The sequence below is a fragment of the Marinovum sp. E3 genome (genome assembly GCF_055755275.1).
Genome location: NZ_JBVTQV010000006.1, coordinates 1 through 113,944, shown reverse-complemented (window position 1 = coordinate 113,944; position 113,944 = coordinate 1). Strand labels below are relative to the sequence as shown.

General features: G+C 67.0%; 102 protein-coding genes (1 of these 102 cut by a window edge). 60 read left to right on the top strand and 42 right to left on the bottom strand.

What is annotated here, in order from left to right:
• From AC0J5K_RS21940 to preA, 8 genes are all read left to right on the top strand, one after another.
• On the top strand, positions 1-2,577 hold the 3' portion of the coding sequence (locus tag AC0J5K_RS21940) for a formate dehydrogenase subunit alpha (RefSeq protein WP_048535592.1). 528 nt of this gene lie to the left of the window's left edge; the window shows 2,577 of its 3,105 coding nt (coding positions 529-3,105); its start codon lies beyond the left edge, outside the window; the stop codon is at positions 2,575-2,577.
• A gap of 12 nt (positions 2,578-2,589) precedes the next feature.
• Positions 2,590-3,183 carry a formate dehydrogenase FDH3 subunit beta gene (fdh3B, locus tag AC0J5K_RS21935; protein ID WP_048535591.1) on the top strand — a complete coding sequence of 198 codons (594 nt, stop codon included), beginning with the start codon at positions 2,590-2,592 and terminating at the stop codon, positions 3,181-3,183.
• Positions 3,184-3,352: 169 nt separating this feature from the next.
• Complete coding sequence (locus AC0J5K_RS21930; RefSeq protein WP_074838032.1) at positions 3,353-4,582, top strand: formate dehydrogenase subunit gamma; 1,230 nt, start codon at positions 3,353-3,355, stop codon at positions 4,580-4,582.
• A gap of 2 nt (positions 4,583-4,584) precedes the next feature.
• Positions 4,585-5,934, top strand: a complete 1,350-nt coding sequence (locus AC0J5K_RS21925) for a c-type cytochrome (RefSeq protein WP_074838035.1) — start codon at positions 4,585-4,587, stop codon at positions 5,932-5,934.
• Entirely contained in the window at positions 5,931-6,056 is a 126-nt protein-coding gene (locus AC0J5K_RS21920; protein WP_274563795.1) for a hypothetical protein, read from the top strand. Before AC0J5K_RS21925 ends, AC0J5K_RS21920 begins: the two co-directional genes overlap by 4 nt.
• Positions 6,057-6,069: 13 nt before the next feature.
• Positions 6,070-7,404 carry a sigma-54-dependent transcriptional regulator gene (locus AC0J5K_RS21915; RefSeq protein ID WP_274563796.1) on the top strand — a complete coding sequence of 445 codons (1,335 nt, stop codon included), beginning with the start codon at positions 6,070-6,072 and terminating at the stop codon, positions 7,402-7,404.
• 432 nt (positions 7,405-7,836) lie between these two features.
• Complete coding sequence (locus AC0J5K_RS21910) at positions 7,837-9,147, top strand: NAD(P)-dependent oxidoreductase (RefSeq protein ID WP_274563798.1); 1,311 nt, start codon at positions 7,837-7,839, stop codon at positions 9,145-9,147.
• A 171-nt stretch (positions 9,148-9,318) separates the two neighbouring features.
• The gene (preA, locus tag AC0J5K_RS21905) at positions 9,319-10,626 is read left to right on the top strand and encodes an NAD-dependent dihydropyrimidine dehydrogenase subunit PreA (RefSeq protein ID WP_274563800.1); all 1,308 of its coding nucleotides are present in this window, start codon (positions 9,319-9,321) and stop codon (positions 10,624-10,626) included.
• A gap of 10 nt (positions 10,627-10,636) precedes the next feature.
• Here preA and AC0J5K_RS21900 read toward each other — a convergent pair whose 3' ends face one another.
• A complete protein-coding gene (locus tag AC0J5K_RS21900; RefSeq protein ID WP_074838042.1) occupies positions 10,637-11,290 on the bottom strand; it encodes a TetR family transcriptional regulator C-terminal domain-containing protein in 654 nt (217 codons plus the stop codon).
• Positions 11,291-11,438: 148 nt separating this feature from the next.
• Here AC0J5K_RS21900 and AC0J5K_RS21895 point away from each other — a divergent pair, with 148 nt between their 5' ends.
• From AC0J5K_RS21895 to AC0J5K_RS21865, 7 genes are all read left to right on the top strand, one after another.
• Positions 11,439-12,689 carry a Zn-dependent hydrolase gene (locus AC0J5K_RS21895; protein ID WP_420398581.1) on the top strand — a complete coding sequence of 417 codons (1,251 nt, stop codon included), beginning with the start codon at positions 11,439-11,441 and terminating at the stop codon, positions 12,687-12,689.
• Between the two features lie 336 nt (positions 12,690-13,025).
• Positions 13,026-13,310 carry a GIY-YIG nuclease family protein gene (locus AC0J5K_RS21890; RefSeq protein WP_048535581.1) on the top strand — a complete coding sequence of 95 codons (285 nt, stop codon included), beginning with the start codon at positions 13,026-13,028 and terminating at the stop codon, positions 13,308-13,310.
• 55 nt (positions 13,311-13,365) lie between these two features.
• On the top strand, positions 13,366-14,820 hold the full coding sequence (gene hydA / locus AC0J5K_RS21885) for a dihydropyrimidinase (RefSeq protein ID WP_274563808.1): 1,455 nt from the start codon (positions 13,366-13,368) through the stop codon (positions 14,818-14,820).
• Between the two features lie 197 nt (positions 14,821-15,017).
• Positions 15,018-15,815, top strand: coding sequence for an ABC transporter ATP-binding protein (locus AC0J5K_RS21880; RefSeq protein ID WP_048535578.1), 798 nt, complete (start codon positions 15,018-15,020; stop codon positions 15,813-15,815).
• Between the two features lie 141 nt (positions 15,816-15,956).
• Positions 15,957-16,952: an ABC transporter permease gene (locus AC0J5K_RS21875; RefSeq protein ID WP_420398580.1), complete on the top strand. Its 996-nt coding sequence runs from the start codon at positions 15,957-15,959 to the stop codon at positions 16,950-16,952.
• Positions 16,949-17,794: an ABC transporter permease gene (locus tag AC0J5K_RS21870; RefSeq protein WP_274563812.1), complete on the top strand. Its 846-nt coding sequence runs from the start codon at positions 16,949-16,951 to the stop codon at positions 17,792-17,794. The genes AC0J5K_RS21875 and AC0J5K_RS21870 overlap by 4 nt, the downstream gene beginning before the upstream one ends.
• Before the next feature lie 40 nt (positions 17,795-17,834).
• Entirely contained in the window at positions 17,835-18,827 is a 993-nt protein-coding gene (locus tag AC0J5K_RS21865) for an ABC transporter substrate-binding protein (protein ID WP_074838053.1), read from the top strand.
• Positions 18,828-18,873: 46 nt separating this feature from the next.
• Here AC0J5K_RS21865 and AC0J5K_RS21860 read toward each other — a convergent pair whose 3' ends face one another.
• The 3 genes from AC0J5K_RS21860 to AC0J5K_RS21850 all read right to left on the bottom strand — a co-directional run bounded on the left by AC0J5K_RS21860 (position 18,874) and on the right by AC0J5K_RS21850 (position 22,408).
• Positions 18,874-19,674, bottom strand: a complete 801-nt coding sequence (locus tag AC0J5K_RS21860; protein ID WP_083416119.1) for a copper chaperone — start codon at positions 19,672-19,674, stop codon at positions 18,874-18,876.
• Positions 19,671-21,239 carry a tyrosinase family protein gene (locus AC0J5K_RS21855; RefSeq protein WP_274563813.1) on the bottom strand — a complete coding sequence of 523 codons (1,569 nt, stop codon included), beginning with the start codon at positions 21,237-21,239 and terminating at the stop codon, positions 19,671-19,673. The genes AC0J5K_RS21860 and AC0J5K_RS21855 overlap by 4 nt, the downstream gene beginning before the upstream one ends.
• 167 nt (positions 21,240-21,406) lie before the next feature.
• Positions 21,407-22,408 carry a class 1 fructose-bisphosphatase gene (locus AC0J5K_RS21850; protein ID WP_053083416.1) on the bottom strand — a complete coding sequence of 334 codons (1,002 nt, stop codon included), beginning with the start codon at positions 22,406-22,408 and terminating at the stop codon, positions 21,407-21,409.
• Between the two features lie 191 nt (positions 22,409-22,599).
• Between AC0J5K_RS21850 and AC0J5K_RS21845 the strand changes: the two genes are divergently transcribed.
• Both AC0J5K_RS21845 and AC0J5K_RS21840 read left to right on the top strand, forming a co-directional pair.
• Positions 22,600-22,857, top strand: coding sequence for a type II toxin-antitoxin system ParD family antitoxin (locus AC0J5K_RS21845; RefSeq protein ID WP_048535571.1), 258 nt, complete (start codon positions 22,600-22,602; stop codon positions 22,855-22,857).
• The gene (locus AC0J5K_RS21840) at positions 22,847-23,200 is read left to right on the top strand and encodes a type II toxin-antitoxin system RelE/ParE family toxin (RefSeq protein WP_048535570.1); all 354 of its coding nucleotides are present in this window, start codon (positions 22,847-22,849) and stop codon (positions 23,198-23,200) included. Before AC0J5K_RS21845 ends, AC0J5K_RS21840 begins: the two co-directional genes overlap by 11 nt.
• Positions 23,201-23,202: 2 nt before the next feature.
• Here AC0J5K_RS21840 and AC0J5K_RS21835 read toward each other — a convergent pair whose 3' ends face one another.
• Complete coding sequence (locus AC0J5K_RS21835; protein WP_274563815.1) at positions 23,203-24,426, bottom strand: GNAT family N-acetyltransferase; 1,224 nt, start codon at positions 24,424-24,426, stop codon at positions 23,203-23,205.
• The gene (locus AC0J5K_RS21830) at positions 24,423-25,463 is read right to left on the bottom strand and encodes a phosphotransferase family protein (RefSeq protein WP_074838063.1); all 1,041 of its coding nucleotides are present in this window, start codon (positions 25,461-25,463) and stop codon (positions 24,423-24,425) included. Before AC0J5K_RS21830 ends, AC0J5K_RS21835 begins: the two co-directional genes overlap by 4 nt.
• A gap of 378 nt (positions 25,464-25,841) precedes the next feature.
• Between AC0J5K_RS21830 and AC0J5K_RS21825 the strand changes: the two genes are divergently transcribed.
• Positions 25,842-27,599, top strand: coding sequence for a hypothetical protein (locus tag AC0J5K_RS21825; RefSeq protein ID WP_420398579.1), 1,758 nt, complete (start codon positions 25,842-25,844; stop codon positions 27,597-27,599).
• A gap of 81 nt (positions 27,600-27,680) precedes the next feature.
• Here AC0J5K_RS21825 and manD read toward each other — a convergent pair whose 3' ends face one another.
• Positions 27,681-28,904 (bottom strand): D-mannonate dehydratase ManD, encoded by a 1,224-nt coding sequence (gene manD / locus AC0J5K_RS21820; RefSeq protein WP_274564152.1) that lies wholly within the window; start codon positions 28,902-28,904, stop codon positions 27,681-27,683.
• Positions 28,905-28,975: 71 nt separating this feature from the next.
• On the bottom strand, positions 28,976-30,115 hold the full coding sequence (locus AC0J5K_RS21815; RefSeq protein WP_074837929.1) for a Gfo/Idh/MocA family protein: 1,140 nt from the start codon (positions 30,113-30,115) through the stop codon (positions 28,976-28,978).
• A gap of 171 nt (positions 30,116-30,286) precedes the next feature.
• Between AC0J5K_RS21815 and AC0J5K_RS21810 the strand changes: the two genes are divergently transcribed.
• Complete coding sequence (locus AC0J5K_RS21810) at positions 30,287-31,486, top strand: AGE family epimerase/isomerase (RefSeq protein ID WP_274564150.1); 1,200 nt, start codon at positions 30,287-30,289, stop codon at positions 31,484-31,486.
• On the opposite strand, the gene AC0J5K_RS21805 is transcribed toward AC0J5K_RS21810, so the two are convergent.
• From AC0J5K_RS21805 to AC0J5K_RS21765, 9 genes are all read right to left on the bottom strand, one after another.
• Positions 31,483-32,547: an ABC transporter ATP-binding protein gene (locus AC0J5K_RS21805; RefSeq protein ID WP_048535697.1), complete on the bottom strand. Its 1,065-nt coding sequence runs from the start codon at positions 32,545-32,547 to the stop codon at positions 31,483-31,485. The genes AC0J5K_RS21810 and AC0J5K_RS21805 overlap by 4 nt on opposite strands.
• Positions 32,548-32,590: 43 nt before the next feature.
• Complete coding sequence (locus tag AC0J5K_RS21800; protein ID WP_048535696.1) at positions 32,591-33,427, bottom strand: carbohydrate ABC transporter permease; 837 nt, start codon at positions 33,425-33,427, stop codon at positions 32,591-32,593.
• 2 nt (positions 33,428-33,429) lie between these two features.
• Positions 33,430-34,317, bottom strand: a complete 888-nt coding sequence (locus tag AC0J5K_RS21795) for a carbohydrate ABC transporter permease (protein WP_048535729.1) — start codon at positions 34,315-34,317, stop codon at positions 33,430-33,432.
• Positions 34,318-34,380: 63 nt separating this feature from the next.
• A complete protein-coding gene (locus AC0J5K_RS21790; protein WP_274564143.1) occupies positions 34,381-35,676 on the bottom strand; it encodes an ABC transporter substrate-binding protein in 1,296 nt (431 codons plus the stop codon).
• Positions 35,660-36,970, bottom strand: a complete 1,311-nt coding sequence (locus AC0J5K_RS21785; RefSeq protein WP_274564142.1) for a neutral/alkaline non-lysosomal ceramidase N-terminal domain-containing protein — start codon at positions 36,968-36,970, stop codon at positions 35,660-35,662. Before AC0J5K_RS21785 ends, AC0J5K_RS21790 begins: the two co-directional genes overlap by 17 nt.
• Positions 36,967-38,115, bottom strand: coding sequence for an N-acetylglucosamine-6-phosphate deacetylase (locus AC0J5K_RS21780; RefSeq protein WP_274564141.1), 1,149 nt, complete (start codon positions 38,113-38,115; stop codon positions 36,967-36,969). Before AC0J5K_RS21780 ends, AC0J5K_RS21785 begins: the two co-directional genes overlap by 4 nt.
• Positions 38,112-38,891, bottom strand: coding sequence for a sugar isomerase domain-containing protein (locus tag AC0J5K_RS21775; protein WP_274564139.1), 780 nt, complete (start codon positions 38,889-38,891; stop codon positions 38,112-38,114). Before AC0J5K_RS21775 ends, AC0J5K_RS21780 begins: the two co-directional genes overlap by 4 nt.
• Positions 38,884-39,678 (bottom strand): 6-phosphogluconolactonase, encoded by a 795-nt coding sequence (locus AC0J5K_RS21770; protein ID WP_274564137.1) that lies wholly within the window; start codon positions 39,676-39,678, stop codon positions 38,884-38,886. The genes AC0J5K_RS21775 and AC0J5K_RS21770 overlap by 8 nt, the downstream gene beginning before the upstream one ends.
• Positions 39,679-39,766: 88 nt before the next feature.
• A complete protein-coding gene (locus AC0J5K_RS21765) occupies positions 39,767-40,765 on the bottom strand; it encodes a LacI family DNA-binding transcriptional regulator (protein ID WP_074837945.1) in 999 nt (332 codons plus the stop codon).
• Positions 40,766-40,974: 209 nt separating this feature from the next.
• On the opposite strand from AC0J5K_RS21765, the gene AC0J5K_RS21760 reads away from it, so the two are divergent.
• From AC0J5K_RS21760 to AC0J5K_RS21750, 3 genes are all read left to right on the top strand, one after another.
• Positions 40,975-41,538: a carboxymuconolactone decarboxylase family protein gene (locus tag AC0J5K_RS21760; protein ID WP_048535686.1), complete on the top strand. Its 564-nt coding sequence runs from the start codon at positions 40,975-40,977 to the stop codon at positions 41,536-41,538.
• 114 nt (positions 41,539-41,652) lie between these two features.
• On the top strand, positions 41,653-42,300 hold the full coding sequence (locus tag AC0J5K_RS21755; RefSeq protein WP_048535685.1) for a DsbA family oxidoreductase: 648 nt from the start codon (positions 41,653-41,655) through the stop codon (positions 42,298-42,300).
• A gap of 3 nt (positions 42,301-42,303) precedes the next feature.
• Positions 42,304-42,903, top strand: coding sequence for a TetR/AcrR family transcriptional regulator (locus tag AC0J5K_RS21750; protein WP_274564132.1), 600 nt, complete (start codon positions 42,304-42,306; stop codon positions 42,901-42,903).
• Here AC0J5K_RS21750 and AC0J5K_RS21745 read toward each other — a convergent pair.
• From AC0J5K_RS21745 to AC0J5K_RS21735, 3 genes are all read right to left on the bottom strand, one after another.
• Positions 42,900-43,649 carry a hypothetical protein gene (locus tag AC0J5K_RS21745; protein WP_074837949.1) on the bottom strand — a complete coding sequence of 250 codons (750 nt, stop codon included), beginning with the start codon at positions 43,647-43,649 and terminating at the stop codon, positions 42,900-42,902. The two genes, AC0J5K_RS21750 and AC0J5K_RS21745, sit on opposite strands and share 4 nt — an antisense overlap.
• Positions 43,650-43,820: 171 nt before the next feature.
• Positions 43,821-45,434 (bottom strand): hypothetical protein, encoded by a 1,614-nt coding sequence (locus tag AC0J5K_RS21740; RefSeq protein ID WP_074837951.1) that lies wholly within the window; start codon positions 45,432-45,434, stop codon positions 43,821-43,823.
• A gap of 210 nt (positions 45,435-45,644) precedes the next feature.
• Positions 45,645-45,854 carry a hypothetical protein gene (locus tag AC0J5K_RS21735; protein WP_274564130.1) on the bottom strand — a complete coding sequence of 70 codons (210 nt, stop codon included), beginning with the start codon at positions 45,852-45,854 and terminating at the stop codon, positions 45,645-45,647.
• Between the two features lie 18 nt (positions 45,855-45,872).
• Between AC0J5K_RS21735 and AC0J5K_RS21730 the strand changes: the two genes are divergently transcribed.
• Both AC0J5K_RS21730 and AC0J5K_RS21725 read left to right on the top strand, forming a co-directional pair.
• Positions 45,873-46,739, top strand: a complete 867-nt coding sequence (locus AC0J5K_RS21730) for a phosphatase PAP2 family protein (RefSeq protein WP_274564128.1) — start codon at positions 45,873-45,875, stop codon at positions 46,737-46,739.
• Between the two features lies 1 nt (position 46,740).
• On the top strand, positions 46,741-48,921 hold the full coding sequence (locus AC0J5K_RS21725) for a S8/S53 family peptidase (RefSeq protein WP_274564126.1): 2,181 nt from the start codon (positions 46,741-46,743) through the stop codon (positions 48,919-48,921).
• 21 nt (positions 48,922-48,942) lie between these two features.
• On the opposite strand, the gene AC0J5K_RS21720 is transcribed toward AC0J5K_RS21725, so the two are convergent.
• Entirely contained in the window at positions 48,943-49,833 is an 891-nt protein-coding gene (locus tag AC0J5K_RS21720; RefSeq protein ID WP_074837956.1) for a LysR family transcriptional regulator, read from the bottom strand.
• A 159-nt stretch (positions 49,834-49,992) separates the two neighbouring features.
• On the opposite strand from AC0J5K_RS21720, the gene AC0J5K_RS21715 reads away from it, so the two are divergent.
• From AC0J5K_RS21715 to AC0J5K_RS21705, 3 genes are all read left to right on the top strand, one after another.
• Positions 49,993-51,558 (top strand): trimethylamine methyltransferase family protein, encoded by a 1,566-nt coding sequence (locus tag AC0J5K_RS21715; RefSeq protein ID WP_274564124.1) that lies wholly within the window; start codon positions 49,993-49,995, stop codon positions 51,556-51,558.
• A gap of 153 nt (positions 51,559-51,711) precedes the next feature.
• Entirely contained in the window at positions 51,712-51,894 is a 183-nt protein-coding gene (locus tag AC0J5K_RS21710; protein WP_048535666.1) for a hypothetical protein, read from the top strand.
• Positions 51,891-52,121: a hypothetical protein gene (locus AC0J5K_RS21705; RefSeq protein WP_074837959.1), complete on the top strand. Its 231-nt coding sequence runs from the start codon at positions 51,891-51,893 to the stop codon at positions 52,119-52,121. Before AC0J5K_RS21710 ends, AC0J5K_RS21705 begins: the two co-directional genes overlap by 4 nt.
• Before the next feature lie 223 nt (positions 52,122-52,344).
• Here the strand turns inward: AC0J5K_RS21705 and AC0J5K_RS21700 are convergent, their stop codons facing one another.
• Positions 52,345-52,821, bottom strand: a complete 477-nt coding sequence (locus tag AC0J5K_RS21700) for a MarR family winged helix-turn-helix transcriptional regulator (RefSeq protein WP_170850586.1) — start codon at positions 52,819-52,821, stop codon at positions 52,345-52,347.
• A 113-nt stretch (positions 52,822-52,934) separates the two neighbouring features.
• Between AC0J5K_RS21700 and AC0J5K_RS21695 the strand changes: the two genes are divergently transcribed.
• Positions 52,935-56,147 (top strand): reductive dehalogenase, encoded by a 3,213-nt coding sequence (locus tag AC0J5K_RS21695; protein WP_274564117.1) that lies wholly within the window; start codon positions 52,935-52,937, stop codon positions 56,145-56,147.
• A 165-nt stretch (positions 56,148-56,312) separates the two neighbouring features.
• Here AC0J5K_RS21695 and AC0J5K_RS21690 read toward each other — a convergent pair whose 3' ends face one another.
• The 7 genes from AC0J5K_RS21690 to AC0J5K_RS21660 form a co-directional block, all read right to left on the bottom strand.
• On the bottom strand, positions 56,313-58,007 hold the full coding sequence (locus tag AC0J5K_RS21690) for a thiamine pyrophosphate-requiring protein (protein WP_053083421.1): 1,695 nt from the start codon (positions 58,005-58,007) through the stop codon (positions 56,313-56,315).
• Between the two features lie 22 nt (positions 58,008-58,029).
• The gene (nrtS, locus tag AC0J5K_RS21685) at positions 58,030-58,284 is read right to left on the bottom strand and encodes a nitrate/nitrite transporter NrtS (RefSeq protein ID WP_274564113.1); all 255 of its coding nucleotides are present in this window, start codon (positions 58,282-58,284) and stop codon (positions 58,030-58,032) included.
• Positions 58,281-59,780 carry an aldehyde dehydrogenase family protein gene (locus tag AC0J5K_RS21680; protein WP_074837967.1) on the bottom strand — a complete coding sequence of 500 codons (1,500 nt, stop codon included), beginning with the start codon at positions 59,778-59,780 and terminating at the stop codon, positions 58,281-58,283. The genes nrtS and AC0J5K_RS21680 overlap by 4 nt, the downstream gene beginning before the upstream one ends.
• A 289-nt stretch (positions 59,781-60,069) precedes the next feature.
• A complete protein-coding gene (locus AC0J5K_RS21675) occupies positions 60,070-65,814 on the bottom strand; it encodes a hypothetical protein (RefSeq protein WP_274564111.1) in 5,745 nt (1,914 codons plus the stop codon).
• Between the two features lie 82 nt (positions 65,815-65,896).
• The gene (locus tag AC0J5K_RS21670) at positions 65,897-68,494 is read right to left on the bottom strand and encodes a hypothetical protein (RefSeq protein ID WP_274564109.1); all 2,598 of its coding nucleotides are present in this window, start codon (positions 68,492-68,494) and stop codon (positions 65,897-65,899) included.
• Between the two features lie 113 nt (positions 68,495-68,607).
• Positions 68,608-69,117, bottom strand: a complete 510-nt coding sequence (locus AC0J5K_RS21665; protein ID WP_074837971.1) for a hypothetical protein — start codon at positions 69,115-69,117, stop codon at positions 68,608-68,610.
• Between the two features lie 556 nt (positions 69,118-69,673).
• Positions 69,674-70,285 (bottom strand): response regulator transcription factor, encoded by a 612-nt coding sequence (locus AC0J5K_RS21660; protein ID WP_274564105.1) that lies wholly within the window; start codon positions 70,283-70,285, stop codon positions 69,674-69,676.
• A gap of 217 nt (positions 70,286-70,502) precedes the next feature.
• Here AC0J5K_RS21660 and AC0J5K_RS21655 point away from each other — a divergent pair.
• The 3 genes from AC0J5K_RS21655 to AC0J5K_RS21645 all read left to right on the top strand — a co-directional run bounded on the left by AC0J5K_RS21655 (position 70,503) and on the right by AC0J5K_RS21645 (position 74,564).
• Positions 70,503-71,260 (top strand): IS5 family transposase gene (locus tag AC0J5K_RS21655; protein ID WP_420398465.1). Its coding sequence is split into 2 segments (ribosomal slippage): positions 70,503-70,839 and positions 70,839-71,260, totalling 759 coding nucleotides; the frame shifts between segments, so codons are not numbered across the junction.
• 154 nt (positions 71,261-71,414) lie between these two features.
• Positions 71,415-71,939: a putative pterin-binding protein gene (locus AC0J5K_RS21650; RefSeq protein ID WP_244526547.1), complete on the top strand. Its 525-nt coding sequence runs from the start codon at positions 71,415-71,417 to the stop codon at positions 71,937-71,939.
• Between the two features lie 30 nt (positions 71,940-71,969).
• Positions 71,970-74,564 (top strand): hybrid sensor histidine kinase/response regulator, encoded by a 2,595-nt coding sequence (locus tag AC0J5K_RS21645; RefSeq protein WP_473009966.1) that lies wholly within the window; start codon positions 71,970-71,972, stop codon positions 74,562-74,564.
• Positions 74,565-74,577: 13 nt separating this feature from the next.
• Here the strand turns inward: AC0J5K_RS21645 and AC0J5K_RS21640 are convergent, their stop codons facing one another.
• The gene (locus AC0J5K_RS21640) at positions 74,578-75,204 is read right to left on the bottom strand and encodes a lytic transglycosylase domain-containing protein (RefSeq protein ID WP_244526548.1); all 627 of its coding nucleotides are present in this window, start codon (positions 75,202-75,204) and stop codon (positions 74,578-74,580) included.
• A gap of 409 nt (positions 75,205-75,613) precedes the next feature.
• Between AC0J5K_RS21640 and thiC the strand changes: the two genes are divergently transcribed.
• From thiC to AC0J5K_RS21610, 6 genes are read left to right on the top strand one after another with little or no spacing between them, the layout of a single operon-like run.
• Positions 75,614-77,410, top strand: coding sequence for a phosphomethylpyrimidine synthase ThiC (gene thiC / locus AC0J5K_RS21635; RefSeq protein ID WP_274563719.1), 1,797 nt, complete (start codon positions 75,614-75,616; stop codon positions 77,408-77,410).
• Positions 77,407-78,381, top strand: a complete 975-nt coding sequence (locus AC0J5K_RS21630; RefSeq protein WP_274563721.1) for an FAD-dependent oxidoreductase — start codon at positions 77,407-77,409, stop codon at positions 78,379-78,381. Before thiC ends, AC0J5K_RS21630 begins: the two co-directional genes overlap by 4 nt.
• Positions 78,350-78,547 carry a sulfur carrier protein ThiS gene (gene thiS / locus AC0J5K_RS21625; RefSeq protein WP_048535645.1) on the top strand — a complete coding sequence of 66 codons (198 nt, stop codon included), beginning with the start codon at positions 78,350-78,352 and terminating at the stop codon, positions 78,545-78,547. Before AC0J5K_RS21630 ends, thiS begins: the two co-directional genes overlap by 32 nt.
• Before the next feature lies 1 nt (position 78,548).
• Entirely contained in the window at positions 78,549-79,316 is a 768-nt protein-coding gene (locus tag AC0J5K_RS21620; protein WP_274563724.1) for a thiazole synthase, read from the top strand.
• Positions 79,316-79,906 (top strand): thiamine phosphate synthase, encoded by a 591-nt coding sequence (locus AC0J5K_RS21615; RefSeq protein WP_274563726.1) that lies wholly within the window; start codon positions 79,316-79,318, stop codon positions 79,904-79,906. Before AC0J5K_RS21620 ends, AC0J5K_RS21615 begins: the two co-directional genes overlap by 1 nt.
• Positions 79,903-80,868 carry a HesA/MoeB/ThiF family protein gene (locus AC0J5K_RS21610; protein WP_274563728.1) on the top strand — a complete coding sequence of 322 codons (966 nt, stop codon included), beginning with the start codon at positions 79,903-79,905 and terminating at the stop codon, positions 80,866-80,868. The genes AC0J5K_RS21615 and AC0J5K_RS21610 overlap by 4 nt, the downstream gene beginning before the upstream one ends.
• Before the next feature lie 27 nt (positions 80,869-80,895).
• Here the strand turns inward: AC0J5K_RS21610 and AC0J5K_RS21605 are convergent, their stop codons facing one another.
• Both AC0J5K_RS21605 and AC0J5K_RS21600 read right to left on the bottom strand, forming a co-directional pair.
• Positions 80,896-82,845 (bottom strand): sensor histidine kinase, encoded by a 1,950-nt coding sequence (locus AC0J5K_RS21605; RefSeq protein ID WP_048535639.1) that lies wholly within the window; start codon positions 82,843-82,845, stop codon positions 80,896-80,898.
• A gap of 52 nt (positions 82,846-82,897) precedes the next feature.
• Entirely contained in the window at positions 82,898-83,917 is a 1,020-nt protein-coding gene (locus AC0J5K_RS21600) for a replication initiation protein (protein WP_048535638.1), read from the bottom strand.
• 625 nt (positions 83,918-84,542) lie between these two features.
• Between AC0J5K_RS21600 and AC0J5K_RS21595 the strand changes: the two genes are divergently transcribed.
• From AC0J5K_RS21595 to AC0J5K_RS21575, 5 genes are all read left to right on the top strand, one after another.
• Positions 84,543-85,745 (top strand): AAA family ATPase, encoded by a 1,203-nt coding sequence (locus tag AC0J5K_RS21595; RefSeq protein WP_074837985.1) that lies wholly within the window; start codon positions 84,543-84,545, stop codon positions 85,743-85,745.
• Positions 85,742-86,734, top strand: a complete 993-nt coding sequence (locus tag AC0J5K_RS21590) for a ParB/RepB/Spo0J family partition protein (RefSeq protein WP_274563735.1) — start codon at positions 85,742-85,744, stop codon at positions 86,732-86,734. Before AC0J5K_RS21595 ends, AC0J5K_RS21590 begins: the two co-directional genes overlap by 4 nt.
• A 277-nt stretch (positions 86,735-87,011) precedes the next feature.
• Positions 87,012-87,716, top strand: coding sequence for an ABC transporter permease (locus AC0J5K_RS21585; RefSeq protein WP_048535635.1), 705 nt, complete (start codon positions 87,012-87,014; stop codon positions 87,714-87,716).
• Positions 87,713-88,426 carry an energy-coupling factor ABC transporter ATP-binding protein gene (locus AC0J5K_RS21580; RefSeq protein WP_274563739.1) on the top strand — a complete coding sequence of 238 codons (714 nt, stop codon included), beginning with the start codon at positions 87,713-87,715 and terminating at the stop codon, positions 88,424-88,426. Before AC0J5K_RS21585 ends, AC0J5K_RS21580 begins: the two co-directional genes overlap by 4 nt.
• Positions 88,423-89,232: an ABC transporter substrate-binding protein gene (locus AC0J5K_RS21575; RefSeq protein ID WP_274563741.1), complete on the top strand. Its 810-nt coding sequence runs from the start codon at positions 88,423-88,425 to the stop codon at positions 89,230-89,232. Before AC0J5K_RS21580 ends, AC0J5K_RS21575 begins: the two co-directional genes overlap by 4 nt.
• 250 nt (positions 89,233-89,482) lie before the next feature.
• Here the strand turns inward: AC0J5K_RS21575 and AC0J5K_RS21570 are convergent, their stop codons facing one another.
• Positions 89,483-90,262 (bottom strand): IclR family transcriptional regulator, encoded by a 780-nt coding sequence (locus tag AC0J5K_RS21570; RefSeq protein WP_274563743.1) that lies wholly within the window; start codon positions 90,260-90,262, stop codon positions 89,483-89,485.
• An 85-nt stretch (positions 90,263-90,347) separates the two neighbouring features.
• On the opposite strand from AC0J5K_RS21570, the gene AC0J5K_RS21565 reads away from it, so the two are divergent.
• The 16 genes from AC0J5K_RS21565 to AC0J5K_RS21490 all read left to right on the top strand — a co-directional run bounded on the left by AC0J5K_RS21565 (position 90,348) and on the right by AC0J5K_RS21490 (position 105,126).
• A complete protein-coding gene (locus tag AC0J5K_RS21565) occupies positions 90,348-91,292 on the top strand; it encodes a cupin domain-containing protein (RefSeq protein WP_048535628.1) in 945 nt (314 codons plus the stop codon).
• Between the two features lie 297 nt (positions 91,293-91,589).
• Positions 91,590-91,892 (top strand): recombinase-like helix-turn-helix domain-containing protein, encoded by a 303-nt coding sequence (locus AC0J5K_RS21560; protein WP_048535627.1) that lies wholly within the window; start codon positions 91,590-91,592, stop codon positions 91,890-91,892.
• A complete protein-coding gene (locus tag AC0J5K_RS21555) occupies positions 91,882-92,652 on the top strand; it encodes an ABC transporter ATP-binding protein (RefSeq protein WP_053083418.1) in 771 nt (256 codons plus the stop codon). Before AC0J5K_RS21560 ends, AC0J5K_RS21555 begins: the two co-directional genes overlap by 11 nt.
• A 29-nt stretch (positions 92,653-92,681) precedes the next feature.
• Positions 92,682-93,656: an ABC transporter substrate-binding protein gene (locus tag AC0J5K_RS21550; protein WP_074837998.1), complete on the top strand. Its 975-nt coding sequence runs from the start codon at positions 92,682-92,684 to the stop codon at positions 93,654-93,656.
• A gap of 74 nt (positions 93,657-93,730) precedes the next feature.
• The gene (locus AC0J5K_RS21545; protein WP_048535622.1) at positions 93,731-94,495 is read left to right on the top strand and encodes an ABC transporter permease; all 765 of its coding nucleotides are present in this window, start codon (positions 93,731-93,733) and stop codon (positions 94,493-94,495) included.
• Between the two features lie 61 nt (positions 94,496-94,556).
• Positions 94,557-95,603 (top strand): aromatic ring-hydroxylating oxygenase subunit alpha, encoded by a 1,047-nt coding sequence (locus AC0J5K_RS21540; protein WP_074838000.1) that lies wholly within the window; start codon positions 94,557-94,559, stop codon positions 95,601-95,603.
• Complete coding sequence (locus tag AC0J5K_RS21535; protein WP_074838002.1) at positions 95,600-96,340, top strand: SDR family oxidoreductase; 741 nt, start codon at positions 95,600-95,602, stop codon at positions 96,338-96,340. The genes AC0J5K_RS21540 and AC0J5K_RS21535 overlap by 4 nt, the downstream gene beginning before the upstream one ends.
• Positions 96,337-97,146: an alpha/beta fold hydrolase gene (locus AC0J5K_RS21530; RefSeq protein ID WP_074838004.1), complete on the top strand. Its 810-nt coding sequence runs from the start codon at positions 96,337-96,339 to the stop codon at positions 97,144-97,146. The genes AC0J5K_RS21535 and AC0J5K_RS21530 overlap by 4 nt, the downstream gene beginning before the upstream one ends.
• 18 nt (positions 97,147-97,164) lie before the next feature.
• Positions 97,165-98,094, top strand: a complete 930-nt coding sequence (locus tag AC0J5K_RS21525) for a VOC family protein (RefSeq protein WP_074838005.1) — start codon at positions 97,165-97,167, stop codon at positions 98,092-98,094.
• The gene (locus AC0J5K_RS21520; RefSeq protein ID WP_274563762.1) at positions 98,094-98,882 is read left to right on the top strand and encodes an SDR family oxidoreductase; all 789 of its coding nucleotides are present in this window, start codon (positions 98,094-98,096) and stop codon (positions 98,880-98,882) included. Before AC0J5K_RS21525 ends, AC0J5K_RS21520 begins: the two co-directional genes overlap by 1 nt.
• Positions 98,883-98,893: 11 nt before the next feature.
• Positions 98,894-100,567, top strand: coding sequence for a thiamine pyrophosphate-binding protein (locus AC0J5K_RS21515; protein ID WP_274563764.1), 1,674 nt, complete (start codon positions 98,894-98,896; stop codon positions 100,565-100,567).
• A 3-nt stretch (positions 100,568-100,570) separates the two neighbouring features.
• Entirely contained in the window at positions 100,571-101,350 is a 780-nt protein-coding gene (locus AC0J5K_RS21510) for an aspartate dehydrogenase (RefSeq protein WP_048535615.1), read from the top strand.
• A 5-nt stretch (positions 101,351-101,355) separates the two neighbouring features.
• A complete protein-coding gene (locus tag AC0J5K_RS21505; protein WP_074838069.1) occupies positions 101,356-102,849 on the top strand; it encodes an aldehyde dehydrogenase in 1,494 nt (497 codons plus the stop codon).
• Positions 102,846-104,063 carry an FAD-dependent oxidoreductase gene (locus tag AC0J5K_RS21500; RefSeq protein ID WP_274563769.1) on the top strand — a complete coding sequence of 406 codons (1,218 nt, stop codon included), beginning with the start codon at positions 102,846-102,848 and terminating at the stop codon, positions 104,061-104,063. Before AC0J5K_RS21505 ends, AC0J5K_RS21500 begins: the two co-directional genes overlap by 4 nt.
• Complete coding sequence (locus AC0J5K_RS21495; RefSeq protein WP_074838013.1) at positions 104,060-104,527, top strand: flavodoxin domain-containing protein; 468 nt, start codon at positions 104,060-104,062, stop codon at positions 104,525-104,527. The genes AC0J5K_RS21500 and AC0J5K_RS21495 overlap by 4 nt, the downstream gene beginning before the upstream one ends.
• Positions 104,524-105,126 carry a pentapeptide repeat-containing protein gene (locus AC0J5K_RS21490; RefSeq protein WP_048535610.1) on the top strand — a complete coding sequence of 201 codons (603 nt, stop codon included), beginning with the start codon at positions 104,524-104,526 and terminating at the stop codon, positions 105,124-105,126. The genes AC0J5K_RS21495 and AC0J5K_RS21490 overlap by 4 nt, the downstream gene beginning before the upstream one ends.
• Here AC0J5K_RS21490 and AC0J5K_RS21485 read toward each other — a convergent pair.
• The 4 genes from AC0J5K_RS21485 to AC0J5K_RS21470 form a co-directional block, all read right to left on the bottom strand.
• Positions 105,117-105,938, bottom strand: a complete 822-nt coding sequence (locus AC0J5K_RS21485) for an IclR family transcriptional regulator (protein WP_211568957.1) — start codon at positions 105,936-105,938, stop codon at positions 105,117-105,119. The two genes, AC0J5K_RS21490 and AC0J5K_RS21485, sit on opposite strands and share 10 nt — an antisense overlap.
• 79 nt (positions 105,939-106,017) lie before the next feature.
• Positions 106,018-107,427: a mercury(II) reductase gene (merA, locus tag AC0J5K_RS21480; protein WP_274563775.1), complete on the bottom strand. Its 1,410-nt coding sequence runs from the start codon at positions 107,425-107,427 to the stop codon at positions 106,018-106,020.
• Complete coding sequence (locus AC0J5K_RS21475) at positions 107,424-107,720, bottom strand: hypothetical protein (RefSeq protein WP_048535607.1); 297 nt, start codon at positions 107,718-107,720, stop codon at positions 107,424-107,426. Before AC0J5K_RS21475 ends, merA begins: the two co-directional genes overlap by 4 nt.
• 15 nt (positions 107,721-107,735) lie before the next feature.
• Entirely contained in the window at positions 107,736-108,125 is a 390-nt protein-coding gene (locus AC0J5K_RS21470) for a mercuric transporter MerT family protein (RefSeq protein WP_082154703.1), read from the bottom strand.
• Between the two features lie 76 nt (positions 108,126-108,201).
• Between AC0J5K_RS21470 and AC0J5K_RS21465 the strand changes: the two genes are divergently transcribed.
• Positions 108,202-108,627, top strand: coding sequence for a MerR family transcriptional regulator (locus tag AC0J5K_RS21465; protein WP_048535605.1), 426 nt, complete (start codon positions 108,202-108,204; stop codon positions 108,625-108,627).
• Between the two features lie 162 nt (positions 108,628-108,789).
• On the opposite strand, the gene AC0J5K_RS21460 is transcribed toward AC0J5K_RS21465, so the two are convergent.
• The 4 genes from AC0J5K_RS21460 to AC0J5K_RS21445 are packed head-to-tail and all read right to left on the bottom strand — an operon-like array spanning position 108,790 to position 111,217.
• Complete coding sequence (locus AC0J5K_RS21460; RefSeq protein WP_048535603.1) at positions 108,790-109,269, bottom strand: DUF6505 family protein; 480 nt, start codon at positions 109,267-109,269, stop codon at positions 108,790-108,792.
• A complete protein-coding gene (locus AC0J5K_RS21455) occupies positions 109,266-109,970 on the bottom strand; it encodes a biotin/lipoate--protein ligase family protein (RefSeq protein ID WP_074838024.1) in 705 nt (234 codons plus the stop codon). Before AC0J5K_RS21455 ends, AC0J5K_RS21460 begins: the two co-directional genes overlap by 4 nt.
• The gene (gene apbC / locus AC0J5K_RS21450) at positions 109,967-111,025 is read right to left on the bottom strand and encodes an iron-sulfur cluster carrier protein ApbC (protein WP_048535600.1); all 1,059 of its coding nucleotides are present in this window, start codon (positions 111,023-111,025) and stop codon (positions 109,967-109,969) included. The genes AC0J5K_RS21455 and apbC overlap by 4 nt, the downstream gene beginning before the upstream one ends.
• Positions 111,026-111,217 carry a DUF6494 family protein gene (locus tag AC0J5K_RS21445; RefSeq protein WP_048535599.1) on the bottom strand — a complete coding sequence of 64 codons (192 nt, stop codon included), beginning with the start codon at positions 111,215-111,217 and terminating at the stop codon, positions 111,026-111,028.
• A gap of 49 nt (positions 111,218-111,266) precedes the next feature.
• On the opposite strand from AC0J5K_RS21445, the gene AC0J5K_RS21440 reads away from it, so the two are divergent.
• Positions 111,267-112,007 (top strand): hypothetical protein, encoded by a 741-nt coding sequence (locus tag AC0J5K_RS21440; protein ID WP_274563781.1) that lies wholly within the window; start codon positions 111,267-111,269, stop codon positions 112,005-112,007.
• Here the strand turns inward: AC0J5K_RS21440 and AC0J5K_RS21435 are convergent.
• On the bottom strand, positions 112,001-113,944 hold a 1,944-nt coding region (locus AC0J5K_RS21435), incomplete at its 5' end, for a 4Fe-4S binding protein (protein ID WP_274563783.1). The two genes, AC0J5K_RS21440 and AC0J5K_RS21435, sit on opposite strands and share 7 nt — an antisense overlap.

Sequence of the window (113,944 nt, the reverse complement as noted above, 5' to 3'; positions counted from 1 at the left end):
TATCTGTTCCGCAAGTTCGCGGCCTATTGGGGCAGCAACAACGTCGATCACCAGGCCCGGATCTGCCATTCGACGACCGTTGCGGGTGTGGCCAACACATGGGGCTACGGCGCCATGACCAACAGCTACAACGACATTCACAACAGCCGCGCGATCTTCATCATCGGCGGCAACCCGGCCGAGGCGCATCCCGTCTCGCTGCTGCACGTGCTGCGCGCCAAGGAGCAGAACAACGCGCCGCTGATCGTCTGCGATCCGCGCTTCACCCGCACCGCGGCCCATGCCGATGAATACGTGCGGTTCCGGCCCGGTTCGGACGTGGCGCTGATCTGGGGCATTCTCTGGCACATCTTCGAGAACGGCTGGGAGGACAAGGAGTTCATCCGCACCCGGGTCTGGGGGATGGATCAGATCCGCGCCGAGGTGGCCAATTGGACGCCGGAAGAGGTGGAACGGGTCACCGGCACGCCGGGCAGCCAGCTGCGCCGCGTGGCGATGACGCTGGCCAACAACCGCCCCGGCACCGTGATCTGGTGCATGGGCGGCACCCAGCACACCAATGGCAACAACAACACCCGCGCCTATTGCATCCTGCAACTGGCGCTTGGCAACATGGGCACCACCGGCGGCGGCACCAACATCTTCCGCGGCCATGACAACGTGCAGGGCGCGACCGATCTGGGCGTGCTGTCGCACACATTGCCGGGGTACTACGGGCTGTCGAACGGCGCCTGGGCCCATTGGGCGCGCGTCTGGGAGGAAGACCCGGAATGGCTCGCCGCGCAGTTTGCCAAGGTCACCGACAAGGACGGCAAGGAGAAATCGCTTCAGACCCTCACCGGCATCCCGGTGTCGCGCTGGATCGATGGCGTGCTGGAAGACCCCGAGAACATGGACAACCCCGACAAGGTGCGGGCCATGGTGCTCTGGGGCCATGCGCCCAACTCGCAGACCCGCATGACCGAAATGAAAAAGGCGATGGAGATGCTCGACACCCTGGTGGTGATCGACCCCTATCCCACGGTCTCGGCGGTGCTGCACGACCGCACCGATGGCGTCTATCTGCTGCCGGCGGCGACGCAGTTCGAAACCCGCGGTTCGGTCACCGCTTCCAACCGCTCGCTGCAATGGCGCGAACGGGTGGTGGCGCCGCTGTTCGAGAGCAAGCCGGACCAGGAGATCATCGGCCTGTTTGCCAGGAAGTTCGGCTTTCACGACCGCATGTTCCGCAATATCGCGCTCGAGGAGGACGGCATCACGCCGGACGCCGAGGATACCCTGCGCGAGATCAACCGAGGCATGTGGACGATCGGTTATACCGGCCAGTCGCCGGAACGGCTGAAGCTGCACATGGACAACCAGCACACCTTTGACCGCACCACGTTGCAGGCCATCGGCGGCCCGGCGGACGGCGATTACTACGGCCTGCCCTGGCCAAGCTGGGGCAACCCCGAGCTGAACCATCCAGGCACGCCCAATCTCTATGACATGTCGAAGCCGGTGGCCGAAGGCGGGCTGTGTTTCCGGGCCCGGTTCGGCGTCGAGCGGGATGGCGACAATCTGCTGGCCGAAGGCGTGTCGAACCCCGGGGCGGAGCTTCAGGACGGCTATCCCGAGTTCACCTATCAGATGCTGGTGGATCTGGGCTGGGATGGCGATCTGACCGAGGCGGAAAAGCGCACCATGGGCCGGATTGCCGGGGTCGAGGGGCTGAACGACTCGGCGGTCGGCAATCAGGACGACGGCGAGGAAGCGGCCAATGCGACACCGGAGGCCGATCAGAGCGACACGGTGCAGCAGACCGCAGAAGGCCAGAACCTGGCCCAGCCGAACGGCACCCAGGGCGCGGCCGAGGAGGTCGGCGAGCAGGCGATGTCGCCCTTCCCCTCGGATTTCAACGAGAAGGTCAGCACGATCAACTGGAAGACCGACCTGTCGGGCGGCATCCAGCGGGTCGCGATCAAGCATGGCTGCGCGCCCTTTGGCAATGCCAAGGCCCGTGCCGTTGTCTGGACCTTCCCGGATCCGATCCCGCTGCACCGCGAGCCGCTTTATACCAACCGGCGCGATCTGGTGGCGGATTATCCGACCTACGAGGACCGCAAGTTCTACCGGTTGCCGACGATGTACGCCTCGATCCAGAAGCAGGACTTCAGCAAGGATTACCCGATGATCCTGACGTCCGGCCGGCTGGTCGAATATGAAGGCGGCGGCGACGAGACCCGGTCGAACCCCTGGCTGGCCGAGTTGCAGCAGGACATGTTTGTCGAGATCAACCCGCGCGACGCCAACAACCTGGGTGTGCGGGACGGCAGCCAGGTCTGGGTCGAAGGGCCGGAGGGCGGCAGGGTCAAGGTCATGGCGATGGTGACGCCGCGGGTGGGCGAAGGCGTGGCCTTCATGCCCTTCCACTTCGGCGGGCACTACCAGGGCGAGGACCAGAGGTCGAAATACCCCGACGGGGCCGACCCCTATGTCCTGGGGGAATCGACCAACGTGGCCCAGACCTATGGCTATGACAGCGTGACCCAGATGCAGGAGACGAAAGCGACTCTCTGCAAGATCATGCCAGCGTAAGGAGAAAGAGATATGGCTAGAGCAAAGTTTCTCTGTGACGCCGAGCGCTGCATCGAATGCAACGCCTGCGTCACGGCCTGCAAGAACGAACATGAGGTGCCCTGGGGGATCAACCGAAGGCGCGTCGTGACCATCCAGGACGGGTCGCCCGGCGAGCGGTCGATCTCGGTGGCATGCATGCATTGTTCGGATGCGCCCTGCATGGCGGTGTGCCCGGTCGACTGCTTCTACCAGAACGAGGAGGGCATCGTCCTGCACTCCAAGGATCTGTGCATCGGCTGCGGCTATTGCTTCTACGCGTGCCCCTTCGGCGCGCCGCAATATCCGCAGGCGGGCAACTTCGGATCGCGCGGCAAGATGGACAAATGCACCTTCTGCGCCGGCGGCCCCGAGGAAAACCACAGCCAGGCCGAGTTCTCGAAGTACGGGCGCAACCGGATCGCCGAGGGCAAGCTGCCGCTCTGCGCCGAGATGTGTTCGACCAAGGCGCTTCTGGCGGGCGACGGCGACGTGGTGTCGGCGATCTACCGCGAGCGTGTGGTGGCCCGCGGCTTCGGCTCCGGTGCCTGGGGCTGGGGCACGGCCTACGAACAGAAGGGCGGCTGATCAGGGGCACCCGACACCCGACCGCGCGCGTGCCGAAGGTGGGGTGAGACCCCACCCGACGCCTGCGGCGGGCGGGGCCGGATCGGCCCGCCGCCCTGACAAATTCCACTGGCGCGGCGGCTCTCGGGTCGCCGCGTTTGCGCCTCCGAATTGATCGCGGGAGACCTCCATGCTGCGCCATCTGATGGCCGTACTCTGCCTTGTCCTGTTCACCGCCCCGCTGGCGGCGCAGGAGGCCCAAACCGAATTCGAAGCCCGCCCGCCGGTCGAGAGCACGGCGCCGCCGGTGGACCGCACCGCCACCGGAGGCGCGCAGACGCTGGAGGACATCCTGCGGCGCCAGCGCGGGCTGCCGGTCGACGACAGCTTTCGCCGGGGCAACGATCTGGACGAACCCGCAGCGGTGCCGCAGCTCGGCCCGCTGGGCGGTGCCTCGGACAGCGATTTCTGGCGCGCGCTGCGCTATAACGAGGCCAATGTGAACGTCAGCACCGCGCATCCGGCCGGCGGTGTGCTGGTGCAGGACAATGGCATGTGGTGGCTCGAGTTGCGCGAGGGGCCGCTGCGCATCTATGGCGGCTGGCTGCTGCTTGGCACGATCGGCCTGCTGGCGGTGTTCTTTCTGCTGCGCGGCACCGTGCGGATCGAGGGCGGCAAGGCCGGCCGCACCGTCACCCGTTTCAAGGCGATCGAGCGCTTTGCCCATTGGATGATGGCGGGCTCGTTCCTCCTGCTGGCCTTCACCGGGCTGTTCACGCTGTTCGGCCGCAAGTATTTCATCGGCTGGTTCGGGCTGGAGTTCAACTCGCAGCTGCTGATCGCCTCGAAGTTCATCCACAACAACGTCGCCTGGGCCTTCATGCTGGGGCTCCTCATGGTCTTTGTAATGTGGGTCTGGCACAATCTGCCGGACCGCACCGATCTGACCTGGTTTCGCTATGGCGGCGGCATCATCGGCAAGAAGCACCCGCCGGCCAAGAAGTTCAACGCCGGGCAGAAGATCGTCTTCTGGTCGGTGATCCTGTTCGGCGCCTCGGTGTCGGTCTCGGGGCTGTCGCTGCTCTTTCCCTTCGAGCTGCCGCTGTTCGACGCGACCTTCCGGCACCTGAACGACTGGGGGGTCTACGACTGGGTCGGGTTGCAACCCTTCCCGACCGCGCTGTCGCCGCAGGAAGAGATGCAATATGCCCAGCTCTGGCATGCGATCGTCGGGTTCGTGCTGATGGCGGTGATCATCGGCCATATCTATATCGGCACGCTGGGCATGGAAGGCGCCTATGACGCCATGGGCTCGGGCCAGGTCGACGAGAATTGGGCCGAGCAGCACCATTCGCTCTGGCTCGACAAGGTGAAAGAGCGCGAGGCCGGACCCGAGACCCCGGCGCAGCCGGCGGAATAGCCATGCGGGCGGCGCTTGCAGGGCTGGCACTGGTGTGCGGGGCGGCGGTGTCGGCCGCCGAGTTCACCACGCTCAAGGGCCACGGCGGGCCGGTGATGGCGCTGGCGGTGTCGCCGGACGGCCGCGTGGCCAGCGCCAGTTTCGACAATTCGGTCGGGCTGTGGCGCGGCCGGGTGCCGCAATGGCTCGAAGGACATGCGGCGGCGGTGACGGCGCTGGCCTGGGGGCCGGGAGGTTTGCTGGCCTCGGGCGGGGACGATTTCGCGGTGCGGCTCTGGCAGGTGGAGGTGGAGCCCGAAGCGGCGGGCCAGGAGGCCCCGGATCAGGTCCGGGGCGGGCCGCGCCAGACCGGGGGCGCCGGTGCGCGGGAGCTCGGGCGGCATCGCGGCAAGGTGGCGGCGCTGGCCTTTGCGCCCTCGGGCGGCTGGCTGGCCAGCGGCAGCTGGGACGGCAGCGTGCGGATCTGGCCCCTGGAGGGCGGTGCGGCGCGCGAGCTGGCCCCGCCCGGGGCGCCGGTGAACGCGCTGGCCTGTCTCAGCGACACGGTGCTGCTGGCCGGGACGGCGGGCGGCGAGATCCTGCGTTATGATCTGGCGACCGGCGCGGCGCTGCCGCTGGTGAAACATGGCTTCGGGGTCAACACGCTGGTGGCGGGCGACGGCTGGATCGCCTATGGCGCGGTGGATGGCGGCACGCGGATCGTCGACATGGCGGGCGCGGAGATCGCCGATTTCACCCTCGACCGCCGGCCGATCCTCGCCATGGCCTGGCACGCGGAGACCGCGCAGCTCGCGGTGGGGGACGGGCAGGGCTATATCATGATCGTCGACACCGACAGATGGCAGATCGCCCGCGATTTCCGCGCCACCCGCGCGGGCCCGGTCTGGGCGCTGGATTTCGGCCCCGAGGGCGCGATGCTCTATGCCGGCGGCATCGACGACGTTGGCTATGGCTGGCCGGTGGCCAGCCTCGATGCCTTTGCGCCGGGGATCTCCGGCGAAAGATCGTTCCTGCGCGATGCCGCGACCATGCCCAACGGCGAACGCCAGTTCATGCGCAAATGTTCGATCTGCCACGCGCTGGAACCGGGGCCGTCGCGCAAGGCGGGGCCGAGCCTGTTTGGCGTTTTTGGCCGGCGCGCCGGGGTTTTGCCAGGCTACAGCTATTCCGCTACGCTGGACGGGGCGGAGATTGTCTGGAACGAAGAGACCATCGACGCGCTGTTCGATCAGGGCCCGGACCATTACATTCCCGGCTCGAAGATGCCGATGCAGGTGATCGCCGGGGCGCAGGACCGCGCCGATCTGATCGCCTTTCTGAAAACCGCCACCACGAAGGAAGCCAAGGAATGAAAGCCATGTTCGCCGGATTTGCCGCCATCGTCCTGATCGGCGTCGCGGCCTATTACGGGCTCCATGAACTCGGGTTCTCGGCGCAGGAGGCCTATTCCGGCCCGAATGTCCGGGTCCAGTGAGCGGCGCGCGGCGATGACCCCTTCGGACGAGTTTGGCGGCACGCTCTCGGGTGCGCAGGTTCTGGTGATCGACGACGAGCCGGGGATGCGCAATTTCCTCGTCAAGATCCTCGAGCCGCGCGTCAAGCGGGTCTCCGGTGCCGGGTCACCGGCCGAGGCGACGCGGGCGCTGGACGAGCATCATTTCGATCTGGTGATCCTCGACAATATCATGCCGGGGGGCACCGGGCTCGACTGGGTGACCGAACAGCGCCGGCGCGGCTTCTTTGCCGATACCATCCTGATCACCGCCTATGCCGATCTCGAGACCGCGATTGCGGCGCTCCGGGCCGGGGTGTCGGATTTCGTGCTGAAACCCTTTCGCGCCAATCAGATCCTCGGCGCCATGGCGCGCACGCTCGACCGCAAGAACCTGCGGCGCGACAACCTTCTGCTGCGCCGCGAGCTGCATGCCGGGACGGGGGCGGGCAAGCTTCTGGGGGCCTCGCCGGCGCTGGCCGAGGTACGCGGGCTGCTCGATCGGCTGGCGCCCCTGCCGACGCCGGTGCTCTTTACCGGCGAGAGCGGCACCGGCAAGGAGCTGGCGGCGCGGCAGTTGCACGGGCTGTCGGATCGGGCGGAAAAGCCGTTCGTGGCGGTCAATTGCGCCGCCATCGCGGTGGACCGGATCGTGCCCGAGCTGTTCGGCACGGTCGAGGGCGACGGGCGGTTGAAACCCGGGCTGCTGCTGCTGGCCGATGGCGGAACGCTGTTTCTCGACGAGGTGGCGCAGATGCCCGAGACCTTGCAGGCGGCGTTGCTGCGGGTGCTGGAGGATCAGAAGATCCGGCCCGACGGGGCAGAGCGCGAGATTCCGCTGAACCTGCGGTTTCTCTTTGCCACCAACGCCGATCTGGCCTCGGTGGTGGCGGCGGGGCGGTTTCGCGCCGACCTGTATCACCGGGTCAACGTGATGCGGATCGAGATGCCGCCACTGCGCGAACGCTCCGAGGATATCGTCGAGCTGGCGGCGCTTTTCATGCGCCAGTTCGCCACCACGCTCGGGATGCCGGGGCTGGCGCTCGACGAGGAGACGCTCCTCAAGCTCCGGCGCTACGATTGGCCCGGCAATGTGCGCGAGTTGAAGAACCTGATCGAGCGGTCGGTGATCCTCGGCGGCTTCCCGGACGAGTTCGCGGGCCATGGCGCGGTGACCGGGGCGCAGGCCATCGAGAACCTCGATCTGGTGGTGCAGCGGCATGTGCTGCATGTGCTCGATCTCTGCGACGGCAATCGCGCCGAGGCCGCGCGGCGGCTCGGCGTGTCGCGCAAGACCATCGATCGCAAGGTGACCGCCTGGGCGGAATGAACCGGCGGGCGGCGGCGCGGCAGCGCGGGCCAAGGCGCCCGTCCCGGACCTGCTCCGGGTCCACTTGATTTGCGGAAATGGTGGTTTGCGCGCCGAGTGAGGCGGCTGGTTGTCACAAATCGGCATGCGGTCCTGAGGCGCGAGGCCCCGGCGCGGGGGCCGGGGCGGGGGGCTCGAAAGGGTAGGTCAGGATACCCGTCCCGGGCTGGCCCCGGGACCTCCCGGCTTTCGGAGGCGGTTGACCCCGGGGGGCGCGAAGGTGATGGCGATTCGAGAATCGGCCAGGGGGCCGGACGCGCGAGGCCCCGGCGCGAGGGCCGGGGCGGATGCGGCCGCTGGCCCTGTTTGCCGGAATTTTGCGCATTTCAATTTTTTACCGTTTGATAAAATTTTGATCTGTGGCAGGCTGTCAAAAAAGAACAGGGAGACGACATGACCCACCCATTGACCCCAGGTGTGGCCGCAGGGCGGCTCACGACCGAGGAGATAGAGGCGAACTTCGCGGACCTGCATCCGCCGCTCGATCATCACGAAGCCCATGTGGCGGCGGACCGCTGCTACTTCTGTCACGATGCGCCCTGCATCACCGCCTGCCCCACCGACATCGACATTCCGCTGTTCATCCGGCAGATCTCCACCGGCCAGCCCGAGGCGGCGGCGCGGACGATCCTGGAACAGAACATCCTCGGCGGCATGTGCGCCCGGGTCTGCCCGACCGAGACGCTCTGTGAACAGGCCTGCGTGCGCGAGATGGCCGAGGGCAAGCCGGTCGAGATCGGGCGGCTGCAACGCTTTGCCACCGATGCGATGATGACGCGGCAGGGCCATCCCTTTGTCCGCGCCGCTGCGACCGGGAAACATGTGGCGGTGGTCGGCGCCGGGCCGGCGGGGCTGGCCTGTGCCCATCGGCTGGCGATGAAGGGCCACAAGGTCACCATCTACGAGGCCAAGGAAAAGCCCGGCGGGCTCAACGAATACGGCCTTGCCGCCTACAAGACGACCGATGATTTCGCCGCGCGCGAGGTGGATTGGCTGCTGGGAATCGGCGGCATCGAGATCGCCTATGGCCGGGTGCTGGGCGGCGATCTGTCGCTCGACGCGCTGCGCGAGGGCCATGACGCGGTGTTCCTCGGAATCGGGCTTGGCGCGGTGAACGCGCTGGAGATGCCCGGTGACGCGGAGGCGGCGAATGCGGTGGATTTCATCGCGGCGCTGCGCCAGGCCGGCGATCTGCGCGCGCTGCCGGTGGGGCGTAACGTGGTGGTGATCGGCGGCGGCATGACGGCGGTGGATGCCGCGGTGCAGGCGCGGCTGCTGGGCGCCGAGAACGTGACGCTGGCCTATCGCCGCGGCCGTGACCGGATGGGGGCCTCGAAATTCGAGCAGGATCTGGCGGCCTCGAAAGGCGTGCGAATCATCAGCAATGTGATGCCGGTGGCGCTGGAAGATGGTATCATGGTGCTGGAATACACCGCCGACGTTGACGGCCGGCTGCAAGGCACCGGCGAGCGCATCGAGCTGCCCGCCGACCAGGTGTTGCGCGCCATCGGGCAGATGCTGGTGCCGCTGGGCGATCTCGGGCTGGAGCGCGGCAAGATCGCCGTGGCCGGTGCCGGGCGCAGCGGCATCGCGGGTGTCTGGGCCGGCGGCGATTGCACGCCGGGCGAAGACCTGACGGTGGTGGCCGTGGCCGAGGGGCGCGACGCCGCCGAGGACATCCACGCCGCGCTGATGCAGGCATGACCCCGCCCCGGACCGCGTTCCGGGGCCTGTCCCGGACTTTGATCCGGGGCCTGTCCCGGAGAGTGATCCGGGGCGTTCGTTTCAAGCGCCGCCCAGGAGGCCCCGGATCGGGGTCCGGGGCGCGGAGAGCAAGATCCGCGGCGCTGCACCAAGATTTCGGAGACCTGACCCATGGCTGACCTGACCACCAATTTCCTCGGAATATCCTCACCCAACCCGTTCTGGCTGGCCTCGGCGCCGCCGACCGACAAGGAATACAATGTCCGCCGCGCCTTCGAGGCCGGCTGGGGCGGCGTCGTCTGGAAGACGCTCGGCGAAGAGGGCCCGCCGGTCGTCAATGTCAACGGCCCCCGCTATGGCGCGATCTACGGCGCCGACCGGCGGCTGCTGGGGCTCAACAACATCGAGCTGATCACCGACCGGCCGCTCGCGGTCAACCTCGAGGAAATGGCGCGGGTCAAGGCGGATTATCCCGACCGGGCGCTCATTGCCTCGATCATGGTGCCCTGCGAAGAGGCGGCCTGGAAGGCGATCCTGCCGCGGGTGGCCGAGACCGGCGCCGACGGCATCGAGCTGAATTTCGGCTGTCCGCACGGCATGTCGGAACGCGGCATGGGCTCGGCCGTGGGCCAGGTGCCGGAATACATCGAGATGGTGACCCGCTGGTGCAAGCAGAACTATGACCGGCCCGTCATCGTCAAGCTGACCCCCAACATCACCGACATCCGCAAGCCGGCGACGGCGGCCAGGAACGGCGGCGCCGATGCGGTGAGCCTGATCAACACGATCAATTCGATCACCTCGATCGATCTCGACAATTTCGCGCCGGAGCCGACGATCGACGGCAAGGGCAGCCATGGCGGCTATTGCGGCCCGGCGGTCAAGCCGATCGCCCTGTCGATGGTTTCGGAGATTGCCCGCAACCCCGAGACCCGGGGCCTGCCGATCTCGGGCATCGGCGGGGTGACCACCTGGCGCGATGCGGCCGAATTCATCGCGCTCGGCGCCGGCAACGTCCAGGTCTGCACCGCCGCCATGACCTATGGCTTCAAGATCGTCGAAGAGATGAAACGCGGCCTCAGCGAATGGATGGACGAAAAGGGCTTTGCCCGGGTCGAGGATTTTGTCGGCATGGCTGTGCCCAATGTCACCGACTGGCAATACCTGAATCTCAACTATGTCACCAAGGCGCGGATCGATCAGGAGGCCTGTATCAAATGCGGCCGCTGTTATGCCGCCTGCGAGGATACCTCGCACCAGGCCATCGCCATGACACCCGACCGCACCTTCGAGGTGATCGACGCGGAATGTGTCGCCTGCAACCTCTGCGTCGATGTCTGCCCGGTCGAGAACTGCATCTCGATGGAGCGGCTGGCCGCCGGCGCCGTCGATCCGCGCACCGGCCGCGTGGTGCAGGAGGACTATGCCAACTGGACCACCCATCCCAACAACCCGATGGCACCGCAGGCGGCAGAGTGACGCCGCTGCTTCACCCTGGTGTCAGCAGGCGGCGGAACAGCGTCTCCAGATGCGCCTCCGCCGCCTCGAAGGGGTTGTCCTGGCCCAGCACCGCCGTGACCTGCACCTGGAAATCGGCGTAATGCTGGGTCAGCGCCCAGATCGAGAAGATCAGATGCACCGGATCGACCGGCGCCAGCCGGCCGGCGGCGCACCAGCCGCGAATCGTCTCGGCCGTCTCGTCGACCAGCGCGCGCAGGTCGGTTTCGAGGATCGGCAGGATGCGCGGCGCGCCTTGCAGGATCTCGTTGGCGAACAGCCGGCTTTCGCGCGGGTAGTCGCGGGCCAGCTCGAGCTTGCGCTTCACATAGGCCAGGATTTCCTCGAGCGGGTCGCCGCTGGCATCCAGCGCGCGCAGCGGGTCGAGCCAGGCGGTCAGCAGCGCCTGCAACAAATCCTGGTGCATCGCCTCCTTGGAGGGAAAATAATACAGCAGGTTGGGCTTGGAGAGGCCGGATTCGCCGGCGATCTGATCGAGGGTCGCGCCGCGAAAGCCGTATTGCGAAAAGACCTGCAAGGCGGCCTGAAGGATGCGCTCGCGGTTGCGAAGCTGAATCCGGGTGCGCGATTTGCCGTTCGCCGTGCGGCGGGCCGCGCCTTGCGCGATTGCCGAAGTCTCCGTCATGCCGTGGAATTCCTGCCCAAAAATAAACCAATTGCCTGCCACAGCCGAGAGTGCCTTGACTGACTTCTCACCCGTGGTAGCGTTCTTTTGACCGATTGGTCAAATTCAATGAGAGCCCGAAGGGCCTTTATCACCGACAGGGGGTGACATGACCGAACCGACAGCCAACATGACCGTCGATGGCGACCGTCTTTGGGACAGTCTCATGGAGATGGCCAGGATCGGCCCCGGCGTGGCCGGCGGCAACAACCGCCAGACCGTGACCGACGAGGACGGCGAGGGCCGGACGCTGTTTCAGCGCTGGTGCGAGGCGGCGGGCTGTTCGATGGGGCTGGATCAGATGGGCAACATGTTCGCCCGGCGCGAAGGCAGCGACCCCGAGGCGCTGCCGGTCTATGTGGGCAGCCATCTCGACACCCAGCCCACCGGCGGCAAATATGACGGCGTGCTGGGGGTGCTGGGCGGGCTGGAGATCCTGCGCACGCTGAACGATCTGGACATCCGGACCAGGCACCCGATCGTGGTCACCAACTGGACCAACGAGGAGGGCACGCGTTTTGCCCCCGCCATGCTGGCGTCCGGCGTCTTTGCCGGGGTTCATGCCCAGGACTGGGCGTATGACCGCGAGGATCACGACGGCAAAAAATTCGGTGACGAACTGGCGCGGATCGGCTGGAAGGGCAAGGAAGAGGTGGGCGCCCGAAAGATGCACGCCTTCTTTGAGCTGCATATCGAGCAGGGGCCGATCCTCGAGGCCGAGGGCAAGGACATCGGCGTCGTCACCCACGGCCAGGGCCTGAGCTGGACCCAGGTGACGGTGACCGGCAAGGAGAGCCACACCGGCTCGACGCCGATGCCGATGCGCAAGAACGCCGGGCTCGGCATGGCGCGCATCCTCGACAAGGTCGACGAGATCGCCTGGTCGCACAAGCCCGATGCGGTGGGCGCGGCGGGCCATATCGAGGTCTTTCCCAATTCGCGCAACGTGATCCCCGGCAAGGCGGTGTTCACCGTCGATTTCCGCTCGCCCGAGCTTGCGGTGATCGAGGACATGGAAGCGCGGCTCCGCAAGGAGGCGCAGGCGATCTGCGACGAGATGGGGCTCGAGGTCGCCTTCGAAAAGGTCGGCGGCTTCGATCCGGTGACCTTTGACGAAGGCTGCGTGACGGCGGTGCGCGCGGCGGCCGAGCGGCTGGGCTATTCGCATCGCGACATCATCTCCGGCGCGGGGCATGACGCCTGCTGGATCAACCGGGTGGCGCCGACGGCAATGGTGATGTGCCCCTGCGTCGACGGGCTGTCGCACAACGAGGCCGAAGAGATCTCGAAGGCGTGGGCCAAGGCCGGGGCCGATGTCCTGCTGCATGCGGTAGTGGAAACGGCGGGGATCGAGGGGTGAGGTTTCACGTCTCTCCCGTCCCGGACCTGATCCGGGACCTCATGGCGGAGGGCGAGGCCCCGGCGCGATGGCCGGGGCGCGGCTCGCGAACGGAGGCGTGTTTGCCCCGACGCGTGTCATCCACACCGCCCGTCCCGGACTTGATCCGGGACCTCTTGGCGGAGGGCGAGGCCCCGGCGCGATGGCCGGGGCGCGGCCCGCGAACGGAGGCATGTTTGCCCCGACGCGTGTCACCCGCCCCTCCCGTCCCGGACCTGATCCGGGACCTCGTGGCTGACCGCCAAGCCCCGCCCCGGGATTCACGTGGCGTTAACCCGGCGCTGCCCACCATCGGGCATGGGGCATTTCGTCTACATCCTGGCGTCGCGGCCGGGCGGCGCGATCTACATCGGCCGCAGCCGCAACCTGCGCGCCCGGATCGCGGCGCATCGCGCCGGGCTCTCGCGGCACACGGAGAGCTACAATATCCGCACCCTGGTCTGGTTCGAGGCGCATGCGGATTTCGAGACATCGCTCTTGCGCGAACGCCGTCTCAAACGCTGGCGGCGCGCGTGGAAAGACGCGCTGATCATGGAACACAACCCGCAGTGGCGGGACATCACACATCTCGTTCCCGAGTAGCCGCCGGTGAGATCCCGGCGCATGGCCGGGACGGGCGACCGGAGGAGACACACACATGAGCAAAGTCATCAAGAACGGCACCATCGTCACCCACGACCGGACCTACAAGGCCGATGTGCTGGTCGAAAACGGCGTTATCGCCGAGATCGGCCCCGACCTGAAAGGCGACGAAACCCTCGACGCCAGCGGCTGTTATGTCATGCCCGGCGGCATCGACCCGCACACCCACCTGGAAATGCCTTTCATGGGCACCTATTCCACCGATGATTTCGACAGCGGCACCCGTGCCGCGTTGGCCGGCGGCACCACGATGGTGGTGGATTTCGCCCTGCCCAGCCCCGGCCAGGGCCTGCTTGACGCGCTCAAGATGTGGGACAACAAATCCACCCGGGCGCATTGCGATTACAGCTTCCACATGGCCGTCACCTGGTGGAGCGAACAGGTGTTCAACGAGATGGAAACCGTGGTCAAGGAGCGCGGCATCAACACCTTCAAGCACTTCATGGCCTACAAGGGCGCGCTGATGGTGCAGGATGACGAGATGTACGCCAGCTTCCAGCGGATCGGCGAACTGGGCGGCATTGCCATGGTCCATGCCGAGAACGGCGATGTGGTGGCCGATCTTCAGCAGAAGCTGCTGGCCGAGGGCAACACCGGGCCGGAGGCGCATGCCTATTCCCGCCCGCCGCAGGTCGAGGGCGAGGCCGCCAACCGCGCCATCATGATCGCCGACATGGCCGGCGTGCCGCTCTATATCGTCCATGTCTCCTGTGAAGAGGCGCATGAGGCCATCCGCCGCGCCCGGCAGCAGGGCAAGCGGGTCTGGGGCGAGCCGCTGATCCAGCATCTGACGCTGGATGACAGCGAATACATGAACAAGGATTGGGACCATGCCGCCCGCCGCGTCATGTCGCCGCCGTTCCGCAACCAGAAGCATCAGGACAGCCTCTGGGCGGGGTTGCAAGCCGGCTCGCTCTCGGTCGTGGCGACGGACCATTGCGCCTTTACCACCGAGCAGAAACGCTATGGCGTCGGCGATTTCACCAAGATCCCCAATGGCACCGGCGGGCTCGAGGACCGGATGCCGATGCTCTGGACCCATGGGGTCGAGACCGGCCGGCTGACGCCCGAGGAATTTGTCGCCGTGACCTCGACCAATGTCGCCAAGGTGCTGAACTGCTACCCGCGGAAAGGCGCGATCCTGCCCGGGGCGGATGCCGATATCGTGGTCTGGGATCCGGAAAAGACCAAGACCATTCACGCCGACACACAGGTTTCGGCGATCGATTACAACGTCTTCGAGGGCAAGGAGGTCAAGGGCCTGCCGCGCTTTACCCTGACGCGCGGCCATGTGGCGGTGCATGACGGCGAGCTGCGCAGCCAGGAGGGTCATGGCGAATTTGTCAAACGCACGCCCAATACCGCCACCAACAAGGCGCTGTCGAAGTGGAAGGAGCTGACCGCGCCGCGTCCGGTGGAACGCTCGGGCATTCCGGCGAGCGGGGTCTGACGACCGGTGGCGCCCCCCCGGTGCAGCAGCGGCACCGCCGCCGCGTGTTCCGCCGGCGGCCGGCTTCCGGCAAGGCGGGCCGCGCGCCGGCCCGGCGACATGCGGCTTGCCTTCTGTGACAGCCGTGGCAAGGATCAAGAGGAGACACCCAACCCGTGAGCATTCCCGCCCCCCAGGCCGACCCCAAGGTGATATCCATGGACAGACCGGCCAAGGCAGCCGCAGAGATCGTGATCCGCGCCGACCATCTCGACCTGACCTTCGAGACCAATGACGGCCCGGTTCATGCGCTGCGCGACATCACGCTCGACATCCCGAAAGGCGCCTTTGTCAGCTTCATCGGCCCCTCGGGCTGTGGCAAGACCACCTTTCTGCGCTGTATCGCGGCGCTGGAGCAGCCCACCGGCGGCAGCCTGACGGTCAACGGCATGACCCCCGATGCGGCCCGCCGGGCGCGGGCCTATGGCTATGTGTTTCAGGCGGCGGGGCTCTATCCCTGGCGCAGCATCGGCCGCAATATCGCCCTGCCGCTGGAGATCATGGGGTTTTCCCGGGCGGAACAGAAAGAGCGCATCGCCCGGGTGCTCGATCTGGTCGATCTCGGCGGTTTCGAGAAGAAATTCCCCTGGCAGCTCTCGGGCGGCATGCAGCAGCGGGCGTCGATTGCCCGGGCGCTGGCCTTCGATGCCGATCTGCTGTTGATGGACGAGCCTTTCGGCGCGCTCGACGAGATCGTGCGCGACCGGCTCAATGAAGAGGTGCTGCGGCTCTGGGCGCGGACCCAGAAGACCATCGGCTTCGTCACCCATTCGATCCCCGAGGCGGTCTATCTCTCGACCCATATCGTGGTGATGTCGCCGCGGCCCGGGCGGATCACCGACGTGATCGAGAGCCCGCTGCCGGCCGAGCGCCCGCTCGACATCCGCGACACGCCCGAGTTCATCGAAATCGCGCACCGCGTGCGCGAGGGCCTGCGCGCGGGGTACGAGGAATGAGCGCGCCGGCCTTTCCCGTCCCGGGCCTGACCCGGAACCTCGCGGCCAGAGGCGAGGCCCCGGCGCGGCGGCCGGGGCGTGTGGTGCTTGAGACATCCGTCCCGGGCTTGCCCCGGGACCCCGCGGTCAAGGAGGTGCACCATGACTGAAGCCGCAGCCGTCACGAGCGCCCGCGCCGCGTCGGGGACGCGGTGGGGCCTGCCGCCGGTGTTGGCGGTGGTCCTTGCGTTGATCGGCCTGTGGTATCTCGCCGTGGTGCCGATGAACGTGCAGGAGGTGCTGACCCGGGCGGAACGCGCCGGGGTGACCGTCCAGCCCGAGAGCGCCGTGGCGCGGCGCGACATGGGCACCTGGGCGCTGGTCGCCGGCAATCCGCATGCGCTCGGCGAAAGCTGGTCGCTCGACCGCCCGCGCCTGCCGGCGCCGCATCAGGTGGTGGCCGAGCTCTACAAATCGACCTGGGTGGAAGAGACCCAGGGCCGCCGCGGCCTGGTGAACTCGGGCAGCCTGTCGAACCGGGGCCTGCTGCATCACGCGCTGGTCACGCTCAACGCCACGCTGGTGGGTTTCCTGATCGGCACCGGCCTCGGCATCCTCCTGGCGGTGGGGATCGTGCATTCCCGTGTCATGGACATGTCGGTGATGCCCTGGGCCATCGTCAGCCAGACCATCCCGATCGTCGCGCTGGCGCCAATGATCATCGTGGTGCTCTATTCGGTGGGCGTTCAGGGCCTGCTGCCCAAGGCGGTGATCTCGGCTTACCTGTCGTTCTTTCCGGTGGTGGTCGGCATGGTCAAGGGGCTCAGGAGCCCCGACGCCATGCAGATGGACCTGATGCGCACCTACAATGCCTCGCCCGGCACGGTGCTGGCCAAGCTGCGGCTGCCGGCCTCGGTGCCTTATCTCTTCGCCTCGCTCAAGATCGCCGTGGCGGCCAGCCTCGTCGGCGCCATCGTCGGCGAATTGCCGGTGCAGAAGGGCGGGCTTGGCGCGCGGATGCTGGCCGGCAGTTATTATGGCCAGACGGTGCAGATCTGGTCGGCGCTGTTTCTGGCGGCGGCGCTGGCGGCGCTTCTGGTCTGGGCGATCAGCGCGGTCGAACGCCGGGCCTTGCAGCGGATGGGGATGGGCGCATGACACAGGTGATCGGAGCCCTGGCGGTGTGGGCCGCCGGCTGGCTGCTCAATCTTCGGCTGGCCAACGGGCCGGCGTATGACAGCCGCGCGGTGCGGCTGGCGGTGCCGCTGATCTTTGGCGCGACGCTGCTGGTGATGTGGGAGCTGATCGTGCGCGGCCTGGGCGTGCCGACGGTGATCCTGCCGCCGCCCAGCCAGATCGCCGCCACCTTTGCCGGCAACCTGGTGATGCTCTGGGGCGATTTCGTGCAGACCATCCTCAAGGGCGCGCTGGCCGGCTGGGTGATCGGCTGCGGGGCGGCCTTTCTGACGGCGCTTTTGGTCGACCGCTTCGACTACCTGCGCCGGGGGCTGCTGCCGCTGGGCAATTTCATGGCCGCCCTGCCGATTGTCGGCACCGCGCCGATCCTGGTGATGTGGTTCGGCTTCGGCTGGCAGTCCAAGGCGGCGGTGGTGGTGCTCATGGTCTATTTCCCGATGCTGGTGAACACTGTCGCCGGCCTTCAGGAAACTTCGGCCATGCAACGCGACCTGATGCGCACCTATGCCGCCGGCTGGGGCCAGACCCTGCGCAGCCTGCGCCTGCCTGCGGCCTTGCCCTTCATCTTCAACGGGTTGAAGATCACCTCGACGCTGGCGCTGATCGGCGCCATCGTTGCCGAGTTCTTTGGCTCGCCGACGCTGGGGCTGGGATTTCGCATCTCGACCTCGATCGGACAGCTTGACCTCGGGCTGGTCTGGTCGGCAATCCTTGTGGCGGCGCTCACCGGCACGCTGGTCTACGGGATCATCGCGCTGACCGAGAAGACCCTGACCTTCTGGCATCCCTCGCAGCGGGGCTGACCGGCGAAACAATAAGACAAGTCCAACAGGAGAGACGATCATGAAACAGACCTTCCTTGCCGCCGCGCTGGCCTCGACGGCGCTTACCGGCGCCGCCCTGGCGCAGGATCAGGACGTGACCCTGCAATTGAAATGGGTGACCCAGTCGCAATTCGCCGGCTATTACGTGGCGCTGGAAAACGGCTATTACGACGACGAGGGCCTCAACGTCACCGTGCTGCCCGGCGGGCCCGACATCGCGCCCACGCAGGTGATCGCCGGTGGCGGCGCCGATGTGATCGTCGAATGGATGCCGGCGGCGCTGGCGGCGCGCGAAAACGGGCTGCCGCTGGTCAATATCGCCCAGCCGTTCAAGAGCTCGGGCATGATGCTGACCTGCTGGAAGGACGCCGGCATCGAAGGCCCCGAAGACCTCGACAACCGCACCCTCGGCGTCTGGTTCTTTGGCAATGAATACCCGTTCCTGTCGTGGATGAGCAGCCTCGGCGTCGCCACCGACGGCAAGGCCGAAGGCTCGGTCGAGGTGCTGAAACAGGGCTTCAACGTCGATCCGCTGTTGCAGCGCCAAGCCGATTGCATCTCGACCATGACCTACAATGAATATTGGCAGGTGATCGATGCCGGCGTCGCGCCCGAGGAGCTGGTGACCTTCAAGTACCAGGATCAGGGCGTCGCCACCATGGAGGACGGGCTTTACGTGCTGGAAGAGGATCTCGAGGATCCCGACTTCGTGGCCAAGATGGAGAAATTCGTCCGCGCCTCGATGCAGGGCTGGAAATGGGCCGAGGAAAACCCGGAAGAGGCGGCCATGATCGTGCTCGATTATGACGAGACCGGCGCCCAGACCGAAGAGCACCAGATCCGCATGATGGGCGAGGTCGCCAAACTCACCGCCGGATCGAACGGCGCGCTGGCGGAAGAGGATTACCAGCGCACGGTCGACACTTTGCTGGCCGGTGGCTCCGATCCGGTGATCACCAAGCAGCCCGAGGGTGCCTGGACCTCCGAAATCACCGACGCCGCGCTGAACTGAGCGGCACCGGGCCGGCCCGGCGGGGAACCTGCCGGGCCAGCCCGTCTCAGACCGTTGCGCCGGCGGTCTCCGGGTGCCGGCGGTGCGGCTGGGCCAGCCGGTGGCGCAGCAGGCGCAGGGCCCGGCGCGGCCAGCAGAACCGCCAGCCGGGCGGGCGCGGCGGCTCCAGCCGCTCGGCCCAGATCCAGAGCGACAGCGCCAGCATGACGGCGAAATGGCCGCCCGGCAGCATCAACCCCAAGAGCATCAGCGGCGCGCAGCTTGTCAGGCAGGCGCCGCCGCTGCGCGCCCCCAGCCACAGCGCGTCGCGCCAGAGCCGCGGCGCGAACCCGGCCAGAACCGGGCGGCGATGGCAGCGGTTGAGCGCGCGCTGTTTGGCCGGGCTGGCCTGCCAGAGCAGCGCCAGCCCCAGCGCCAGCGGCCAGAGCGGCACGCCCGACAGCAGCCGCAGGCCCAGCGCCAGCCCGATCAGCCCGACGCCGGCCGCCATCCAGACGCCGAAATAGCCCGCCAGCACCAGACATTCGGCCACAGGGCGCAGATCGGCGAAGGTCCGGGCCCGGACATGGCCCAGCACCGGCAAGAGCGTCGGCAGCATCATCGCCGCCACCATCAGCGCCCAGCCAAGCGCCAGCGTGCCGGGCGGCACATAGGTGAAGAAAAAGCCGAGGCTCTCGGGCGAGGGTAAAGACCAGATCCGGCCCGGGGAACAGAGCGGGGATAGCGCCAGGCCGGTGTTTCCAAGCGCCAGAAGCCCCCAGGCCGGCAGGGCCAGAAGCGCGAGCGGCAGGGCGGTTCTCAGCCGCTCGCGCCGGGCCGGAGTGGTGATGCGGAGCCGGGCGGTCACTCGTGCTGCCGGTGGATGCTGATGCGGCCGATGTGGATGCGGCCGGCCTCGGGCACCGGGTCCAGCGGCACCAGCCGGACCGAGAGCGCCTCGGCGGTGAAACCGCCTTGCAGGTGCAGAAGGTCGACGATCTCGGTGATCTCCAGCGCGGCGTTCAGCCCGCTGCCGGCATGTTCGGCGTCGGGCGCGCTGGCCTGCCGCACACCAAAGAGCGAGACGGTGCCGGCCTTGTGCTGCGCCGCCTCGTCGCCGCCGGCCGGGCCGAGAAAGACATGAAACAGCGTCGCATCGTCCAGCCCGGTGATGTTTTCGAGGTTGAGGAACACCCGGTCCGGGGCGGAACGGGTGCCGGGATCGCGGCTGTCGGCCATGCGGGCGCGGGCGGCGGGATCGGTGCGCACCGTGGTACGCTGTGCCGCGCTGCCCGACAGCGAGAGGCCTTCGTCGCTGGCGCCGACCATTTCCGATTTGTTCCTATCTGCCATTCCGGCGCCTCCCGCGCGCTCCGCCATGCCCAGGGTCCGCATCCGGGTCTCGGCGGCCACCAGCACCGGCGCCGCGGCGCCCGGTGTCAGATCGTCGTAATCATAGCCCAGATCGGCGAGCTTGCGCATCATTTTCGGCGTGTAGGGCCAGGGGCTGCCGTCCGGTTTCGGCATGGCAAAGCCGCGCTGGCCAAGGCTCTCGGGCCCGTCGAGCCAGTCGAGGTTGTTGGGGTTGGTGAAATCGCTGAGATCCGCCTTGGGCTTGTCGGCGGGAAAGCGGTTCCAGCTCTCCCACAGCCGGTCGATGTTGCAATGGTGCAGGTAGAAGACCGGGTCGAGCGCGGCCGAAATCGGCGTCGACATCAGCCCCAGAAGCGGCCCGCCCTGAAACAGGCCGCCGTCGGGGTCGCGCCCGCCCACCAGCCCGTGCACGGTGTTGTGCGGCGCGGATTCGCAGCCGCCGCTGTTGCCGCCATTCCAGTTGAAGCCGGTCGAGGGCCCGCCAAAGCCGGTGCTGACGCCGCCACCCGGCCCGGTATAGACCGGATCCTGCATCGGCTTGAGATCGGTGGCGCTGCCCACGTCGAACGGGGTCTGCCCGCCCATCACGCCCCAGCGCTGCGCGACAAACAGCGGGTTGTCGCCCGTGCCGTCGGGCCAGTCGGGAGAGTGAAACGCCGGCGGCAGCAGGTTCTGGCCCTCGCCGAAATAATTCCAGTAGGGCAGGGCCCAGCTCTCATGCGGCCCGTTCTGCGCCTTGATCTCGGCGCGCAACACCTCTTCCAGCGCCAGAAGATAGCCACGGTGCCAGGGCAGGAAATACCAGGATTGGTGCTGGCACTGGTTCAGAAAGGTGCGGGTGAGCGTGGCGTCGGGGTCGGGCTCGGCGGGATCGGTCAGCCCGTAGTGATCCCAGAGATCGCGCCAGATGCCGTGGATCGCGCCAAAGAAATTCCAGCTGGTCGGCTCGGCCAGCGGCCGGGCCTTCATCGCCTTGACGGCGCGGGCATACCACAGGATCGGCGCGGCCCAGGGGTCTCCGAGATCAAAGACATTCTGACGGGTACGGGTGTCGGACATGGCAATATCCTTTGCAAATGCGATGCGGTCAATCGAACTGCCGGACAGCCGCGCCGAAAATGCGGCGCGGTTTATCTTACCGGTAGTGGTGCGATGGTAGCACAAAAACCGCTATAGTTGAAATCTATTTGCCCGGCCCCCATGTCGGGCCGGGCTCTGGCATAGGGTTATTTCGACAGATAGCCTTCGAGCGCCGCCACCTCGCCCTTGCTGCCAAAGAACAGCGGCACCCGGTCGTGCAGATGGCCGGGCACCAGATCGAGGATCGGCGTAAAGCCGTCGCTGGCGGCGCCGCCGGCCTGTTCCATCAGATAGGCGATGGGAAAGGCCTCGTAGGCCAGCCGCAGATAACCTTCCTCATAGCCTGGCCGGCGGTCGGCGGGATAGAGGAACATGCCGCCCGAGCGCAGCACCCGGTGGACATCGCCCACCGCCGCCGCGATCCAGCGCATGTTGAACTCGCGCCCGCGCGCGCCTTCGGGGCCGCGCAGCAGGTCTTCGGCGTAATATTGCAACGGCGGGGTCCAGCGACGGATGTTCGAGGCGTTGAAGGCGACAACCGAGGTCTCTTCCTTGATCGAAACCCCCTGATCGTCGACGTAGAACTGACCGCTGGCCTGATCGAGCGTGGCAATCGCCACGCCCTGGCCCATGGAAAAACCCATGTCGACCGAATGACCGAAGGAGACATAGCCGGCCGCGATCACCTCGCGCCCCGGCCGCAGAAAGCTCTCGCCGGCGGGAAAGACGCAGAACAGCGCCCCAAGGGGCGCGCCGATGCCGATGCTGCCGGATCCGTCGATCGGATCCATCGCCACATCGAACAGCCCCTCCGGGTCGAGCGCGATCACCTCTTCGGATTCCTCCGACAGCACCCGCGCCACCGAAACCTCGCGCAGCGCCTCGATCAGATAGTCATGCGCCGCCATGTCCAGCGCCTTTTGCTTGTCGCCGGATTCATTGGTGCCGACGATGGCGGTGGGGTCGCCGGGCAGGCGGCCCTGACCTAGCCGCGCGGCCAGCGGTATGGCGGCGCGGGCAAAGGTGCGGATCACGCCGGCGAGCGCCTGCTTGCCGGCATCCTCCCCCGCCTGATCGGCCAGAAATTGCGTCAGTTTCGGCGCGGCGATCTCGCCATCGGCGGCGAGCGTCATCGGGGGCAGGGTCATGGGGCTCCTCTGGGGGCTGGCGTTTTGGCCTGAATACCGGCTTGGCCCGGTGACGCAAAGGCAGTCGCGCGAGAAAAATCCCGATTGCGTCTCCGGCGCCAAGGCGCCGCCGCCACGGCCGCACCCCGCGCCATTGACCGGGGCCGGGGTGAGGCCATATATACTACTCAGTAGCATAAGGGAGCCCGTGGATGAGCGTGAAAGCATCGATTTCCCTGACCGAAGCGCAGGAGGCCTATGCAAGGTCGCTGGTGGCCGAGGGCCGCTATGCAAGCCTGAGCGCGGTGTTGCAACAGGGGCTGGAGCTGTTGCGCAACCAGTCGGAAACCAGCGATGCCCTGCGCGCGCTGCTGGCGGAACGGCAGGCCGGCGGCTTTGTCACGCCGCAAGAGGGGCGGGCCGGCACGCAAGAGATGATCGCGCGCAAACGGGCCGAACGTGGCCTATGAAGTGCTGCGCGCGGCGGCTGTCGCGCGCGATCTGGAACTGATCTTCGATTTTCTCACCGAAGCCGCCGAAGGGTTCGGCGAAAGCCCGGATCGCGCCTTTGCACTGGCAGAGGCCCGGCTGGCCGAGATCGAGCGGGCGCTCGACGCGCTGGGCCGCGCGCCGCATCAGGGCACGCTGCGGCCGCATCTGGGCCAGGCCGTGCGCAATGTCACCAAGGGCCGCGCGGTGATCTACTTCGACACCGACGACGACCGCCGGATCCTGCGCGTGCTCGCGGTGTTCTTTGGCGGGCAGGATCACCACAGCCACATCCTGTTGCGGCTGTTGTCAGGCGGGCCGTAACGTCAGGACAGCACCCGGGCGAGCTGGGCGCAGGCCTTCATCGCCGCCTCGGTCTTGCCCTTTTGCAGGAACTCTTCCATCCGCCGCAGCGCCGCCCCGGCGCAGATGAAATCAAAGGCCAGCGCCGGGTCATAGTCCGTCCGCTTGATCTCGAAATACAGCACCGGCGTGTCGACCGCGCCATAGCTGTACTTGTAGCGCTCGTTGCCGTGACAGAAATCGTAACAGATCAGCCCCTGGTCGATCGCCCAGTCGATGCTGTGGAAATGCAGCAACTGGCCGATGCCCTTTTCCTCGGCGGCGGGATCGCGGCCGCCGGCGATGAAATGCGCCACGCCGTTGCGCCGGTCGATCACATGGCCCAGCGCGCCCAGCGGCCGGTCGCCTTTCCACAGGATCGGCAGGAAGACGGCGCCGATCTCATGCGCGGCGGTCAGCACGTCGCGGTAGTTGCCGGCAACCCGGTCGGAGGTCTTTTCGCCTTTCTGCGGCTGCCAGCGCAGCTTCCACAGGCCGATCATCACGTCGAGCGCCTCGGCAAAGCCGGCGCCGTCGGCCCGGGTGATGTGCATGGCGCCGCTGTCGAGGTGGTCGCGTTTCAGCCGGGCGTATTTCTGCCGGCGGTTGGCGCTGACCTGATTGGCCATGTAGGCCGGAAAGTCCTCGGGCAGGTCGACCTGCGGACAGACCAGATTGTCGGTGGTCTTCCTGTTGATCAGGTATTCCTTGTAGCTGACGTCGAACCCCTTGGCCGCAAAGGCATCGGTGAACAGCCGGCAGCGCCGGTCCTGCGCCACGTAGCGCATCGAGAATTTCATCCAGGGCATGCCGGCCAGGTGATCGGTCACCGCGCGCAGGGCGGCGGCCTCGTGCTCGGGGTGGCACAGAAAGCCGGTGTATTCGCTCCAGAGCAGCCGGCCGCCGGCCTCGAGCTCGGTCTGAAACTCGGCGCGGCTGCGGCTCCAGTGGGTGCGGTATTTCAGCGGCAGAAGACAGAGCGCGCGGCCCGGATGGCGCGGGTCTTCGGCCACCAGCACGGTCCAGCGATAGGGATGGGCGCGAAACGCCTGCGCCATCCATTCCCAGGTGAGAAAGATCGTGGCCTCGGGGTCGCGGGCCTGCAATTCCTCCCAGACCGGGCGCAGCGCATCGAGGCCGGCGGGGGTGTCGACAAGGCGCACGGCAATGGCGCTTGCCTCGGCGGGGGCGGGCGATTGCAGGGTCATGCGGTCACCGTTTCGGCCTGACGCAGGCCGTCCTTGAGAATGTTGAGAAAGACCGTGCCGGTCTCTTCGAAATCGCGGCCGATCGGCGCGGTGTCCGGGCGGCGGCTGGCGAAATAGGCGCCGACGCGACAGATCTGCACGGCGAATTCCGGGTGCACCCCGGCATCGTCGTATTTGCGCACCCGCGCCTTGGCGATCCAGCCGCGCTTGCGCGCCTCCTTGACGATCAGCTTGAAGCGCTGGATGCAATGAAAGGTCAGGTAGAACGCGAGATAATCGAGATAGGCGTCGCGGTCATGGCCGCAGCCGGGATCGAAACAATCGATCACCACCTGTTCCATCGCCGCCGGGCTCAGCGGCCAGGCCTCGTCGCCGATCAGCCAGGCGATGTCCTCGGCACCGTGGCGGGCGCCGGAATATTCGAAATCGAACCAGCGCAGCCGGCCGTCGGTGCCAATCGCCGCATTGCCCGACCGGCAATCCCATTTGACGAATTGCCGGCCGGGAAAATCAAGTCTTGTGGCCAGCGCCGCATGATCGAGCCCGGCGCTGCGGCCGCGGGAAAACTCGGCCAGCGCGGCGGTGGACTGGACCAGGTTGTCGATCCAGTCGCGGTTCTGCCCGAGATGCGGCAGCGCGTTCTGCAAGGCCTGCTTGCGCCCGGCCTCCTGAATGCGAAAGATCGCCGCAACCGCTTCGCCGGCGAGGGCCAGGCGGCGCTCCGGCGTGGCCTCGGCAATCGCGAGGTTGAGCCGCTCGCCGCCGACATCCGACTGGAACATCAGCTCGCCATCGACGCCCAGGCATTCCGGCGTGTCGCCGCAGTCCTGCGCCAGCCGTTTCAGCACGAAGGCCTCGAGATGGGTGCGGCGGAAGTTCGGGCGCAGGGTGGCGATCACGGTGCGATCCTCGAAGATCAGCCGGTAACTCGACCGGCCCGAGCCGCCGGGCGCGGTGGCCCGCACCACTTTCTGACCGAAAAACCTTTCCGCCCGGTCGACGATCCCGGCAATGCGCTCCTTGTGTCGGCGTTTCATTCCCTACGGCGCCCCCATTTCCAACTCTGTTTATTTGACTTTAATGCCGACCTGCGTAACCGCGCTTCGCGGCAGGATTAGGACAAAGTCTTGGCAATTGCGTCATTGCCGCGGCGCGAATCGCGAAATTCGCGGAATGGGCCCGTTGGCCATTGGCCGCGATTTTCGCGACAATCCCCTGCCGGCGCCGCCGTCGTTTCCGAAACGCGCGCAATAATCTGAAAATATAGGGGAAAATCATAACTCTTTTGCGACAAGAGTCGCGGAAGGATAGCTTCTTCACGTTGGGGAAAACAGAGGCGTAAGTGGGGCCGGTCAGCCGGGACCGGTGCTTTTGGGGGCCGCACGCGGAGATTTTTGAAAGGATACGTCAGCGACATGACCGACATTAATGATCCAGGCGATACAATTTACGAATTTGATCCAAGCGGCGGCACCAAGGGTTCGGGAACGGGTGGCTCGGGAACCGGCGGCTCCGGCAGCGGTGGCAGCAAAGGCTCCGGCTCTGGCGGGTCGGGCTCTGGTGGCTCCGGCAGCGGCGGCAGCAAAGGCTCCGGTTCCGGCGGTTCGGGATCCGGCGGTTCCGGCAGCGGCGGCAGCAAGGGCTCCGGCTCTGGCGGGTCGGGATCCGGTGGGTCCGGCAGCGGCGGCAGCAAAGGCTCCGGCTCCGGCGGTTCGGGATCCGGTGGGTCCGGCAGCGGTGGTAGCAAGGGCTCCGGCTCCGGCGGTTCGGGCTCCGGTGGCTCCGGCAGCGGCGGCAGCAAAGGCTCCGGTTCCGGCGGTTCGGGCTCCGGTGGCTCGAAAGGCACTGGTGGCAGTGGCAATGACAAGGCCAGCACGACGAAAGCCTATCACAACGGGGGCGTCGAGGGAGACGGCTATTCCGAGTGGTACGACGCCAACATGGCCGATGAGTTCAAGACCGAGGACAGCGCGCCGGAAAGCTTCGTGCTCGACCTGAGCGACGCCGGCGCGGCCTTTGTGCTCAACGTGACGACCTCCGAGGACGGCACCCAGATGGGCAGCGTCGAATTCCAGGATGCCGATGGCAACCCGGTTGCCTGGGGCCACTTCGGCAACGTCAGCGAGATCATCCTGCCGGATGATCCGACGAGCTACTTCTATACCGAAAGCGATTTCGAGTTCATTGGCGAGCACGGCGAAGGCAAACCGCCGGAAGTCTCGCTCGACGCCTATCTCTCGGTCGCGGAAGAGGGCGACGAGACCGGCGGCACCAAAGGCTCCGGCACGGCGGGATCTGGCACGGGCGGCAGCAAGGGCTCCGGTTCCGGTGGCAGCAAAGGGTCCGGCTCTGGCGGTTCCGGCAGCGGCGGCTCCGGTTCGGGTGGCAGCAAAGGCTCCGGCTCCGGTGGTTCGGGTTCTGGTGGTTCCGGCTCGGGTGGCAGCAAAGGCTCGGGTTCCGGAGGTTCGGGTTCTGGTGGTTCCGGCTCGGGTGGCAGCAAGGGCTCCGGTTCTGGCGGCTCCGGTTCGGGTGGCAGCAAGGGCTCTGGTTCTGGCGGCTCCGGCAGCGGTGGCTCCGGTTCGGGTGGCAGCAAGGGCTCTGGTTCTGGCGGCTCCGGCAGCGGTGGCTCCGGTTCGGGTGGCAGCAAGGGCTCCGGTTCTGGCGGCTCCGGCAGCGGTGGCTCCGGTTCCGGTGGCAGCAAAGGCTCCGGTTCCGGGGGTTCCGGCAGCGGCGGCTCCGGTTCCGGTGGCAGCAAAGGCTCCGGTTCCGGGGGTTCCGGCAGCGGCGGCTCCGGTTCGGGCGGCAGCAAGGGCTCCGGTTCCGGCGGCTCGGGCAGCGGATCCGGAGGCTCCGGTTCCGGCAGCGGTGGCTCGGGCTCTGGCTCGGGCGGTTCCGGCAGCGGATCCGGTGGCTCGGGCTCCGGTGGGTCCAAGGGATCCGGCTCTGGCGGGTCCGGCAGCGGTGGCTCCAAGGGTTCGGGAACCGGCGGGTCCAAGGGTACCGAGGATTGGGCGGCGGCGTCCGGTCTGCCGGCCTTTACCCCCGATCCGACCGATTATCCCGACATGTCGGAAGACGCGGTCATGAAGATGATGACCCAGGGCGCGGACGACCAGGAAACGCCCGAAGACGAGACCCCGGACGACTGGGACGACAGCGACATCATGGTCTGAGCCTCCGGCCCGACATGACGAAAACGCGCGGCACGAGAAATCGTGCCGCGCGTGCCATTTGCAGGCCAGGCCCGCGCGAGGTCAGTAATTCCACATCGTGCCGTCTTCGAGCCGCACGACCGGATGGCTGCCGGGCTGGTATTCGTAGCGCGCGACTTCGGATTCGTCGAAATCCACGCCAAGCCCCGGCGCGTCCGAGACATAGACCATGCCGTTCTCCATCCGGTGCTCCGACGGAAACAGCGCGTCGCATTCCGGGGTGCCCAGCACCAGGTATTCCTGCACGCCAAAGTTCGGCGCCCAGGCGTTGAGATGCGCCTGCGCCGCCATGCAGAGCGGCGAATGACTGGGCGCACCGTGGAAACCGGTCTTGACGTGGTGCAGCGCGGCCAGATCTACGATCCGTTTTACATGGGTGATGCCGCCGGCATAGGTCGCCGCGACGCGGATGTAATCGATCAGCTCCTGCTCGATCAGCTTGTTGCAATCGTAGATCGAATTGAACACCTCGCCGATGGCCACCGGCACCGTGGAATGCCGGCGCAGGAGCTTCAGCGCGTCCTGATCGTCGGCCGGGGTCGGATCTTCCAGCCAGAACAGGCCGACCGGCTCCACCGCCTTGGCAAATTCCGCCGCCTCGCGCGGGGTCAGCCGGTGGTGCACATCGTGCAGGATGTGCAGCTCGGGGCCAAACCGCTCGCGGATCCGCATCAGCGCCTCGGGCATGAAGCGCATGTATTTGCCGCTGTCCCAGATCTCGACCGTGGGCCGGATGCCGCTGTAATCGGTGATGTAGTTCCGGGCGCCCTTTTCCTCCGGCACCGCATAGCTGGCCGTCGGCATGCCGGGAATGCCGCATTGCACCCGCACCGCCTTGTAGCCTTCGTCGACATAGGCGGCGACGGAGTCCATCAAATCCTCGAGATCGGCGCCGGTGGCATGGGCGTAACACATGGCGCCGTCACGGCTCTTGCCGCCAAAGAGCTGATACAGCGGCATGTTCGCCAGCTTGCCCTTGATATCCCAGAGCGCCATGTCGATGGCGCCATATGCCGCCATGGCAATCGGCCCGCGCCGGAAATAGGCGCCGCGATAGAGGAATTGCCAGATATCCTCGGAATTGCGCGGGTCCATGCCGATCAGATTGGGGATCAGGTAATCCTGAAGGTATTTCGCCGGCAGGGTCTCGCGGTTGTTCAGCGTCGCATCGCCGAGACCGTAGACACCCTGATCGGTCATGATCTTGAGCGTGACATAATTCTTCTTGGGGCCGCCGACAAAGACCCTGGCGTCGGTGATTTTCATGCTGTCTCCTCCTGAAAAAGCCGCCCCCGCGCCCTCTGCGCGGCACCGGGCGGGGAATACCTGGGGCGGGCTCAGCCCAGATCGGTCACATCAGTCCAGCTCCGGTTCTGGCGGAGCCGCTCGATGATCTTCTGGTCGCGGCTGCCCTCTGCAAAGGTCGGGTAGGGCGCCACCGTCTCGCCCTGGATGTCGCGCAGGAACTCCCGCGCGAGGTAATGCCAGCACAATTCGGTCTCGCCCGCGACTTCAGGCATCCCGGCGGCAATCTCCGGCGGCAGGGCCTGCGCCTGCCACTGTTTGTCGGCGCCGTAGTGAAAGAGCTGGCCGCTGCCGTAATGGCCCTTGATGTAGATCGCGCCGGCGGTGCCATAGACCACGATGTGATCTTCGTGAAAGCGCGGCACCAGACCGCCGTGCTTGAACAGCACCGACACCGGCTTGTCGGCCAACGGGCTTTCGAGCTGCGCCATCACGGTATACGACCATTCGACATTGCTCTCGCCCCATTGCAGCGCGGGATCCTCCAGGTTCTCGGGGATGAAGTTCCGCCGCGTGGCAAAGTTGTGCACCCCCTCGACGATGGGCGCGCGACCCAGATCGTCGCGCACCTCGCCGGCGATGTTGAGGATGCGGTCGCCGACAAGAGCGCAGGCAATCGACAGCGTGTGGGTGAAATTGTTGTTGAGCCGCCCGCCGCCCTGTTCGCGGCGGTGCGACCAGCCGAAGGGGATCGCGCGCTCGAGGTTGAAATGCGAGATGCATTCGATTTCGGTCGGTTCGCCAATCGCACCTTCGGCCACCAGTTGCCGGGCGTGCAGCACCGAGGGCGTGTAGCGGAAGCTGGCGGCATAGGCGGTTTTCACCCCCCGGGCGGCCGCCAGATCGCGCAGCTCGACGGCGGTTTCGGCGCTCTCGGTCATCGGCTTGTCGCAGAACACATGGCAGCCGGCGGCAATGGCGGATTTGATCGGCGCGTAATGCGCCCCGCCGGGGGTGGCGATCGAGACGATATCGGGCTGGCAGGCGGCCAGCGCCGCATCCCAATCGGTGCCGGCATAGGGAATGCCGCCGGCCTCGGCCACCTCTTCGACCACCCGCGGCGTGCGGCCGACGATGCCGACAATCTCGGCCCCGGCGCCGCGAAAGGCATCGGCATGGCCTTGGCCGGCAAAGCCGGTGCCGGAGATCAGAACTTTCAACGGGGCGCTCATGGGGTCCTCCTCAAATTAGACGACTAGTATACTAGATGCTTTGCCCGAGCGGAGCAATGGCAATTTCCACCCCTGCGCGGGACTTGGCCGGTGCGATTTTTCGGTTACATTTCTTTCTGAATTCAGATATTTACCCGGGGATGGCCGGGAATTTCGACAGGAGTGACTTGCATGACACCCGATTGGATGCGCGACGCCGCCCGACGCTACGAAAGCTGCAACCGGGCGACTCTTCGCTGGCTTGTCGCGCGCGGCGATCCGGGGGCCGGCTTCCTCGACACCAAGGTGCATTCGATCACCGGGCAGGATTATGATGCCACCTCGGGGCTGCGCGGCCCCGGGTATACCTATGGCTGGATTCAGGGGCGCGGGCTCGAGGCGCTGGCCACATTTGCCGGCCACTACCGGGGCACGGATGCGGCCTTTGCCGCCGAACTGGAAACCGCCGCTTCGGCGCTGTACCGGCGGCTGGCCGAGCTGCACGCCCGCGACGGGCACGCCTATTTCCTGTATGACCGCGACCTGCGGCCGGTGGTGTCGCGCGACGGCGACCTCGCGCCGCAGACCGAAGCCGGCGCGATCTTCAGCTATTCAGATGCCTTCGTGGCCAAGGGGCTCTGTGCCGCCGCGCCTCTGTTCGCGCCCGAGGCACGGACCCGCCATCTTGCCTCTCTGATGTCGGTGATCGACGCGATCGAGGACGGCCGGTTCCAGATGGACGAAACCAGGCCATTGTTGCCCGCAAGCGTGGACGCGGAGCCGGACGATTTCGGCCCGCGCATGATCCTGCTGGCGGCGGCGGGGCTGCTGCACCGCCTGGGCCATTCCGACAAGACCGGCTTTGCCGACCGGTTCATCGATCACGTGCTGGAGCGCCATTTCGACCCCGCCTCCGGCCTGCTGCTGACCATCCGCGGCGAGGACATCTGCAACATCGGCCATGCCGTGGAATTCTGCGGCTTTGCCTTCGAACATCTCCTGACCCGCCCCGAAGATCCGCGGATCGCGCCGCTGGTCGACATCCTGCTGCGCTGTCTCGAGGTCGGAATGCAGGGCCCGGGGATCGCGCTGTATCTGTCGGCGCGAACCGGCGAACTGGCTTCGCCGTATTTTCCCTGGTGGCCCATGCCCGAGGCGATCCGCGCCTGTGCCCTGGGCTTTCAGCTGACCGGCGACCGCCGGCTGATCGCGCCCTGGCAAGAGGCCGATGCGGCGTTCTTTTCGCACTATTGGCGCGACGACAAGAGCTTTGCCTATCAGACCAGAACCCTTGAGGGCCCGGTGGATTTTGTCCCGGCGACCCCCGATCTCGACCCCGGCTATCACACCGGGCTGAGCCTTCTGGCCGCGATCCGGGCGATCGGCGCCTAGGCGTCGATACGCGCGCCGGTTTCGGCGTCGAAGAGCTGGGCGAAGGCGGGGTCCACGGTCAGGCGGTGGCGCTCGCCGGGATGGCAATCAAAGCGTTCGCGCAGCAGCGCGGTGATCGACTGGCCGGCCAGATCGGCCTGGATCAGGGTTTCCGATCCGGTCTGCTCGCTCGACTCGATTGTCACGTTCAGCCCGGCTGGCTCGGCAGTATGGCGCAGATGTTCGGGCCGCAGCCCGAGGTCGAAGGCACCCGAGAGCGCCCGGAACTGCGGCAGGTCCAGGCTCTGGCCATCCGCCAGCACCACGGCATCCGCGCCCGCCGTGCTGGTCACCGGCACGAAATTCATCGCCGGCGAGCCGATAAAGCCGGCAACAAAGCGGTTGACCGGGCGGTCATAAAGCTCGAGCGGCCGGCCGACCTGTTCGACGTGGCCGTCGCGCATGACCACCACGATATCGGCCATTGTCATCGCCTCGATCTGGTCATGGGTGACATAGATCGTCGTGGTGCGCAGCCTTTGGTGCATCGCCTTCAGCTCGGCGCGCATCTGCACCCGCAGCTTGGCGTCGAGGTTCGACAGCGGCTCGTCGAACAGAAACACCTGCGGCTGCCGGACGATGGCGCGGCCCATGGCGACCCGCTGGCGCTGCCCGCCGGAAAGCTGCTTGGGAAAGCGGTCGAGAAGCCCGTCGATCCCAAGGATCGTGGCCGCCTCATGCACCGCCGTCTCGATGTCCTTTTTCGGTTTCTTCAGCAGGCGCAGCGAAAACCCCATGTTCTGGGCCACCGTCATATGCGGGTAGAGCGCATAGTTCTGAAACACCATGGCGATGTCGCGGTTCTTGGATTCGACGTCGTTGACCACCCGGTCGCCGATCCGGATGTCGCCGCTGGTGACCTCTTCGAGCCCGGCGATCAGCCGCAGGATGGTCGACTTGCCGCAGCCCGACGGCCCCACCAGCGCGGCAAAGGCGCCTTCGGGGATCTCGAAAGAGACGCCATGCAGGGTCTCGACGGGGCCAAAGCTTTTCCGGAGGTCATTGATTTCAACTTGGGTCATTGCCGGTCTTTCAGAGGTCGGTGAGCGGAGGTCGCGCCTGGTTTCATTCTTTCATGCCGCTTGCCGCGATGCCTTCGACGAAGTTGCGGCGCAACAGGACAAAGGCGAGCACCGAGGGCACCATGACGGCGGCCGAGGCGGCGCTGAGTAGCGAAAGCTCCACGGTATAGGCACTCTGGAAATTCGCCAGACCGACCTCGATGGTGAACGAGGTCTTTCGGGTCAGGGTGATGATCGGCCAGGCAAAGGCGGTCCAGGCCTGGAAGAACGCCAGAACCGCCAGGGCGGCCAGCGGCCCGCGCAACAGCGGCACCACGATATGCCGGAAAATCCAGAATTCGCCGGCGCCATCGATCCGCGCGGCTTCCAGCAGCTCGTCGGGGATCGAGGCGATGACATTCTGGCGGATCAGGAAGATCCCGAAGCTCATCACCAGATAGCCGATCAGCAACCCGGTGATCGAGTTCAGCGCGCCAAGCGCCTTTACCTGGAAATAAAGCGGGATCATGTAGACTTCGAAGGGGATGATCGCCGTGGTCAGGAACAGGATGAAGATTACATTGATCGATCGGAAGGGGAACTTGGCCACCACATAGCCGGCCAGCGCCGAGGTTGCGACAATGGCGATCATCGACAGCGTCGCAAAGGCCAGGCTGTTGAACATCCAGCGCAGCAGCGGCGTCTCGGTGAAGACCGTGACAAAGTTTTCCAGCGTCGGGTTGCGGGGCAGGATGGTGGGCGGCCAGACCAGCATTTCCGCCGGTGTCTTGAAGCCGTTGGCGATCAGCATGATCAGCGGCAGCAGCAGCGCCAGGCAGATGAAGAACAGGCAGACATCGATCAGGAAGTTGCTGCGGCGGGCACGGGCCTTGGCGGACATGGTCACTTCCCCCCTTTCTGACGCAGCATGCCGAACTGCACCGCGGTCAGCACCAGCACGATGGAGAGCAGGATGACAGCCTCGGCGGCGGCATAGCCGACACGGAAGTTCTGAAAGCTGTTTTCCAGCATGTCGAGCACCAGCACCCGCACCAGCCGGCCGGGCGCGCCCTGGGTGTCGGACGCCAGCACATAGGCCTGGGCATAGACGTTGAAGCCGGAAATCAGCGTCACCACCGAGACGTAGAGCGTGATCGGCTTCAACAGCGGCACCGACATGAAGAAAAACGATTGGATGCCGTTGGCGCCGTCCAGCTTGGCGGCCTCATAGACCGATTTCGGCAGGTTGCGAAAGCCGACCAGATAGATCAGCACCGCATAGCCAAGGGTTTGCCAGGACACCAGAAGGATGATGCAGACCACCGACAGCACCGGATCGAACAGCCAGGCCTGCGCCTCGCCGCCAAGTGCCACGATGACCGCGTTGAGCGGCCCGAGCTTGGCATCGAATATCCATTTCCACGCCATCGCCGCCGGCACCAGCGAGACCACATGCGGAATGAAGACCGCGGTTTCGTAGAACCCGGCAAAGCGGCTGCGGGTGCGGTGATAGATCACCCCGGCCAGCGCCATGGACACCGGGATCGTCACCGCCATGGCGCCAAAGGCGATGATGGCGGTATTGGTCAGGGCATCGAGAAACTGGTCGTCGCCAAACAATTCGATGAAATTGGACAGGCCGACAAAGGTCTTGTCCCGCGACAGAAGGTTCCACTGGAACACGCTGAGCCGAAGCGTCTCGACGATGGGATACATCCGCACCCAGCCAAAGATCGCAAAGGTCGGAATGATCGCCATCACGGCGAACAGGAACCGTTTTCGTTTCAGCATCGTCATACCCCTGGTTTCGGGCGGCCCGGCTAGAGAGAGAGGCGCCGGGCCGCCGGATGGCGTTTACTCGGCCAGGATGCCGGCGCGATCGAGGATCGCGTTGGTCTCTTCCTCGGCGGATTCGAGCAGTGCCATCATCGCCGCGTCATCCCCGGCAAGCGAGGGGTCGGCAAAGGCTTCGGTTAGAACCGCCGCGAAACGCGTCAGGATCTCGTTGATCGGCTCGATCGAGGGCAGGGTGAACAGATCGTAATCCTCGGGCAGATCGACAAAGGCCGAAAACTGCGGCTTGGCCTCGATGACGCCGCTGTAATCCACGCCCGCCCGGTTCGGCAGCCAGCCGACATTGTCGAGCAGCCAGATCAGGTGCTCGGGCTTGTTGGCCTCGATGGCAAAGGCCCAGGCCGCGTCCTGCGCCGCGTCGGAGCCGCCGGAAACATAGAGATTGACCGGCAGCGCGATGGAGCCGCGCGGCAGCAGCGCCGTGTCATAGTTGAGCTCGGGCGCCTTTTTCTCGGTGTCGCCGATCACCCAGCTTTCCCGGATAAACATCGCGGTCTGGCCGCGTTGAAAGGCGGCCGCATCGGCCGGCATGTCGATGGTGACGGTCTTGTCGCCGCTGACCGCGTTCACATATTGCCGCAGCGCCGCCAGACCAGCCTCATTGGCATAGGCGGCGCGGTATTTGTCGCCGACCGGTTCCAGCAGCGCGCCGCCGAACTGGTGCATGTTGATCCAGAACTTCTCGGCAATGCCGCCGCCGCCGCCGGACAGGCGCAGCGACCAGCCCGAGACCGTCGGATTGCCATCGGCATCGCGCTGGGTCAGCTTGGCGGCATAGTCGTCATATTCCTCCATCGTCGTCGGCGGGCCGTCCAGGCCGGCCTCGGCCAGCATGTCGGTGTTGTAGAACAGCGCGCCCTGGCCACGGAACAGCGGCACGCCGTAGACGGTGCCGTCCACCGTGGCGGTGTCGCGGAAGAACGGTTCGAAATTGCCGGCATCATTGACGAAGTCGGCGATGTCGTCGGGCGCCGGCGGCAGCAGATCGTTCACGATATAGCGGTTCGCCGTCGATCCGATGAGTTCGAGAACCGTGGCATCGTCAAGCCCGGACGACAGGCCCAGCGCCACCCGCTTTTCGTGATCGCGCAGGCCGATCGGCTCGACGATCACGTTGAGATCGGGATATTCGTCGCTCATGCCCTCGGCCACGCGCTCGTAGAAATCCGCCAGTTCCGGGAAGCCGCCCCAGATCACGACGTCCTGCGCCTGGGCCGACAGCGTGCCGGCCAGCATCAGCCCGGCAGACCACATGGTCGCCTTGGCGACGGTTCCGTTTCTACCCCTGAATGTCATGTGAACTCTCCTTGTTGTTGGACGTTTTGATTGAACAGCCTTCAGCGGTCGCAATCGCCGCTGTTTCGGCGGCACGTTGGGCTGCTTGGGACAACGCCTCCGCCACGCCGGGCGCGATCGACGCACCCATTCCGTAAAATCTATGTGCTTCCTCAACCTCGTAGCCGCCCGCGTCAAATTCTTCGCGGGGCGGGATATAGCCGGGATTGTCATCGGCATAAGCGATGATGTGGAGCGGCCCGGTTCCGCCTAGCGAATGCCGCAGGTCAAGCGCGGTCCGGGCAAAGATCTCGCCCGGCAGCCCGAGGATGCGCGCCCCGGCCCAGTGCAGCGCGGTGCAGCGGGCGGGCATCGGATCGATCTCCCGGTCCATCCTCTGTTCGGCCCACTCCGCCCAGATCGCATGGATATCGCCCGGCGCCTGCGACGCGGCGCGCCAGCGCCGCGCCAGATCTGCTCGGTCGCCCACCTCGCGCGGCGCGAACCTGAGCCTGTCAAAGCCCTCGCCGGCACCGCTTACGCCGGTCAGCGGCGCCAGATCGGCGGCGAGCGCGGCCTGTGCCACACCTTCGCCGATGACGCGGGCCCGGTCGTAAGTGCGGTCGCTCTGACGCGCACGGCTCAGCGAGGCGGCGGCGCTGTGCCCGGTGTTCACATCGCCGGCGCAGCCGGTGGCAAAGATCGCAATCGCCCCGGGGCTGGCCGCTTCGAGACGGGCGCGCAGGAAATGCGGGAAATCGGCGGTCCAATGCAGGTTGTCGGCGCCCAGCACCACCGGATGGCAGGCGTAAGAGACGAAATAGGCCAGCACCGTCCCGTCCATCCGGTCAAACCGCAGCACCGGCACCCCCCGGTCGACCGGCCCGCCGGCGTGCCGCCGGTTGCTGGCAAATCCGGGCTCGGCGCCGCATCCGCCGTACAGCCTGGCCGGCTGGCGCGCCTGCGCGGCCTCTTCGATGGCGCGCAGGATACCGGTTTCCAGCCGCCGCAGAAATTCGGCATCGGCGCGGCCCGCCAGCCGGCCGGGCATCGAGACCGGGCCGCCATGGGTATGGGTGGCCGCAAGGGTGATGTTCTGCGCCGGCAGAGGGCTGCGGGCGCGGACCCGCGCCGAGAGCGCGGCGTCGATGCCGATCACGTCCACCGCCACCAGCGCCGTGTCCTCCACCACCAGGGCCCGCACCGTCAACGCATCATGCGCGCCCTCTGCCGGAGCCTGCCGCGCCGCGAACCCGGCCATGGCGCCCCCCGGCGGCGGGGTGATATCGACGACCGAGACCCCGACCCGCGTCATGAGCGCACGCTGACGCCGTCAAAGACGATCTCGGCCGGAAGCAGCCGGCCATCGGCGGCCGCGCCTTGGAACAACAGGAAATTGGCCGGCGCACCGGGGCTCAGGGCCAGGTCGCGGCCGATCATTCGCGCCGGGTTGACCGTGGCCATGCGTAGCGCGTCAGCCGCCGGAAAGCCGGTGAAGGCCTGATAGCCGCAGACGATATCCAGCAGGCAGGCGCCGCTGCCGGCCAGGTATTCGGTGCCCGCAATCGCCACTTGGCCGCAGTCGCTGACCTCGACATCGCCGCCGATCGGCGACTGGTAGCGGCCCGGCGCCATGCCGGCGAATTTCACGCTGTCCGAGACAAGAACCACCCGCTCGTCCCCCTTGGCGCGGATCATGGCGCGGGCGGTGGCGCGGGACAGGTGATGACCATCCAGAATCAGACTGGCGGTGAGCCGGTCGTCGGACAATTGCGCCCAGATCGCATTCGGATGGCGCGGCAGGGTGGCGGCGATGCCGTTGCCCAGATGGGTCGACATCCGCGCACCGGCGGCAACGGCGCGCGCGATATCCTCTTCCGTCGCATCGCAATGGCCCAGCGCGACACAGATGCCGCGATCGGCCAGAGCTTTGATATAGGCCGTCGCCCCGGCTGTTTCGGGCGCGAGGGTGACCATCCGCACCAGCCCGCCGGCGGCGTCCTGCCAGCGAGCGAACTCCTCGGTCGCGGGCGGGCGCACATGCGCCAGCGGATGCGCCCCCCTCGGGCCCTCCTTGGGCGAGATCGACGGGCCTTCGACATGGATGCCGGCGATCATCTTGCCGGCCAAGGGCAGGGTCTCCTGCGCCCTGCGGATCGCCGACAGCCGCTGGCACAGCGCGGCCTCGGAGGCGGTGATCAGCGTCGGCAGAAAGGCCGCCACCCCGACCTTGACCAGCGCCTTGCACAAAGCCTCGACCGCCTCCGGCGTCAGCCTGCCGTCGTTCAGATCGTGGCCGCCAAAGCCGTTGACCTGAAGGTCCACGAAGCCGGGCGACAGCAGCGGCAGATCCGCCTCGTCGCACCTGGTCACGGCGGCGATCCGACCGTCGCGCAGATGCAGGGTCTTGCCTTCGCCGCTCAGAACGTCGCGGCCCGAGAACGTGGCGACAGAGGTCAAAGCGCGCGTACCCTTCCGCGAAAGTTGCCCAGGAATTTCCGGTTTGCCTCGTCGCCGCCCGGCGCATTGCCGCTGCGCCAGACCGGCGGCTCGACGCTCTTGTCGCGCAGATGCAGCACCGTGCGGATCACCAGCGTGTTCAGCGCCGTGGCATTGGCAAAGGTCGACACCGCCGCAATGCGTTCCGCCATGCCGGGGATCTCGACGATGGCGTCGCCGATCTGAACCTTGCTGTCGATGGCCACGTCGACCAGATCATGCAGGTTCTGTTTCGACGGATGCCGGGCCGGGTGATCGGCGGCAGTGCTCTCGGCGTGCTGCCGCGAGGAGATGCCGATGGTCTTCACCCCCCGTTCCTTCGCCACCAGTGCCGCGTCGATCAGCGCCGCGTTGATGCCATAGGCGTTCACCAAGATCAGCAGATCGCCGGCGGCCAGCCCCTGGTCCTCGATCACGATCCGGCCATAGCCCGGCGTCCGTTCGATCGCCATCGAGCGCAGAGCGCCGTTCGACAACAGCGTGCCTTCGTCGAGGATGGCATTGACATGCATCAGCCCGCCGGCCCGGAAAAACACCTCTTGCGTGGCCAGGTTGGAATGGCCGCCGGGGCCAAAGACATGCACCAGCCGATCCTCGGCCACATGATCCGCGATCATCCGCGCGGCGGCGTCCAGCGGGCCGGTCTCTTCGCGCTGGATGCGGCGCATCAGCGTGACGACATCCTCCAGATAGCCGGTGCAGATCTCGTCGGCGGTGCGGGGGGTCGGGTCATCCATGCGGGGCGGCCTCGCGGTCAAGGTAGATGGTGCAATTGCGGTGGGTCCGAAGGATACTGGCCGGGCAATCGGTGCTGATCGGCCCTTCCAGCGCCGCCTTGACGGCTGCACGCTTGCGGGCGCCGGGCACCGCGCAGAACAGCGCGTCCGCGGCCATCAGCGTCGGAATGGTCAGCGTGATCGCCCGCTCCGGCACCGCCTCGAATCGCGCGAAACATCCGTCGTCGACCTGTTGCTGGCGGCAGACCCCGTCCAGTTCGACAACCCGCACCGCCTGGCTGTCGTGGAAATCGGCGACCGGCGGGTCGTTGAAGGCGATATGCCCGTTCACCCCGATGCCGAGACAGACGATATCGATCGGCGCCTCGGCCAGACGCGCGGCGTATCCCGCGCAGATCTCGTCGGCGGTGCCCTCGGCGGCAATCCGGTGCACCGCGCCAAAGGGCACCTTGGAAAACAGATGCGCCTCGAGCCAGTTGCCGAACCGCTCCGGCGCCGCGGCCTCGAGGCCGAGGTAATCGTCCATGTGAAAGGCGGTGACCTGCCCCCAGGGAATATCCGGCAGGGCGACCAGGCTGGCCAGCATGTCCGACTGGCTGGGGGCGGCGGCAAAGATGATCCGCACCTCGGCCTTCCGCGCGGCCACCTGGCGGATCCGGGCCGCGACATCCGCGGCAACGGCGGCGCCCAGGGCCGGGCGGGATTCATAAATCTCGACGCAGTATTTTTCGCTCAGCCCGCTGGCCCCGCGGCCCGGCACCTCTGAAACACGCTCGCTACTCTTCATGACTCACATTCCCCTGATTGACAGTCAGCACACCATGCAATCGATTGCATGTCAACGCCTGTCTCTGCAAACCGCCGATTTGGCCGGTTCAGCCCCGTCCGGGTGCGCTCACTGTCTGGCGAATGACCAATTCGGTCTCGAGGACCACGCGCAAATCGCCCTCGGGCGGGGCGCCCAGCGAACTGGCCAGCATTTCGACGGCTTTCTGCCCGGCCTGCGCCGAGGGCCCCGAGACCGTGGTCAACATCGGATAGCCCAGGATGTCATCGCAGCCGACGACGCTGTAATCGGCCGGATTGCTCAGCCCGTTGTCCACCAGACCGCTACAGATGCCATGCGCCAGAACATCGTCGAAGGCGATGCAGGCGGTGGCCCCAAGCGCCAGTAGCTGGGGTACGATCTCGGCCCCCCGGGCGAAAGAGGCGGTTCCGGCGGACAACGTGCTGAGCGTGAGCCCATGCGCCGCCGCGGCGCGGGTGACCGCCTGATGCCGCTGGTCGTTCGACCACGAGTTGTCGGGCCCGCCGGCATAGGTGATGTGGCGATGGCCCAGGCCCGCCAGATGCGCAACCGCCTGCGCCATGCCCTGGCCGGAATCGATCAGCACCCGCGGCACGCCCTCGATGTCGCGGTTGATCAGCACCAGCGGGGTATCGCGCGCCAGATCGTGGATCTGCTGCGACGCCGAGCGGGGCGAGGCCAGAATGGCACCGGCCACCTGATCGGCCAGCCGGTTCAGCAAATCCACCTCTTGGCTGGGGTTTTCATCCGCATTGCCGATGAACACTGCAAACCCGCGTTTCGCGGCTTCTTTCTGCACCGCCAGCGCGATCGGCGGCATGAAGGGGTTGGTCAGATCGGGCACGATCAGCGCGATATTGCTGTTGCGCCCGGTGCGCAGCGCCCGCGCCGCCGAATTCGGCGAATAGCCCAGCTTTAGCGCCACGTCCTTGACGCGTCTGACAGTCTCTTCCAGCAGGATATCGGGATTGTTGAACACCCGCGACACCGTCGAACGGTCCACGCCGGCCGCATGCGCGACCTGTTGAATGGTGACCCGTTTGGTCGCTCTCGGTTTTGGTGCCATGCGGCTGATCTGCCAAAACTCCGGGAATTTTGCAACTCGGACGAGAGCGCATAGGCCGAATTATGTAATTGGATGGGCGCCGCGCGCCTCACGTTTGAGTGATTGCTCAATTCATCTATTGAGTGATCGCTCAAAGTTGCCATATCAGTCCGACGCGGCCCGGACGGGCTGCACTGTTCACGCAAGCTACAGACCAACAAAGGATGCCAATGACCGATTTTCCGCTTCACACCGAAGAGACCGCCCCGGACGCCGCCAAGCCGCTGCTGGCGAAATCCAAGGCAGCCTACGGCATGATCCCCGGCCTGCACGCCGTTATGGCCGAAGCACCCGGCCTGCTGGAAGCCTACCAGCGCGTGCATGAGCTCTTCGTGGATTCGAGCTTCGACAAGGACGAACTGACCGTCGTCTGGCAGACCGTCAATGTCGAGAACGCCTGTCACTACTGCGTGCCGGCCCATACCGGCATCGCCAAGAGCATGCAGGTCGACGACGCCATCACCGACGCCCTGCGCAACGGTACGCCGCTGCCGAACGCCCGGCTCGAAGCGCTGCGCAGCTTCACCCTGCAACTGGTCCGCCAGCACGGCAATCTCGAGGAATCCCAGGTGCAGGCCTTCCTCGAGGCCGGCTTCACCAAACGCCACATCCTCGAGGTGATCCTGGGCTACAGCCAGAAGATCATGTCGAACTACACCAACCACCTGGCCGAGACCCCGGTCGACAAGGTGTTCGAGAAATTCGCCTGGGCGCCCGCCGACAAGGCCGCCTGAGCCGCACGTCCCGCCACAGCCCGAGGGGCGGCCCGCCGGCCGCCCCTTACGCCCGCGCCGGCCGCGCCTTATATCGCCAGGCAGACAGGCCCCAACCCGCCGAAAGGCCGCAAAATGACCGATCAGACCCTTCGTATCGACATCGTCTCTGACGTGATGTGCCCCTGGTGCATCATCGGCTATCGCCAGCTCGCCCAGGCGCTCGAGGCGACCGGCACGCCGCATGAAATCCACTGGCACCCCTTCGAGCTCAACCCCGAGATGCCGCCCGAAGGCCAGAATCTGCGCGCGCATATCACCGAGAAATACGGCTCCACCGCCGAACAATCGGCGCAGAGCCGGGCGCAGATGACCGAGCTGGGCGAAAGCCTCGGCTTTACCTTCGCCTTTGCCGAGGACATGCGGATGCACAACACCTTCGCGGCGCATCAGCTGCTGCACTGGGCCGGCGAACAGGGCCGGAAACAGGCGCTGAAGATGGCGCTGTTCAGCGCGCATTTCACCCACCGCCGCGATCTCTCGGATCCGCAGGTGCTGGCCGATGTCGCCGGCGAAATCGGTCTCGACCGGGCCGAGGCGCTGGCGGTGCTGGCGGACGGCCGCTTTGCCGATATCACCCGCGAGCATGAGCGTTTCTGGCTGCAACAGGGGGTGCGCGGCGTGCCTGCCATGGTGTTCGACAGCAAACATCTTGTCACCGGCGCCCAGGGCGAAGAGAATTATGCCCGCATCCTGACCCATCTGACCCAGCAAGAGGCCTGACCCATGCCGCGCGCCGCGCCCTATGACCGCGACACCACCCTCGAGGCGGCGATGGGGCTGTTCTGGCACAAGGGCTATCACGCCACCTCGCTCAAGGATCTCGAGGCCGCGCTGGCGATGAAACCGGGCAGCATCTATGCCGCCTTCCAGAGCAAGGAGAACCTCTATCTCCTGGCCATGCAGCGTTATTTCGACCGGTTTCGCGGCCAGTTCCGCGACCGGATCGTCGCGGCGGCATCGCCGCTTCAGGCGCTGGCCGATCATCTGCGGGCCTATGCCGCGCTCTCGCCCGGGGATGCCAACGCCCAGGCCTGCATGCTGATCAAGAGCTTTGTCGACACCCGCGGCACCGAACCCGCGATTGCCGAACGATCGCAGGCCTATCTCGCGGCCATGCGCGACGAGATCGCCGCCGCCTTCGCCGCCGCGAAGGCCCGCGGCGAGATTGCCGAGGACAGCGATTGCCCGGCCCTGGCGCGGCGCTATCAGGCCTATGTCAACGCCCTGCGGCTGGAGCTGCATCAGGGCACCGCGGCCGCCGAGGTCGCGGCGCTGGCCGAGAGCCTCGCGCGCGAGGTCGAGGCGCTGCGCCGCGCCGGCTAATCGGCGATCCGGCAATCGGTCGCGGCATATTCCGTCATCAGCAGCTCATAGACAAAGATCTCGGCGTCAAGCTCGTTGAGCATGAACTGCCGCCATTCCGCCAGGCTCTCCGGCAGCCCGGCGCCCTCGGCCTGCATCGCGTGCAGCGCCTCGGCGGCGGCGTCGAGATGCCTGCGCAGCCCGGCGTCCTCGTCGGCCTCGGCGATGTCCAGCGCCACCGCCGCCGCGCCAAGCGCCCGGGCGGCCACCAGCCGCCGATGGGAAAAGCCGCCGCCGGGCCCCGCCACCTGCGGAAGAAAACACGACCAGCGCCCGGCCAGGCAGATCAGCGCCGCTTGTTGCCGGTCGACGTAATCATCGGCGCAGAGCGTCTGGATCACCAGCCGGCCCGACCGCGCCACAAGCTGCGCCCCCTGCGCCGCGCCCAGAAGCTGCGCCCCCCGGCTGTGCACCGACAGCGCCCGGAACAGCCCGCCGCTCAGCAGGATCGTCTCGCGCGCGCGCAGCCGCAGCCCCTTGCCGGAACTGTCGATCACCGTGCGCAGCCGGGTCTCCAGCGTCGCCCGCAGGCTCGGCCGGCCGGCCAGTGCCGTCATCGCCCGGCGCGCGCATTCCTCGATCTCGCGCTGTGGCGCCCGGGTCAGCAGGGCATAGCGGCTGCTCGCCTCCTGCCGCGCCTGCACCAGATCGGCACAGCCCGCGACCGGGCAGGCACTGACGCGGCCGACCTCCAGCCGGATCGTCATCGGGCCTCGCCCCGGCCCGCCAGGGGCCGGCATCTCCGGTAAGCACTGCGCCGAAACAAAGTCACCCAAGCCCCCAAAGCCCAAAGCCTGACTTCAGAATAGGTATTCTTTCCCGGATGTTACCATCGGTGCGGCCGTTAAAAAGACGTCAATGGCCACAGCGCCGCCGCGTCAGACCGATTTGACCAACCCGATCGCCCGCAGCCCCGGAACCGGGTATTCCTTGTCGCGGAGGGAATCGATGGTGAACTCCGGTTCAAGCCGCCGCAGCCGCCGGATCGCCAGCCGCAGCTCCTCCATGTCACCGCGCGCCGCATGGATCGCGGTGAGATAGCGCAGCGGCGCCCGGTAAAGCGGCGCCTTCTTCGACGCCCGTTCGGCATAGCGCACCGCATCATCCAGCATCCCGGCGCTGGTGGCGGCGGCACAGCTGAAGGTATCGACCACATAGGAATAAAACCCGCCGCCCTGGATGCGCTGGGAATATTCGCTGTCGCGCAGACCGCGCTCGCCATCGCCCTCCAGCGAATAGGCGGCGCCGCGAAACAGCCAGGCCAGCGGATTGGCACGGTTGATCTCCAGCGCCTGGGTGGCCAGCTCGACGCCGCGCGCCCGGTCGCCCAGGATGAAGGACGAGGTATAGGACACCAGCGCCAGCGTCATCGAGCCATAGGGATCGAGCTCCAGCGCCTTGCGGCACAGCGCATCGGCGTTTTCCTGCAAGGCGCGCTGGTCGCGAAAGTCCTTCTCGGCGCGCTCCAGCGTGGTGACATAGGCCAGCCAGGCCAGGTAGATGCCCTTGCGGTGCACTTCGAAGTTGCGCGCCAGCTGGGTCTTGGCCAGCTTGAGATCGCCGGGCCGATTGCGAAAGATCAGCCGCACCGCGCCCAGCGTGCCGGCGGCCAGGTAATCATTGGTCGCCGCATCCGCATGGCCCGGCGCCAGATCGAGCATGGTGCGCTCGACCGTGCGGTTGACCAGCCGCAGCATCTCGGAATCGTCGAGCAGCGCCACCGGATCGGCGGTGATCGCCGCCGACATCGACCATTTCGGCGCATAGGGTTCCCCCTCCGCAAGCGCCACATGCGCCGCCGCCCGCTCGCCGTTGGCCTCGACCCGGGTCGAGAGCAGATATTGCGCCAGATCCTCGGGGCCATTGCGCGCCAGCCTGTCGGGATCGTCGGCGATGGCGGCAATGCGCAGCGCGCACCAGTCGCCGATCGAATTGGCGATGCCATGCGTCAGCAGCCGGTGATGCATCTCGTCGGCCGAGCCGGCGCTGCGGATCTCGACCGGCAGCCGCCGCGCCAGCCGTTCCTGCACGCTGAACTGGCCGCGCATCTGCGCCAGCCACTCCGACAGCGCGCCGTCGGTGCTCTGGACATCCTCGAGAAAGGGCAGGCCCTGCGCGGTCTTTTCCTGCGCCGCGTCGATATCGGTCTCGACCGCGCCGGGACGAAAGGCCACCGCCTTGCGGTCGGCCTGAAAGGCGTCGGCGGCGGGGCCAAGCGCGCTGCGGATTTCGCTGATCGCCTGCCGCAGGCTGGCCAGCGCCTGGGCCTGCGCCCGGTCCGACCACAGGCTCTGCGCCAGATAGGGCCGCGACCGGCACTGATCCGGCGCCATCAGCACCATGGCGACAAGCGCCTTGGCCTTGGCGCCCTTGGGCGTGCGGTCCGCGCCAGCGGCATCGGTGATGCGGAACGGGCCGAACAAGCCGACGCGCAGCTCTGCCGCCCGCGCAGCCGAACCGTCCCCCCCCGGTGTCTGTGCGAGTTCGTTCAAATCACTTGTTCCTCGCGTCGGATTGTTCAAAAGATATCACAAAACAAGGCGCTTACCCCAGCAAAAGCGTTAAAAATTCGCAATTCGGGGCCTTGCCCGACCTGCATGGTTGAGAAATTAATCGCTTATAAACGAATTCTTAACGGATTCGTTCGGGCGGGCCGATCATTTTTTCTACGGCCCAGATAGTCAACCAAGGGAAGAGCCATGTCATTGAACAATATTGGGAATATCGGAAACATCGGGAATATTGGAAACATCGGCAATATTGGAAACATTGGCAATATCGGCAACATCGGGAATATCGGAAACATAGGCAACATCGGCAATATCGGTCTCGAAGCGGTGCCCGGCGCGGCCTCGGGCGCGATGATGCTGGCGCGTGACGGGGTGGTTGGCGCCCGTCAGCCGGCGGCCCACACCCCCACCCATCTGCCGATGAACAGCCCCGTGAACCTGTTCCGCTGGGATCCCGGCTCGCGGCAATCGGCGGTCTTTGTCGACACCATGTCGGGCCTCGACGTGGCGTTCGACGCCGCGGCCGAAACCGCCAGCGTCACCGTCGGCGGCGCCAAGCTGTTTCACACCGACCGGCCGAGCGAGGCCGGGTTCACGGCGCAGGTCGATGACATCAAGGCCGCCGCCGATCTGCGCGGCGACCGGGCGCCCGAAATCCTTGCCCAGACCACCGATATCCTGTCCTTCCTCGCGATGCCGCTGTCGCTCAACCTTGCGCGGCACAAATGGACCATCGAGCTGTTGCAGGCGGTGATGCTGCCGGTGGTGGCGGTGGAAAAGGCGCTGAAAAACGGCCTCGCCTGCCGCCGGCCACAGGAATACGACGCCCAGATCCAGCCGATGATCACCGCGCCGGCGCATAGCGCCTTTCCCTCCGGTCACGCCACCGAGGCCTTTGCCATCGCCGAGGTGCTGAGCCTGGTCTCCGGCGCCAGCGGCGACCGGGCCGCCTATGGCGAGCAGATGACGCTTCAGGCCGCGCGCATCGCCCACAACCGCGTGGTTGCCGGCGTGCATTTCCACGTCGACAACATCTGCGGCGCCGCCCTGGGCCGCAGCCTGGCCCGGATGCTGCTGCACCGCGCCGGCGCGCTCGGCGGCCATCACTGCATCGGCGTCAAGGCGCAGACCGCCGCACTGGCCGGGGCGAAGCTCTCGCTCGACGATCTCGACGCCGCCTTTTCCGGCGGCACCGCCGATCACTACGACGCCAGCGAGGTCGCCAGCGTCGCCCCCGCGCCGCTGCTCGCCGCGCTCTTTGCCGCCGCCCAGGACGAATGGACCTGAGATGCCCGGCTGGACAGAAACCCCGCTCGACGCGGATGAGGCGCACCGCCATCCCTACGAGCTCTGGTACGCCAGCCCGCCGGGCGCAGCCGAGATCGAGGCCCCCCGCCCCGACCGCTATTATCCCCAGATCGTCGCGCTCGAGCTCTCGGTCAGCGGCAAGACGACGCCGCTCGGCGCCTTCCTCTCCCGGGCGCTCGCAGCCTGGCAGGCGCTGACCCGGCCGGCCCCCGCCAGGGGCAGCGCGCCCTTTGTCGTCACCCCGCATGATGCCGCCTATGCCTTTGCCGCGCTGATGCGCGCCATCCACGCCGGCGAGGCGGCCAGAACCGAACTGCTGCTCTTTCTGCGCGGCGACCTGCTGCAATCGCCGCTCGAACGCCATCTGCCGCGACCGGAAAACGCCGCGCTCGCCGTCACCTCGGCGCAGATCCTGCGCGGCGACACCGGGCTGACCCCGGTGCGCGGCTGCCTGCCGCCCGAGGGCTCCGACACCGCCCTGCTCGCCCCGCTCGAAACCGCGCTGACCGCGGGCACCGCCCTGCCTCCGCGCCCGTCCGAGGCGCCGCCGGTCGGCGTCGTCATCGATCACGCCATCGGTTTCGCCAATCAGGTGTTCCGCCGCCGCACCCCGAAAACCGCCAGCCTGCGCAGCCGCTTCATCCGGTTCTGGGCCCAGGGCGACGGGCTGGACGACAGCCCCGGCATCGGCACCGCGCTTGACGCTGCCCGGATCAACCGCGCCCTGCACGAACTGACAGACAGCCCCTATCGCACCGAAGCCGACCTGTACGAACGCCTCGGCCTCGCCGCCGACGGCCCCGATCACCACCACCTGAAGAAACGCGCCTCGCATGGCACGGCGGTCGGGCATGTGGCCTTTGGCACCGATCCCGATGCCCCCGAGGCCGGCCTTGACGGCGTCGATCTGATGGGCATCCAGCTTCCCGCCGCCTCGGTCGCGCGCACCAACGGCCACCTGCACGATCTCTACGTGATCTCCGGGCTCAACTGGCTCTGGTATCACCGGCTGCAAGAGGCGATCGCCGGCCGCCCGGCGCCGGATTACCTTGTCACCCATTCGTTCGGCACCTTTGCCGGGCGCCATGACGGCCTTGACGGGCTCAGCGCCGAGTTCGACCGCAGGCTCGACGCCGGCGAGATCCGCGCCGTCGCCGCCGCCGCCGGCAACAGCCTGCAAAGCGCCACCCACGCAAGGCTCACCGCCGCCGACCTCGCCGACAGCGCGAAATGCGACATCGGCCTTGCCATCCAGCCCGACGACCGCAGCGCCAGTTTCGTGCAGCTCTGGAGCGACCTGGCGGCGCCCGCCGGGGGGTCGGGCTTTCCGGTCGGCCTCTCGCTCACCCTGCCCGACGGCACCAGGCTGGACCCGCCACAGGGCGGCTTCCGCCCCGGTCATGCCTATGATTACGCCATGCGCGGCCAGACCGTGGCCCGGCTCTACTGCCAGCGCAGCCTGCCGCGCGCCGTGCCGGGCGCCCAGGGCCACGAACGCCGCAGGCTCACCCTGGCCATCCCCGCCACCGCCGATGGCCAGGGCCGGCCCGGCACCGCGCCCGAAGGCCTCTGGCGCCTGCGCCTCGGCCCGGCCGAACAGGGGTTCGCCGATCAGGTCGCCCTCTGGGTCGAACGCGGCGAAACCCCCGAGGGCTTTGCCCCCGCCGGCCGCCAGGCCTATCTCGAACACCCGGCCTATCTGCGCTTTGACGCCGAGGGCCGCCGCCCCGCCGGCGACACCGGGACCGCGCCGATCAAACGCTTCGGCACGCTTTCGGCCGCCGCCGGCTCGCGCGGGGTCATCACCGCCGGCTCCTGCCGCGCGTCCGATGCCAGCGTCTCGGCGTTTTCCTCGGCCAGCGCCGGGCCCGATCCAGCGCAACCCACCTGCGCCGCCGTGTCGGAAGCCAGCGACATCCGGCCCGACATCCTGGTCACCGGCACCTACAGCGGCAGCACGGTCGCGGTTCGCGGCACCAGCTTCGCCGCGCCCTTCGCGCTCAGAACCGCGCTGGCCAGGCTGCTCACCGGCGCCCCCGGCACCCCGCGCGAGATCCTGACCCGGAGCCTCGCGCCGTCGGAGGCCGATCCCCGCCACATCGGCCAGGGCCGGGTTCCCGGCATGTTCAGCCCGACGCCCGACAGGTTCACCCGCCGCTAGGATGCCCCCGGGGCGGCGCGGTCAGGGCGCCGCCCCGGCGCCGACCAGCCAGTCACAGAGCAGATGCGCCTGATGCGAGGCATGCGGGCTGACCTTGATGTAGAAATCCAGCGGCGAGGGCACGCTCACATCGAGCAGCGGCACCAGTCGCCCGGCGCGCTCCAGCCCCGCCGTCAACCCCTCCCAGCCCAGCACCGCGCCCATGTCGTCCTCGGCGGCCTGCAAGCCGATGACGTAATTGTTCACCCGCAGCCCGCCGCCCACCGGCCCCTCGTGCCCCAGCGCCCGGCACCAGTCGCGCCACGAGGTCCAGCCGGTCTCCGCCCGGTCGACATGGACCAGCGGCAGCCGCTCGAAATCCGCCACCCGCCGCACCGCATGCCGGGCGGCAAAGCGCGGGCTGGCCAGCGGCTTGATGCAATCGTGGATCAGCAGCCGGCAATCGCCGCTGTCGCGCGCCATGTCGCCGTAATGGATCGCCAGGTCGCTGTCCTCGCCGCCGCTGTCCAGATCGCTGACATTCTGCGCCACGGTGATATGTCCATGCGCGCGCCAGAATGCCCCCAGTCGCGGCGTCAGCCAGAGCGCGCTGACCGCGGTTGTGGCCCGGATCGTCACCGCCGGCCGGGTCGCCCGCGACCGCAGCTGATCCACCGCCCCGGCCATTTCCTCGAAGCCGCGTTGCAGCGCCACCAGCAGATAGGCGCCGGTCTCGGTCAGGCTGACCCCGCGATGATGGCGGCGAAACAGCACCTGCCGCAGCTCGGCCTCCAGCGCCTTGACCTGATGGCTGATCGCCGCCGGGGTGACGTTCAGCTCCTGCGCGGCGGCCTTGAAGCTCTCATGCCGCGCCGCGGCCTCGAAACTGGCAAGCGCGGTCAGGGGCGGCAGATCATAGGGGCTTTGCGACATGAACCTGTCTTGTGCAAGGGGGCCACGATCCGCGATCATGCTGTGCCGTGACGGGATCATGACTCAATCAATCTAAGTCATAGCCGAATATTTTTGCGATTGCCAGCCCGCCCCGCCCGGGCCGAAACTGTCGCGCAACCGCAAAGGAGCGCCGCCGCCATGCTCGACCGCACCGACAGACCTGCCCGCAAGTCCCGCCGCAAATCCCGGCCCGAACGCAGCGCCGCGCCGGGCCAGAACCCGCATCTGCATGTGCCCTTCATCCGCCGCAGGACGCCCCCCTATGACATCCTCGACCCGGCCAGCCTGGCGCGGATCGAGGCCGCCGCCGACCGCATCCTCGCCGAGATCGGCATCGAGTTCCGCGACGATCCCGAGACCGTGGAGCTGTTTCGCAAGGCCGGCGGCGTGGTCACCGATCATGGCGAGAACCGCTGGCGCATCCGCTTCGAGCCCGGGCTGATCCGCGCGCTGCTGAAAACCGCCCCCGCGCGCTTTACCCAGCACGCCCGCAACCCGGCCCGGAATGTCGAGATCGGCGGCGATGCGGTGGTCTTTGCCCCCTCCTACGGCTCGCCCTTCGTGATGGATCTCGACCGGGGCCGGCGCTACGGCACGCTCGAGGATTTCCAGAACCTGATCAAGCTCGGCCAGTCCTCGCCCTGGCTGCACCATTCCGGCGGCACCATCTGCGAACCGACCGACGTGGCGGTGAACAAACGCCATCTCGACATGGTCTACAGCCACATCCGCTATTCCGACCGGCCGTTTCTCGGCTCGATCACCGCGCCGGAACGGGCGGCGGATTCGATCAAGATGTGCCGCCTGCTGTTCGGCGCCGATTTCGTCGACCGCCATTGCGTCATCATCGGCAATTTCAACACCACCTCGCCGCTGGTGCTCGACGGGGTGACAACCCGCGGCATCCGCGAATATGCCGGCGCGGGCCAGGGCTCGATCATCCTGCCCTTCCTGCTCGGCGGCGCGGTCGCGCCGCTGACCATGGCCGGCGCGGTGGCCCAGAGCCTGGCGGAATCCATGGTCGGCTGCGCCCTCACCCAACTGGTGCGCCCCGGCGCCCCGGCGGTGCTGGCGGGGTTTTTGTCGTCGATGTCGCTGCGCTCGGGCAGCCCCACCTTCGGCACGCCGGAACCGGCCCTGGGATCGCTGGTCCTGGGTCAGCTCGCCCGGCGGCTGGGCCTGCCGCTGCGCTGCGCCGGCAATTTCAGCACCTCCAAGCGCCCCGACGGCCAGGCAATGCAACAGGCGATGATGTCGATGCTCTCGGCGGTGCAATGCGGCGCCAATTACGTCCTGCATTCCGCCGGCTTCCTCGACGGGCTGCTGTCGATGTCCTACGAGAAATTCGTGATGGATTGCGACATGTGCGGCGCGCTGCACGCCTATCTCGGCGGGGTCGAGGTCAGCGACGACAGCCTCGGCGTCGAGGCGCTGGCGCAATACGGGCCGGGCGAACATCTCTTCGGCACCGACCACACCCTGCGCCACTACCAGACCGCCTTTTGGGACAGCGGGCTGAACGACGACCAGCCCTGGGAAACCTGGGACGAACAGGGCGCGGAGGATTACGCCGTTCGCGCCAATGCCCGCTGGAAACAGCTCCTGCATGACTATCAGGCGCCCCCGCTCGATTTCGACACCGACATGGCGCTGCGCGATTTCATCGCCCGTGAGAAGGCATCGAAAGAGGACATGTGGTACTGACGCCTTGCGCTGTGCAGGCGGCCATGATGGCCTGCCCCAAAGGATAGCCGGCGCGCCCTCTGCTCGGATCTCTACGCATTCGCGACCCGGATCGCGGCCGTTTCCCTTGGTAATGTGATCTCAACCGCTCAGACACCAAGGGAGCCAGAGACCATGACCAACTACATTAACAAAGCCCGGCAAGGCCGCGTCAAAGCCCTCGCCTTTCTGCAACAGAAACAGCTCGGCACCGCCGAGGGCTACGCCTCGCAAAGCCACTTCGGCACCCCGGAAATGATCCGCCGGTCCGAACTCAACCTCTGGGCGCCCGAATTCGGCGGGATGGCACGCACATGATCCTGGTTCTGCTTCTCCTCTCCATCGCCCTCGGCGGCGCCTGCGGCCTGACCGCCTTTCTCTGCGACTACGGCATGTTCCAGTCGCTGGTGATCTACGCCGTCGCCGGCCAGCTGCCCTTCCTCCTGGCGCCGCTGATGGGGCCGATGCTCGGCATCTTCACCCCGTCCGAACCCGACCGCACCCAGGCCTATCACCCCGGTTTCGCCCCTCTCGAGGCGCGCTGACCACCGCCCCTGGTGTCACGGACAGCCCGGCTTGCCTGCCTTCTGCCTCTTCCGGAGCGCGGCCCTCCAGACCGGCCCCCGGAGCTTCAGGCGCCCAAGCAAAAACAAAATACGAAGGCACCCAAGCGGGCAGCCCGGCACCGAAAGGCGCCGGGCTTTATCGTCCCGGGCGCGGGCTGGCATCACCGCCCCGAGGCCGTCCATCCCCGGCCCCGCCCCGGGCTCACAGGCTGTCGAGGTACGGCGCCTCACCGTCGATCAGCAGGTCCACCAGCTCATGCAGGGCCTGCATCTGCGCCGCCGTGAGCTTGCGGGAAAAATGCGTATTGTTGTCCTGAACCAGCGGCTTGCAGGCCATCAGCTTGCAGCGGCCCGCGGCGGTCAGCGTCAGCTGCCGGTTGCGGCCATCGTCGGGATCAAGCGTGATCTCGATCAGCCCGTCGCGGGACATCGCCTTGATCAACCGTGACAGCATCGGCCGCGTCACACCCAGGTTGTCGGCAATGCCCGACGGCGTCGAAATCCCCTCCAGCCCGATGCTGCTCAGAACGCACCAGGTCAACCGCGTCAGCCCCTGCGGCGCCAGAACCGCCTCCAGCCGCTGCTGCATCAGGCGCGAGGTCCGGCTCAGCTTGAACCCGAGCTGCTGCCGCAAGGCATACTCGGCCAGCTGCCGATCTTCGACTGTCTCTTCGCGCACAAGGGCCTCCGTCATCCGAGCCGGCAGGGTGCCGCAAATTCAATTTGCATTATTTGATTAACCATGGCAACTATAAACTCAGGCAATCTTTTACCCGACACAAGAGGCACGCCATGGGCATCCGTCTGTTCTCCGACAAGAACCGCCCCGTCCACATGGGCCGCTATCCTTCGGAACTGCTGGCGCGCAGCCGGACCCTGCCGGATCTGGCGCAGGTTCCGGCCTTTGTGCCGCTGTCCTTCGACCGGTCGGACAGGCCCCATTGCATCGTCAATGCCATGCGCGAGCATCAGGCCATGCTGGACGTGATCCGCGACGGCATCGTCAACCCCGCGATGGCGGCTTGCCCGACCGACCCGCTCGAGCGCGCCAACCATATCAAGGCGTTCTCCTACTTTTCCGATGCCGGCGTCACCGGGGTCTGCGCCCTGCCCCGGGCCGCGCGCCTGCCCGAGCCGCACCAGAACCCCGATGTCGCGCATCTGGCGCAACAGCTGAAAACCCGCCAGACCAAGACCCTGGCCGCCGGCATCGATCAGATCATGGCCGATCTCAAGGAGTCCGCCGAAGCGCCGCCCTCCTCGATCGACGGCCACACCCACGCGGTCGTCTTTCTCTATGAAAACCCGCGGGATCCGCGCCCCGATGAGCCCGGCACAACCTGGTTCAAAGAGGCTTACGCCCATCGCGCGGCGCTGCTGGCGGCGGAAACCGCCTCGGTGCTGGCGAATTACCTGCGCGTTCTGGGCCATGACGCGCGGGCGCATACCGCCTCCTGCGCCGACGTCGATCTCAACCGGCTGGCGGTCGCGGCGGGGCTGGCCACGGTCGAAAACGGCGTGCTGACCCATCCCTATATCGGCACGCGCTTTGGCCTGTCCGCCATCACCACCAGCTTTGAACTCGCCCCCGATCTGCCGCTGGTGCCGCTGGAACAGCAGCCCAAAACCGCCTTTGGCACCGCCTGGAAGCTGGGGCGCGGCTTTGCCAAGAACGCCTCCAACGCCCTGCCCTACCGCACCCGCCGCTTTGTCGATGGCGCGCATCCCTTCGAAACGCTGAACCGCGTGGACACCCCCACCACCTATATCGACGAGGCCAATGTCGCCCGCGTGCCCAAGCGCGCCGACATGTTCGCCCGGTCGGTGTTCGGCGATCTCGGCAAACATGTGCAGGACGGCGCCCGTGGCGGGCATTACGTGTTCAAAGCCGCGCCCTCCACCGCGCAGCGCCGGGCGCTTGGCGCCTTTACGCTGTTGCAGGACGGTGACCCCGCGCCCGACAAGGCCCGGATCGCGCCCGAGGCCGCCGCCGATCTGATCAAGGCCACCAGCTATTTCCTCGGCCTCGATGCCGTGGGCATTTCCCGCTGCCCGGAGTGGACGTGGTACAGCCACGACGCACGCGGCGAACCGATCCGGCCCGACCATGACCAGGCGATCAGCATGATCGTCGACCAGGGCTATGAAACCATGGAAGGCTCCTCCGGCGACGACTGGATCGCCGTAGCGCAATCGATGCGCGCCTACCTGCGGTTTTCGCTCCTCGGCGGGGTGATCGCCAAACAGATCCGCAACCTCGGCTACAAGGCCAAGGCGCATACGGTGATGGATGGCGAGGTGCTGCAACCGCCGCTCCTGCTGCTGGCCGGGCTGGGCGAGGTCAGCCGCATCGGCGAGGTGATCCTGAACCCGTTTCTCGGCCCCCGGCTGAAATCCGGGGTGGTGACCACCGATCTGCCGATGACCCCGGACAAGCCGATTGATTTCGGGCTGCAAAGGTTCTGCGAAAGCTGCAACAAATGCGCCCGCGAATGCCCCTCGGGGGCGATCACCGCCGGGCCGAAACTGATGTTCAACGGCTATGAGATCTGGAAGAGCGACAGCCAGAAATGCACCACCTACCGGATCACCACCCCGGGCGGGGCGATGTGCGGGCGCTGCATGAAAACCTGCCCCTGGAACCTCGAAGGCCTGTTTGCGGAAAAGCCGTTCCGCTGGGCCGCGATGAACATGCCCGGGGCCGCGCCGCTGCTGGCCAAGCTCGATGATTACGTCGAAAACGGATCGCTGAACCCGGTCAAGAAATGGTGGTGGGATCTCGAATTGCAGGCCGATGGCGCCTATCGCCCCACCGACAAGCCGGTCAACACCCGGTCGCTGCAAACCGATCTGGATCTGAAATACGAAGATCAGACCCTGGCCGTCTATCCCGCGCCCTTGGCGCCGCCGCCGCATCCCTACCCCTTTCCGATGGACCGCGAAGCCGGGATCGAGGCCTATCAGGCGATGATCACCGCCGAGGAATACCAGCGCCGCGCCGCCGAGGGCACGCTCGAGCCCTTCCTGCACAAATACACCGCCGATGGCGAAAGCCCGGTCATCCAGGTCACGATCTCCAGGGCCGAGATCATGGCCCAGGGCGTGACGAAATACGAGTTTCGCCCGGTCGATGGCCAGCCGCTGCCCGAATGGCGCGCCGGCGCGCATCTGGATATCGTCGTCGCGCCGGATTTCCTGCGCCAGTATTCCCTGTCCGGCAATCCCGCCGACCGCGACCGTTTTCAGATCGCCGTGCTGCGCGAAGACGCCGGCCGGGGCGGCTCCAAGCTGCTGCACCGGATTTTCAACGAGGGCCGCCGGGTCTTCGTGTCGAAACCGATCAACCATTTCCCGCTGGCGCCCGAGGCCAGCCATTCGGTGCTGATGGGCGGCGGCATCGGCATCACCCCGATGCTCGCCATGGCGCATGAGCTGCACGCCGAGGGCCGGAGCTTCGAGATGCATTATTCCGGCCGGTCCCGCGACACGATGGGCTTTCTGGCCGATATCGAGGGCTTTGCCTGGGCCGACAAGGTGCAGCTCCACATCTCGAACGAAGGCAGCCGCGTCGACCTTGCCGCCATCATGCGGCGCTACGCGCCCGGCTGGCATGTCTATACCTGCGGCGGCGACCGCTACATGCGCGCCGTGATCGACGCCGCCGCCGAAGCCGGCGTCCCGGAAGAGGCGCGGCACCTGGAATATTTCTCGGTGCCCGAGCAGCCCGATTACGTGAACCACGATTTCGAGATCAGGCTGGCCAGATCCGGCAAGCGGCTCACCGTCCCGGCGGACAAGACGGCGGCGGATGTGCTGGTGGAGAACGGCTATCCCATCGACATCAAATGCGCCGACGGCATCTGCGGGGTCTGCAAATGCGGGCTGGTCTCGGGCGCGGTCGAGCACCGCGATTTCGTACTGTCCAAGGCGCAGCGCGCCTCCGGGATCATCCTGTGCCAGTCGCGGGCGGCGGAAAAGGACGGCGTTCTGGAGCTTGATCTCTAGATCGGGCGGGCCCGGAATTGCGGCCCGGCGCGGCGGCTTTGCCGCTGGTCCCGCGCGTGGCATGATAATCAAAAGGCCCCGCCTTCGCAGCTCGCTCCGGGCGCCGCCTCTCGTCATCCGATCCGGCGGGGCCGGTGCCGGTCAATTCGGCGCCGGCCGCGCGCCTCACTCCGGCCGCACCGCCACATCCAGGAGCACCGGCAGACGCTGGTCGCGGATGACCGTCACCGCCTCTTGCAGCACGGCCGGCAGATCCTCGGCCCGGTCCACCCGGCGCGCCCAGAGCCCGCAGGCCTCGGCCACCTGCGCATGGTCCGGGTTCGCCCCGAATTCCGTCAAAGGCACCTGCGCCGCACCCGAGGTCACACCCTCGGGATAGACCTCCAGCGCCGACAACCGCACCGCGTCCCAGCCGGAATTGTTCAGCACCACGGTCAGCACCGGCAGCGCATTGGCCTTGGCAACCTGGTGGCAGACCACCGGATTGGCAAAGAGATGCGACCCGTCGCCCACCACGCAGACCACCAGCCGGTCGCGATCCGCAAGCTGCACTCCCAAGGCCGCCGGGCCGCCCCAGCCCAGCCCGCCGGCGGGCGTGTTGCCAAAGAACCGGTTGGCGCCAAGCTCGGGATAAAACGGCGCCGGCGCGCCCCGCTCCGAAACCACAACCCCGGTTTCGCCCAGAATGCCGGAGACACATGCGGCCACGTACGCCTTGCTGGCGGTGCCGGTCGATCCGGCCCTTGCCGCCCCGGCCACGCGGGCCAGATAGGCCGCGTGATCCGCCGCGATGGCCGCGCTGTCCCGCGCCCTGGCCGGCACGGTCTCGAGCGCCGCATCCAGCGCCGCCAGCGTGGCGGCGGTATCGCCCGCCAGCCCCAGCGTGGTGCGATACGACCGCATCGGCATCCGCGCATGCAGCGGGTCCGGCCCGACATGGATCACCTTGGCCGAGGCGCGGGGGCGGTTGTGATGTTCGATCCAGGCCACTGGCGCATCGACCACCAGCACCACATCCGCCTCCGGCAGCCGCTGCGACAGATCCGGCCCCACCGCCATCGGATGGGTGCCGCGAAACACCTTGCGCGTGGCAAAGACCTCGGCCACCGGCAGGTCATGCGCCTCGGCCAGATGCTCCAGCACCGCCGCCACCCTACCGCCGGGATCGCCGCGCTGGCAGATGATCAGCGGATTTTCCGCCGCCGCCAGCCAGCCGGCGGCGGTGGCGATGTCCTCCGCCGCCGCCGCCCCGGCCCGCGACGGCGCCTGAAGCGGATCGGCCGCGACATCGGCGCCGGTCAGCTCGGTCAGCGGCTCGCGCGGCAGGCTGAGGTACACCGGCCCTTCCGGCGCGCTCTTGGCGACGGCCAGCGCGCGCGACAGCAGCGCCGGAACCGTTTCCGGGTAGCGCAGCTCGAAATGCCACTTCACCACGTCGCGCACCAGCGACGCCTGATCGAATTGCTCCTGCCCGTACTGGATCGGCGTGCGCCGGGCGCCGGGGCGGTCGTGTTCGGTCAGCGGCGTGCGGCCCGACATCAGCAGCACCGGCACATCGTCGGCGCGGGCATTGATCATCGCCATCGCCGCATTGGCCAGCCCGACATTGACATGCACCATCGCCGCCTGCGGCCGCCCGGTCGCCAGCCAATAGCCATGCGCCATGCCCACCAGCGCCGATTCATGCGGCACGATCACCGGTTCCGGCAGATCGGGCGAGCCGCTGCCCACCCGCGCATAGGCTTCGACGATCGGGGCGAAATCGCTGCCTGCATTGGCAAGGAAATGATCCATGCCCTGCGCCTTCAGGCTGCGCAGCAAGAGCTCGCCGCCCGACATGGAGTTCTTGAGATCTTTCATATCGATGTTCCCTTGGTTCCCGTCAGACCCGCTGCATCTTGTCGCGCACCGCCAGCACCGAGGAATAGGTCGATACGCAATAGGGCACGAGAAAGGTCAGCCCGATCCGGGCCAGCGCGGCGCCGTCTGTCGCGCCGGCGATCAGCCGGTGGCCATGGTTGATGAGCGCCAGCACCACCCCCACCACCAGCGCGATGCGCGCGGCCCGGATCACGACGCTGCGCTCGGTGGCGATGGCCCAGAACGCCGGCGGGGTGTCTTGGCGCGCGGCGCTCACAGAAGAAAGCCTCCGGGCCCGGAAATCGAATGCGCCTCGGTAAAGGCCAGCACGCCGTCATAGCCCAGATTGCGCCCGATGCCCGAGTTCTTGACGCCGCCAAACGGCCCGCGCCCGTCCTGCGCCATCGGCCCATGGCCGTTCAGATAGGTATAGCCCGCCTCCAGCCTACGCGCGACGCGCAGCGCGCGCTCGGCATCCGGCGTCCAGACCGACGAACAGAGGCCGAATTCGCTGTCATTGGCCAGCGCAACGGCCTCGTCGTCGTTGCGGAACTTCATGATCGGCAGACAGGGGCCGAATTGTTCCTCGCGCACGATCGACAGGCCGGGATCGGCATCATAGACCAGCACCGGCTTCTGGAAATAGCCGCCACCGTCATAAAGCGCCGGGTCCGGCACCTGCCCGCATTCGCGCAGCTCCGCCCCGCTGGCGCGGGCCTCGGCGATCATGTCGGTCACTACCTTCAGCTGTCTGGCATTGTTGACCGGCCCCATGGTCGTTTCGGGCAAGAGCCCGTCGCCCACCACCGCCCGCTCGCAGGCGGCGGTAAAGCCATCGACCACCTCGTCATAGCGGCTCTCATGCACATACATCCGCTTCAGCGCCATGCAGATCTGGCCCGAAGATGCGAAGGCGGCCCAGTACATCTTGTCGAACACCGCGTCGTTCAACTCGATGTCTTCCAGCATCAGCGCCGCGTCATTGCCGCCCAGCTCCAGCGTCACCGGCGTCAGGTTCTCGGCCGCGACCTTCATCACGTGTTTGCCCACTGGCACCGAGCCGGTGAAGTTCACCTTGCGCACCAACGGATGGCCGGTCAGCACATCGCCGATCTCGCGGCTCGATCCGGTGAGCACATTGACCACGCCGGGCGGCAGAAGTTTCGCGATGATCTGCAAGGTCAGCATCGGCGCCAGCGCCGAGTTTTCCGCCGGCTTGACCACCACGGTATTGCCGGTCACCAGCGCCTGCGGCAGCTTGGCGCCGAGGATCGACAGCGGCCAGTTCCACGGCACGATCAGCGCCGCCACCCCGCGCGGCTGGCGGGTGATGATGGTGTCGAACGCCGGGCCGGCCTCGGCCGGGCCCATCTTTTCGTCAATCGCCATGCGCTCGCCATAGGCGGCGGCCTGCATGAAGCGATCCCCCAGCCGCGACATCTCCAACAGGGTCTCGCGGGCGATCTTGCCGTGTTCGCGGGTAAAGAGCCGCGAGCGGAACTGCACATCTGCCTCATCCGCCGTCAGCGCCCCGGCCACCTCGCGCAACAGGCGCGCGCGTTCGGCAAAGCCCAGATCGGCCCAGGCCGGAAAGGCCGCATGCGCCGCGCCGACAGCGGCCTCGACATCCCTGGCCGTGGCCGCCGCCGCATGGCCCACCAGCTCTGCCGGCCGCGCCGGGTTGAACAGGTCATAGGTCGCCCCGTTCGATGCCGGGCGCGCCGCGCCATCCACAAAGATCCCGGTCTCTACAATCCGGTCCATGGTGCTCATGCCGGCCTCCTCCCCTTGTTTCTGATCCGCCACGCCGGCGCGAACGCCGCAGCCCTGCTGATGCGTGCTTTGTATCCAAAAAACGCGGATACCCTCCCATATGACATATTCGTAGCATGAACGTATCCGTATTTCAAGAACGGATGCATATTCCGCCAAACACCGGCAACATCGCGACAAATGCTCGATCAATGTATTCAAAGCGGCCGAGACCCGGGCTCCGACGCCCTCTCGCAAAAACGCCCCCGCATCGCTGCGGGGGCGCATGGCCTTGCGATCGCCGGGGCCGTCAGCCGCCGAGAAACCGGTCGAGCTGGTCCCACAGGCTGTCGTCCAGCTTCAGCCGCAGCTTGAGGTAAAACCCGTCCTCGAAGATGGCGCTGTCATAAGGCAGGGTTTCGCGGGCGTGGGTATACCCCAGCGATACCATCACCCCCTCATCCACCACCAGCCCCGCCTCGACCCCCAGCGCCTGGCTGGAAAAGCCGCTGTTGTCCCACATGTGGTAGGCATTGACCGAGGCCTCGAGCCGGTTGGCGATCACCTCGCCGGTCACCCCGGCCTGCACCAGCTGCATCAGCCCGGTCGCATCGGCGCCGTTCTCGAAGCCCTGGGCGCTGTACTGGCCGGCGTATTTGCCGTTCAGCCGCAGCCGCGGGTTGGCGTCCCAGGTGCCGGCGACCGACCAGAGATGATCGACGCTGCGGATGGTGTTCACCTCGAGCCGGTTCTCGTACCAGGCCAGCACATTGGCCCGCGCCTCGTTTTTCGGCCGATAGGACATGCCGGTGCGCAGCCGGTGCCGGTGCTTGTCGGCGCCGTCGCGGCCGTCAAAGGCGTAGCGGCTGCGCGCCAGCAAGGTCAGATCGGGCGAGACCTGCCCGGCCAGGCCAAGATCGGTAAAGGCGGTATAGCCGGCCGCCTCGACGGTCTGGTCAAACGCGGCCTCGCCGATCCACCGGCCATCTTCCGAGGTCCACTTGGCCCCAAGCGCCAGGCTGGTCAGGCCGCTGTCAGCCGCGCCCAGGTCAAAGCTGTGCTCCAGCCCGGCGCGCAGCGAGACCCGTTCGCTCAGCTCCCATTTGCCATCGAGGCCCTGCACGACCCGGGTGCCCTGATCGACGGCCGAGGTCATCTCGGACCGGCCGGTCAGCCATTCGGTCATGCGGTATTCGGCGCCGATCTGCGCATCGGTCAGCGCGTCGCCCAGCGGCCCGAAGGACAGTTCGGCCTGGCCAAAGATCCGCAGCTCGTCGCGCAGCTCGTAATCGCCACCGATCCGCAGCGTGCCCTGCTCGACCCCGACGAGCGGCAATTCGAGATCGAAGGAGAGTTTCACGCCCGGCGTGCTCTCGGGCCGCCATTCGGCGTTCTGCACCCAGAGCAGCTCGGTGCCCTCGTCGGCATCGGCTTGCAGATCGCGCGACAGGCGCAGCGCGTCGGTCCGGCGGGTGGTCTCGCTGATCTTGCGGCGCACCCCCAGCTCGGCATTGGCACGTTCGGTCCCGGCAATCCGGTCCTGCACGTATTCCGCGCTGGCGGTCAGCGCCGCGGTCTCGGTCAGCTTGGTCTCATACGACAGCTTGGCCTGGGTCGTGCCGGGGCGCACCGGCGCACCGGGCGGGGCGAAATCCTCGCTCGCGGTCGAGGCCTCGATCTGGAACCGGCTCTCGTCGGTGGCGTATTCGTAGGCGATCCGCGCCGCCGTGCCCTGCGCGCCCTGTCCATTCTCGGACCGGGCGATCTCGGCGGTGACGCTGGCGTTGCGGCTCAGCTGGTGTTCGACAAAGCCGGCATCGATGGCAAACCGCTCGTCGCTGCCCTCGCGCCCGTCAGACCGCACCACCCGCACCCCGGCGCGGCTGCGCTCGGAGAGGTCGATCCCGGCTTCGGCACCGTACAGCCAATAGGTCTCGTCGCCCTCGCCTTCGATCTGATAGGTCACCCGCACCGAGATCGGGTTGCCGTCCTCGTCGGCCTGCCGCAGCGGGGTGTCAAAGATGATCGTGTTGCGGAAATAATCCAGCGTGTAGTCGATCAGCCGCCGCAGCCGCGTGGTCGACAGGATCTCGCCGGTGTCTTCGTCGCGCACCAGCAGCTCCACCAGGTCCGAGCCCTCGCGGAAATCGCGCAGGTCGATGTCATAGGGCCCCGAGATGCCGCGGCCGCGAAGCTCGACGGTGCGGCTTTTCTGCGCCGTGCGCGCGGCAAAGACGGTCACCCGGGCGGTCTCGCCTTCCCAATGCGCCTTCACGCCGGTGGTCACATCGCGGTAGCCGCCCAGCTTGAAGGCCGGATCCTCGGGTTCGATGGCAATATCGCCATAGAGGATGTAAGAGGCGCCCTTCTCGACCTTGACGAACAGGTTGGTCGAGGATTGCGCGTCGAACCCGCGTTCGGAATTGTCGCCGTAGACCGGGTAATATTCATCGGCGCGAATGTCGCGGAACAGCCGGTCCTCGGTGTCGCGATCCGAGCTGTAGCGCAGGGTCAGCAGCGCGTCGCCACGGATCCGGCCCTTGAGATAAACCTCGCCGCGCAGGCCCGAAACGGTGTCCTCAAAGGGGCTGACCGCGGTGTCCTCGACGTGCAGCGCCCCGTCCCGCAGACCGACCGCGCCTTCGATCAGGCCGACCAGAATGCGATCGGCCAGGTCGGGCTTGAACAGGATGCGGGTGCTGGCGTCGCCAAAGCCGCTTTGCACGCCGATGGTCTCGGGGCCGGCGTTCTGCGGCGCCAGCAGATCATAGGTCGCCTCGCCATTGTCGAGATAGACCTGCACCCCGGGCTGATCGTCGCGGATGTCGGTCACATCCCATTCGGCGTTGCGCGCCATCAGCGTCACCACGGCGGCGGCCTGCGCCGGGTTGCCGCGCGCGTCGAGAATGCGCACCAGCACCGGGATCGCGCTGCCGGGGGCGGCCTGGGCCTCGGCCGGGGCGACAATCTCGATCCGCGCCGGATCGCCGGGGGCGGTGATGGTGATCTCGGCGGATTTGCGGGCGATGCCAAAGGGATCGGTGCCGCTCAGCCGGATCTTGTTGGCGCCGGGATTGAGCCGCAGGGCGATATATTCCTTGGCCTGAAGGTTGCCGCCTTCCCAGACCGCATGTTCCCCCACCCGGTCGCCGCCGACCTCCTTGCCATTGACCTCGAGCCGCAGGGTCAGATCCGCCGGGCCCTTCACCCGCAGCTTGAGGCTGCGACGGCTGACCCGGTCGCCATCGGCAAGCCCGAGAAAGCCAAAGCCCTGATCGAGCTGCTTGATGATCTCTTCCAGCGTGCCGGGCTGATTGGCGGCCTCGGCCTGATCGGCCGGCAGATCCGCGGCACCGGTCAGCGGCGTCTGGCTGCCATAGACCTGGGTGGTGGTCGCAAGTCCGGCCTCGGAGCGCGCCGAACGGCTGTCCGGGTTGCCGCCGTCGATCGGCAGATCCGAGAGCAGCTTGGCCTCGCCGTCGTCGCGGTCCTGCATCGCCTCGGCACGGCGCTGCACCTCGGCAAAGGCGGCCGGGGTACAGCCTTCGAGCGGGAAATTCTCGGCCCGAAGCTCGCCCCGCTTGAGCGCCACCAGGCGCGAGCCGGCTTGCAGCATGTCGGCGGTCCGCGACACCCGCGGTTTCGCCGAAAGCGGCAGGGTCGAGGATTGCAGCGCCAGCACATGGCTGATCGGCTTCAGCCCGAACAGCGAATATTTGCCGTCGCGGTCGGTGACCACCGCCAGCCCCTGCTGGGTGACAAGACGCACGCCGGGCACACCGATCTCGGCGTCACCGTCCATGATGCCGTTTTCGTTGCAGTCGAGAAAGACCGAGCCGAGGATCGTGCCTTCGCGCGAAAACACCCCGCCCTCGGCGTTCAGCCGCACCTTGGCGCGGGCGATGTTCGACAGCCGGCGCTGGCCGGTGCCGGCCTGATCGCCGAACAGCACCGCCTCGTTGATCCGGTCGCCGCTCTTGGTGGTGGGGGTGAAGCGCAGCACATATTCCAGCGTCACGCTCTCCAGCGGCGCCAGATCGCCAAGCTCGAAGACCACCGCGCCGGCGCCATCGGCCTGCGGATCGTCGATCTTTTCGCCGGCCAGCCGGGCCGAGTCGCCGACCATCACCGCATTGCGCGGCAGCCGGTCCGAGATCCGCGCCCCGATCAGCGCCTGGTTCATGTTGTTGGTGGCGGTCAGGGTGTAGAGCACGAATTCGCCCGATTGCACCTTGGTCTTGTTGGCGGATTTCTCCAGCGCCAGCGGCACGCCGTAAAACGGATCAAGCGGGATGTCCATCCGCGCCATCATGCCGCCGCCATGGGTCCAGACCTGACCGAAGGAGGCCCGCGGCATCACCTTCCGGCCATAGCCGCCAAAGGCATCGCGCACCGAGGGAAAGCTGTATTCGGCGGGCGGGCGCACCATCAGGCTGTAATCGCCGGGCACGGCCTGGCCCATCGCGGCAAAACCGTCGGGCCCCGAGGTCGAGGTGGCGACAACGGTGCCCGAGGCATCGGTCAGCTCGATCACCGCGCCGGCGACAGCGGCGTTGGTGACGCTGTCGAACACCATCAGGCCGGGGGTGATCATCAGGTCGTCGGCGGCGGAAATCCCGGCGCAGACCACCAGGCCCGACAGCAGGTCACCCTGCACCGAGGCCATCACGCCATCGCCCGCCACCGGAGTCAGCATCTCGGCGATCGGCAGCGCGGCGGTGTCGAAAATGCCGGTGTTGGGGCCGGTTTCGGTGGCGGTGACATATTCCACATCGCCGGTGATGGTGCTGCGCACCTCGATCTCGACCCGGTCGATCTCGCGGCTGATGTTGCAGGCGCCGGACACCACGCGCAGCGCGGTATCGGTGCCGGGATCGGTGAAATCGACGCGCTCGTCGGTCTGCGGATCGACGAAATCGAGCGTGATGCTGGCCTCGGCCGCCCCGGCCAGGCGCACCCGGTTCGAGGGCACCTGATGCATGCGCGAGGCGCCTTCGACAAAGGTCTCGGCGATGTTGAGCACTTCGCCGGCGCTCAGCGCGAGCGGGCGCAGCACGGTGAAATGCACCTCGCGGAACTGGCCCACCGGATAGGCCCCGCGGTGAAAGAACGCCACCGCGTCGACGGTGGCCGGATCGGCCGGCCGGGACGAGACATATTGTTGCTCCGGCGTACCTTGCAGATGGTAGAGCGTGACCAGCGACATGGTGCTGCCGGCCGAGACGAACTCGGTGTTGAGCGGGATCGCATCGCGCACCACCACGCCGGTGGCGGCCGTGCCGTCGATCATGATCGGCGCGCCGTTGACGCTGTCATAGGCGGCAACCGGGCTTTGCGAATTGTTGTAGAGCCGCAGGCGATAGGTGATCTGCGTGCCTTCGGCGGTCTGCATGTGGCTGAAGGTCTTTTCCAGCTGCAAGGCGGCATCGACGATCTCGACGCTGCCCATCGCCTGGCCGTGGCTGGCGGCGGCGACGGCGCCGTTGGCGGATTTGCCACTGGCCATCAGCTCGGACATCAGGGTATCGCCGGGGGTGGCGTCATGGGCCACGTCAAAGACATAGATCAGCGCGAGGGTCTCGTCGACGCCCAGCGTCACGGTCTCGCCCATGGCAATCTCGCGGTCGGCGCTGTCGACGATGCCGTTGCCGTTGACGTCGATGAACAGGCTGCGGTCGGTGATCACCCCGGTGGTGCCGCTGTCGGCGACGTCGAAATCCATCTCGAGCACGACGTTGCCCACGTTGGTCACGTCATACTGATGAAACGAGGTGGCGCCGCGGGCCAGGATCAGGTCGCTTCGGCCCGAGAGCTCGAAGGCCGGAACGGCGACAACCGTGGCGGCGACGGTGTTGGAACGGACGGTTTCGACCAGGCCGAGGCGGGCGTTGAAATAGCTCGCGGTGGCGGTGTTGCGGATGATCAGCCCGGCGCTGGCGGTCTGGCTGCCGGCGGTCTGGGCAAAGGCGACCGCCGCGCCGCAGGTGGCTGCCATGATGAAGGCGAGCAGGAGCGGCGCGAAAAGCTTGAACCAGTCTATTCTTGAGAACCACATGAAACACAACCCGAACTCTGAAGGGAAAGGAGGGGGGTCCACCCGGCCCCGGGGAGGGCTGGGCCGGGTGGACCGGGGGTCGTTACTCGGAGACCTTCACGGTGAACTCGAGCCGGGCAAAGTCACCGGGCAGAACCGTGTTGTGGAAGCTGTCCGCAGTGGTGCCGGTGATGGTCACCGAGGATGCGGGCTCGGCCGGATAGACCGAGTAGGTGCAGGCGCCGCCGCAGGTGTGGATCGTCGAGTAGGCCGGGGCCACGTCGCGGATACGCACGTTTCCTGCATTGGTCGTGCCGGTGTTCTCGGCTTCGATCTGGTAGCGGATGCACTGGCCCGGCTCGACGTCGAGACGGTTCTTGGTGAAGGTGCCAGGCGCACCGGTGCAGAGCGGATCGATGTACTGCATCTTGGTCAGCGTCACGTCACCCGAGACGATCACCACCTTGTCGTTCACCGCGTTGTCGGCAGTGTCGACATCGATATCGGCGCCCGCGTTCAGCGTGTTCGCCAGGGCGATGGTGCCGATTTCGGACAGGCCGGGGGTGGCGCTCGACGGGGTCTGCACCCGGTAGATCAGCGAGATCTGGTCGCCTGCGGCAAGCCCGTTGGTGCCCGCTGCAACACCGTCAACCAGGTCGTCGAAGTTGTCGACGATGACCTCGGTCGCATCGATCACGCCGTTCTGGTTGGCGTCCCAGTAGATCGCGCCGGAGAAGTCGGTCAGACCGCTCTGGGAGATCGCACCTTCGGTGATCGCGACGTTCGAGTTGTTGGTCACGGTGTGCACCATGTCGACGATGCCGCCGGGGGCTGCCTGGGCTTCCTGATCGGCCTCGATGGCCACGTCGACAACCTTGTTGATGGTCAGCTGGTTGACGATGCGGTCGGATTGGCCGGTGACGGCCGACGACACCAGGATGTCGATCGGGTTGTCGCTCGGCGGATAGCCTTCGGTCGGCGTGATGACGACGTTGAAGTCCTTGCTGCCGCCCGCCGGGATGGTGCCGGTGTTGGAGACAACGGTTCCGTCAAGCGTCTGGAACTCCACGGTCCAGCCCGCCGGAATGGCCTGCGCCAGTTCCAGGTTGAAGCTGTCCGAGGTGGTGCCGCCGTTTTCGACATTCATCGGGAAGGACACCGCCACACCGGGATCGGTGGTCTGGGTCACCCAGGGCAGGCCGCCATTGGTCGGCGCCGCGCCGTCACCTTCGGATCCCGCGACCTTGTTCTCGAGGTCGATGGCCGAGGCCAGAACCGCACCGGTGTATTCCGCGGTCGAGCTGTCGAAGGTGCCGCTGTTTTCCGAGGTCGCCACCACATTGGCGGTGTACTCGGTGGTCGGAACCGGGGTCACATCGGTCGGCAGGGTCGCCAGCAGGGTCACCTTGACCGCGTCACCCGAAACCAGCGGGCCGACGGTGCCGACGATCGGCGTCGCGCCGTCTTCCGCGACCATGCGGAAGGTGGTGCCGGCCGGGAAGTCGACGTTGTTGACGTCAAGCGTGTAGCTGTCGGTCACGTTCGAGGTATTCGAGATCACGAATTCGAACGGGATCGTCGCGCCCTGATAGACATCGGCATTGTCGGTCACCACGTCATTGGCGGCGGCGTCGGTGTCGGTGGCCGAGGCGACGGTGCCGTCACGGGTGCCGTCCAGGTTGATCTTGGTGTCGTCGATTTCCAGGCTGAACTGCTCGTCCACGGTCACCGAGGCGGTGTTCGAGTCCGGGAAGGCCGCGCCGTCGACGGTCTGGGTGGCGGTGTTGGGGATGATGCCGGCCGGGGCACCGTCGGCGATGGTGGCCTTGAAGGTCACGCTGCCGGAGCGGCCCGAGGGCACTTCGGACAGGATGAACTGCAAGGTCTGGGCGTTGTCGTAGGACCAGGCGATGGTCTGGCCGCCGCCGTTGGTCTGGTCGGTGGCATTGGCCGCGTTGGCTTCGCCCAGGGGCCCGGTCGCATCCGACCAGGTGGCCGAGTTCGCCACATAGTTCAGGCGGCCGTCGAGGATGTCGCGGACCACGTAGTTGTTGGCCGAGACCAGGCCGGTCGACGAATAGGTCAGCGTGATGGTGACTTCATCGCCGGAGTCGACAATCGCGTTGTTGCCGGTGCCCGAGGCGGGATCGACGGTCATCGACTTGACGACTTCGACAATCGCGCCGTTCGAGATGGTCAGCGTGTCGACATTGGCGTCGGTGACGGTGTTGTCGAGCGCCGAAACGGCGAGGACGTCAATGTTGTCGGTGCCGGTCTGGGTCGAGGAGGCCGAGGCCTCGATGATAAAGCCGTATTGCTCACCGGGCGCCAGCACCGGGGTGCTGGTGATCGGCGTGGCGCTGTCGGCGACACCGTCCATGTTGGCATCCGGGTAGAACACCAGGGTGGTGTCCAGGGCGCCCGAGTCCTGCTCGGTCGCGGTCAGCGCGAAGCTGTCGGGGCCGTTGCCGTCGTTGGTCACGATGTGCGGCAGAAAGGCCTTGCCGCCCGGGGCGATGGCTTCCGAATTGTCGGAGATCATCGTCAGGCCGGCGACCTGCTGGACGACGGTCTCGACCTTGTTCGACGTGACCGTGATGGTATCGCCGGAGCTGTTGGTATAGGTGGCAACCGCCTGGTTGCCGATGACCGAACCGGCCTCTGGTGCGGCAGCATAGGCTGCGGCCCCGAAAACCGACATGAGAGCGACAGCACTACAGCCGCGTTTGAAGTGCGCTTGAGTATTCACTTGTATTCACCATTGAACATATTGAGTTGACGGGGCTCCACCCCCGGGGACGAGGACCGGAGGGATCAGTTGACGACCACCCGGTAGGAGTTCAGGGCCTCGTCGCCGGCGGCGAGCGAGGTGCCGAGCGTCCAGCGGACGGCTTCGACGATGTCTTCGGGAACCGGTTCCATGCGCACGGTTCCGTCGTCTTCAATGATCTTGCGCAGCGCCGGCAGGGTCGACCATTCGAGGCCGGGCAGCTCGGGGTCCATTTCGGCCTGGATCTCGAAGGTGGCGTCATGCGAGCTCTGCTCGGTGCCCAGCTTCAGGGTCACGCCCTCGGGCACCGGACCGACGATGACCAGGTCGGCCATGGCGTCATCGCTGAGGTTCTCGTGCTGGATCGCGAAATGGATGGTCTCGCCGGGCTTGACGCTCTCGCGCTCGACGAGCTGCTCGAGGCCGGCCTCATCGCTTTCGACGATGAACAGTTCGAAATTGGCGCGCAGCTCCTCGGCCTGAAGGGCCAGGGCCGATGTGGCGAGCATCGCCACTCCCAGACCTGCGCGGGTGATGGTCGTTACGAGGCACATAGTTAAAGTCTCCTGCTGTCAGGCGGGCCGGCGGGCCGGCATCGCTTGTCGGGTTGATCGGCCCACCTCGGAGATGAGGCGAACTACAGCGACTTTTTCGCGTGAATGGCCTGCTGCTCACATCCCCGAGACCGGATAGGAGAGGGCACCGGTTGGCGGATCCCGCACTGCCAAAGCGCGCCGCGCGTCCGGTTGGACGGCAGGCTCTGCACCATGGGCGGGTCGCCCTGTCCGAAGGGATAGGCGGTTTTGCCGCCCGGCGGGCGCCTCGGCCCGGAAAATCCGGCCAAAGCGCAGGCTCCGGGCCGGCGGCTGCTGGGGATTCGCTATCAGAGGCGGCGGTCAAGCTCTTGTCGGCAAAGGGCGAATCGGTCGGGCGACCGTATCGGAGCGACGCCGCGAAGGGGCAGCGCCGCCGGCAAAGGGCACGCCGCCTATACCGCCGGAGAGGCCCGCCAAGACGAAAGAAGCCGCCCGAAGGCGGCTTCATTCTGCAAGGAGATGCGGTCTGGGATGTTCTCCGGCTCGGTTTGAGCCCGGCGCGCGCGGGGTGGGATCAGACGAAGCCGGCTTCCTTGGCGATCAGCGCCGCATGGGTCCGGTTGCGGGCGTTCAGCTTGCGGCTGAGGGTCTTGACGTGCAGCTTGACCGTGACCTCCTGAAGATCGAGATCGCGGGCGATGGCCTTGTTCGACTGCGCCTTGGTCAGCCCGATCAACACCTGCTTTTCCCGGTCGGTCAGCAATTCGTCGAAGGCATGCGCCGGGTCGTCTTCCTTCTGCGCCATGAAGCTCACCGGGGCAAAGGTCTCGCCGGCGGCCATGAAGCGCACCGCGTTGCGCAGCGACCGCGCCGCCATGGTCTTGGGCAGGAACCCGGCCGCCCCGGCCTCGAGCGCCTCTTCGGCGACGGTGCGCGAGGCGGTGCCGGAGAGAATGCCCACCGGGTTGCGGCCATTGACCTCGATGGTTTCGGACAGGCCGTCGAGCCCGTTCATTCCGGGCATGTCGAAATCCAGCAGGACCAGATCGAACGGTCCTTTCTGCCGGATCAGCGACAGCGCCCCGCCCAGATCGTCGGCGGTGTGTACCTGGATGCCATCACCTTCGAGGAAGGCCGCAATGGTGTCGCGCACCAATTCATGATCGTCTGCTATCAGAACATGCATTCTGTCTTGTTCCTATCTCGGCGACCCTTCGGCCACTTGTTACCCATTTCGCTCATTCCGCGCAAGTCTATGGAATAGTTCTGCCTTAGAGTGAACGCATTCTACAATCCGTATGTATGCTCTAGCGGCGGCGCTTACGGTCGATCAACCCTAGGCTCAGGATGCATTGATTTCGGCCGCACCGCGTGATTCACGGCTCTTAAAACGGAGCTGTGACATGAGCGATCTTTTCTGGCTGACCGACGCGCAGATGGCGCGTCTGAAGCCCTTCTTTCCGAAATCGCACGGAAAGCCGCGCGTTGACGACAAGCGTGTGTTGAGCGGCATAATCTTTATCAATCGTAATGGCTTGCGCTGGCGTGACGCTCCTGCCGCCTACGGCCCGCACAAGACGCTCTACAGCCGATGGAAGCGTTGGAGCGAGAAAGGCATCTTCGCGCGGATGATGGCGGGTCTGGCCGCCCTGCACGGCGAGAAGAATACAGTGATGATCGATGCGACCTACCTGAAGGCACATCGCACGGCGTCCAGCCTGGGCGTGAAAAAAGGGGGCGTGGTCGCCTGATCGGTCGCACCAAGGGCGGCATGAACACCAAACTGCACGCCATCTGCGACAGTCAGGGGCGCCCGCTCGACCTGTTCGTCACCGCCGGTCAGGTCAGCGATTACATCGGCGCGCGGGCATTGCTCAGCGGCCTTCCAAAAGTCAATTGGCTGCTCGGGGATCGCGGCTACGATGCCGACTGGTTCCGGGAAGCGTTGAAAGACAAAGGGATACGCGCCTGCATCCCAGGTCGAAAGCAACGCAAGACCCCGGTCAAATACGACAAGCGCCGATACAAGCGGCGCAACCGCATCGAGATCATGTTCGGAAGGCTCAAGGACTGGAGGCGCGTCGCGACCCGCTATGACCGCTGTCCAAAGGTATTCCTCTCTGCCATAGCCCTCGCAGCTATTGTCATCTATTGGTTATGAATCCTGACCCTAATGTGCGACACCAATACCACTGACACTCGGCGACTATACCAAAGGTTATAACGAGCATCCTAATACGCCAATGCAGTATGCGATCAGGACGGATTAATATGGCTCGTACAAACCCTGCACTTTAAAGAGTAAGGACCCCGCGATGACCTTGACCCTCAGGCCCCCTTCGACCATGGCCGCGATGCTTTTGCTGACACTGGCCTTTTTTGCCACCACCGCCCTTTCCGAAACGTTGAAGGCACCGGAGGGCGAGGTCATCCTGACGGTCACCGGCAACGTGCATGTCACCAATGCGATGGACAAGGCGGAGTTCGATCTCGAGATGCTCGAGGCGCTGCCGGCCACCGAATTCACCACCTCGACGATCTGGACCGCCGGCGAACAGACCTATACCGGTGTCGAGCTGAAGACCTTTCTCGACAGCCTGGAGGCCACCGGTACAATGATCGATGCCACCGCAATCAACGATTATTCGGTCGAAATCCCGATCAGCGACGCGGTCGAAGGCGGGCCGATCCTGGCCTACAAGAGCGATGGCGCCTATATGTCCCGCCGCGACAAGGGCCCGATCTGGCTGATCTATCCCTATGATCAGAACGCCGACTACCGGTCCGAAACGATCTACAGCCGGAGCATCTGGCAGCTTGACCGGCTCAACGTCAAGTAATTCAGAAGTTAAGACAAAAGGGCGGACCGCATGGCGATCGGCGCAAATATTTCGCACGACAACAGCCTGCGATTTCGCAGGCTTCGCCTTGTGGTGCTGGTCATTGTCCTGGGCGGCCTGGCCACCGCCGGGCTGATCGCGGTCGAGCTTGGCGGCAAGATCCGCGAGCTCAGGCAGGTGCCGCGCGACAATATCCAGTGGAATACCGCGCAGCTCGAGGTGGATTTCCTCAAGTTGCGCACGGCGCTCGACGCCGCCATCGAAGATCCCGCCACGCTCGACGAGCTGCGCAAGCAATTCGACATCTTCTACAGCCGGGTGAAAACGCTCGAAGGCTCGACCCAGACGCTGAACCTCGCGGACAACCCCGAGCTGCGGACGCATCGGCACGACCTCGAGCATTTCCTGATGATGACGGTGCCGCTGATCGATTCCTCCGATGCCGTTCTGATCGATGCGCTGCCGCAGATCGATAGCTGGATCGAGGAGCTCGTCGCGACCCCGCGGCTGTTCGCGCTGGGGGCGGTCCAGGTCATGGCCAGCCTGTCGGACCAGCAGCGGACCGAGATCGTCGAGCTGTTGCGCCGCCTGGCGCTGGTTGCTCTCGGGGTGTTCGGCGCGCTGATCCTGACCCTGGCGACGATGACCTGGCAGCGGCTCGAACTGTCGCGCCGCGCGGCCGCGATCTCCCGCGCCGGGCGGATGCGGGAATCGACGCTGCGCGCCTCGCTCGACGCCATCGTGGTGATCGATGATCAGGGGCTGATCACCGATTTCAACGGCTCGGCGGAAAAGATCTTCGGCTTTCGCAAGGACGAGATCATCGGCCGCAAGTTGTCCGAAACCATCGTGCCGCCGGCCTTCCGCGAGGCCCATGCCGAGGGGTTTGTGCGCTACACCTCCTCCGACACCTCCAACATCGTCGATCAGGGCCGGCTCGAGCTGATCGCCATGCACCGCGACGGCCACGAATTTCCGATCGAAGTGTCGATCTCGGAGACCGCGGGCGAGACCGGGCCGGCCTTTGTCTCTTATATCCGCGACATCACCGAGGAAAAGCGCGCCAAGGCCGAGTTGCAGCAGGCCCGCGACGACGCGCTCACCGCCTTCCGCGAGAAATCGCATTTCTTCGCGGTGATGAGCCACGAGATGCGCACCCCGCTCAACGGCATCATGTCGGCGCTCGACCTGATGACCGACGATCCTTTGACCGACAAGCAGAAACGCTATGTCACGATTGCCGAATCCTCCAGCCAGGTGTTGCTGGGCCATATCAACGACGTGCTGCTGATCGAACGGCTCGATTCCGGCGAAAGGACCGCCCCGCTCGCGCCCTTCCGTCCGGTCGCGCTGGTCGACGCCGTGGCCGACAGCATGCGGCCGGTGGCCGGGCAGCAGAACACCACCGTGGTGACCGAGCACAGCGGCCCCGACGCCTGTGTCCTGGGCCAGTCGCGGGCGCTGCAACAGGTGGTGATGAACCTGCTGAGCAATGCCGTCAAATTCACCCCCAGCGGCAAGGTGACGATCCGCACCGCCACCCGCGCGGCCGGCAATGACGAGGTCGAGCTTGCCATCGCGGTGGCCGACACCGGCATCGGCATCTCCGAGGAGGATCAGGCGCGGATCTTCGAGGATTTCGTCACCATCGATTCCCCGTACGAGCGGACGGCCACCGGCACCGGCCTCGGGCTGGGCATTGTCCGCCGCCTGGTGCAGCAGATGCAGGGCGAGGTGACCTGCGAGAGCGTGCCCGACGAAGGCACCACCTTTCATGTCACCCTCACCCTGCCCCGCGCCGAGGACGAGGACCGGCCCGCCGCCGCCTCCGGCCCCGCCCGCGACACCGCCGAGATCGCCCCGCTCGATGTGCTGGTGGTCGAGGACAACCCGATCAATGCCGAGGTGCTCGAGGCGATGCTGCTGCGCGAGGGTCACAAGGTCTCGCATGCCAGCGACGGCTTCGAAGGCGTCCATGTGGCCAGCCGCACGCATTTCGACCTGATCCTGATGGATGTCAGCATGCCGAACATGAACGGCATCAAGGCCACTCAGGAAATCCGCGCCTCGCGCGGGCTGTCCAAGAATTCGCCGATCTATGCCGTCACCGCCCACGCCATGCCGAACGAGGTCAAGGAGTTTCTCGCCGCCGGGATGGCGGGCTGCGTGCTCAAGCCGATCCGGCCCGACGCGCTGCGCAAAGTGCTGCACGAGGTCGCGCGCGACCAGGAACACGGCCAGGTGACGGCCCAACCCCATGCCCCGGAGGAAACCGACATGACAAACGCCATGCTGATCGATCTCGACAGCCTCGAAGACATCGCCGCGCTGCTGGGCCAGGAGCGGTTCGACGCCAAGCTCGACAGCTTTGCGACCGAAGCCGAAGACGTGTTGCGCCAGATCGATGCCGCCGCCGCCGCCGGCGACCTGCCGGCGCTGCAATCCAACGCCCATCGTCTTGCCGGCTCTTGCGGGGTCTTTGGTGCAGTGGCGCTGCACCGCGAACTTCAGGCGATCGAGGCGCGCTGCAAGGCCGATGACAAAACGGCCGCCCTCGACATGGCGGCCGGTCTCCCGCAAACTTGGGAGGCGACGCGCCGGGCGCTCAACACGGCGCGGGTCTGAGCCCTGCCCCCGGTCACTGACCGAGGATACGTTTGACGTAGTTGCGGGTCTCGCGGAACGGCGGCACGCCACCGTATTTGCGCACCGCCCCCGGCCCGGCATTATAAGCCGCCAGCGCCAGCCGCCAGTCGCCGAAGCGGTCATATTGCGCGCGCAGGTACTTGGCCCCGCCGCGCAGGTTCTGCACCGGATCATGCGGATTGACCTTCAGCTCGCGCGCCGTGCCCGGCATCAGCTGCGTCAGCCCGATGGCGCCGACATGCGACCGCGCCTTGCTGTTCCAGCCCGATTCCTGCTGGATCAGCGCCAGAAAGAGCTCTTCGGGAATGCGAAAGGCCGAAGCCTGGCGCTTGGCCTCGTCCAGATAGGCCCCGACATGTTTGCCCCGTGGCCTGACCTTGATCCGGGCCAGTTGCAGGCTGCCGGCAGTGGCAATCACCGCCGAGGCACCCACCGGCGGCGGCGCGGGCGCCACATCGCTGCGGGTCGACGTCACGCCGACACGTCGGTCGATCACCGCCGATTGTGCCTGCAAGATCTCCATCCGGCTGGCGCCTGCGGCGCTGAACAGCGCATCCGCCAGCATCGGGGTCGGGCAGGCCAAGAGAACGAGGGGTAGCAGTCGCCTTGTCACAAACACGTCACTCACTCCTAAAGTTGATTACCAAAGAAGCAGTAGCGGTTTCCCGGCGAGATTTCGGCGACCCGGATGTCGAGCGCAGGGCGCAAAAGGTTAGCCGCCCCAAGGCTTTCGAGAGCGCGCGGCACCGCACCGGACGACACAGGCCAAGGAATGGGTTGCACGGCGGCGCCGGCATGCCTATACGTCAACCCACGCAGGGGAGTCCCGCCGAGGGGACTGAGAGGCAGACAGGGCTTTGGCCCGGTGACGCGACCCTTTGAACCTGACCCAGTTGACACTGGCGTAGGAAGCTGAGGGCGCATCATGGGGGGTTCCCCCGGCTCCCTGACAAGTCGGCCCCGCGCCGCCGCCTCCTCTCCCGGATCATCTGGTGTCTTTTTGAGACTTGAGCTTGAGGAGCGCCACAATGAACGTGCCAAACCCCACCATCACCACCGGCCCCCTGCCCGCATCGCGCAAGATCCACGTGCCGGGCGTGCTGCACCCCGAGATCCGCGTGCCGATGCGCGAGATCTCGGTGCATCCCACCGCCGGCGAGCCGCCGCTGCCGGTCTATGACAGCTCCGGCCCCTATACCGACCCCGACGCGCAGATCGACATTGCCAAGGGCCTGGCGCCGCTGCGCCGCGCCTGGATCGAGGCGCGCGGCGATGTCGAGGAATACGACGGCCGCGAGGTCAAGCCCGAAGACAACGGCTTTGTGCAGGGTGACCGGCTGACGCCGGAGTTCCCGGTGCGCCCGCGCCCGCTGCGCGGCAAGGGCGCCGTCACCCAGCTCGCCTATGCCCGCGCCGGCATCGTCACGCCCGAGATGGAATTCGTCGCCATCCGCGAGAACCAGCTGCGCGAAGCGGTGGGCCCACGCGACGGCGAGGATTGGGGCGCCAACCTGCCCGACCACGTGACGCCCGAGTTCGTCCGCGACGAGATCGCCGCCGGCCGCGCCATCATCCCGGTCAACATCAACCACCCGGAAAGCGAACCGATGATCATCGGCCGCAACTTCCTGGTCAAGATCAACGCCAACATGGGCACCTCGGCCGTGACCTCTTCGATGGAAGAGGAAGTCGACAAGCTGGTCTGGTCGATCCGCTGGGGCGCCGACACGGTGATGGACCTCTCGACCGGCCGCAACATCCACAACACCCGCGAATGGATCATCCGCAACAGCCCGGTCCCGATCGGCACGGTGCCGATCTATCAGGCGCTGGAAAAGGTCAACGGCATCGCCGAAGACCTGACCTGGGAGGTGTTCCGCGACACGCTGATCGAACAGGCCGAGCAGGGGGTGGATTACTTCACCATCCACGCCGGCGTCCGGCTGCACATGGTCCCGATGACCGCCAAACGCGTCACCGGCATCGTCTCGCGCGGGGGCTCGATCATGGCGAAATGGTGCCTGCACCACCACAAGGAAAGCTTCCTCTACGAGCATTTCGACGAGATCTGCGACATCTGCCGCCAGTACGACGTCAGCTTTTCGCTGGGCGACGGTCTGCGCCCCGGCTCGATCGCCGATGCCAATGACGAGGCGCAGTTTGCCGAGCTGGAGACCCTGGGCGAGCTGACCAAGATCGCCTGGGCCAAGGACTGCCAGGTGATGATCGAAGGCCCCGGCCACGTCGCCATGCACAAGATCAAGGAGAACATGGACAAGCAGCTCGAGTGCTGCCACGAGGCGCCGTTCTATACCCTCGGGCCGCTCACCACCGACATCGCGCCGGGCTATGACCACATCACCAGCGGCATTGGTGCCGCGATGATCGGCTGGTTCGGCTGCGCCATGCTCTGCTACGTGACGCCCAAGGAACACCTTGGCCTGCCCGACCGCGACGACGTGAAAACCGGGGTGATCACCTACAAGATCGCGGCCCATGCCGCCGATCTGGCCAAGGGCATGCCCGGCGCGCAGCGGCGCGACGACGCGCTGTCGCGCGCCCGCTTCGAGTTCCGCTGGGAAGACCAGTTCAACCTGGCGCTCGACCCGGAAACCGCGCGCGACTTCCACGACCAGACCCTGCCGAAAGAGGCGCACAAGGTGGCGCATTTCTGCTCGATGTGCGGGCCGAAGTTCTGCTCGATGCGGATTTCGCACGACATCCGCGCCGAGGCGCAGAAAGAGGGCATGGAAGCGATGGCCGCCAAGTTCCGCGAGGGCGGCGAGCTGTATGTGCCCGCGAAAAAGGCGGAACCGGCGGAATGACCACGCTCCGCATTGCCGGGGCGGGGCTCGCAGGCCTCGTCTGCGGCTATGAGCTGGCGCGCCGGGGGGCGCGGGTGGTGCTCTATGAGCGCGCGCCCACCCTCGGCACCGCCAGCGTGGCGCGCTTTGCCGGCGGCATGCTGGCGCCCTGGTGCGAGGCCGCCACGGCCGAGCCCGAGGTGGTGACCCTGGGCCGGGGCGCCGCCGATTGGTGGGCGCAGGTGACAGAGGTGACGCGGCGCGGCACGCTGGTGCTGGCACCGCCGCGCGACCGGGCCGAGATCTCGCGGTTCGCCCGGCGGACCGAGGCGCATCGGCCGGTGGATGACGCGGCGATCACCGCGCTCGAGCCCGACCTTGCCGGGCGCTTCTCGCAGGGGCTGCATTTCGCGCAGGAGGCGCATCTCGACCCTTCCCGGGCGCTGCAAGATCTGGCGCGGGGGATCGCGGCCCATGGCGGCGAGATCCGCCATGGCACCGACGCCCCCCGGCAGATCGACATCGATTGCACCGGCATGGCGGCCCCCCTGCCCGATCTGCGCCCGGTGCGCGGCGAAATGGCGGTGCTGCATTGCCCCGAGGTGTCGATCACCCGCACCCTGCGGCTGTTGCACCCGCGCATCCCGCTCTATCTCGTGCCGCGCGGCGGCGGCACCTATATGATCGGCGCCACCATGGTGGAAAGCTCGTCGGACCGGCCCGCCACCCTGCGCGCGCTGACAGAGCTGTTTTCCGCCGCCTTTGCCCTGCATCCCGGCTTCGCCGAGGCGGCGGTGATCCGCAGCGGCGCCGGGCTGCGCCCGGCTTTCCCCGACAACCTGCCGCGCCTGACCTGTCAGGAGGGCATCTGGCACCTCAACGGCCTTTATCGCCACGGCTTCCTGCTGGCCCCCGCCATGGCGCAACGGCTGGCCGACACACTGATCCCGGAGACTGGACATGAAGATACTGGTGAACGCAGAACCGCGTGAGGTCTCGGGCCTCACCCTGTCCGAGGCGCTGGCCGAGCTGGGCTTTGACAGCCCCGCCGTCGCCACCGCGCTGAACGGCGATTTCGTGCCGCGCGACAGCCGCGCCGCGACCGCCTTGCAACACGGCGACCGGCTGGAAGTGCTGGCCCCGATGCAGGGAGGCTGAGATGCGGATCTACGGAGAGACAATCGCCTCGCGGCTACTGCTCGGCACCGCGCAATACCCCTCGCCCGCCGTGTTGCAGGACGCGATCCGCGCCAGCGGCACCGGCCTTGTCACCGTCTCGCTGCGCCGCGAAACTGCCGATGGCGCCGGCGAGGGCTTTTGGCGCACCCTGCGCGAGACCGGTGTCCGCATCCTGCCCAACACCGCCGGCTGCCACACCGTCAAGGAGGCGGTGACCACCGCCCATATGGCGCGCGAGGTCTTTGCCACCGACTGGCTCAAGCTCGAGGTGATCGGCCATGCCGATACCCTGCAACCGGATGTCTTTGCGCTGGTCGAGGCGGCGCGGATCCTCACCTCGGAGGGGTTCAAGGTGTTTCCCTATACCACCGATGATCTGGTGGTCGGCGAACGGCTGCTTGATGCCGGCTGCGAGCTGCTGATGCCCTGGGGCGCGCCGATCGGCTCGGGCCAGGGGCTGCGCAACCCCGATGCCTTGCGCGCCATGCGGGCGCATTTCCCCGGCGTGCCGCTGGTGGTCGACGCCGGCATCGGCCGGCCCTCCGACGCGGCGCAGGCGATGGAGCTCGGCATGGATGCGGTGCTGCTGAACACCGCCGTGGCCCAGGCCGGCGACCCCGCCGGGATGGCACGCGCCATGGCGCTGGCCGTCGAGGCCGGGCGCGCGGGCTTTGACGCCGACCCGATGGACCGCCGCGACCTGGCGGTGCCCTCGACCCCGGTGCTCGGCCTGGCGGAGCTGGCGTGATGCAGCGGTTCTATCTGATCGTGGGCCATGTCGCCCGGCTGGAACTCTTGGTGCCGCAGGGGGTGCAACTGGTGCAGCTGCGCATCAAGGACCAGCCCGAGGCAGAGATCCGCCGCCAGATCGCCCGCGCCCGCGACATCTGCGCCGTGCATGGCGCGCAGCTGGTGGTCAACGATTACTGGCAGGCGGCGCTCGATCTGAACTGTTCCTTCGTGCATCTCGGGCAGGAGGACATGGAGACCGCCGATTTCGCCGCCCTGCGCCGCGCCGGGGTGCGCTTTGGCCTGTCGACCCATGACGACGCGGAACTGGAGCGTGCCCTCTCGCTCGATCCGGCCTATGTGGCGCTTGGCCCGGTCTATCCGACATTGCTGAAAAAGATGAAATGGGCGCCGCAGGGCCTTGACCGGGTGACCGCCTGGAAACGCCGTACCGGCCAGGTGCCGCTGGTGGCCATCGGCGGGCTGACGCCCGAGCGCGCGCCCGGGGTTCTGGCGGCCGGCGCCGACAGCCTCGCCGTGGTGACCGATGTGCAGCAGGCCGAAGACCCCGAGGCGCGAGTGCGCGACTGGCTGAAGGTCTGCCAATGACCCGCTATGCCCGTCAGGAGATCCTGCCCGAGGTCGGCGCCGCCGGCCAGGAGCGGCTGCGCCAGGCGCATGTCGTTGTGATCGGCGCCGGCGGGCTGGGCTGTCCGGTGCTGCAATATCTCGCCGGTGCCGGTGTCGGGCGGATCACGCTCTTTGATCCCGACCATGTCGAGGAAAGCAACCTGCACCGCCAGCCGCTCTACCGCATGGCGGACCTTGGCCGCCCCAAGGCGGAGGCCGCCGCCGAAGCCTTGCGCGGCTTCAACCCCGAGGTACGGCTGCGCGCCCATGTGGCGCCGCTGGGGCCCGGCCTTGCCCCCGGTCTGGTGCAGGCGGCCGATCTGGTGATCGATGCCGCCGACAGTTTCGCGGTGTCTTACATCTTGTCCGACGCCTGCCTCGCCGCCGGCACGCCGCTGATCTCGGCCAGCGCGCTGGGCCAGTCGGGTTATGCCGGTGGATTCTGCGGTGGCGCGCCGTCGCTGCGCGCGGTTTTTCCCGATCTGCCAACCTCGGGCGCCACCTGCGCCACCGCCGGCGTCCTCGGCCCGGCGGTCGGCATGATCGGCAGCTTGCAGGCGCAGCTGGCCTTGCAGCTTCTGCTCGGCACCGGCGCGCCGCTGGGCCGGGTGGTCTCGGTCGATCTGGCCACGATGCGCTTTGGCGGTTTCACCTTTCTCGGCAGCCCCGAACCGGCGCGCCCCTGGCCCTTTCTGGCGCCCGCGATGCTGCGCCCGGACGATCTGGTGATCGAGCTGCGTGACGCCGCCGAAGCCCCCTGCCCGATCACGCCAGAGGCGCTGCGGCTGCCCATGGAAGAGGTTCCCGGGCTGACCCCCGCCCCCGGGCAACGGCTGGTCCTGTGCTGCGCCTCGGGGCTGCGCGCCTGGCGCGCGGGCTTGACGTTGAAGGCGCAAGGCATTGAAAATATGTCGATTATCGCCGCAAAGGCCTGCGCGTGACGGGGAAATTGCCCATGGGCAATTTTGTCATTCCGCCGCCATCTCCTCTTCGGCCGCCGGCAGCCAGACGGTGAACTCGGCGCCGCCAGCCTTGCGGTTGCGCACCGAGATCAGCCCGCCGGCGCGCTGGATCAACGTCTGCGAGATCGACAGGCCAAGGCCGGTGCCCTCGCCCCGCTTGGTGGTGAAAAACGGATCGAAAACCGCGCTCAGCATCGCGTCGGGCACCCCGGGGCCGCTGTCACGTACCTTGAGCGCGGTGCCGCGGCGGCCGTTGCGGCGCGCTTCGGTCAGGAGAAGCGCGAGCCGGCCGCCCTGGCCCATGGCCTGCACCGCGTTGATGATCAGGTTGACGACCACCTGCTGCATCTCGCCGGGGGCGATGCGCACCGGCGGCACGTCGTCCAGCCGGGTTTCGACCCGGACACCGGCCTTGTCGATCACATGCTCCACCAGAACCAGGCAATCGCCGAGCACCGGGGCAAGATCGACCTGGCCGCCCATTTCCTCGATCTCGCCGGGGGCGGCGAATTTCAGCAGCTTGCCGACAATCGCCTGAATGCGCCCGACCTGGGCGTCGATCAGGTTGAGCTCGGTCGCGACCGGGGCGGCGCGCTCCTGCAAGGCCTCGCGCATCACGTCGAGATTGCCCTGGATCACCGCCACCGGATTGTTGATCTCATGCGCCACGCCGGCGGTGATCTCGCCGATCGAGGCCAGCTTTTCGCTCATCACCAACTGCCGGTAGGTTTCTTCCAGCTTGGCGTTGGCCGCACGCAGCTCGGCGGTGCGTTCCTCGACGCGGGTGTTCAGCTCATCGGCCCAGGCGCGCAGCTTGCGGTCGCGGTCCTGCACCTGGTCGAGCAGATCGTCGAGATGGCCGGCGACGGCGGCAATCTCGTCGCGCCGCTTCATCCGCCCGATCCGCGCCGAAAGGTCGCCGCGTCCGACCCGGGCCATGGTCTGTGTCATCCGCTCCAGCGGCGCAAAGATTCCGCCGGCCATCCAGAGAAACACCGGCGCCGAGAGCACCAGAACCGCAAAGAACGCCGCCAGCATCCACAGGAAGGCCTGCCGCTTGGCGGCGGTGAACGGCGCCTCGAGAAAGCCGACATAGAGCATGCCCACACGGTCGCCGAAACTGTCGGTCAGCGGCATATACGCCGAAATATACCAGTCGTTGACCACGAAGGCGCGGTCGAGCCAGGTCTTGCCCTGGCCCAGAACCTGGCCGCGCACCGCCGCCGAGACCCGGGTGCCAAGCGCCCGCACATCCTCGAACAGCCGCACGTTGGTGCTGACCCGCACGTCATCAAGGAACAGTGTCGCCGTGCCCTGCCGCTCGCCGCCGGTGACGGCGTTGAGATAGACCAGCGCGTTGATCGAATCGATGAAATCCAGGTTGCGGTTCAACAGGATGCCCCCCACCAGCACGCCGTCATGTCCGGGCAGGCGCACCGGGCTGGCGGAATGCACCACCATGCCGCGATCCTCGACCTCGCGGTCGGTGGGCACCGCGGCCTCGGTCTCGATCAGCGGGATGCGGGCCTGTGCGGCCAGCGGCGCCGGCAGCGCCCCGGCGGGAAAGATATCGATCCGGGTGTCGGGGCGGCTGAGCCCGGCGGCGATCACCGGCCAGCGGTCGGCCTGCGCGCCGGCGGCCTCGGCCGGCAGGTAATACAGGAAATCGAGGCCCAGTTCGGCCTGCTTTTGCCGGAAATACGCCGCCGGATCGCCCTCGGCCAGCACTTCGGCGAATTCGACCGAGCCGGCCAGCCCGTGCAGCTCTTCGCCGGTGCCGGTCATCAGCCGGTTGAGATATTGCTCGGCAATCCGCAGGTCGCTTTCGACATTGGCGATCAGCACCTTGTCGTAATCCGCTGTCCAGCGGGTCATGCCGAGCAGCAGGAGCAGCGGCATCAGCAGGATCAGGGGGGCAAGCGCCAGGATCAGCAGGCGCAGGCGAACCGATTGCATCAAGAGACCCTCCCGCCGGCCAGACTATCGGCGGCCGACGGGGCGCGCAAACTCAGATCGGGTTTTTCTCCGCATAGGTCCGAAAGAACGCCAGAAACGCCCGGTCGGGATCGCGTGCGGGCTCTCTGCCCCGGCTCCAGTCGCGCCATTCGCCCTCGACGTGATAGATGTCATACCCCGGGTGGCGCAGCCGCGCAGTCTCGTAGGTTTCGCTGCGCAGGGCGGTGCCGCGGCTTTCCAGCCAGGCCGGCCGCGGCCGGGGTTCCGGCACCAGCCGCTCTTCGGTGCCGGCCATCCGCGCCTTGCGGCCCACCTTGGAAAAGCTCAGCTCGCGTTCCGCCTGGGCCGAGGTGCCGCTGTCCTTGCGCCACCAGCGCAGCTCGACATGGGTCACCCGCCGGCCGGTCTTGACCGGCTCGATCTCGACCACGTAGTCGCTCAGCGCATTGACCTCGGCCATCGCCGGCTCGATCGCCCGCAGCTTGAGGTTCGACCAGGAGGTGAGCTTGCCCTTCGCGACGCCGAGAATGCCGCGCAGATCCTCGAGGCTGAAGCGTTCCGACGAGCGATAGCGCAGATTGCCGCGTTTCTGGATCATCTCGTAAAGCGTCAGCGCATATTTCGACGACAGCGCGAACATCACCTCGCGTTGCAGGCGGGCAAAGACGGTGCTGTCCTTGATGATCCGCCGCAGCCGCTGCGGGATCTCGTATTCCAGCAGCCCGTCGCGCCGCGTGGTCTCGATATTGCCACCCAGAAGCTGCACCCGCTCGATCGCCTCTTCGCCGTCACGGGTGACGCGGACCTTGACGATCGAGGACATCAGCCGCTCGATGCTCTCGCCGACCCGGTCGTTGGAATTGTGCGAACCGCGCAAATCGGCCTTGGCGATCACATGGGTCACCGGCTTGTCGATGGCATCCCAGGCGTTTTCCAGCAGCTGGTTGTAGATCCGGCGGTCCGCCAGCGTCAGCGGGGTGACCTCGACAAGGTCGACCAGCTCGCCGGGTTTGACGAGGCTTTCGGCGTTTGGCCGCGCCTCGATGGTGCGATAAGGTTTGCCTGTGGCCACGTGCGTTACCTGACTGCTCTTACTTTTGTAGGCCTTTGGGCGTAAGATATCAAAAGCCGACGCCCCCGTCCATCACCCGAAAGGTAAGCTTTCGCGCCGGGGATTCGCGCCACCCGATTCGCAATGCCCTGCCCCGCAAGGCTTTTTTCAACGGTTTTTTTGCCCCTGTGGCGCGCACCCGAAAGGTAAGTTTTCCGCCCTGCCCGATCCGTAAGCCCAGCCGCCCCGATGCGTAAGGACAAACACCCCGAAGCGTAAGCCATGCCGCCCCGGGACGTAAGAATTGGGCGGAATTCCCGTGGTTTGGCAATGCGTTGGATGACGCGAACAAGGAATCCTTGAATCCAGAACAAGAGGGTTTTTTAAATTTGGATTTTTGGGGGTTTTGCCTGCCGCCCGGACACCGTTTGAAGCCGCGACCCGGCCAAGCTTACTTTTCGGGTGCCGCACGGTGCGAAAAAGCCCCGAGGTTCGGAAATTGGGGGCCTCTCCGGTGTTTTCGCGGCATTGGCGGGCAATCGCGCAACTTCCGCTATTTTCGGCATCCGCTGCCGGATTTCGCACTTGAGACGGCTGGCCACAGGGTCCATGATTCGCGTCAAACCACCCCCCTGAGAGGTAGGACATGGAGCAGTCAGCCCTTCCCCCGGTGTCCCTGCGCGAGCTCGACCAGCTTGCCGGGCGCGCCTCCACCGTCATCTCGCGCCTGCGCGACCGCCTGTATGCCCCCGGCACCGAAAAGCGGCTCGAGCTGCAATTCAACGTGCGCCGCGCCGCCGAGATGGTCGGACGCAGCGAAAAGGCGATCCGCGACGCCGAGGCCGACGGCCGCCTGCCGGCGCCGGAGAAAGACCCCGAGACCGGGCGGCGCACCGGCTACAGCCTGACCGATGTGAACCGCATGCGCCAGCTTTTCGGCACCTTGCCGCATCGGGCGCCCGACGATCCGGCGATGGTGCTGGCGGTTCAGAACTTCAAGGGCGGTGTCGGCAAATCGACCACCGTCTGTCACCTGGCGCAATATCTCGCGCTCAAGGGCTATCGCGTCTGCGTCATCGATTGCGACAGCCAGGCTTCGACCACCTCGGTTTTCGGGTTGAACCCCGACGTCGATGTGGATGAAGACGAGGACACGCTTTACCCGTTCTTTCGCCATGGCGGCCCGCCCGATCTGAGCTATGCGCTGCGCGCCACCTATTGGCCGAACATCGCGCTGATCCCCGCCAATTTGGGCCTCTATGACGCCGAATATGAATTCGCCGCCCGCATGGCGCGCGAGAAATCCTTTGTGCTCGACCGGCTGCGTCACGGTATCGAGACCATCAAGGACCGCTTTGATGTCATCCTGCTTGATCCGCCGCCGGCGCTTGGCATGCTTTCGCTGTCGGTGCTGCGCGCGGCCGAGGCGCTGGTGATCCCGGCGCCGCCCAACAACATCGATTTCGGCTCAACCGCGCATTTCCTCAAGATGCTCGGCGCCACGCTCAACGAGCTGGCCGAGGCCGGAGGCGCGCGGGATTATGCATTTGTTAAAATTCTTGCGACCAAGATGAATGACACCAAATCGGCGCATGTCGCCATCAAGCGGATGATGGATGCGGTCTTTCCCATGGATATGCTTCTCTCTGTGCAGAAGGACAGTGCCGAGATCGACAACGCGACGGCCAATCTCTCGACGGTCTACGAGCTGACCGGCGCCGCCACCCGCACCGAGACCCACAAGCGCTGCCGCGCTTATCTCGATGCGGTGGGCCGCGAGATCGAGATACTGATCCGCAAGACCTGGCCGAGCCATCACGCGCAGCTGCGCAAGGAAGGACTGCTATGACCCGCAAGCATGATGCCATTTTCGACGATGTTCTCAGCGGCTTTGACGCCCCCGCCCCGGCCGAAGAAGACCGGGCCGGCGCGCGGTTTCTCAAACGCACCACCACAATTTCCGAGCGGCTTTCGGGCGAGCTCGAGGAAAAGACCCTGCGCTGGGTCGACCCCGCCCGCTGCCGCATGTGGGACCGACACAATCGCGAATATGCGCTGCTCAACGAAGACAATTGCCGCGACCTGATCGATGGCATCCGCTCGCAGGGGCGGCAGGAATTTCCCGCCATCGTGCGCACCTCTGACGATCCGGATTACGACTTCGAGGTGATCTGCGGCGCCCGGCGGCATTTCGCGGTGAGCTGGCTTCGGGCCAACAATTACACCCAGTTCAAATATCTCGTCGAGCTGCGTGACCTGTCGGATGAAGAGGCCTTTCGTCTTGCCGATATCGAGAACCGCGACCGCGAGGACATCTCGGATTACGAGCGGGCGATCGATTATGCCGATGCCGTGGAGCGCTACTACGGCGGCAAGCAGAAGGCGATGGCCGAGCGGCTCGAGGTGTCGCAACCCTGGCTGTCGCGTTACCTGCAACTGGCGAAACTGCCCGAAGAGATCGTCGCCGCCTTTGCCTCGGTGCGCGACATCCGCGAGCGCAACGCCCGCGAGTTGAAGCCGCTTCTGGGGGAGGCCGTGGTCGCCGAACGCGTGCTCGATGCCGCCCGGACCATCGCCCGCGAACAGGCCCAGGCGCGGCGCGGCAGCGGGGCCTTTGTCGATGGGGCGGCGGTCATGCGGCGGCTGGTCAACGCCGGCAAGCCGGCCGCCCCGAAGCCGCCGCGCGCGGGCAAGATCTATCGGCGCTCATCTGGCGAGGCCGGCATCGAAGTCCGTCGCAAGGGGCGTAAGGTTCTGGTGGAGTTCGAGGATTCGCTGTCGCGCCCGCAGCTTGTGGCGGCTTTTGACGCCTACTTGAAAGATCGCTTCTCGCACTGACCCGGAAAATTGCCCACGGGCAATTTTTGCACGGTGAGGTCCCGGCGCGAGGCCGGGGCGCGCCGTCCCCCGTCCCTGCCTCGCGCCGGGACCCCGTGGCTCGCCCGGCACAATTGCCCATGGGCAATTTTTTGCAGCCGGACAATTTGACCGAGTTTCGCCGGGCGAGCGATCTCGGTGCGGCCAGTCTGACCCAATCGCTGATCCGTCGTCGAAACCGGCTGGCATCCCTCTGCGGGGAATGCCAGTTTGCCCCAAACGGGAGGGACATCCGGGGATGGTGGATATCTGGAGCGGTCTGGTGCAGGCGGCCTGGCTGGTGGGGACGCTTGATGCGGAACTGCTGGAAATCGCCTTGCGCTCGCTCAAGGTCACGCTCTCGGCGCTGGTCATTGCCAGCCTGATCGCCCTGCCCCTGGCGGCTTTGCTCGCGGTGCGCCGCTTCAGGTTTCGCCGCACGGTGATTGCGGTGCTGAATGCGTTGATGGGGCTGCCGCCGGTGGTTGTGGGCCTGGTGGTCTATGTGCTGCTGTCGCGCTCGGGCCCGCTTGGCGTGCTGGGGCTTCTGTTCACGCCGACGGCCATGGTGATCGCCCAGGTCGTCATAATCGTGCCGCTGATTGCCTCGATCGCGCATCAGTCGATCCGCGATCTCTGGCAGGAATACCACGATCTGCTGATCTCGATGAACGTCACCCAGGGACAGAAGATCCGCACCCTGCTGTGGGACAGCCGCCGAGCGCTGCTGACCGCCGCGCTGGCGGGGTTTGGCCGTGGCATCGGCGAGGTGGGCGCGATCATGATCGTCGGCGGCAATATCGATCATGCCACGCGGGTGCTGACCACCGCGATTGCGCTCGAGACCGGGAAAGGCAACTTCGCGCTGGCGCTGGCCTTGGGGTTCGTGCTGATCGCCTTGGCGATTGCGGTCAATCTCGCGATCCATGCGCTCAGCCGGACCGAGCGGGAGGGGCGCTGGTGAGCGACTTGTTTCCGGTCAGGCTCGAGGCGGCCCGAGCCACGCGGCGCGGCAGGACGCTGGTCGGCCCGGTCGATCTCGAACTCGACGGCGCCGGGACAACCGTGGTGATCGGCCCCAACGGCGCCGGCAAGACGACCTTTCTGCGTATGTTGCACGGCACGGCGCGGCTGGGGGGCGGGCGGATTCGCTGGAATTGCACCACCGAAGAGGCGCGGCATCACCAGTGTTTCGTGTTTCAGCAGCCGGTGATGCTGCGGCGCACGGTGATGCAGAACCTGATCTACCCGCTGCGCATGCGCGGCATGTCGCGCGGCGAGGCCGAAGACCGCGCGCGGCGCTGGGCCGCGCGGGTGGGGCTGGGCTCGATGCTGACCCGACAGGCGCCGGTGCTATCCGGCGGCGAGCGGCAGAAGCTGGCGCTGGCGCGGGCGATGATCACCGAGCCGAAGCTGCTGTTTCTCGACGAGCCCTGCGCCTCGCTCGATGGCCGGGCGATGCGCGAGATCGAGGAGATCCTGCAAGAGGCCCGGGCCGGTGGCATGCGGCTGATCCTCTCGACCCACGATATGGGCCAGGCGCGGCGGCTGGCCGATGAGGTGCTGTTTCTGCTGCATGGCAGGCTGCACGACCGGGGCGCCGGACCGGAATTTTTCACCCAGCCCGCCACGCCTCAGGCGCGGGCCTTTCTGAACGGAGATATTGTCGAATGAAACATCTGATCCTGTCGCTGGCGCTGATCGCGTGTTCCGGCGCCGCCCTGGCCGCCGAGACGATGAAAATGGCCGTTACCACGTCGTTCCATAATTCCGGGCTGGCGGATGTGTTGCTGCCGCGGATCGCGGCGGACCTCGATCTCGAGGTGCAGCTGCTGGTGGTTGGCACGGGGCAGGCGATCCGGCTGGGCGAGGCGGGTGACGTCGATGCCATCCTGGTGCATTCGCGCGGCGCCGAAGAGACATTTGTCGCGGCAGGGAACGGCACCCACCGGCGCGAGATCATGTACAACGATTTTGTCTTCATCGGGCCCGAGAGCGACCCCGCCGATATCGCCGGTGCGCCGAGCGCCACCGAAGCGCTGCAACGCATTGCCGCGGCCGAGGCGCCGTTTGTCTCGCGCGGGGATGACAGCGGCACCCACAAGAAGGAGCTGAGCCTCTGGGACGACGCCGGGCAGGATCCGGCGACGCTGCACGATTGGTACAAACCCGTGGGCGCCGGCATGGGCGCGGCGCTGAACACCGCCGCCGGCATGGGCGCTTATATCATGTCGGATCGGGCGAGCTGGCTGAATTTCGGCAACAAGGGCGATCTGGCGCTGCTGTTTTCCGGCGATGCGGTGCTGTTCAACCAATATGCCTATCTTCCGGTGAACCCGGAGAAACATGGCCATGTGAAACATGACCTGGCGATGAAGCTGGAAAACTGGCTGGTGTCCGACACCGCAAAGGGGCTGATCGATGGCTACACCATCGACGGCGAGACGCTCTTTGTCTTCAACGCCAAGGCCGCGGACTAGGCGCACCCGAAAGGTAAGCTTTCGCAACCATGGCGCAAGCTTATCGGACATTTTCGGGGAGGGCAGGGCAGGGCGGTTTCCTGCCCGGTGTGCCCGGACAAGCGCCGCGCGGCGGCATTGCCGGGCGGCCACCACGAAAGACTACGCCGGATGGTGGGCCGGGTCACGCGGCGGCGTGAGAGACCCGAGACGTTGTGGCGTTTTTGCCGAGCCCTGCGGCGCGGGTAATCCCGGCCGGGCCGGGGGGCGCTCAGGCACAGCCCAGATGGCGGGAGATCGCGCGGGCGCAGGATGTGACCGCATCGATCACGCTCTGATCGGGCGGCGCGGGCGCATCGAAGGCGCGGGTGGCGTTGATCGCCCCGACGATGCCGCCGGATATGTCGCGGATCGGGGCGGCGACCGAGGCCATGCCACGTTCGAAACTGCCGAGCTGCACCACGACATCGCGCGCGCGGTCGGCGCGCCATTGCGCCAGCAGCGTTGCCATGTTGCGCGGCGTCCCGCGGGGCGCATGATCGTAATGTTCATCCCGGTAGAGCGCGATCAGCGAGGCTTCGTCGAGATCGGTCAGCAGCACCCGGCCCATGGTGGTGGCCGCCGCCGGCAGCCGGCTGCCGACATGCACGATGCTGCCCATGCCCATGCGGCTGGCGACCCGCAGCATGTAAAGCACGCTCTTGCCGTCGCGCACGCCAAGATGGGTCGACCAGTCGGTTTCGTCCCGCAGCGCCTCGATCTCGGGCAGGGCGATCTGCACCAACTCGCGCGAGGCCATGTATCCATGCCCCAGCCGCAGCACCGCCGGCCCCAGCGCATAGGTCTGCCGCCGCGCGTCGTGCAGCAGGAAGCCCAGATGCGCCAGGGTATAGACCGTGCGGAAGGCGGCCGACCGGCTGAGCCCCAGGCTGCGCGCGATATCGCTGAGCGTCAGTTCCTGACGCTCGGAGGTGAAGGCATCCAGCACCGCGAAGCCGCGGAGCAGGCCGGGGACCAGATAGCGGTCTTCATCGGTGTCCGTTTTATCCATGAAACGCCATGTATCAGGTGAAACGCGTGCCGGCTACAAATCTCTGCATCGAATTTTGCACGACAGCCACCACGGAGGACCCGACATGAACATGCGCGCAACCGCCTCGCCGCTCGCGGCGGAACTCAAGGCCCATACCGGGCGCTTCACCGACAAGGAATTCGACTGGAACGCCTTTCCCTCGAACGCCGGTTTCCCCGATCTGGCGCGGGCGCAGATGCGCTATGTCGGGGCAGGGGGCTCGCCCAAGGTGGGCGATACCTCGACGCTCAAGGCCGACAATTTCACCGTCTCGCTGATCTACAAGGAGCCGGGCAAATACGCCGCCTGCCACAGCCATGAAATCGAAGAGAGTTTCCTGATCATCGATGGCGCGCTGATCGTCGGCTGGGAGCGGGACGGCGAGGTCTGCGAGGTCAACCTCGGGCCGAAGGACATGATCCTGAACGCGCGCGAGATCGGCCATGGATTCCGCGTCGACGGGGTGGAGCCGGTGCTGATGTCGATCTCGGTCGATGTCGGCAAGCCGCTGCCGCCGGTCTATCACTATCACCCGAAGGAACATGCGCCCGAGCTGGCCCGGGCGTTTGGCGCCAAGCCGGGCGAGACCATCAAGTTCGATCCCGCCGGCGATCATCCGTTGCAGAAGCTGATGGCGCAATACGTGATTCGCCACGTCGACCAGCCGACGATCTGGGAAGACGCCGGCTTCAGCCGCAAGGTCTATGTCGGCGAGGGCGGTCTGGGCCATGATACCTGCCGCAAGGAGATGTGGGGCGTGCCGTCGCGTGTGGGGATCAAGGGATTCGTGCGCGATGTCGAGGATGCCTTCCTGGTGCTCGAAGGTAGCCTGACCGTGGGCTGGGAAGACAATGGCGAAACCGTCGAGGTCGAGCTCGGGCCGCGCGATCTGGTCAAGACGCCGGCCGGCCGCAAGCACTGGATTCGCAACGATGGCGCCGGCGCGGCCACGGTCTGGCACGTGATCGGTTCGTCGAAGGGCGATGATGTGGTCTACGAAGCCGCCTGAACGCCCAAAACCTGATCACCCGGGCCATGGCGGCTGATCCGCCATGGCCGAGAAGGCCGCCTGCCTGCCCGTAAACGGAGGATGCGGCCTGTGGGGCATCGCCGGTTTCCTTTGGATATCAGCGGCTTGCCCTGACTTCTACGGTTCAAGACCTGACCGCGCCTGCCCCGGAAAAACTTTTCGAAAACACTTGACTCACCGGGGTGGCCTTCAGTTATCATCAATAGTGAACAAGTTGTTCATATTTGAACACCTGCAAGACGGACGAAACATCAAGCAACCGAGAGGAGCCACGTCATGGATGCTTTCAAGGACAGACTTGCACAGCGGGCCGCGGACACCAGCCGCCCGGCGCTGGCGCATCAATGCCGGGGGCGGGAGCTGGAGCCGCAGGAGGCGGATTTCGCGACGGTCCTGATGGAGGTCTATGACGCGGTGGGCCATGAGTATGACGCCGTCGCCACCGCCCTGACCGAGCGCGGCTTTGCGGCGCCGGTCTCGGGCCGTACCGACTGGACCGCCGATCTGGTTCACGATGAGCTGGTGGCGATCAACGCCGCGCTTGACGCGGCATATGCGGAGCACGGGTATGGCGCTTGAGTTCCGCAATGTGACCAAGAAGTTCACCACCAATGCCGGCGACCGGCTGACCGCGGTGAACGACGTGAGCTTTCGGGTCGACGAGGGCGAGTTCGTCTCGGTCGTCGGGCCTTCGGGCTGCGGCAAATCGACGATCCTGTCGATGACCGCCGGGCTCTATCAGCCGAGCGACGGCGAGGTGCTTGTTTCGGATGCGGCGGTGACCGGCCCCAATGCGCATGTCGGTTTCATGCTGCAAAAGGATCTGCTGCTGCCCTGGCGTTCGATCATCTCGAATATCGAGTTCGGGCTGGAGGCGCGCGGCGTGGCCAAGGCGGAACGGCGCGCACGCGCCATGAAGGAGCTGGAGCACTGCCAGCTTGCCGGGTTCGACAGCCATTATCCCTATCAGCTTTCGGGCGGGATGCGGCAGCGCGCGGCGCTGGCCCGCACGCTGGCCATCGACCCCGAGATCATCCTGCTCGACGAGCCGTTCTCGGCGCTGGATGCGCAGACCAAGCTGCTGTTGCAGAATTCCTTTGCCGGCACCATCGCCAAGACCGGCAAGACGACGCTGCTGATCACCCATGATCTGGTGGAGGCGGTGCTGATGTCCGACCGCATTCTGGTGCTGTCGGAACGCCCCGGCACCGTGGTGGCGGAAATCAAGGTCGACCTGCCGAAACGCGACCGGCCGATCGAGCGGCGCGTCATGCCGGAGGTTTCCGACTATGCCGCTCAGCTCTTCAAACACCTGAAACTCGAAGAAAAGGCCGCCTGAGGCGCCGCTCGGAACAGGGAGTCCCGAACATGAAACATCGCATTCTTTCCACCTTCGCCGCCGCCGCCCTGGCGCTGTCCGCCAGTGCCGCCGCTGCGGCCGAAGAAGTCACCTATCTGTTTCCGGCGCCGGATTTCCTTCCGGCTTTCGCGCCGTTCCAGCTTGCCAAGGGCAAGGGCTATTTCGAGGAGGCCGGGCTCGACGTCACCTTTCAGGTGGGCAAGGGCGGCGCCGATGTGGCGACCCAGGTCGCGCTTGGCAATGCCGATCTGGGCGGCGGGATCGGCGACACGCCGATCATCGTGCGGGCCAACGGCCTCGAGATCCGCGGCGTCGCGCTGCTGGGCGGCCGCGGCCTGACCCAGCTCGCCTGGCGCGAGGATGCCGGCATTTCCGGCCCCGAAGACCTCAAGGGCAAGTCGATCGGCGTGCTGTCGTTCCAGGACACCACCTATTACAACTTGCTCGGCGTGCTGGCCTCGGCCGGGCTGAGCAAGACTGATGTCGATATCCAGGCGGTGGGCCCCGGCGGCATCATCCAGTTGAGCATCGCCGGCAAGCTTGACGCCATGTCGGGCGTGCCCGAGTGGATCGCCGCCATCGAGGCCGCCGGCGTCGCGATGGATCAGATGCCGGTCGATTCGGTGTTCCCGGCGATGGCCCAGGCGGTCATCGCCTCGGACGACACCATCGAGGAACGCCCCGAGGTGGTGCAGGGGTTTGTCGAGGCGGTGCTGCGCGGGCTGCGCGACATCTCGGCCGATCCGGCGGCCGCGGCGGCGGATTACGTCAGCTTTGTGCCGCAGCATTCCGAAAATCTCGCCGGGATCGAGGCGATCCTGCGGGCCTACGCCGAGCTGATCTATCCCGAGGGCGAGAACCAGCCGCTGGGCAGCTTTGATCCGGCACGGATCAAGGCGGTGCAGGATTTCTATGTCGATGCCGGGCTGGTGCGCACCGCGGTGCCGGTCGACGAGCTGTACACCAACGAGTTCATCAAATGACCGATACAACTCAGGCCGTGGCCGGGCGCTCTGCCCCGGCCGCCAAGGCCCCCGCTTCCAAGGGAACCCGCCCCATGCGTCTTGCCAATCCGCTTTATGCAAGCCTCGGACTGCTGGTCCTCGTGCTTCTGGCCTGGGAATTTCTGCCCCCGGCGCTGGATGTGCCCAAGTTCATCATTCCGACGCTGACCGATTGCCTGGCCGAACTGTCGCGGATGTGGGCCTTCGAGGGGCTGCTGGGGCATTTCCTGTCGACCGCGCTCTACACCGTGCTGGGCTTTGCCATCGGATCGCTGCTGGGTGCGGTTCTGGGCTATCTGCTGGGCATGTCGGAATTCTGGGAGAAGGTGCTTTCGCCCTATATCCTGGCCTTGCAGATCGCGCCCAAGGTGGCCTTTGCGCCGCTGTTCATCATGTGGTTCGGCTATAACGCCATGCCCAAGCTGCTGGTCACCGTGCTGATCGTGTTTTTCCCGGTGCTGGTCAATGTGCTTCAGGCGATGCGCACCGTCGACCGCGACCTGGTGAACCTTGCCCGGGCCTACAACCTCGGCCGGCTGGGCGTGTTCTGGAAAGTCGAGATGCCCTCGACCCTGCCCAACCTGATGGCCGGTCTGCGCATCGCCTCCACCCTGGCCGTGATCGGCGTGACGGTGGGCGAGCTGGTGGGCGGCAACACCGGGCTGGGTTTCCTGATCTCCTACGGCGGCGGCCAGGCCAATGCGGCGATGGTGTTCAACGCGATCCTGCTGCTGACGGTGATCGGCTACGCGCTCTATTTCGCGCTGGTCAAGATCGAGACCCGCGTGCTGCATTACCTGCCCCGCGCCGAGCACTGACGCCGGGCCATGACATCGGGTCGCCCTGCGGCGGCGGCCAGCCAGATTAGGGAGAACGCAAATGACTGTCGTCGACAAGAAAGCGCTGATCGAGAAGCGCGTGAACGAAGGCCTGCGCGGCCAATGGTATCCGGTGGCCAAATCGGTCGAGATCAAGGGCGCGCGCCCCTTCGGCACCAAGCTGCTGGGCCAGAAGCTCGTGCTGTGGCGCGACGGCGCCGGCAAGATCCGCTGCCTCGAGGACTTCTGTCCGCACCGTGGCGCCCCGCTGTCCTATGGCGAGGTGCATGACGGCCATGTCGCCTGTCGCTATCACGGCGTGGTGGTCGATGGCGAAGGCGTGGTGCAGCGGGTGCCGGCGATGCCGGAATGCGCGCTCGAGGGCCGCAAGGCGCTGCAATCCTACACCGTGCAGGAAAGCAACGACGCGGTCTTTGTCTATGTGCCCTCGGCCGACCGGCCCGAACCGCCGGAGCTGGTGCTGCCCAAGGAGATGACCAGCGACGCATGGACCGGCTTTCTCTGCACCTCGGTCTGGGAAACCAACTATCGTTACGCGCTGGATAACCTCGCCGATCCGATGCACGGCTGCTACCTGCATGCCGAGAGCTTTACCTTGGCGTATGGCTCCAAGCAGGACCTGATGCAGCTCAACAAGACCGACGAGGGTTTCCGCATCGAGCGCGTCGGCCAGACCGGCGAGAACTTCGACTGGACCGAGTTCGAGATCCATGACGGCTCGATGTTCTGTTTCCTCGACATTCCCTATCCGCCGGCGGCCGGGCCGGGCGGCGTGTTCCGCATCATCGGCTTTACCACGCCGGTGGATGAGACCACCTGCCGGGTGTTCTTCTGGCGGATGCGCCAGGTCGAGGGCACGGCGCGGGAGAGCTGGCGTTTCCTGTATCGCGCGGTGCTGGAAACCAATCACTGGAACGTGCTCGAGCAGGACCGGGTGATGCTGGAAGGCATGTCGGACGACGCGCGCAAGCGCGAGATGCTCTATCAGCATGATCTGGGTGTCAGCCGCATCCGGCAGATCCTGACCCGGGCGGCCAAGGCGCAGATTGAGGCCGAGCTGAAATCGGCCGCGGTGGCGGCGGAATGAGCCTCGATGGCCGTCATATCCTCGTCACCGGCGCGGCGAGCGGTCTGGGTGAAGTGATCGCCCGGTCGCTTGCCGCCAAGGGCGCGCGCCTGATCCTCGCGGATATCGCCGAGGAGGAGGGTCGGGCCACGGCCGACAGCCTCGGGGCGGCATTTGTGCGGGTCGATCTGGGCGATCCGGATTCGATCCGCGCCTGCGGCGAAGCGGTTGCGCGGCTGACGGCGGGCAAGCTGCACGGGCTGATCAACAACGGCGCGATTGCCACCGGCATCGGCGGCATTCCCTACGACGAGATCGAGCTGGAGAGCTGGGATCTGGTGCAGCGGGTCAATGTGCGCGGCACCTGGCTGATGGTGCGGGCCATGGCGCCGCTGCTGAAAGCCTCGGGATCGGGCCGGGTGGTCAACATGGCGTCGGATACGGCGCTCTGGGGGGCGCCGCGGCTGATGTCCTATGTCGCCAGCAAGGGCGCGGTGATCGCGATGACGCGGTCGTTGGCGCGGGAACTGGGGCCGGACCGCATCGGGGTGACGGCGGTGGCGCCGGGCATCCTGACCACCGAAAGCACCGATTACGTGCCCGAAGCGCGGCACAGGCAGTATTCCGAAGGCCGTGCGGTGCCCGGGGCACAATCGCCGCAGGACATCACCGACGTGGTGGCCTTTCTCGTGGAGGAGGGCGCGCTGACGCTCACCGGGCAGGTGCTGCCGGTCAACAACGGGTTCGTTTTCGCATGAGCTGGGATGCGCATACCTCCGAGGGCATCGCCTACCTCGAACGCCCCGGCAACGGGCCGGTGCTGGTGCTGCTGCACGGGATCGGATCGAACGCCGCGTCGTTCACGCCGTTGCTGGCGCATCTGCCGGCGACGGCCCGGGTGATCGCCTGGAACGCGCCGGGTTATGGCGGGTCCGAGCCGCTGACCCAGGTCTGGCCGCAGGCGCAGGACTACGCGGCGGCTCTGGAAGGGTTTCTCGACCGGGTGAAGGTGCCGCAATGCGCATTGCTCGGCCATTCGCTGGGGGCGCTGATCGCGGCGTCCTTTGTCGCCTGTCGCGCCAACCGGGTGACCCATCTGACGCTGGCCGCGCCGGCCATCGGCCACGGCGTTGCGCCGGGCGAGGTGCTGAGCGCCAAGGCACAGGCGCGGATCGACGATCTGGAGCGGCTGGGGGCGGTAGACTTCGCCAAGGCCCGCGCTCCGCGGCTGGTGTACCGGCCCGAGGATAACCCGGAGACGCTGGCGTTGGTGCAGACCGCGATGAGCCAGGTCTCGATGCCGGGCTATGGCCAGGCGGCGCGGATGCTGGCCTCGGGGCGGCTTCTGGATGATGCCGACAGGCTCTGGGTGCCCACCGACGTGATTGTCGGCGGCAAGGATCAGGTGACGCCGCCCGAAGGGGCGCGCCGCGTGCACCACAGGCTGCACGCCAAGGCGCGCGGCACATACACGGAGCTGCCGGGCCTCGGCCATGCGCTCTATCAACAGGATCCGGCGCGTTTTGCCGCTGCGTTGCGCCAGGGCGCCGCGGCGGTGGTGTGACCGGAGAGGGAGACCGAGATGAGTGAGACCATTCGCACAGAGGCGCTTCGCGGCATCATGATGCGCGGCCCTGGGCTGACCCAGACATTGCCGTTCTACGAGGACATGTGGGGGCTGAAGCTGGCCCATGCCGAAGAGGGCACGGCGTTGTTGCGCGGCACCGGCGAGGAGGCGTTCCTCTACGGGCTGAAGGACGGGCCGGTGTTTGGCATCGAGTACATCCATTTCGCCATGCCCGACCGCGCCAGCATGGATGCGCTGCATGCGCAATGCCTGGCCCGGGGCGCGCCGGTGCTGGGCACGCCTTCGGCGTTCGACGATTGGGCGGGCGGCTATGGCTTCGAGGTGCTGGACCCCGACAACCGCCGGCTGCGGTTCCGCTGCGACGCCCGGACGCTGGACGAGAAACCGGAATGGGCCAAGCCGCGCAAGGTCAGCCATGTGGTGCTGAACGCGCCCGACATGGAGGCGACGCAGGCCTTCTACGAAGAGGTTCTGGGCTTCCGGGTGTCGGATTATTCCGCCGACCAGATGGTTTTCCTGCGCTGCAACACCGATCACCACGCCATCGCGCTGGTGCGCGGCAATTATGCCAGCGTGAATCATGTGGCCTTTGAAATGCCCTCGCTCGACGAATTCATGCGCGGCATCGGCCGGATGAAGCAGAAGGGCCATGTGCCCACATGGGGGCCGGGGCGGCACGGGCCGGGGGACAATCCCTTTGCCTATTTCGTCTCGCCCTCGGGTTTCGTGATCGAGTTCACCTCGGAGGTGCAGCAGATCGACGAGGCCACCCACGAGGCCCAGGTCTGGCCGCGCGACGACCCCGAGAAGATGGACCAGTGGATGACCGCCGGCCCGCCGACCCCGGCGCAGCGCGCGGTGATGCAGGGCCGGCCCGATCCGGGCTTTCCCGAACTGCGCGCCAAGGCGAAAGGAGCCGCGTGATGCGATACGATTACGACAAATGCGTCGCGGTGGTGACCGGGGGCTCTTCTGGCATTGGCCTGGCCACGGTGCGGCTGCTGCTGGAAAGCGGCGCGCGGGTTGCCTTTTGCGCCCGCAACGAGAGCCGGCTGAACGAGGTGGCCGCCGTGCTGAAGCGCGATTTCGGAGACGACAACGTGCTGACACAGGCGTTTTCGGTGCTCGACAAGGACGCCGTGCAGGGGTTTGCCGATCTGGTGCATCAGACCTGGGGCCGCTGCGACCTGCTGGTCAACAACGCCGGGCAGGGGCGGATTTCCACCTTCGAGGACACCACGGATGACGACTGGCGCGCGGAATATGAGCTGAAGCTGTTCAGCCAGGTGCTGCCGGTGCGGGTCTTCCTGCCGATGCTGCGCGAGGCTGGGGGTGCGATTGTCGCGGTGAATTCGCTGCTCGCCTACCAGCCCGAGCCGCATATGGTCTGCACCTCTTCGGCGCGGGCCGGGGTGCAGAACCTGCTGAAATCGCTTTCGGTCGAACTGGCGCCCGAGGTGCGGGTCAACTCCGTGCTCTTGGGGCTGATCGGCTCGGGCCAGTGGACCCGACGGTTTGCCGAACGCGAGGACCAGTCGGTCAGCCGGGCCGAATGGTACGGCGCCCTGGCCGAAAAGAAAGGCATTCCGCTCGGCCGTCTGGGCGAGGCCGAGGAAGCCGCCCATGCCATCGCCTTTCTGGGGTCCAGAGCGGCCAGCTACATCACCGGCGCACAGCTCGAAGTCTCGGGCGGCCTGTCCCGTCACATCTGAGGATGCATACCATGAAACACGATCCCATCAGCAAGACCGACACGGTCGGCGATTTCATCGCGCACTACCTGGCCGAGATCGGGGTGTCGGTGATGTTCGGCGTGATCTCGATCCACAACATGCCGATCTTGGACGCGGTGGCCCGGCAGGGGCGGATCCGCTTTGTGCCGGCGCGCGGCGAGGCCGGCGCGATGAACATGGCCGATGCCTATGCACGGGTGTCGGGCGGGCTTGGCGTCTGCCTCACCTCGACCGGCACGGCGGCGGGCAATGCTGCCGGCGCCCAGGCCGAGGCGCTGACCGCCGGCAGCCGGGTGCTGCATATCACCACGCAGGTCGATCTGGGCTATGCCGACCGCGACCGCGCGGCGATCCACGATGTGCCGCGCCAGCCCGAGATGTTGCGCGGGGTGTCGAAATCGGTGCATCGGATGTGGGATTCCAACGGTGCGATCGGTGCCCTGACGGCGGCGGTGTCGGATGCGCTCTCGGCGCCTTCGGGGCCGGTCAGCCTCGAGATTCCGGTGGATGTGCAGCGCGCGCCGGCGGTGGTGATGGCCGCAGTTCACGCGCCGGTGCCGACCCGGCCTTCGGCCCCGCAATCGGCGGTGGAAGAGATGGCGCGGCTGATCACCCAGGCGAAACGCCCGCTGATCTGGCTGGGCGGCGGCGCGCGCGGCGCGGTGGAAGAGGCGACCGAACTGATGCGCCGGGGTGTCGGCGTCGTGACCTCGACCAACGGGCGCGGCGTGGTCTCGGAGGAAGAGGCGGCCAACCTCGGCGCCTTCAACATGGGGCCGGACGCGATGGAGCTTTATGGCTCCTGCGACCTGATGCTGGTGGTGGGCTCGCGCCTGCGCGGCAACGAGACCCGCAACAACAAAATGCCGCTGCCGCGTCCGCTGTTGCAGATCGATGCCGACGCGGGGCAGGGCGGGCGCAATTACCCGGTGGATGTCTTTGCCCATGGCGATGCCGCCGATACGTTGCGGCGGCTGCTCGCGCTGCTGCCCGAGACGCTCGACACCGATGAGGCGCTGGCGTTCGATATCGCGCGGCTCAAGGCACAGGCCGAGGGGCGTCTGCGCGACACGCTGGGGCCTTACACCGTGGTGGCCGAGGCGATCAGCGGTGCGGTCGGCGCCGGCGGCAACGCCTGGGTGCGCGACGTGACGATCTCGAATTCGACCTATGGCAACCGCTATGTGCGGCTCTCCGATCCGCGTCAGGGCGTGCATGCGCTGGGTGGCGGCATCGGGCAGGGCGTGGCGATGGGGATCGGCGCGGCGCTGGCCTCGCACGGCCCCAAGGCGATCACGCTCTTGGGCGACGGCGGCACCATGCTGGGGCTGGCCGAGATGATCACGGCCGTCGATGAGAAGGCGCCGCTGGTCTATGTGCTGATGAATGATCAGGCCTATGGCGTGATCGAGAACATCCAGGATGCGCAATACGACAGCCGCCGGCATTACTCCAAGGTGGCGGTGCCGGAGTTCGGCGCCTTCTGCGGATCGATCGGCATGCCGCATGTGAAGGTGGACAGGGTGGACGCGTTCGAGGCGGCCTTGCAGGCGGCGCTGGCCACGGAAGGGCCGCGCGTGATCGAGGTCGACATGTGCGCCATCGGCCCCTTTGCCGAGGCCTTTGCCGGGCCGCCGGCGGGCGCTGCGGGCAAGAAGGAGTAAGCCATGCATCTCGGTCTGGTCGGATACGGCAATATCGGCAAGGCGCTGCTGGGCCTCATGGGCGCGGGAGAGCCCGCGCGCCTGACGGTGCTGGCGCGGCCCGGCAAGACGGTGGACCTGCCGGGGGCCGAGGTGGTGGAGACGGTGCAGGAGCTGATCGCCGCCGCGCCCGATCTGCTGGTGGAATGCGCCGGTCATGCGGCGGTGCGCGACACTGCGGTGCCGGCGCTCAGGGCCGGGATCGACGTGGTGCTGGTGTCGATCGGCGCGCTGAGCGATGTCGCGCTGGAACGTGCCCTGCACGCGGCGGCGGAAGAGGGCGGCGCGCGGCTGATCCTGCCGGCGGGGGCCATCGGCGGCATCGACCTGCTCTCGGCCATGGCGCCGGCGGGCGGGCTCGAGGTGACCTATCGCGGCACCAAGCCGCCGCAGGCCTGGCGCGGCACCCCGGCGGAAGAGCTGATCGACCTTGGCGGGCTGACAGCGGCGACGGTGTTCTTCTCGGGCACCGCGCGCGAGGTGGCGCAGGCCTTTCCGAAGAACGCAAATGTGGCGGCAACGCTGGCGCTGGCGGGGGCGGGAATGGACGCGACGCGGGTGGAGCTGGTGGCCGACCCGCAGGCCAGCGGCAACCGGCACGCCTATTCGGTGCATTCGCCGCTGGGGGATTACGAGATCCGGATCGACAATCGGGCCTCGAACGGCAACGCCAAGACCAGCGCGGCAACGATCTATTCGGTGCTGCGCGAGATACGTAACCGCAAAGGACCGGTGGTGATCTGATGAAAATGGAACGCGATATCCTGCCCTCCGGGGCGCTTTACATCGGCGGCGACTGGCGCGAGGGGCGCGGCGCCGAGATCACTTCGGTCTTTCCCGCCGACGGGACGGTGACCCGGGTTCTGCGCGGCGCCTCGACTGAGGATGGCGAAGAGGCCATCGCCCGCGCCAGGGCGGCGCAGCCCGCCTGGGGCGCGCTGAAACCACATGAGCGGGCGCGGGTGCTCCATGCCATCGCCGAGGGGATCGAGGCCAACATCGGCCGCATCTCGCAAATCCAGTCGCAGGACACCGGCAAGACGCTGGCCGAGACGGCGGCGCTGGCCGCATCGGCGGCCGGCACCTTCCGCTATTTCGCCGCCGTGGCCGAAACCATGGACGAGGACATGACCGCGCAGCGCGGCGGGGCGCTGACGCTCTCGGTGCATGAGCCGATGGGCGTGGTGGGGGCGATCACGCCGTGGAATTCGCCGATTGCCTCGGACGCGCAGAAGCTGGCGCCGGCCCTGGCGGCGGGCAATGCGGTGATCCTGAAACCGGCCTCCTGGTCACCGCTCACGGCGCTGGAACTGGCGCGGATCGCGGATGCGGCGGGGCTGCCCAAGGGGCTTCTGTCGGTGCTGCCCGGTTCGGGGCGCGAGATCGGCAACCTGCTGGTGGAACACCCGGATATCGCCAAGATCAGCTTTACCGGCGGCACGTCGACCGGCCGCAGCCTGGCCGAAAAGGCCGGGCGCAAGCTGATGCCGGTGAGCCTGGAACTGGGCGGAAAATCCCCGACCATCGTGTTTGACGACGCGGATATCGAGGTGGCGCTGGCGGGCATTCTCTTCGGGGTGTTCTCGTCCACCGGGCAGAGCTGCATCGCCGGCTCGCGGCTGTTCGTGCAGCGCGGGATCTATGATGCCTTTGTCCCCCGGCTGGTGGCGGCAACCAAACGCTTGCGCGTCGGCCATCCCTTCGCGGAGGGCACGCAGGTTGCATCGCTGATCCATCAGGACCACCGCGACGAGGTGGCGGGCCATGTGGCCCGCGCGCTGGAGGATGGCGGCAGGCTTCTGTGTGGGGGCGGAGCGCCGGACGGGGCGGAATACGCCGAGGGCAGCTATTACCTGCCGACCATCATCGAGGGGCTGGGCAACGATGCGCGGCTCTGCCGCGACGAGGTGTTCGGCCCGGTGCTGGCGGTGCTGCCTTTCGACGGGGAGGACGAGGTGATCGCCCAGGGCAATGACAACGACTATGGATTGGCCTGCGGCATCTGGACCCGCGATTTTCCCCGCGCCTGGCGGGTGGCACGGGCGATTCGGGCCGGAACGGTCTGGATCAACACCTACAAGCAATTCTCGATCTCGACCCCCTTCGGCGGCGATGGCGCCAGCGGGATCGGCCGGGAGAAGGGCCGGCAGGGAATGCGTGCCTACATGCGGCAGAAGGCGATTTATGCTGATCTGACCGGCGCGCCGCACCCTTGGGCCGCGGATGTGGTGAGGGCGTCATGACCGGACAGATCGCGATCATCGGTGCCGGGCCCTCGGGCTGCTTTCTGGCGCAGGCGCTGCTCAAGGCGCAGCCCGATCTGCGGGTCGATCTGATCGACCGGCTGCCGGTGCCCTATGGCCTGGTGCGCTATGGCGTGGCGGCGGATCACCAGGGCACCAAGGGCGTGACACGGCAGTTCGCGCGGCTCTTTGAACGGCAGGGCGCGCGGTTTTTCGGAAATGTGAGCATTGGCTCGGATGTCGGGCTGGAGGATCTGCGCGGCGCCTATGATGCCGTGGTGCTGGCCGCCGGGCTGTCGGCGGATCGGCGGCTGGAGATCCCCGGCAGCGATCTGCCGGGGGTGCATGGCGCGGGCAAGCTGACCCGGGCGCTTTACGAGCATCCCGAGGCCGAGGCGCTGCCCGAGCTGGGAGCGCGGCCGTTGATTGTCGGCAATGGCAATGTGGCGATAGACCTGCTGCGGCTCCTGGCGAAATCGCCTGAGGAACTGGAAGGCTCGGATCTGGGCCAGGGGCCGACGGACTGGCTGGCGGCCAGCGGCATCGAGGAGATCACCATCACCGGGCGCTCGCCGGCGGCGGCGGCCAAGTTCGATACGGTGATGATCAAGGAGCTGGGCAAGCTCGCCGACGTGTCGATCCGGGTGATCGACGCGGGCGAAAGCGATGACCCGGACGCGCAGAAGAAGCTGGCGGCGCTGAATGCGCTGGAGGGCGGCGCCGGGGCGCGGCGCATCACCTTTCGTTTCGGGCTGACGCCGGTGGCGGTCGAAGGCTCCGACAGGGCCGCGGCGGTGCGGTTTTCCACGGCACAGGGCGAAGAGACGCTGGCCTGCACCTCGGTGCTCACCGCCATCGGCTTTGACACGCCCGGCGATCTGCCGCGCGACGCGCTGCTGCGAGAGGAACGGGATGGCGGGCTGGCCGAGGGGCTTTATGCCACCGGCTGGTTCCGGCGCGGCCCGCGCGGCACCATTCCCGACAACCGCGCCGATGCCGGGGCGCTGGCCGAGCGAATCCTCGGCGCGCTCTCCCCCGATCCCGGCAAAGTGGGCGCCGGCATTCTGGCCGGTCTGGACGAGATCACCGATTACGACGGATGGTGCCGCATCGACAGCGCCGAGACCGCCAACCCCCCGCCCGGACGGTGCCGGGCCAAGATCACCACCCGCGAGGGCATGCTGGGCCTCGCCCGACAGGAGGATACGCAATGAACATCCAAGTGCTTTACGGAACCGAAACCGGCAATGCCGAGATGCTGGCCGAGGATATCGTCGCCGAACTTGAGGCCGATCACGCGGTCGCGGCCGTCAACCTGGCGGATTTCGACCCCTCGGAATTCGACACCGGCACGCTCTATCTGATGGTCTGTTCGACCTATGGCGACGGCGAGCTGCCGGCCTCGGCGCAGCCCTTTGCCGAGAAGATGGCGGCCGGCAAACCCGATCTGACCGGCGTGCATTTCGGCATCTTCGGCATGGGCGACCGGGAATATGACGAGACCTTCAATGGCGGGCCTGCGACCCTTGCCGCGCTGATGACCGCGGCCGGGGCCACGCAGCTGGGCGAGCGGATCGCGCATGACGCCTCGGGGGCGGAGATGGCCGAGGATCTGGCCTTTCCCTGGGCCGAGGACATCGTGGCCATGGCCGGCGACGCGCTTGGTCAGGCGGCATGAGCACGGCGGCGGAGATCAGGACGCGGCTGACCCGGCCATGGCAGCACGGGACGCATGCGGATTTTCGCGGCGTGACCTGCGAGGCGCCGCTGGATCTGTCGGGCGTGGCCGTCGATGGTGTCGATTTCACCGGCGCGCGCTTTCTTGGCGGGATCGACGCCAGCGGCGCGCGGTTTGACGGGCTGGCATGGTTTCGCGACGTGGTGATCGAGGGGCCGGCGCGGTTTGACGGTGCGGTTTTCATGAACGACGCCCGGTTCGAAGGCGCGCGGTTCCAGCGCCCGGCCGGATTCCGCAACACCGAATTCCGCGGCATCGGCCGCTTTGACGGCGCGCAGTTTCCCGAGGGGGCCGACCTCTCCGGCACCACCTGTTACGGCAATTTCTCGCTGCAATCGGTCACCGGCCGGGGCACGGTCAGTTTTCGGGGCAGCGAATGGCTGGGCGGGCTCTGGTGTGACAATGCCAGCCTGCCCGACACGGTCGACCTGTCCGAGACGCAGGTGCATGGCCGGCTCTGGCTGCGCCGGGCGCGGCGTGGCAATGCGGCGCTGCACCCGTCGGATTTCGGCATGTCCTTCGGCTATACCTATATCTGATCGGCGGCCCAGCCGCGATAGCCCAGCGCTTCGGAGATCTCTTGCGCCGCGGCTTTCAGGGTGGTTTCGATCAGCGCCGCCTGTTCGGTGCCTTCGGTAAAGATGCCGGCATGCCCGGTGACATTGATCGCGGCCACGGCCATGCCGCGATGGTCATAGACCGGCGCGGCGGCCGAGCCGATCTCGGGCTCGAAATTCGCCACGCTCCAGGACACCCCGCGCGAACGGTCGTTGGCCAGCTGCTCCATCAGCGTCTCGAGCGAAGTGCGGGTCTTGGCGGTGAAGGCCTCGAGCGGATGCGCCGCATAGAGATCCTGCAACTCCTGCCGGCTCAGCTCGGCCAGCAGCACCCGGCCGATGGTGGTGGCATGGGCCGGCAGGCGGGTGCCTTCGCGCACCGTGCTGGCGAGATGCGAGACCGGGGTTTCGCGCGCCAGGTAAACGATCTCATGGCCTTCGCGAACGCCGAGATGCGCCGAGAGCTTCAGCCTGTCGACCAGCTGGCACAGCACCGGCCGCGCCGTCGGAACGATGCCCCGGTCGTTCAGCGCCTCGGCGGCCAGCGAGATCAGCCCGGTGCCCAGCCGATAACCGCCCTCGTCCGGCAGCGCCTCGATGATGCGCTCGGCCTCGAGCGTGGCGAGGATGCGGATCAGCGTCGTGCGGTTGATGCCGGTGGCTTTGGCGGCCTGGCTGATCTTGCGGCAGCGGTTGCCCGCCGCGATATAGCGCAGCACCGCCAGCGCACGCACCACCGGCTGCACCGAATACTCCGGCCCCTTGGTCTTGGTCCCGCTCTCAGCGTTCATCATCTGCCCAATCTGTTCAATAATGAACTGCATACGCAACCCCAGCGGGCAAGGCAACCATCTGCCGCCGGCCGCCGCGGTGCTATCCGGCGCAGCAGGACAGGGCGGCCACGTCCGTTTCGAAGGCCTGCGCCGCGAGCTTCAGGCCCTCGACCGTGGTGAGATAGGGCATGATCGTGGCGCCGAGGTCATCGTAGGTCATCCCCGCCTTGAGCGCCATTGCCGCCGTCTGGATGCTGTCGGCGCCTTCAGGTGCGAGGATCTGCGCGCCGAGCAGCCGCCGGCTGCCGGCCTCGGCCACCAGCTTGATGAGCCCGCGCGTGTCGCGGGCCGCGCGCGCCCGGGGAACGGCATCGAGCGGCAGGACCGAGGTGACAACCCGGTGGCCTCGGGCGCGGGCCCGGGCCTCGCTCAGCCCGACACCGGCGACCTGGGGATCGGAGAAGACCACCCAGGGCATGGTGGTGTTGTCATAGGCCTCTGTCGCGCCGGTCACGGCGTTGCGGGCGGCGAGCCGGGCGCCATAGGCGGCCATGTAGACAAACTGGTCGCGCCCGGTGACATCGCCGGCGGCCCAGACCGTCGAATTTCCGGTGCGCATGTGGCTGTCGACCAGGATGCCGCCGCCCGTGTCGGTCGTGATCCCGGCAGCGGCAAGGTTCAGCCCGGCGCTGTTGGGCACCCGGCCGGTGGCCAGCAACAGCCGTTCCGCTTCGAGGATGTCGCCGCCCGCCAGATGCAGCCGGGCCCCGGCGGCCCCCGGCGACAGCCGCTCGTAGCCGCGCGCGCGGACCAGCCGGATGCCCTCTTTGGCGAGGCAGCCCTCCAGGGCCGCCGACACCTCGGGTTCGGCCTCGGGCAGGACGCCGCGGCGGCTGACCAGGGTGACTGCGACCCCGGCCCGGGCAAAAAGCTGCGCCAGTTCCACGCCGATGTAGCCCGCGCCCAGCACCAGCAGCGAGGCGGGCAGGTCGGTCAGGGCCAGCGCCGAAGTGCTGTCGAGGGGGGCGATTTCTTCGATGCCGGGGAGGGCCGGCACATGCGGCCGGGCGCCGGTGGCGATGACGATCCGGGCGGCCGGAAAGCGCCTGCCCGCCACCGTCAGCCGGCCGGTGTCGTCGAAGCGCGCCCGGCCTTCGAGGTAGGTGATGCCCGGGTGGCGGGGCAGGACATCGGCGTATTTCGCCGCGCGCAACTCTTCGACCAAGGCCTGTTTCTGCGCGACGGTGGCGGCCCAGTCGGTGAGGCGGCCCTGCGCCGTGATCCCGTCGAACCGCGCGGCGGCATGGGCGTGATGCAGGTTCTCGACGGCGCGGATCAGCGTCTTGGAGGGGACGCAGCCGAGGTTCACGCAGGTGCCGCCAAGGGTGCCGGCGCCGATCAGCGCCACCCGCGCCCCGGCTTCGGCGGCGGTGATGGCGGCGGAAAACCCGGCCGAGCCGGCGCCGATCACGGCGAGGTCGGGGGGCGCGGCCCGATCGCGGGGGCTCACGTCTCGGGCGCCCCGGCCAGTGTCGCGCCATAGCCGACGCCGGTTACGGCGGCGAGGATGGCGGCCGGATCGGTCGCGGCATCGTCATAGCGCAGGTCGTAGACCCCGGCGTCGTCCCCGGCTTCGGTGAAGGACAGGATTTCGACGCTCTCGACGCGTTTCATCGCGGTGGCGACGATATAGCTGCACGACGGGCAGGTCAGCCCGGTGACGGCGATGCGGGCGGTGGCCTCGGCGGCCGGGGCCGCGCCCGCCAACAGGGCGAGAGCAACGGCGGAAAGGAGGGATTTCATAAGGAACCTCATGGGTCAGAAGGTCAGAAGAAGGGGTGAAAACGCCGGAAAGGCCAGCGCCAGCAGCACGACAGCCAGCGCGCCCCAGAGCAATCCGCGCATTACACTGCGGTCGATCGGTCGGGCGCAGTGGCCGTCCTGGCAGGCGGCGGCAGGCACCGGGCGGTAGGCTTTCCAGAAGCCGAAGGCGAGCGCCGCCGCCGCCAGCGAAAATGTCACCCACTTGTAGGCATAGAGCGCGGTGAGCTGGCCGATGAAGACGCCGGTGACGCCAAGGCTCACCAGCACCAGCGGCAGGATGCAGCAGGAGGTCATGGCCAGCGCCCCCAGTACCGCGGCGCCGGTGGCGGCCCGGCCGGAGCGGTCGGTCTGGTCTGTCTGGGGCAGGGTCGTGTCGTCTGTCATCACGTGATCTCTGTGTTGCCGCGGAATGACAGACAGTGTACGGTCTGTAGCTGCTACAGGATCAAGGGGGATCGCGATGCCGGATCATCACACCGCCGCGAGCGGGCTGAAGCGGTCGGAGCTTGCCCGGCTGACCGGCTGCAACCTCGAGACCATCCGCTATTACGAGACCGTCGGCCTGATGCCCGAGCCGCCGCGCAGCCCGGCCGGCCATCGCCGCTATGGCGCGGTGCATGTGGAGCGGCTGGGGTTCATCATGCGCGCCCGCGAACTGGGTTTCAGCATGGCCGAGATCCGCGGGCTGCTGGCGATGGTCGACCGGGGCAGCCATAGCTGCGCCGAGGTCGAGAAGATGGGGCGGCATCACCTTGCGGCGGTGCGCGCCAAGATCCGGGATTTGCAGAATATCGAGGCGGTCCTGGCGGAAACCATCGCGCAATGCAGCGGCAGCCGGACGCCGGAATGTCCGCTGCTGGAGGTTCTATCCGCTCCGCCACGGTGAGATTGGGGGGCGTGGCGGGTTGGCGGGGGGGCCCCGGATCAAGTCCGGGGCGGGTTATCTGGCGGGGAGGCTTCGGATCAGGTCCGGGGCGGGCTATCTGGCAGGGAGGCCCCGGATCAAGTCCGGGGCGGGGTTATGTGGGGGATCGGGGTCGGGGCGGGGTCATTCGTCGAGTGAGCCGTGGATTGCGAATTGCTCGAGCCCGGCGGCCTGGGCCTCGATCACCCGGAATGCCTCGCGCACGCCGGCCTCGGTCAGCTCGCGGGCGACGGTGAGCAGGGTGTTGGCGTCGTGATCCTCGCAGAGCGTCGCCATATGGGCGATCTCCTCGGCCGCGACCGGGCGGGCGGCCTCGACCGAGGGGGCGGCGTAATAGGTGACGAAATGCTGCGCCAGCGCCTCGGTCAGCGCCTCGACCTCCTCGGGCTGCGCCTCGGTGACGGCGACGAAAGTGACCCGGCCGAAGGTTTCGAGCCCGAGCCAGCCGTTGGCGAAGGCCTGCCGCGCCTTGCCGGTGAGGTCGCCCTCGGACCAGTTGGAAAACTCGAAGCCGCCCGAGACGCACCATTCGCCGGTGCGGGCGGGCGAGGCATAGACGCGGGCATCGCTTTCGTCGAAATGGATCGCGCGGGCGAGTTTCATGGCGCTTCCTCCAGCAGGGCGGTCAGGGGGATCAGGCGGGTTTCGTCGCCCTGGCGCAAGAGCGCGCCAAAGTCTTCGTCGGCCCCGAGGAAGCTGCCGGACTGGCCGCAGAGCGTGATCTCTTCGCCGATGCCATGCACCAGCCCGCGCCATTCCGCGTGCAGCGCGCGGGGGCCGTCGGCGTCCCAACGGGTGACCCAGTTCAGGGTGTGCCGCGCCCAGGCTTCGAGCAGGGCGGGCGGGGTGACATCGGCGCAGCCTTCGACATAAAGCGCGGTGGTCTCGGGCGTTGCGCCCATCTCGGGCACGCCGGGCAGCAGCGGCAGCTCGAAACCCACCACCAGCCAATCCGGCGTGTCGGCGGGTTCCTGCGTGGCGGCCATCACCCGGAAACCGCCGCAGGAGGCGCCGTTGACGCGAATGCCGCCGTCCCAGTCGAGATGCACGGCAACCTCGGGCGGGGCCAGCGCGCCGAGCGCGTTCTGAAACCCCACCGCGCAGGCCGGCAGCATCGCCATGGCCCGCGACAGCGCCACCTCGGGGGCAAAGACCAGCGCCGCCTGCATCAGCTCGGGCTTGAGCCGATGCGCGATCAGCCCGGCGTCGCAGCCCGTCACCGCCCGCATCACCGCATGGTCGAAGGCCGGCCCGTTGGCCGCCTCGTCCCACATCAGCGGCGGAAAGGTGAGCGTCTCGGTCATGCGACGCCCTCGGCGACCAGCGCATTGGCCACGTCGCGGAAGGCCCGGGCCTGGGCGCTGTCGGGCTGGCTCACGACGATCGGCGCGCCACCGTCGGCGGCCAGCCGGATGTCGATATGCAGCGGCACTTCGGCCAGCAGCGGCACGCCCAGCTTCTGCGCCTCTGCCGCCACGCCGCCGTGGCCGAAAACATGCTCTTCATGGCCGCAGGAGGAACAGATATGGGTGGACATGTTCTCGATCATGCCGAGCAGCGGCACTTTCAATTGGGTGAACATGTCGATCCCCTTGCGGGCATCCAGCAGCGCCACGTCCTGCGGGGTCGAGACGATCAGCGCGCCATCGACCTGGGTTTTCTGCGCCAGGGTCATCTGCACGTCGCCCGTGCCGGGCGGCAGGTCGACGATCAGGCAGTCGAGCGCGCCCCATTGCACCTGGAACAGCATCTGCTGCAAGGCGCCCATCAGCATCGGCCCGCGCCAGACCACCGCCTGATCGTCATTGGTCATCAGCCCCAGCGACATCAGCGTGACGCCGTGGTTCCTGAGCGGCAGGATGGTCTTGCCGTCGGGCGAGGCGGGCCGGCCCGAGACCCCCAGCATGCGCGGCTGCGACGGGCCGTAGACGTCGGCGTCCAGAAGCCCGACCTTGCGGCCCTGCTGCGCCAGCGCGCAGGCGAGGTTGGCGGCGACGGTGGATTTGCCCACGCCGCCCTTGCCCGAGGCGATGGCGATGATATGCGCCACGCCGGGCACCCGTTCGGGCCCCTGCGCCTTGGGGGCCTGCGGTTTCAGGTCGGGCGGTGCCTTTTCCTCATGCGCGGTCAGCACGATCGAGACATTCGTGGCGCCGGCGGATTTCAGCACCTGTTCGGCCTGGTCGCGCGCGCGGGTGTAAGCATCGGCGCGCGACGGCGGGATCTCCATGACAAAGCGCACCGCGTCCTGTTCGACATTCAGCGCGCGCACCACGCCCGAGGCCATCAGGTCGCCGCCCGAGACCGGATCGGAGACCTGTTTCAGTGCGGCCAGTACCTTTTCGCGATCCAGCAAGATTTACTCCTGACCCTTGATCTGGCCGGTGACCTCATGGGTCAGGTCCAGTTCTTCGATGGTGACCACGGCCTTGACCGCATAGGTCTTGCCGCGGGTGTCGGCTTCGCGCATGGCCTCCTCGATGGCCTGCTGCGAGGTGACGCCCACCTGTTTCAGGAATTTGCGCATGGACATGTTGAAATCGTCGGACATCTCGTTTCCTTTGTTTGACTGCGCGGCAGGGCTCACCCTAGCATGGGCCATGGCCCGCCGTCTGATGATAATGCTGTTGATCCTCGGCCTGCCCCTCGGGGCCCGCGCCGAGGACCGGCTGTTGCGGCTCTATGCGCCCGAGGCGCTGGCGGCGACCGGGGTGCTCGACTACATCCTGCCGCGGTTCTCGCTCAAGACCCAGGTCAAGGTGCAGCGGGTCGCGGACCCGGAGGCGGCCGACATGGTGCTGGGCGACGCGGGCCGGGCGCTCTTCGAAGGCGCGGGGCAGGTCTGGCACATGGCGCTGGCGACCGACGACGCGGATGCCGCCCGTTTCGCCGACTGGCTGACCAGCGATGTGGGGCAGCGCACGGCGCTGGCGTATGCGCCGGACGGGGTGGCGCTCTTTACCGAGGCCAGCAAGGCCGAGGCCGAACCCGTCGAGGTCAGCTTTGACGGCGACGCCAGGCTCGGCCACGAAGTGTCGCGCGCCAAGTGCCGGCGCTGCCATGCGGTGGACGAGGCCAGCCGGATGAGCACCATCGGCTCCACGCCGTCCTTCGGCATTCTGCGCAGCCTGCCCGACTGGAACGAGCGGTTCGCCGCCTTCTACCTGCTCAACCCCCATCCGGCCTTCATGATCATCGACGGCGTGACCGAACCGTTCAGCGACCAGCGCCCGCCGCCCATCGTGCCGATCGAGATGAGCCTCGACGAGGTCGAGGCCTTGCTCGCCTATGTCTCGGCGATGCAGACCAAAGATCTGGGGGCGCCGATCCAGCATCAGTGATCGCGCCGCTTCGACAGGTAATCGTCGGTGGTGCGGACCCTGGGGCGCTCGCCGCCGCTGAACGGGTTGTCGGTGCTGTGGAACTGCGCCTGCACCCGGCAATCGTCGCACATCTGGATCATCCGCAGCTTGTCGCCGGTGAACATGGCGTGGCCCTCCAGCTTGGCCATGATCCGCTCGACCGAGGATTTCACCCCGAAGAGCGCGCCGCATTCGATACAGGCAAAGGGCTCTTCCTCGTTCAGCACGCGCTGCGACAGCGCCGCCTCGGTCAGATCGAGACGCGGCGCGTAGGTAATCGCATCCTCGGGGCAGACATTGGCGCAGAGGCCGCATTGCAGGCAGGCGTCCTCCTGAAAGCGCAACTGCGGCAGGTCGGGGTTGTCGCCCAAAGCGCCCGAGGGGCAGAGCGAGACGCAGGACAGGCAGAGCGTGCAGGCCTTGGTATCCACCAGCACGGCCCCATAAGGCGCGCCTTCGGGCAGCGGCAGGGTTTCGGTGCCGGGGTTGAGCGCGCGGGCGGATTGGCGCGCGATCTGGCGGCGGGTGCCGATGGGGCGGACCGGAGTGGCCAGCGGCGCCGGCGGCGTGGCGTCAAAGAGCGCGTCGGACAGGGCGTCGGGGTCGGTGGTGTCGAGCACCGCCACCGTTTCGCCGGCCATGGCGCGGGCCAGTTCCACTTGCGCCTCCATGGCGGGGCGCTCGGTCTTGGGGCCGGGCAGCAGGGTGACATCGGCGAAACCGGCGGCCAGCGCGGCCAGCGCCTCGGCATGGCCGAAGGCGTTGAGCTCGGGCAGTTCCAGCGGGATGACGGTGGCGGGCAACCCGCGGCCATGGCGGGCCGCGAGGCGGATCATCTCGGCGCCGTGGCCGTCGTGGACCAGCAAGCGCGGGGTGGCGCCGCCGGCCTCGCGGTAGGCCGTGGCCAAGGTCTGGACGCGGGCCATGATGAGATCGACGGGGGGCGCGTCATAGCTGATCGCGCCGGAGGGGCAGGCGGCGGAACAGGCGCCGCAGCCGGCACAGATCATCGGATCGACGGTGACGAATTCCCCGGTGGGCGAGATCGCGCCGGTAGGGCAGAGATCGAGACAGCGGGTGCAGCCGGTCTGCTCGGCGCGGGAATGAGCGCAGAGCAGCGGCTCGGTGCGCACATGCAGCAGCTTTTCGAAGGTGCCGACAAGGTGCGAGGCGGCCATCACGGCAGCGGCGACCGAGGGCGGATGCGCGGGATCGGCGCGCAGGTAGCCTTCGCGTTTCTCATGCGCCGGGAACAGCGGCGGTGCGCCGCGCAGGTCGAGCAGGATGTCGCATTCGCTCTGGCCGCCGTCGCGCGGCGCGGTAAAGCCCAGCGGGCCGCGCCCGGTGGGGTCGATCATGCGCAGCGCGTCGATGGTGACCGAGAACTGGCCAAGCGCGCCGCTGGCCTTGCGCAGCCGGCCGGCGATGACGTCGAAATCGGGCCGGTCGGCCAGATCGGTCGCATCGTCGAGCAGCACGGTCACGCTCAGGTGCGGCGCAAGCTGCGCCGCGGCTTCGAGCGCCACCTCGGCCGGGCCGAGGATCAGGCAGAGCCCTTCGGAGACCACGTCGAGGCTGCGGTCGGACCGCGCGGGCAGCAGGGCCTCGGCCAGAAGGGCGGACATTTTGGGCAGCTTCGGGGCCGGATCTGCGCTCCAACCGGCGCGGTCGCGCAGATCGAGCAGGGCGGGGGCCTCGACCCCCAGCTCCTCGGCCAAAGCGCTAAATGTCCGGCCCTCCTGGGTGCAGCAGAAAATCGCATCTCCGGATGTCAAGGCCTCTGCGGCGCGGTCGATCTGGCCCTGGCACAGCGCCTGACAGGGGGCGGCGACGTCCAGGCCGGCGCGCTCGGCGAGGGCCTGCGAATCGATTTGCATCGATCCCTGACAATCGCATGTTATCAAGGTCTTGGGCAT

Bases quoted from the DNA above. Each gene is read 5' to 3' on its own strand.
- fdh3B (WP_048535591.1), top strand. From the start codon at position 2,590: ATGGCTAGAGCAAAGTTTCTCTGTGACGCCGAGCGCTGCATCGAATGC.
- AC0J5K_RS21930 (WP_074838032.1), top strand. From the start codon at position 3,353: ATGCTGCGCCATCTGATGGCCGTACTCTGCCTTGTCCTGTTCACCGCC.
- AC0J5K_RS21925 (WP_074838035.1), top strand. From the start codon at position 4,585: ATGCGGGCGGCGCTTGCAGGGCTGGCACTGGTGTGCGGGGCGGCGGTG.
- AC0J5K_RS21920 (WP_274563795.1), top strand. From the start codon at position 5,931: ATGAAAGCCATGTTCGCCGGATTTGCCGCCATCGTCCTGATCGGCGTC.
- AC0J5K_RS21915 (WP_274563796.1), top strand. From the start codon at position 6,070: ATGACCCCTTCGGACGAGTTTGGCGGCACGCTCTCGGGTGCGCAGGTT.
- AC0J5K_RS21910 (WP_274563798.1), top strand. From the start codon at position 7,837: ATGACCCACCCATTGACCCCAGGTGTGGCCGCAGGGCGGCTCACGACC.
- preA (WP_274563800.1), top strand. From the start codon at position 9,319: ATGGCTGACCTGACCACCAATTTCCTCGGAATATCCTCACCCAACCCG.
- AC0J5K_RS21900 (WP_074838042.1), bottom strand. From the start codon at position 11,290: ATGACGGAGACTTCGGCAATCGCGCAAGGCGCGGCCCGCCGCACGGCG.
- AC0J5K_RS21895 (WP_420398581.1), top strand. From the start codon at position 11,439: ATGACCGAACCGACAGCCAACATGACCGTCGATGGCGACCGTCTTTGG.
- AC0J5K_RS21890 (WP_048535581.1), top strand. From the start codon at position 13,026: ATGGGGCATTTCGTCTACATCCTGGCGTCGCGGCCGGGCGGCGCGATC.
- hydA (WP_274563808.1), top strand. From the start codon at position 13,366: ATGAGCAAAGTCATCAAGAACGGCACCATCGTCACCCACGACCGGACC.
- AC0J5K_RS21880 (WP_048535578.1), top strand. From the start codon at position 15,018: ATGGACAGACCGGCCAAGGCAGCCGCAGAGATCGTGATCCGCGCCGAC.
- AC0J5K_RS21875 (WP_420398580.1), top strand. From the start codon at position 15,957: ATGACTGAAGCCGCAGCCGTCACGAGCGCCCGCGCCGCGTCGGGGACG.
- AC0J5K_RS21870 (WP_274563812.1), top strand. From the start codon at position 16,949: ATGACACAGGTGATCGGAGCCCTGGCGGTGTGGGCCGCCGGCTGGCTG.
- AC0J5K_RS21865 (WP_074838053.1), top strand. From the start codon at position 17,835: ATGAAACAGACCTTCCTTGCCGCCGCGCTGGCCTCGACGGCGCTTACC.
- AC0J5K_RS21855 (WP_274563813.1), bottom strand. From the start codon at position 21,239: ATGTCCGACACCCGTACCCGTCAGAATGTCTTTGATCTCGGAGACCCC.
- AC0J5K_RS21850 (WP_053083416.1), bottom strand. From the start codon at position 22,408: ATGACCCTGCCCCCGATGACGCTCGCCGCCGATGGCGAGATCGCCGCG.
- AC0J5K_RS21845 (WP_048535571.1), top strand. From the start codon at position 22,600: ATGAGCGTGAAAGCATCGATTTCCCTGACCGAAGCGCAGGAGGCCTAT.
- AC0J5K_RS21835 (WP_274563815.1), bottom strand. From the start codon at position 24,426: ATGACCCTGCAATCGCCCGCCCCCGCCGAGGCAAGCGCCATTGCCGTG.
- AC0J5K_RS21830 (WP_074838063.1), bottom strand. From the start codon at position 25,463: ATGAAACGCCGACACAAGGAGCGCATTGCCGGGATCGTCGACCGGGCG.
- AC0J5K_RS21825 (WP_420398579.1), top strand. From the start codon at position 25,842: ATGACCGACATTAATGATCCAGGCGATACAATTTACGAATTTGATCCA.
- manD (WP_274564152.1), bottom strand. From the start codon at position 28,904: ATGAAAATCACCGACGCCAGGGTCTTTGTCGGCGGCCCCAAGAAGAAT.
- AC0J5K_RS21815 (WP_074837929.1), bottom strand. From the start codon at position 30,115: ATGAGCGCCCCGTTGAAAGTTCTGATCTCCGGCACCGGCTTTGCCGGC.
- AC0J5K_RS21810 (WP_274564150.1), top strand. From the start codon at position 30,287: ATGACACCCGATTGGATGCGCGACGCCGCCCGACGCTACGAAAGCTGC.
- AC0J5K_RS21805 (WP_048535697.1), bottom strand. From the start codon at position 32,547: ATGACCCAAGTTGAAATCAATGACCTCCGGAAAAGCTTTGGCCCCGTC.
- AC0J5K_RS21800 (WP_048535696.1), bottom strand. From the start codon at position 33,427: ATGTCCGCCAAGGCCCGTGCCCGCCGCAGCAACTTCCTGATCGATGTC.
- AC0J5K_RS21795 (WP_048535729.1), bottom strand. From the start codon at position 34,317: ATGCTGAAACGAAAACGGTTCCTGTTCGCCGTGATGGCGATCATTCCG.
- AC0J5K_RS21790 (WP_274564143.1), bottom strand. From the start codon at position 35,676: ATGACATTCAGGGGTAGAAACGGAACCGTCGCCAAGGCGACCATGTGG.
- AC0J5K_RS21785 (WP_274564142.1), bottom strand. From the start codon at position 36,970: ATGACGCGGGTCGGGGTCTCGGTCGTCGATATCACCCCGCCGCCGGGG.
- AC0J5K_RS21775 (WP_274564139.1), bottom strand. From the start codon at position 38,891: ATGGATGACCCGACCCCCCGCACCGCCGACGAGATCTGCACCGGCTAT.
- AC0J5K_RS21770 (WP_274564137.1), bottom strand. From the start codon at position 39,678: ATGAAGAGTAGCGAGCGTGTTTCAGAGGTGCCGGGCCGCGGGGCCAGC.
- AC0J5K_RS21765 (WP_074837945.1), bottom strand. From the start codon at position 40,765: ATGGCACCAAAACCGAGAGCGACCAAACGGGTCACCATTCAACAGGTC.
- AC0J5K_RS21760 (WP_048535686.1), top strand. From the start codon at position 40,975: ATGACCGATTTTCCGCTTCACACCGAAGAGACCGCCCCGGACGCCGCC.
- AC0J5K_RS21755 (WP_048535685.1), top strand. From the start codon at position 41,653: ATGACCGATCAGACCCTTCGTATCGACATCGTCTCTGACGTGATGTGC.
- AC0J5K_RS21750 (WP_274564132.1), top strand. From the start codon at position 42,304: ATGCCGCGCGCCGCGCCCTATGACCGCGACACCACCCTCGAGGCGGCG.
- AC0J5K_RS21745 (WP_074837949.1), bottom strand. From the start codon at position 43,649: ATGACGATCCGGCTGGAGGTCGGCCGCGTCAGTGCCTGCCCGGTCGCG.
- AC0J5K_RS21730 (WP_274564128.1), top strand. From the start codon at position 45,873: ATGAACAGCCCCGTGAACCTGTTCCGCTGGGATCCCGGCTCGCGGCAA.
- AC0J5K_RS21725 (WP_274564126.1), top strand. From the start codon at position 46,741: ATGCCCGGCTGGACAGAAACCCCGCTCGACGCGGATGAGGCGCACCGC.
- AC0J5K_RS21720 (WP_074837956.1), bottom strand. From the start codon at position 49,833: ATGTCGCAAAGCCCCTATGATCTGCCGCCCCTGACCGCGCTTGCCAGT.
- AC0J5K_RS21715 (WP_274564124.1), top strand. From the start codon at position 49,993: ATGCTCGACCGCACCGACAGACCTGCCCGCAAGTCCCGCCGCAAATCC.
- AC0J5K_RS21710 (WP_048535666.1), top strand. From the start codon at position 51,712: ATGACCAACTACATTAACAAAGCCCGGCAAGGCCGCGTCAAAGCCCTC.
- AC0J5K_RS21705 (WP_074837959.1), top strand. From the start codon at position 51,891: ATGATCCTGGTTCTGCTTCTCCTCTCCATCGCCCTCGGCGGCGCCTGC.
- AC0J5K_RS21695 (WP_274564117.1), top strand. From the start codon at position 52,935: ATGGGCATCCGTCTGTTCTCCGACAAGAACCGCCCCGTCCACATGGGC.
- AC0J5K_RS21690 (WP_053083421.1), bottom strand. From the start codon at position 58,007: ATGAAAGATCTCAAGAACTCCATGTCGGGCGGCGAGCTCTTGCTGCGC.
- AC0J5K_RS21680 (WP_074837967.1), bottom strand. From the start codon at position 59,780: ATGAGCACCATGGACCGGATTGTAGAGACCGGGATCTTTGTGGATGGC.
- AC0J5K_RS21675 (WP_274564111.1), bottom strand. From the start codon at position 65,814: ATGTGGTTCTCAAGAATAGACTGGTTCAAGCTTTTCGCGCCGCTCCTG.
- AC0J5K_RS21670 (WP_274564109.1), bottom strand. From the start codon at position 68,494: ATGTCGGTTTTCGGGGCCGCAGCCTATGCTGCCGCACCAGAGGCCGGT.
- AC0J5K_RS21665 (WP_074837971.1), bottom strand. From the start codon at position 69,117: ATGTGCCTCGTAACGACCATCACCCGCGCAGGTCTGGGAGTGGCGATG.
- AC0J5K_RS21660 (WP_274564105.1), bottom strand. From the start codon at position 70,285: ATGCATGTTCTGATAGCAGACGATCATGAATTGGTGCGCGACACCATT.
- AC0J5K_RS21650 (WP_244526547.1), top strand. From the start codon at position 71,415: ATGACCTTGACCCTCAGGCCCCCTTCGACCATGGCCGCGATGCTTTTG.
- AC0J5K_RS21645 (WP_473009966.1), top strand. From the start codon at position 71,970: ATGGCGATCGGCGCAAATATTTCGCACGACAACAGCCTGCGATTTCGC.
- thiC (WP_274563719.1), top strand. From the start codon at position 75,614: ATGAACGTGCCAAACCCCACCATCACCACCGGCCCCCTGCCCGCATCG.
- AC0J5K_RS21630 (WP_274563721.1), top strand. From the start codon at position 77,407: ATGACCACGCTCCGCATTGCCGGGGCGGGGCTCGCAGGCCTCGTCTGC.
- thiS (WP_048535645.1), top strand. From the start codon at position 78,350: ATGAAGATACTGGTGAACGCAGAACCGCGTGAGGTCTCGGGCCTCACC.
- AC0J5K_RS21620 (WP_274563724.1), top strand. From the start codon at position 78,549: ATGCGGATCTACGGAGAGACAATCGCCTCGCGGCTACTGCTCGGCACC.
- AC0J5K_RS21615 (WP_274563726.1), top strand. From the start codon at position 79,316: ATGCAGCGGTTCTATCTGATCGTGGGCCATGTCGCCCGGCTGGAACTC.
- AC0J5K_RS21610 (WP_274563728.1), top strand. From the start codon at position 79,903: ATGACCCGCTATGCCCGTCAGGAGATCCTGCCCGAGGTCGGCGCCGCC.
- AC0J5K_RS21605 (WP_048535639.1), bottom strand. From the start codon at position 82,845: ATGCAATCGGTTCGCCTGCGCCTGCTGATCCTGGCGCTTGCCCCCCTG.
- AC0J5K_RS21595 (WP_074837985.1), top strand. From the start codon at position 84,543: ATGGAGCAGTCAGCCCTTCCCCCGGTGTCCCTGCGCGAGCTCGACCAG.
- AC0J5K_RS21590 (WP_274563735.1), top strand. From the start codon at position 85,742: ATGACCCGCAAGCATGATGCCATTTTCGACGATGTTCTCAGCGGCTTT.
- AC0J5K_RS21585 (WP_048535635.1), top strand. From the start codon at position 87,012: ATGGTGGATATCTGGAGCGGTCTGGTGCAGGCGGCCTGGCTGGTGGGG.
- AC0J5K_RS21575 (WP_274563741.1), top strand. From the start codon at position 88,423: ATGAAACATCTGATCCTGTCGCTGGCGCTGATCGCGTGTTCCGGCGCC.
- AC0J5K_RS21570 (WP_274563743.1), bottom strand. From the start codon at position 90,262: ATGGATAAAACGGACACCGATGAAGACCGCTATCTGGTCCCCGGCCTG.
- AC0J5K_RS21565 (WP_048535628.1), top strand. From the start codon at position 90,348: ATGAACATGCGCGCAACCGCCTCGCCGCTCGCGGCGGAACTCAAGGCC.
- AC0J5K_RS21560 (WP_048535627.1), top strand. From the start codon at position 91,590: ATGGATGCTTTCAAGGACAGACTTGCACAGCGGGCCGCGGACACCAGC.
- AC0J5K_RS21555 (WP_053083418.1), top strand. From the start codon at position 91,882: ATGGCGCTTGAGTTCCGCAATGTGACCAAGAAGTTCACCACCAATGCC.
- AC0J5K_RS21550 (WP_074837998.1), top strand. From the start codon at position 92,682: ATGAAACATCGCATTCTTTCCACCTTCGCCGCCGCCGCCCTGGCGCTG.
- AC0J5K_RS21545 (WP_048535622.1), top strand. From the start codon at position 93,731: ATGCGTCTTGCCAATCCGCTTTATGCAAGCCTCGGACTGCTGGTCCTC.
- AC0J5K_RS21540 (WP_074838000.1), top strand. From the start codon at position 94,557: ATGACTGTCGTCGACAAGAAAGCGCTGATCGAGAAGCGCGTGAACGAA.
- AC0J5K_RS21535 (WP_074838002.1), top strand. From the start codon at position 95,600: ATGAGCCTCGATGGCCGTCATATCCTCGTCACCGGCGCGGCGAGCGGT.
- AC0J5K_RS21530 (WP_074838004.1), top strand. From the start codon at position 96,337: ATGAGCTGGGATGCGCATACCTCCGAGGGCATCGCCTACCTCGAACGC.
- AC0J5K_RS21525 (WP_074838005.1), top strand. From the start codon at position 97,165: ATGAGTGAGACCATTCGCACAGAGGCGCTTCGCGGCATCATGATGCGC.
- AC0J5K_RS21520 (WP_274563762.1), top strand. From the start codon at position 98,094: ATGCGATACGATTACGACAAATGCGTCGCGGTGGTGACCGGGGGCTCT.
- AC0J5K_RS21515 (WP_274563764.1), top strand. From the start codon at position 98,894: ATGAAACACGATCCCATCAGCAAGACCGACACGGTCGGCGATTTCATC.
- AC0J5K_RS21510 (WP_048535615.1), top strand. From the start codon at position 100,571: ATGCATCTCGGTCTGGTCGGATACGGCAATATCGGCAAGGCGCTGCTG.
- AC0J5K_RS21505 (WP_074838069.1), top strand. From the start codon at position 101,356: ATGGAACGCGATATCCTGCCCTCCGGGGCGCTTTACATCGGCGGCGAC.
- AC0J5K_RS21500 (WP_274563769.1), top strand. From the start codon at position 102,846: ATGACCGGACAGATCGCGATCATCGGTGCCGGGCCCTCGGGCTGCTTT.
- AC0J5K_RS21495 (WP_074838013.1), top strand. From the start codon at position 104,060: ATGAACATCCAAGTGCTTTACGGAACCGAAACCGGCAATGCCGAGATG.
- AC0J5K_RS21490 (WP_048535610.1), top strand. From the start codon at position 104,524: ATGAGCACGGCGGCGGAGATCAGGACGCGGCTGACCCGGCCATGGCAG.
- AC0J5K_RS21485 (WP_211568957.1), bottom strand. From the start codon at position 105,938: ATGATGAACGCTGAGAGCGGGACCAAGACCAAGGGGCCGGAGTATTCG.
- AC0J5K_RS21475 (WP_048535607.1), bottom strand. From the start codon at position 107,720: ATGAAATCCCTCCTTTCCGCCGTTGCTCTCGCCCTGTTGGCGGGCGCG.
- AC0J5K_RS21470 (WP_082154703.1), bottom strand. From the start codon at position 108,125: ATGACAGACGACACGACCCTGCCCCAGACAGACCAGACCGACCGCTCC.
- AC0J5K_RS21465 (WP_048535605.1), top strand. From the start codon at position 108,202: ATGCCGGATCATCACACCGCCGCGAGCGGGCTGAAGCGGTCGGAGCTT.
- AC0J5K_RS21460 (WP_048535603.1), bottom strand. From the start codon at position 109,269: ATGAAACTCGCCCGCGCGATCCATTTCGACGAAAGCGATGCCCGCGTC.
- AC0J5K_RS21455 (WP_074838024.1), bottom strand. From the start codon at position 109,970: ATGACCGAGACGCTCACCTTTCCGCCGCTGATGTGGGACGAGGCGGCC.
- AC0J5K_RS21445 (WP_048535599.1), bottom strand. From the start codon at position 111,217: ATGTCCGACGATTTCAACATGTCCATGCGCAAATTCCTGAAACAGGTG.
- AC0J5K_RS21440 (WP_274563781.1), top strand. From the start codon at position 111,267: ATGGCCCGCCGTCTGATGATAATGCTGTTGATCCTCGGCCTGCCCCTC.